The sequence below is a fragment of the Weissella muntiaci genome (assembly GCF_008107635.1).
GTDB classification, from domain to species: domain Bacteria; phylum Bacillota; class Bacilli; order Lactobacillales; family Lactobacillaceae; genus Weissella; species Weissella muntiaci.
This window is the reverse complement of record NZ_SDGZ01000015.1, coordinates 54013-169355: the sequence shown is the minus strand read 5'-3', so window position 1 is coordinate 169355 and position 115343 is coordinate 54013. Positions and strand designations below refer to the sequence as shown.

Sequence of the window (115343 nt, the reverse complement as noted above, 5' to 3'; positions counted from 1 at the left end):
GAGAGTATTGATACGCAAGCAAATGTCACGTTTGCAATCACGGCTAATGGGCCCGAAATCACCCAGATTCAGCTTAAAAACCATTGCAAGATTGACGGTATCACCCCAGAAGATTTTCAAAAGTTGGCAAACGTAGTTAAGGATACTTGTCCTGTCTCAAAGGCTTTAAGTGGGGTAAAGATAACCTTAGAAGCAAGCTTGAATTAATAAACAAAACCCCTTGGTGGCTTCAGACCGAGGGGTTTTTAAGTACATAAAGGATACAGAGCAGTGGCGAAGCAGGGGTAGATTGTGATAGACTAGTAAGGTTGTTTTTAAATTGTTTTTGGCAGAGGGCCAAAAAACTGGTGTAATTGAAAATCTTTACATCAGCTGAACTGATATTGTTGGATGCTTGACATGGTTGAGTAAATTCACAACAGAGGATGTAGTCGCTTTAAAAAATGGCCGAACTTGATCAAAGTTTAGCCATTTTTTGTTGGAAGAAAGAGGAATTGTATGTCGGGTAAAGAACGACTATGGACAGGAACGTTTGTTTTAAATATGGGGCTCAACTTTGCCTTTTATTTAGTATTTTATTTATTGACAGTGATTATGGAGTTAGTTGCAACCAGTCAATTCCATGCTAGCGCTGGAATTGCCGGATTGTTGTCAGGTATTTTCATCGTGGGTGGCTTTGCTGGTCGACTATGGACAGGTAAGATGTTGGCAAAATTGGATCAAAAGCGCTTGCTAATTTGGGGAACTGCTTTCTATCTAGTAACAACGCTTCTTTATTTTGTCACGAGTAATGTGGCTTTATTGGCAGTATTGCGTTTGGTTCATGGTTTTGGCTTTGGAATTGCTTCAACGATTGCCGGAACATTGGCCGGACAATTGGTGCCTTTATCACGACAAGGTGAAGGAATTGGTTACTATGCATTATCAGTGACGATGGCATCCGCAATTGGACCATTTTTGAGTATATTTATCTATCAATTGGCTGGCTATGAGGCGTTGCTTTCTTTGGCAACCACAATCCTTATTTTAGGAACGGTTGGGGCATTTTTCATTAAGATTCCCAAGTTTCAGCACGCGACAACCAAAAAGCCAGCGCAATCGAAGAAATCGGGCGCGTTGTTTGAGAAGACTGCTTTGCCAATCTCGATCATTGCTTTGTTGATTGGTGTAGCTTATGCAAGTATTGTGACTTTCTTAGCGTCATATACAACACAGACCCATTTGGTTACGGCCGGATCACTTTACTATGTAGTGTACGCACTGATGGCATTAGTCTCACGTCCGTTTACTGGCCGGATTTTTGATGAAAAGGGCGATAACTATGTGTTATACCCTGCAATGGTGCTCTTTATGATTGGATTGATTTTGACTGGTTGGGCAAGTTCGAGTTGGGAACTGCTTCTTGGAGCAGCTTTTGTCGGTCTTGGATTTGGGACATTCTCACCTTTTGGTCAAGCAATTGCAATTCGTCATTCTGCGCCTGAGCGAATTGGGGCAGCAACCTCAACTTTCTATGGACTTTTCGATATGGGTGTTGGAGTTGGACCGTTTGCATTAGGATTTATTTTGCCTTTGGTTGGCTATGCAAATATTTATTATCTTGCGGCCGGTTTGGTAGTTCTTGTATTAGCTGCCTACTATTTGATGCACGGACGCCATGTTCGTAAATAATATAAGATAGTCTTACAGTCTAGGTGTGCTAAAATAGAGTTATAGCAAAACTAGGAGGGTAGAACGTTATGGAAGAATATAAACGCTGGCGTGAACACTTAAAGAAGATTACTTTCCCCAGTTGGGAAGATCTACCGGTGATCGATCTATACATGGATCAATTGGTGGAGTATGTAAATAGTGTCTTGAAGCCTTTGGAACTACCTGAAGTAACCTCAACGATGATTAACAACTATGTTAAGAAGAAGGTTTTGCTGGCACCAATTAAAAAGAAGTATCAAACGATTCATATTGCTGATCTGTTGATAATTTCATTGATGAAGCCGGTTTTTAGCCTTGAAGAGATTCGGGCGGCGATTGATGTGATTACTGCTAATGATTATCCTAAATCGGCGTATGATCAATTTGTAAACAGTTTGCTGACTCGTCTGCAAGGACCAATCGATCCTGAAGAGCTACTTGCTAGTGAATTATCAGCACAACTGATGCGTGATGCAGCCAGCATTGTTTATCAAAAAATGGAATCAGAGAAACTCTTAGCTTTAATGCGTAATGCGTGATATAAAAAGAACCTTGAAGTGTGATTACTTCAAGGTTCTTTTTTAGTTTATTTAATTCCTAGCATCAATCGTTGAATGTAACGTGATAGGAAGAGTAGAATTACACCAACCGCAACGGAAGCTGATCCGAACCAGAAGAAGTATTGAACTTCATTGGCGGGGTTGTAAAGTGTAACTAACTCGGCGTTCAAAGCTGAACCAGCGGCGGCAGCTAGGAACCACATTGACATCATCTGTGACATAAACGCCTTAGGGGCTAGTTTAGTTGTTACAGATAGGCCAACTGGTGAGATTAACATTTCACCAATAATAACAAGGGCCCAAGATCCAACCAACCAAAGTGGTGAAACCTTAACATCGGTACCAAAAAGCGTCCCAGGTAAGGTCATCAACAAGAATGATGCACCAGCAAACATCAGACCAAGTGCGAACTTAGTTGGTGATGAAGGTTGATTCTTGCGCCATTTCGTCCAAAGCCAGGCAAAGAATGGCGTGTAAAGCATAATGAACAATGGGTTAAGAGATTGGAACCATGCAGCAGGGAACCAAGATGTATCAATTCGTTCAGCAGCGAAAGTTGCTAGCACGATTGACCCTTGTTCCTCAATGGCCCAGAAGAGCACGGCCGCTAAGAAGAGTGGCAAGTAGGCCCAAACGTGTGAACGTTCCTCTTTGGTAATCTTCTTTGAAGTTGTCATCGTGACAAAGTATGATACGGGAATAATCACCGCAATGATTGTCATTAGCCGGATAAAGGCTTCGACATCATTCCAACCCATCATAAACATCCAAGCAACTACAAGTACAAGTAGAACAACCCCAATTGTGATACGAACAATTAATGGCTTGATTTCTTCAGACTGAATTGGATCAGTTGGATAGTTTGTGTCTTTATTTAGGCGCTTGCCACCGAAGTGATATTGGAGAAGACCAAAGAACATTCCAACAGCTGCCAAACCGAAGGCCACGTGGTAACCAGCGGCTTCTTGCGTAGCTCCAACTAGTAGTGGAGCGATGAAAGCACCTAGGTTAATTCCGAAGACGAAGATTGAGAATCCAGCATCACGACTAGCATCGTTGGGCTTGTACAATGATCCGACTAGCGAAGAAACGTTGGGCTTTAGTAGCCCCGTACCAATAATGATTAAGGCGATTGAGGAGAACAAAGCGCTTGCTCCAAATGGCATTGCTAATGCAATGTGCCCAAGCATAATCAGAACACCACCCCAGAATACGGTTCGACGGGCTCCTAGAATTCGGTCGGCAATATAACCACCAACTGCTCCTGATAAGTAAACCATTGAAGCATAGATGGCCATAATTGATGCGGCGGTCGTCCGTGAGATGTTTAGGTCCCCGGTCGAAATCAAGTGCCACATGTAGTAAAGTAAGATCGCACGCATACCGTAGTATGAGAAGCGTTCCCACATCTCAGTCATGAACAATGTCGAGAGCGCTCGTGGCTGCCCCAAGAATTTTTTTTCTTCCATACAACTATTAAACCCCTTAACTGTATAATTAATTTATAAGATATCTCTAATACTTTAACCCATTTAATGGCTCTTTGTAAACGATAATCTGATAAGTTGCTCATTTTTAGAATATTTTATAAAGTTTTTGTTCCAATAATTAACATATATTACATGCGAGGTGAATCTATGCGAGTTGCAATCAGTTCTGATAACCATTTAGACGTTAATAAATTGGATAGTGCTGAAATACTTAAAATGCAAGCTGACTACCTATTAAATGAGAAAATCGATATCTACCTAATTGCTGGTGATCTTTTCAATGATTTCGAGAAGAGTTTAGCGTATGTTCGTAAATTACAAGAGTTGGTCGGATTGGGAATGCTAGTACGCTTTATTGCTGGTAATCATGATATGGCTCGTGGGATTAGTTTTGATGAGTTAGAGTCTCCAGTCGATGAACTCTATTTGCATAATCAGAGCCTTGATATTCCGGGCACGAACTGGCAGATTATTGGTAATAACGGTTGGTATGATTATCGTTTTGCAGAAGGTGTGGAGCCTGAAAGAGTCGCCTCATTTCGCCGGAATCTATATTTCGATCGACAAATTAAACAGCCGATGACTGATATTGAGAGGACAGATCTAGTATTAAAACAAATCGGCAATTTATTAGATAAATCTCATCAAGAACAGAAACAAGTGCTTTTCTTTACTCATTTTGCACCAATTGGTGATGATATAATGTACCCTAAAAATGATGCGCGCTGGGCCCTTGTAAATGGAATCATGGGTTCACCAAGGACGGGGAATTTAATTGAGCAGTATCCAAATGTTCAGAATGTTTATTATGGACACATGCATATATCGGCACCAGTTCGGCAACATCAGCAGGTGGCATACTATAATCCGAGTGTCGGATATAATCGCCGTCGATTGAAAGAATGGACCCAAGAAACCTTCATGGCAACTTGGATCGACAAACTTGCGATAAAAGTGTTGACGAACTAGGGTGCTTCCTGTATTATAAATACCTGTTGAGCAGAGTGTTCAACTAACTGATCACAGTTATTTATGGGGGTTTAGCGAAGTCTGGTTAAACGCGATGGACTGTAAATCCATTCCTTCGGGTTCATAGGTTCGAATCCTATAGCCCCCATTGATTGGGGTATCGCCAAGTGGTAAGGCATTGGTTTTTGGTACCAATATGCGCTGGTTCGATCCCAGCTACCCCAACTATTAAAAAGCAACGACCGATTGAGGTCGTTGCTTTTTTTGTTTTCTAAATGTGTGACTGGGGGTTAGTTCCCTAGGTATTCGCGACTGCGCTTTGTTGATTCATATGGTGCAGCCATGTTTTGGTAAACGTTGGCATCAATTTTAGGATCGGTTGAGACACGTAGCGCCTTACGGAATCCCCGTAAAAGAAAGGTTAGGAATGGTGGCTCAATACCTAATTCTTCAGCGTCGGCAAGTGAAAATTCATAGCGGATGCTGTCCTCATCATTATTGATAACTTTCTTAACCCAGTGTGGTTCACGGATTGACTCAAGTCCCATTACAGCAAAAGTTGCACCGTCATTCAGGGCGCGGTCGGCGTCAGCTGGTGTGATAATTTGACCGGCGACAAAAATAGGAAAGGCGTCACCAACTTGATTAACAAATTTGTTCAAGATCAACTCTTTATCATTTTCGTCACGCAGCGATGTTCGCCAAGCGTAACCCAATGAAATACTGAGGTAGTCCAAAGGCTCATCTTTTAGTTTTTCAACAAGCGCGTGTGCGTCTGCAAGGGTAATCCCGGGTTCTTCAACCTCTTCTGGTGAAATTCGATAGCCCATAATGAATGGTCGAGTTGCATATTTAGCGATGACTGACTTTACTTCATTAATAACGGCTAATGGAAAGTGCATTCGCCTCTCTAAATCGCCACCCCATTCATCGGTACGTTGATTGGAGTTGGGAGAGAAAAATTGCTGAATTAGGTAGGTATTGGCACCGTGAATTTCAACGCCGTCCCAGCCAGCCTCAATTGCGCGCCTGGTTGCTTCGCCAAAATTCTTAATGGTCTGTAGAACCTCTTCACCGGATAGCGCACGTGGGGTTTCATATCCTTCACGTGGAGCGGCAATTTCAGATGCGCTGACGATGTCGTGACCACGAAGGATTTTAGTAGAAGAAATGCGTCCGGCGTCGAAAATTTGTAAGATAGCTTTTGAACCACGGCTCTTGATGGCAGAGGCGGCGTCGCGAAGTCCTGGAATAAAACGATCGTCCCAGACCCCAAACTCGCCTTCAAAACCTTTACCGAGTTCAGAAACATTCGATGAACCAGTGATGATCATACCTGCATCACCCGAATGGAGACGATACCAGCGGAGCTCCGATGGGCTAACAGTGCCATCGGCATTGCCCATTTCCTGTGTTAGAGGGGCCATTACGATTCTATTTGCCACGGTAACACCGCTTTGAAAAGTATATGGTTGCAAAAAATTATGTTCTGTCATAGTTATGTCTCCAATTTCCAGTAGTCACAAGTTTTATACAATTGTATTATGCAGTTGATATTGGCTCTTGTGAAATAACGAATTAGATATATAATTATGCTAAATTCGGCTAGGAGGTTTGATCATGGACGGTAAGCAAATGCGCCAGGTATTGGCAACGATTCAAGATTTGGGAAATCTATCTTTAACGGCTGAGGTGCTATATTTAAGTCAGCCATACCTTACGCGGTCGATTCATGAGGCCGAACAGCGAATTGGCAATCAGATATTGAATCGTGATCATCAGCCTATGACTTTAACCTACGCTGGGAAACAATACTTGGATTATTTAACAACGACCGAACAAGCCGCACACAACTTTGAATTGAAAATGGAAACACTTAATGGATATAGCCAAGGTGTTTTGAAATTGGGTACAAACCGCTCGTTAGGACAGCTTATATATCCAACCTTGATTAAACGGTTGAAGGAAAGTTTCCCTGAGTTGACGATCGAATTAGACGAGTTAACAACTAAGCATGCTCAATATAAGATGATGGCAGGGGAACTTGATTATTTTGTGGGTATGCCTATGGATCATCAGGGGCATTGGCAAATCGAATCGATCTTTATCGATCGGCTAGGATTGTTTGGTACGAATGGATCCTTTATCAGGCAAGCTCACCAGCAAGCTAATGACGTCTTACACAACGTTAACCAACTACCGCTGATTGTTTTGCCGGCTGATACAAATTATCAACAGGTGGTTGATCAATACCTCAAAGAGCGTAAAATTCTACGCCCGGTAATTATGGAGGTTCCGGATATTGTGACGGCCGCGGAATTAGCAATCAGTGGTGTTGGTCAGACAATCTTGCCGGCGCTTTACGTTGCTAGAAATCAGCGCTGGTTAAAGCAAATGGACGTCCGCTTTGCTCCCTTGAGTGGTATCAGCTCACCAGTTGAATTAGCTTATCTTAAAAAGGGGCCAACTTTTTCGGTTTTTAGAAAAGCATTGTTACAAATTGGCGCTGACTTTCAGTTGGGGCAGGATCTTTAGACTATAGTTGGAGTGAGTTATTTGATTAGAATATGGAAAGTCTGGTTGGGGTTCTGGATAGCGCCCTGAGCATGTTTTTGTGATGTAAATGATATATTTCGACCGAAATGTGAATTTTTTTAACAAAACTGTTGCATTTACTGTGATTAATTGATACTATATATTTTGTTGTTGCGGGGGTTTAGCGAAGTCTGGTTAAACGCGATGGACTGTAAATCCATTCCTTCGGGTTCATAGGTTCGAATCCTATAGCCCCCATTGATTGGGGTATCGCCAAGTGGTAAGGCATTGGTTTTTGGTACCAACATGCGCTGGTTCGATCCCAGCTACCCCAATAAAAGGGTCGGTGAGTGCGTGCGCTTGCCGGCTTTTTATGTGTATAAATTTGACACAAGATTTTTGCTTTGTTACCATATCTGATAATAAGATTAATGGGGTATCGCCAAGTGGTAAGGCATTGGTTTTTGGTACCAATATGCGCTGGTTCGATCCCAGCTACCCCAATTTTTTGCAACTAAGCAACTTGAAGTTAATCAAGGGACCACCAGTGCATTGTGTAGATTGATTCATTATACTGGGACAGCTCTGTTCCAGTTTTTTTATGGGTGTTGGTGTGAGGTTGGCAAAGGAATATGTTGAATTGGGTTACATATTGATCAGCTTTGGGATTTTTAGGAGAAATAAATATGAATAATAGTTATATCATCAGGCAAAAGGCCCGTAATTTGATTAAGAAGCCTAATTTTGGCGTGTCTTTAAAGTTATCAGCCTTCATTGTTATTTGGTATTTACTAGACATCGGCGTTAGTTATTATCGTCAGCCAAATAGAATAATCAGCGAACATGCAATCGCTGAAACAATTAGATATGCTGCTGGGTCTGTCACATCTGGACTATTCAGCAGTGTTGTTATCGGTATTTTTGCTTTAGGGACGATGTGGGGCTTTGTTGAATGGTATCGTGATAAGCAGGTGCCTGAAGAACCATATGCAAAGAGCGTACGTTTTTGGTACGGCGATACAATTCGGGATGTTGTTGTCATTCTGGGTGTTCGGTTCATTTTCATTTTTCTCTGGAGTCTGTTACTTTTTGTTCCTGGGATAATTAAGACTTATTCCTATGCTCAGGCTGATCTACTGTTTGCCGAAGACGTAAAGAACAATCGGCCAATTGCAAATGCAACCGAATATTTGACTGAATCACGTGAATTGATGTTAGGTCATAAGATGGAGCTATTTGTGTTAGATCTTACCTTTATTGGTTGGTGGATCTTGATGGCGCTAACTTTTGGCTTGGCTGCGATTTATGTTGTGCCATACCACACTGCAGCACGTGCTGAGTTCTTCGTAGAACTACGTGGTGGCGTAGACGAGCCAGCAGTAAAGGTAGAGGTTTTGCAACCAAAGCAGCCATCAGTTGATGATGAATTATAAAATCTGAAACAAGCCCTTTCAAAATTGAAGGGCTTGTTTTTTACTAATTTAAAATTAGGGCTTGTCTTGAAAATAGTTAACCGGTATACTTTACTGGTTAACTATTTTAATTTAGAAATAAGAAAGGGTACTTATTATGAACGAGGCAGTTGCAGAGCAACTAGATCACTATCTTAATCAGATCCATTTGCTGGCAGAAAACCAGCGAGAAGTCTTAGTTGATAATAACGAAGCGATCTTGACTAATACGCAGGGGCATATTTTAATGTTACTTGCTCAGCATGGTCCGCAGACGAATGCCGAATTAGCTCGGAAATTGAGCATATCACCAGCAGCGATGACAAAGGCAATGAAGAGCTTAAACCGGCGTGAAGAACCAGTTGTGAGCTCAATTTCAGATCCGGACGATGCACGGACAAATCGTTGGGCGTTAACACATGCCGGCGCTGAATTAGCGCAACAACATGTTAAAGCACATGCGAATACACAAAGTGCATATCTAAATGTTTTGGACAAATTCTCGGCGGATGAAGTCGGTGTAATTAGCCGCTTTTTGACAGAATTGGAAGAACGTTGCATAGGGGGCTAGGATGACGAAGATTAAACGCTGGCTATTGGCAATACCGATCATTTTTGTACTTGCTTTAATTATATTGGTGATCGTAACGGGCGTGCGCCAAAACAAAACAGTTCAGGATCAAGCAAGCAAGATTAATGTCGTGAGTTCCTTGAATTTCTATGGTGAGATGGCGCAGGCCGTGGGTGGTGATCGGGTGACCGTTACTAATGTTATTGATAAGGCAAGTGTGGATCCGCATGAATTTGAACCGACAGCAGTAGTTGCTAAAACATATCAAAAAGCACAAGTGATTATTAGTAATGGGGGAGGTTATGACCCATGGAGTACTAATTTTGCAAAGGCAAATTCTCAAGCGGATTCTGTAACGGTGGCTAAATTAGTTGGCTATCATACGGGGGATAATGAACATTTCTGGTATAGTGCAGACACTGCAAAACTTTTAACTGAGCAATTGGTTAAAAGTTTTACCAAGCTTGACCCACAGAATAAAGAACAATTTGAGAAAAACCAACAGGCATATTTGAAATCGCTAGCACCGTTAAATGATTTACGTGAATCGATCCGCGGTCAGCTGGCCGGTAAAAGTGTTCTAACCACTGAGCCGGTAATGGATAATACGTTGGAGCCATTGGGTGCCAAAATTATTGTGCCGGAATTTGCAACGGCGGTGGAGGAAGGAACCGATCCATCATCTGCAGATATTCGGGCATGGCATGATGCCATTGACCAAGGGAAAGTGGCGTTAGTGATTAAGAATAAGCAGACGACTAGTAAATTAGTAGACCAGGCGGTTGCATATGCAGAGGAAAAGCAGGTGCCCGTTATTGGAGTGACAGAAACTAAGCCTGATAATATGAGCTTTCTCAAATGGCAGGAACAACAACTAGAAGCGATTAAGGGGGCTTTAGCGCAATGAATTTGTTAACAGGCCGAGATATTGGCATTAAAGTTGATGAACGTTGGTTATATCGAGAGGTCGACTTCCATTTGGCACAAAAGCGAATGTTGGCGATTGTTGGCGATAATGGAGTTGGAAAGACAACGCTTTTGCAAGCCATTTTAGGTCAGCGAAAATTGACTGAAGGGGAATTACAATGGCACACGGAAAATGGTAAGCAGCCGACAATCCGTTATGTGCCTCAGTATCGACCTGACATGCAGGCTTTCCCGCTCTATATCAAGGACTTTGTTGCACTTAGCTTTGATCGTGGTTTGCGTCCTTGGCTTTCGGCTCAGGAAAAGCATCAATTACAACATATTTTAGAAGATACAAATTTGCTAGCGCTGGCAGATCGAAGAATCGACACGGCTTCTGGCGGGGAACGGCAACGCGCTTATCTGGCGCAAGCATTAGCTCAAAACCCACAAATTTTAATTCTTGATGAGGCAACGGCAAATCTTGATAATAGTGCCAAATATGAATTGATGGATGTGGTTAAACATTATCGAGATCATCATGATCTAACTATTATTATGGTAAGTCATGATTTGGATATTGTCAGCGACTATGGAGATGATTACTTACTATTAACACCACACGGAAATGAATTTGGTGATTGTAAGGATGCGGATTTAGCAAGATTAAAGGTGAGGTATGATGCAGATGTTTAGTTATCCTTTTATGCAAAATGCCTACTTAGTTGGTACGTTAATTGCGATTGTTGCCGGAATTGTGGGAGTTTTTATTGTTGCTCGCTCAATGTCATTTTTGGCGCACACATTAAGTGAGATTGGCTTCGCTGGTGCTTCATTTGGTCTCTTTATGGGATGGAATCCACTTCTAGGAATGTTAATCTTTACTATTCTAGCTTCGACAACAATTGGACAATTGGGGATGAATGAGAATCGGTCAGAATCGCTGATTTCGTCTGTTTCAGCCGTCGCAATTGGGCTAGGAATCGCCTTTCTGGCACTCTCGCAAAAGAATGCTTCAGCGGCGACCGGAATTTTATTTGGTTCAATTTTTAGTATTTCACTCGTGAATATCTATGAGGTGGTGGGGTTGGCCTTATTAGTCTTGATCGTGGTGATGGTATTGTTTCGTCAGTTACGTCATTTTGCATTTGATTATTCAACAGCAGTTTTTTCACTCAAAAATGTTACTTTAATTGAAGTTGCGTTTCTGGTTATTATGGCGACAACTGTGGCAGTTTCGGCACAAGTTGTTGGATCGTTATTGATCTTTATTTTAATGACTTTACCGGCTTCAGCTGCAATGCGATGGGGAAGAACGGTTTGGCAGATGATGGGGTTAGCCGTGTTGTTTGCCTTGATTGGAATATGGTCAGCGTTGGCCCTGTCTTATTGGACAAATGTGCCAGTCAGTTTCTACATTGCAATTATTGAAGCAGGTATTTATTTCTTGAGTTTGGTAAAAACACAAAAATAATTTAACAAAGAACTTGAAATTTACCTATCGGGTATGGTTATAATTGAACTACTAATTTAAGTGGAGGGAGGAGACACTTTGGTGTCTGTCTCCCTCTTTTATATGGCTTCTTAGTAAACGAGGAAACCAATCGGCTATTATGAGCTGAGAACATGGGTAGAATCTTTACGGATTGATTTCTGTAGACGATTTATTTCAGTTAATTGATTGGGTGGGATTAGCTGATTCAATTTTTTTGTGTCGTAAAATTAACATACAGTCTTTTAGAATCTTAACCTGTTGGTTAAGGAATCTTAGATTTATTGAAATTTACGATTGAATATCTTTGGGGGTAATTATATGGAGGAAGCAAAGATTTCCAAACGTGTTTTGGGAGCAATTATAGCGACTGGAATTATGTCGTTTAGCGGGGTTTTAGTTGAAACCGCGATGAATGTTACATTTCCAACATTGATGCGTGAATTCGGCGTTTCAATTGATTTAGTACAGTGGATGACAACAATTTATCTATTGATGGTAGCCATTGTTGTACCATTGTCTTCATGGTTTAAGAAAAATATTAAGATGCGGACGCTCTTTTTATTGGCAATTTCATTCTTCATTCTTGGGGTTGTTACTGATGCAATCGCAATGAATTTTCCGGTGTTACTATTAGGAAGATTGATTCAAGGAATAGGTGTGGGAATTGCCCTACCATTAATGTTCAATATTATTTTGGAGCAAGTTCCTAAGGCTAAGCTTGGGGTCATGATGGGAATTGGAACGTTAATCACATCAATTGCGCCAGCAATCGGACCAACTTTTGGTGGAGTTATGGTTACCAGTCTAGGTTGGCGATTTATCTTTATTATATTGTTACCGTTTTTGTTGGTTGCAATGGCGTTGGGTCTGAAGACCATTGATCAGAAGAGTGCATTAATTCCAAGCCGCTTTAATGGGTTGAACTTAATCTTTATCATGTTAATGTTTATCGGGCTAATCCTTGCATCAAGTAATATTATTCAAATTGGTCAGAAGCCACTGCTATTTTGGTTACCATTGGTAATTGGAATTATTGGTGTGATTGGTTTCTTCTACCTTAATCAACGCGCAAATCCACTGGTTGACGTGCGTGTTTTAAAGAATTTGAATTTCGCAGGTCATGCGATTAGTTTTGCAATCTTGCAGTCAATGGTATTGGGCTTATCTTTTGTGTTGCCAAATTATATCCAGCTTGTTGACGGTGGGAGTGCTACTAAAGCAGGACTGATTGTATTACCAGGATCAATTTTAGGAGCGATTTTTTCACCACTTGGTGGTCGAATCCTAGATCGTTTTGGTGCCCGACGACCACTATTATTTGGTGCCACCCTGTTGGTGCTATCGCTGACATTATTCTCAGTCTTTGGTCAGCGATTGAATCCATTGACAATTCTGATGATCAATTTGATTTTCATGGTTGGATTTGGTTTGAGCCTTGGAAATGTGATGACAAGTGGCTTAAATCAAATTAATGCTAGTCAGAAAGCTGATGGGAATGCTTTATTAACAACGATTCAACAATTTGCAGGAGCGCTTGGAACCGCAATTCCGGCGGCAATCGTTGCAATTGCACAAGCAAGCCAAGGATTAACTGAGTCGCGGTCGACTGCTATCGGATCTCAGCATGTTTTGATAATGTTTGCCATTTTGGCGGTAGTTCATTTTATAATTTTGTTTAAGGTTGTAAAGACACAAGATTAATATTAATTTTGAGGATGATTAGCTGGCTCTTGCAGTCCTAATCATCCTTTTATAGATAGGGGCATTAATTAGCAACCAATGCGCCTTTCTGGTATGATGGTTATTGACGAATTCTAGGGAAAAGGAAAAAGATATGCTAACAGTATCAAATGTGTCCGTAGCTTTTTCAGGGAAAAAGCTGTACGACGATGTTAATTTAAAATTCACACCAGGAAATACTTATGGTGTTATTGGAGCCAATGGAGCTGGAAAGTCGACCTTTTTGAAGGTGCTTGAAGGTAAGTTAGCTCCGACAACTGGAAATGTAATGATGGAAACCAATGAACGAATGTCTTCATTGGTGCAAGATCACTTTGCCTTTGATGGCTACAATGTATTAGACACGGTTTTGCAAGGGCATCAAGAACTATATGATGTTAAGAACGCCATGGATGAGATCTATGCTCACGATCCATTTACTGACGAAGATGGAATTAAAGTGGGTGAGTTATCAGCACGTTTTGAGGAATTGAATGGTTGGAACGCTGAACCAGAAGCTGCTCAATTACTACAAAACATGGGAATTGATGAAGGTCAACATTACACAATGATGAGTGATCTGCCCGAAGTAGTTAAGGTTAAGGTATTATTGGCACAGGCCTTGTTTGGTAGCCCCGATATCCTAATCTTGGACGAGCCAACAAATGGTTTGGACACGAAGACGATTGCTTGGTTAGAAGACTTCTTGGCCGATTACCAAAATATCGTGATCGTGGTTTCCCATGATCGACACTTCCTGAATGCTGTTTCAACAATGATTTTGGATGTTGATTTTGGAAAGATTAAACTCTTCGTTGGAAATTATGATTTCTGGAAGGAATCATCAGAGCTAGCACTTCGTTTGCAACAAAACGCTAACTCAAAGAAGGAAGAGCAAATTAAGCAGCTACAAGACTTTATTGCTCGTTTCTCAGCAAATGCATCTAAGTCGAAGCAAGCAACTTCACGTAAGAAGCAGTTAGATAAGATTACTTTGGACGATATCCAACCATCAACGCGTAAGTATCCATATATTAAGTTTGAAATTATGCGAGAAATTGGTAATGACTTACTACGTGTTGAGAATCTCTCAAAGACCGTTGACGGTGTTAAAATCTTGGATGATGTGACATTTACGCTCCGGCCAGGGGAAAAGACATTGATCATGGCTGAAAACGACGTTGCGGCCACAACTTTGCTTGATATCTTGGCTGGTCGAGTTGAGCCTGATAGTGGTGAAGTTATCTGGGGTGTAACGACTTCGCGTGATTATCTTGCCAAAGATATGAATGAGAATTTTGTTAAACCAGAAATGCCAATTCTTGATTTCTTGCGTGATTTTGCGTCTAAGGAAGAGAATGATAATACCTTCTTACGTGGTTTGCTCGGTCGGATGCTCTTCAAGGGTGAGGATGCAGAGAAGACTTTGGATGTGTTGTCTGGTGGCGAAAAAGTTCGTGTAATGTTGTCAAAGTTGATGTTGACAAAGACCAATGTGTTGGTTCTCGACGATCCAACAAATCATTTGGATCTTGAATCAATCACGGCGTTGAATGATGGCCTGGTCGATTACAAGGGATCATTGATTTTTACCTCTCATGATCGGACTTTTGCTCAAACAATCGCGGATCATATTGTAGTCGTTAGTGATCAAGGAGTCGTTGATCGTTCTGAGACAACTTACGATGATTTCATGGCACATGATGAAGTACAAAAGCAACTTGCTGAGAAGCATATTGTGCTATAAGTGCAGTTAATGGGTGTACCTAATCTAGGTACGCCTTTTTATTTTCAAACTAAGTGTGGGTTGTGAATAAATGCTTTCGGTTGGCTCTATTGTAAAAGGAAGCAAATCTTGCGAAAAAAGCTTAATCTTTAAGTTATATAAGAATAATCGACTTATTTAGTGGTATGATAAGTGATGTAAAGCGCTTTCTTTACGACGAAAACGGAGTGTTCTGAAAGGAATAAATGAAGATGATTACGGTAAAGCAGTTCGGTCTTACACCGAGTGGAGAACCTGTTTCACAGGTGACAATTAAGAATAATCATGGGCATGAATTAGGGCTGATTTCATATGGAGCTAGTTGGCAATTCTTCCGTGAGCAGGATGGCACCCAACATCGTGATTTGGTGGTAGGTTTTGACTCACTTGATGATTACCTAACACATCCGTATTATCTAGGAAATGCGATTGGTCGTGTTGCAGGTCGGATTGGATCGGCAAGTTTTGACTTAAATGGTAATAATTATGATATTGAAGCCAACGAAGGCGGTAATACGCTCCACGGTGGTGATCATGGTTTTGCAGATCGGAATTGGCAAACACAGATTCTTGAAGAAGAAAATGCGGTGGTTTTCTCCACGACATTAAAGCCAGAAGAAGATGGCTTTCCAGGTCAAATGGATACCACGGTTAAATATACTTTGACCGAGGCAAATGTTGTTGAGATTGAATTCTCAGCTATTACGGATGAGGATACCTTATATAACCCAACATCGCACGTCTATATGAATCCGGCTGGTAAAGGAACTGATGCGCGCGAGCTAACTTTACACCTAGTTGCTCAAAACCGGCTTGAAATGGATCATGAAAAGATTCCAACTGGTAATAAGTTGGACGTACGTGGTACAGCTTATGACTTTACTGAAGCAACGATAATTGACGATAACCTTGCGAAGGGTGTTGATCAGTTTGATGATGTCTATGCACTTGATGAGTTGACTGATGCTCAACCGAATGCAACGCTAGCCGATCCAAAATCAGATCGCGCAATCGAAGTTCGGACAGATCGTAATGCGTTGGTATTCTTTATCGCGAACCCAGCTGATGACGGATCAAATAGTGCAGATTGGATTGAACGGCATCCTTTTAACGCCATTGCTTTAGAGGCGCAAATTCTCTCGGATGCAATCCATCATCAAGAATTTGGTGATATTGTTTTGGTAGCTGGCAAGCAACAAACATATCGGACTTCTTACACGTTTAAAGGTATCAGAGGAAGTAACGACTAGTTTTGCAAAAACGAAATAAGTGGTATCATCTTTCAAACGGGTTGATTTGAAATTTTGTTGTAGAAAAGTACTACAAGGTTGAAGCGGTAGTCATCCTTGAATAAAGATTTTACCAAGGTGAATAGAATATTATGAACTTAGCAAAAAGTATCATTGAATTGGCCTTACTTTTCATTGCGGTTACACTAATTGTGGTTGGTCGTGACTTACGACGCTCATATTTAGTTTGGCTTGGTGGCATTGTTGCAGTATTAGGCGTAATAGTATGGTTCTCAGTTCACTAAAGGTTGATATGAACTAACTACTATGAATAAAAGATTATTGAGTTATTTTAAAGTTTAAAAACCGAATGTCTGCCTTGTATGAGGTAATCATTCGGTTTTTAAAATTTGTTGGAGGGGTTTATGGCAAAAAAAGAACGAATTAAAAAGATCCTGGTCGAGCAAATCTTGGATAAAGCAGGTGTTCCACATGAAACAATATATTTTCCAAAAGGGATGGAACCAGATCCTGAGCGAATGGAGTATTATGATCTAAGTCAGCATGTGATCTATAAGACTCTTGCTTTGAGTGGCAATGTAACTGGACCGGTAATCGGTATTGTACCAGTTGATGAACATTTGGATGAAAAGAAATTGGCTGTTGTATCGGGTAATAAAAAAGTCAATATGATTCCAACTCGTGAGCTGCAGAAGACCACAGGGTATATTCATGGCGCAAATAATCCCGTGGGAATCTGGCAGAATAAAAAGTTTCCAATTTATATTGATAAGGGTGCTTTAGAGCAAGGAATGATTACGGTATCTGCCGGTGAGGTGGGCCGATCGATTAGAATTGATGCCCAAGCTCTAGCAACGTTTGTCCAGGCGGAATTCGCAGATTTAGTAGCTCAAAATCAAGGAACTGAACGGAATGAATGGAATTGACATATTAAAAATTGTTGGGATGGTTTTATTAGCCTTGCTGATAATACCGATGTTAGCTGCAGGCTTGATTTCTGCATTGACGACACGGGCAAATACAAAACTACTCAGTCGTTTTGGCGAAAGAACTCCCCTTATATTAGGGTGGTTTGGGGTGATCGTTCATGAATTATCACATGCTTTAATGGCAATTATTTTTCGACATCAGATTGACCAGATTAAGTTGCTACAAAATCCTTTTAGTAAGGATCATAATGGGCGACTTGGTTATGTATCACATGCATGGGACCCCACGTCGCGCTACCAAACAATCGGTAATTTTTTTATTGGTATGGCACCAATTTTTGGTGTTTCACTAGTTATGTGGTTGATAACTAAATTACTTTGGCCAGCGATTTTTGAGTTGAATCAATTAGGATGGCGCGTGCTACTGACTGGAAGTTGGTGGCAAATTCTGATTTGGCTGTATTTGGTGGTCAATCTAACCCTAGCACTAAACATGAGTGATGCTGACTGGCAAAATACTCGATCGGGGATGCTATTGTATTGTTTAGTTCTACTGGTTGTAGGTGTAATTCTAGGGATTGTTAACCTTTCAATTGCCGGATTATACACGCAGTTAGTAATGCCGATCCTTATTTTCTATGGCACTTTACTAGTGGTTAGCTCAATTATGTATTTAATTGCAACGCTTTTGACGCGAAATTAGGAGGGAATATGACACCTTTACAGGAACAACAATTACGGCAAATTACACAATATATGCAGGAGCGTCTGGGACAAGATCGTTCTGGGCATGGTGATGATCATATTGGACGAGTTGTGACACTTGCTGGTCATATTTTAACGACCGAACCTGAGGCAGATGAATTTATTACGCTTGCGGCAGCAACACTGCATGATACTTACGATGACAAATTATTTGCCGATCCGTTAGAGGCAAAGCAACAAGTTCAGCGCTTTTTAACTGAAATCAAGCTGTCAGATGATCAGCAATTAAAGATTTTTCAAATCATTGATAATATGTCATGGAGCAAGCAGCGATTTGGTAACCCCGAGCCATTGGATATTACGGGACAGATTGTGCAAGACGCTGATCGTTTGGAAGCAATTGGTGCAATCAGCGTAGCGCGAGTTATTCAATATGGTGTTAAGAAGGGACATCCACTTTATGATCCTGAAGTCACGCCGCGTGATTTAAAAACCAAAGCCGACTATCGCTCTGATAAGGGAGAAACGGTGGTTAATCATTTCTATGAGAAGCTATTTCTCCTAAAGGATTATATGAATACGGTTGAAGGTAAAAGGATTGCTAATAAGCGAGATCAGATAATGCGAGATTTTGTGGTAGCTTTTGAAGCTGAATGGCAAGGTCGTGATTTTCTAAGCTAGACTTTAAAATGGTCCAACCAATTATTGGTTGGACCACTTTTATGTTATAGTAAGAATAATGCTTTGATCGGAGATAAGAGTGTGACGGAAATTTTATATATGAAAGTGTTTTCGGACTTGAAAACACGAATTTTAAATGCTGAATTTACAAGCCAAAAACTACCGGACGAGCGCTCGCTAGCGCTTGAATATAATGTATCCAGAAGCTCTATTAAACGTGCCTTGGCCTTATTGGCGACGCAAGGAATCATTTTTAAAAAGCGGGGATCGGGAACCTTCGTTAATCCAATTTATTTAAAGAATCAGTCAATGTTTCATTCAATTGGTAATAATTTGGGAGTTTCTGATTCGTACCGCTTTGACGGCGAAGCACCGGCAATTGAATTGCTTGAATTTTCAAAGGAGCTGGCGGATCAGGAAACGTGTCAGGCACTCTTTTTACAGGATGGTGAACAGGTTTATCGAATTAAACGATTGCGTAAGATTCAAAATGTCCCGTTCATGATTGAGAACGCTCTGATTCCTGAGAAGTTATTACCTGGACTAACAGAGGCTGATATGGAGCATTCAATGTTTCATTATGCAGAAGAGCAGACCAAGAAGGCCGTTACGAAATCATTTATGACAGTGACAGTTGAGCCATCAACGAAACAGGATCAGACCTTGTTAGAATTGAGTCGCAATGAGCCAGTTGGGATTATGGGTGGAATTTTCTTTCTGGATGATGGGACACCGTTTGAAGTTGGAAGTATGCGGATTCACTATAAGTACATGCGTTACAATAGCTTTATTTCTTTGGATGGCGAATGAAGCGCTTACATGAAATTGGACCGCACCAATTAGAAAATAATCCTTGTAGCACACTATAAAATTTGTTATCATGAAAGACGTAATCCAGAAGATAACTTCTGCGATTGAACCTTTCTCAAAATAATAAGGAGATTAATCAAAATGGCAGTAGATTTTGATTCCAAGGAATACCTTGGTAAGGTTGACGCCTGGTGGCGCGCAACCAACTACCTTTCAGCAGGTATGATTTTCTTGAAGAGCAATCCGTTGTTCTCAGTTACTAACACACCAATTCAAGCGGATGACGTTAAGGTTAAGCCTATCGGTCACTGGGGAACTATCTCAGGACAAACTTTCCTTTACGCTCACGCAAACCGTTTGATCAACAAGTACAACTTGAACATGTTCTACATCGGTGGACCTGGTCACGGTGGACAAGTTATGGTTACGAACTCATACTTGGACGGTTCATACACGGACTCATATCCTGAGATCACTCAAGATGTTGAGGGTATGTCACGTTTGTTCAAGCGCTTCTCATTCCCTGGTGGAATTGGTTCGCACATGACTGCACAAACTCCTGGTTCATTGCATGAAGGTGGAGAACTTGGATACTCATTGTCACACGCAACAGGTGCTATTTTGGACAATCCTGACCAAATCGCATTTACTGTTATCGGTGATGGTGAAGTTGAAACTGGTCCAGCAATGACTGCTTGGCACTCAATCAAGTTCATCAGCCCTAAGAACGATGGTGCGGTTTTGCCTATCTTGGATGTTAACGGATTCAAGATTTCAAACCCAACAATCTTCTCACGTATGAGCGATGAAGAGATTACTAAGTTCTTCGAAGGTTTGGGATACTCACCTCGTTTCATCGAGGGATCAGAGATCCACGACTACATGGCATATCACGAATTAGCTGCTAAGGTTTTGGACCAAGCTATTGAAGATATCCAAGCAATCCAAAAAGACGCTCGTGAAAACGGACGTTACGCTGACGGTGAAGTTGCAGCATGGCCTGTAATTATTGCTCGTTTGCCAAAGGGTTGGGGTGGACCAACACATGACGAGTCAGGTGCACCTATCGAAGGTTCATTCCGTGCTCACCAAGTGCCACTTTCTTTGTCACAAAAGAAGATGGGAACTTTGCCAGAGTTTGAAGAGTGGTTGAACTCATACAAGCCAACTGAATTGTTCAACGCTGATGGTTCATTGAAGCCAGAAGTTGCTGAAATGGCACCAAAGGGTGACAAGCGTATGGCTGTTAACCCATTGGCAAATGGTGGACGTGCCGCTGGTGAAGCTGCTACTGATTTGGCTTTGCCAGACTGGAAGCAATACACTAACGACGTTAACGAATCAAACCGTGGAACTGAATTGGCTGATGCCAACCGTAACATGGACATGAACGTATTGTCAGGATTCTTCGCTGAAGTTTCAAAGATGAACCCAACATCATTCCGTATCTTCGGACCTGATGAGACAATGTCAAACCGTTTGTGGAAGATGTTTGAAATCACAAACCGTCAATGGATGGAAGAAGTTAAAGAGCCAGCTGACCAATACGAAGCTCCAGAAGGACGTATTTTGGATGCACAACTTTCAGAGCACCAAGCTGAAGGTTGGTTGGAAGCTTACACTTTGACTGGTCGTGTTGGTGTATTCGCATCATACGAGTCATTCTTGCGTGTTGTAGATTCAATGTTGACTCAACACTTCAAGTGGTTGCGTCACGCCTCAGAGCAATCATGGCGTAACGATTACCCATCATTGAACGTTATCTCAACATCAACTGTATTCCAACAAGATCACAATGGTTACACTCACCAAGATCCTGGTATGTTGACACACTTGGCTGAAAAGAAGTCTGACTTCATCCGCCAATACTTGCCAGCTGATGGAAACACTTTGTTGGCTGTGTTCTCACGTGCGTTCTCAGAGCGTCACAAGATCAACCACGTTGTTGCATCAAAGCAACCACGTCAACAATGGTTCTCAGTTGATGAAGCTGCTGAATTGGCTACTGAAGGAATCAAGGCTATCGACTGGGCATCAACTGTTGCCGCTGGCGAAGCTGCTGATATCGTCTTCGCATCTGCTGGTGTTGAGCCAACAATCGAGACTTTGGCTGCCTTGAACTTGGTTAACGCTGCCTTCCCATCTGTAAAGATGCGTTATGTAAACGTTGTTGAATTGCACCGTTTGCAAAACAAGAATGGTAAGATGAACCACGAGCGTGCCTTGTCTGACGCACAATTCTCAGAATTGTTCGGTGAGTCAGGAACACCTGTTGTCTTCGGATTCCACGGATACGAAGACTTGATCGAGTCATTCTTCTACGAGCGCGCCCACTTGGGATTGCATGCTCATGGTTATCGTGAAGATGGTGATATCACCACTACTTACGACATGCGTGTGTACTCAGAATTGGATCGCTTCAACCAAGCCAAGGACGCTGTTTCAACGTTGATGGCAAATGGTGTAATTGCAGAAGCTGACGGTCAAGCATTCTTGAACGACATGGACGCAATTTTGGCAAAGCACTTCGACGTTACTCGTAACGAGGGACATGATATCGAAGAGTTCACTGACTGGAAGTGGACTGCTTTGAAGAAGTAATCTACTGCCGTTAGATTATTTAAAAATTTGAATAGTTGCAGATTTGAAAATTTTAAATCATGTAAGTATTCTAAGATAAAAGGGCTTCAAACATAATTATGTTTGAAGCCCTTTTTGTTGTATTGGAAATCCCAATCATGGGGACTGGTGTGTTGTATGTCGTAGGGGTTATTTGTTACAATAAAACAATCGGAAACATTTTACGGAGGGTCGCAGTTTTGATTGTACTATTAGTGTTGGGATTGGTTTTGTTAATTATATCGGGAGTTCGCTACTGGCAACGTGGCAAATTCCACTGGATTACGGCAGTTATTGGTGTTATTTTAGTTGTCGTCATGGGTGTGGGAGTTCATCTAGCTAAAACGCAACATTTTGGTATGAGTAAGGTGCCTGTTTCTACCACACAGAAGATTGAGCCAGCAACAACATTGTTGGGTTATAAGATTATTGCAACTAATAATTCACACACGTCGGCCGAAGTTTATACTTATCAACGCAATGGAAAAACCTATCAAACAATTGACTCAAACAAAAAGCCAACAATTAATCAGATTGACGGTGAAAAGGGGACTTTACGGACAACTTTAAATACCTACCAAGTTACAAATCCATGGCAACAGATTTTGTTGGTTGGAATGTCTACAATGGTTAAGGGTGAAGGTTACACAAAGTTAGACCTACCGAAGGACTGGTATGTAATCAATCAAAAAGATCTAGCAGCTGATCAAAAGTATGTACAAGATCAAAAGAAGCAAATTCCAGATAAGGTTGCAACTGAAACAGCCAAACAATTACAAGACGCGGCAAATAGTGACAGTAGCATTTTGACAGACAAAGATAAGCAGAAAGCTTTGCAGGACAAAGTTGTAGCAGAGGTGCAAAGTCAAGTAGACGAAGCAACTAAGCAAGCTTTGCAGACGAAACTAGATCAGCAGAATGAGCTGAAATAAAGTTAATAAAACCCGCTAACATTCTTGTTAGCGGGTTTTAAAGTTTATAATTCAAATTTTTTATCCATGGTCAACTTGATTGGTGCGTGATCGTGCCGGGCACCAGTATCAATGACTTCGAAATCACTAATGTTAGCCTCTAATCGGTTTGATACTAGGTAATAGTCAATGCGCCAGCCAGAATTATTAAGCTTAGCGGTTTTTGAACGCTGCGCCCACCACGTATAAACGCCTTCTGTATCTGGATTTAAGAAGCGAAAGGCATCTGTGAAGCCAGCGGCCAATAGACTGGTAAAATGAGTACGCTCTTCATCGGTAAACCCGGCATTTTTATGATTAGTGTTTGGATGTTTCAAGTCAATTTCGGTATGTGCAACATTTAAGTCCCCGGAGAAAATGACAGGCTTGCTTTGGTCTAGTTTTTGAATATAAGTACGATATGCGTCATCCCAGGCTTGCCGATCATCAAGTCTTGCCAATTCGTCGCCAGAGTTTGGCGTGTAAACAGTTGAAACAAAAGTATGCTCGAATTCCAGGGTGATAATCCGTCCCTCAAGGTCCATCTCCCCAGGAGCAGAAATTTGAGGGTATTCAACACTTAATGGCTCTTGGCGGCTTAACATCATTGTTCCCGAATATCCAGCTCGTCCAGTGCTGTAATTTAGGTAACGATAATAGTTGGGAAATAATTCGTCTAGGGCATCGGCTTGCTTTTTTGTTAGGCCATTTGGCTTTAGCTTGGTTTCCTGAATTGCAAGCACATCTGGTTGTTGATTTGCGATGTCCTCAAGTACAGACCAAGTCAGCTCTCCTCGGGGAGATTTATGTTCAACTGCGGCATTCAAACTATCAATGTTCCAAGAAATAAATTTCATATTCCCAACCTCGCTCTTTTTCTTTGAACCTATTGTAGCATACCTAAATGAACAGGAAAGAAGGCGAGAAAAAAAGCACGTAACATTTATCATGTTACGTGCTTTTTCAGATAGCCCATCAGAGAATCGAACTCTGGATTCCGCGCTGAGAACGCGACGTCTTAACCACTTGACCAATGGGCCAGTATGATATTATTTGGTGCTTAGAGCAATAGCCCATCAGAGAATCGAACTCTGGATTCCGCGCTGAGAACGCGACGTCTTAACCACTTGACCAATGGGCCAAAAAATATCATCTGTTACTTAACAACAATATAGAATAATACAGGATTCTAAAAGGCATGTCAACCATATTTGCTCTTTTACAGTGAGTAATCAGGAAATTCTGACGGAGGGGAAATGTTCAGTCCTTCGAACAGCTGTTTATCAATTGCGGCAGAGGAAGGGGCTTAGATAAGGTATAATGGTATTAAACAGAAAAAAGGGGTCTCAAGTAATGTCATTTAATCTTTATATGGTTCGCCACGGACAAACATTTTTTAACAAATATGAACGTATGCAAGGATGGGCTGATGCACCGCTAACGAACCAAGGAGTAGCGGATGGCTATTCTGCTGGGGCTCGATTGAATAATATTCGCTTTAGTGGGGCTTACTCATCTGATTTAACGCGGGCGGTTCGAACAGCTGAGGAAATTTTGGAGCGTAATCGACAATCTAAGGGATTGACTGAACCTACGCAACTCTTCCAATTCCGTGAAGTTTTCTTTGGTTTTTTTGAGGGTCTGCCTTCAGATCAAAGTGGAAAGATGGTTTCTGAGGCAATCAACCAACCAGAGATGTCATATGCTCAGCTAATGCAAAACATTCCTTATAATGAGGTTTTGGATGGCTTCCGAGCAGCTGACCCAACAGATGATGCGGAGGATGCTGAAACTTTCCTTGCGCGATTAGATAATGGTTTGGACATTTTGCGTCGTGAACACCGTGATGGTGATAATGTTCTTTTGGTGGCGCATGGATCGTTAATTCGTAATATGGCAGCTCGTTATGCTGATCCAGCACTAGCTGGGCAGAAGATCACCAACGGAGCGGTAACGCTTTGGGAAGTTGATGATGAAAATATTGAACTTAAAGTTTATAACGATAACGAGAGAAATTGGTAATAAAAATATATGTACGATAATGAGCAGTCCCCGGTTCAGCCGGTGGTATTAGTCGGTCTAGACCGCGGTAATGAACAGTTTGAATATCAAATGATTGAATTGGCAAATCTAGCATCTGCTAATCACATGGAAGTTAGTGAGGTTGTGACACAGAAGCTAGATCGGCCAAACTCTGCCACATATTTTGGTAAAGGTAAGATCGAAGAGTTAGCAGAAGTCTTAAAGGTAGCTGATGTTAAGATGATTGTTGCCAATGATGAACTATCACCCTCGCAAATTAGGAATATTGAGCAAGGTACTGGCGCAACTGTAATGGATCGAACGGCATTGATTTTGGACATCTTTGCTTCACGTGCCAAGACTCGTCTAGCGAAGTTACAAGTTCAAATCGCGCAACTGCAATATCAACTGCCACGTTTACGGACGAGCATGAATATTCGCCTTGATCAACAAACTGGTGGCGGTGGTGGTTCGTTTACTAGTCGTGGTGCTGGTGAAACTAAACTAGAAACGAACCGACGCCTGATCGAACATCAGATTTCAGTTTTGCGGAAAGAATTGGCAGAAATTGAGGCGGATGATGAGACACGGCGTGCGCAAAGGACAAAGCAAAACATCAAGAATGTGGCACTGATTGGTTATACAAATGCCGGTAAATCAACGATTATGAATGGTTTGGTAAAGCGTTTTGGCGAGAATCAAGATAAACTCGTCTTTCAGGCAGACATGCTCTTTGCCACGCTTGAGACGTCCGTCCGTAAATTGAATTTGCCTGACAAGCAAAGTTTTTTACTGTCAGATACAGTTGGGTTCGTTTCTCAGCTACCACACAATTTGGTGGCTGCATTTAGAGCGACTCTGGCAGAGGCGGCCCAGGCAGATTTGCTAGTACAAGTTGTCGACTATGCAGATCCACATTATCAAGAGATGATGGAAACGACTCAGACGACCTTGAGTGAGATTGGAGTTGGTGGTATTCCAATGATTACCATTTATAACAAGGCCGATTTACGTGAGTCAACTGTTTACCCAGAACGAACAGGGGATATTTTGACGTTGTCGGCGCAAGATGATGCATCGTTGGACCTATTGATTGCTACGATTAGAGAGCACATCTTTGCGGACCATGTCCAGACAACGTTGCTAATTCCTTTCGATCAGGGGCAACTAGTTTCTGATTTGAATGAGAATGCGACTGTGCATGAACTGACATATACGGAGAATGGGACTGAAATGTCGGTCACTTTGACTCCCGCGCAGGCTGGTCGTTATGAACAATATCGTTTAGATTAAAAAGTTAAAGTGACGGTCATTAGAGATGCTCTAATGACCGTTATTTTTTTATAATTAGATTGTTTTAAACAATACCTTGACACACACAGTAATAAAGTGATAAATTACTGTGTGTGATAAAGTAAAATGAAAAAGGAGCGAATATGGCAGAGATTTCAAAAGATTTGATTCGTGGACATACAGATGCGATTGTACTTAATATTTTGGCGCAGGGCGATTCGTATGGTTACAGAATTGTACAAGATATTCGCTCGATGTCGGATAATCAATATGAATTAAACGAAGCAACCCTATATACTGTTTTTCGCCGTTTGCAGAAGGACGAGCTTGTTACACCATATTATGGAGATGAGACGCAGGGTGGCCGACGTAAGTACTATGCAATTACGGATCGCGGGCATGAGGTATTGCGGACAGCGCAGGCAGATTGGCAAATCGCCAAGCCGATTATCGATCACTTAGTAAGTGGAAAGGTAGTGGAAGCATGAATGAACTAATTCAACAAGCGTTGGTACCAATCTTTGACGGTATCGATCAAACCGGAGATGTGGCTGATTTTTATCGTGAATTGACAAGTGATGTAATCGAGTCGGCGCAGAACATTCGAGCAGCCGAACCAAATTTGACCAAAACAGAAGCTGTAAATCGGGCTTTAGAAGGTATGGGCGATTTGCGGGCAGTTGTGTTGATGATTGCAGATACTGAGGGGGTTGATGTTTCACCAGTTGTGACTGATGAGAATACGGTTGATTGGTCAAAAAAGGGACAACGTCAGGTTTTCAAAGCAATTCCGGTTGATCGTGTCCAAAATGTAACGATTAATACTCAAGATGCAAATGTTCGTTTTGTGGCAAGTACGACTGATGATCTAGAGCTGGACTATTATCAACGGGGGATTAATGGTCAAACTATTCAAATTGAGGAACGCGACGGCAATATTAAAGTAGTGTTGCCTCGGCCAAATTTCATTGATTACATCGTACCTTTCCGCCACCCACATCAATTACTTGAAGTTCGTCTACCAAGTGATTTACTGGGAACCGTTCGATTAGATGCTCGGGCAGGAAACATCTCCTTGGATAATTTTGCAACGCCAGATTTGGACTTGGCGGTTATTTTGACGGCGGGGAATTTACGAATTAATCGGGTTCAGGCAAATCGTTTTGATCTCGGGGCCAAGGCCGGTAACATTCAGGCAAGTCAGGTTAAGGCAGAGGAATGGCGAATTGTTGCTCGTGCAGGAAACGTTCGCTTATCTGATGTAACAGGTGAATTTGATGTTGCAGTTCGCTCAGGTAATGTTGTACTGGATGACGCAATTGGTCACGGTATTTTCAAAGCGACTAGCGGAAATGTGCGGACGATTTGGCGACAAGTTGATGGGGATTTGAATTTTGCAGCCGAATCGGGTACGGTCAAAGTACGGGTTCCTTTAAGCGATCAGTTCAAATTTAATTTGCAATCACAGTCAGGCATCGTTAGGTTAAAGCGTGAAGCAACTTATGAAGTCCAAGTCCAAGGTTATGCAAAGGGAACAACGAGCAAGGACGCTCAGTATAACGTTATTGCTCGTGTGAAGTCAGGTGTGGTTAAGCTGGACTAAGCTAATAAATTAAATGAAAGTTAACCACTCGGTTAAAAAGTCTGTTAAAATAGAAAATGCTTTTTTAGAATTAGATTGGAAGAGGAGAATTGATATGAAGCTTCTAAAACCCTATTGGAAGGGCTATAAGCTTGACGTTACAATGTCATTGATTGCAGTGATCATCATGGCTGTTTCAGCTTTGTGGCAGCCAACATTGCTATCAAAAATTGTCCAAGCAATCTCTGATGATAAAATGTCAGAGGTTAATCGGATTGGAATGGAATTATTATGGTTGGCGCTGGCCGGTTTGTTAGCTGGGGTAGTTAACACCATTTTCTCAGCACGCGCATCACAGGGAATTGCCGCGGATATTCGTGAAAGCACTTATCGTAAGATTCAAGAGTTTTCATTCGCCAATGTTGAGAAGTTCTCAGCTGGAAATCTAGTTGTGCGAATGACCAACGACGTTACGCAGATTCAAAATGTTTTGATGATGATGTTATCAGTCCTACTGAGAACGCCAATTCTGTTTGTTGGTGGATTTATTCTAGCAGTTCACTCGATTCCTGAATTGTGGTGGGTCATCGTGGTGATGGTTGTGCTGGTGTTCATCATTTCAGCTGGTGTATTTAGCCAGATGGGTAAAAAATTCGGTCGGATCCAAGGTTTGATCGATTCAGTTAATTTGAAGGCCAAGGAAAACCTACAGGGTGTCCGGGTCGTTAAATCATTTAATCAAGAAGCTAATGAGCAAAAGCGCTTTAACGTTGTTTCTGATGAAACAAAGGACGTTAACATTCAAATTGGTTACCTATTTTCATTATTGATTCCGGCCTTTATGTTTGTAGGTCAAGGTTTAATGGTAGTGGCAATTTATTTTGTGGGTGACATGGTTGGTGCGCATCCAACAATGTTGGCCGAGATCACAGGTTTCATTAATTATTTGATGATCATCATGCAGGCAATTATTATTGGTGGAATGATGATGACCTTTGCTTCACGTGCTTTTGTTTCAATGGCGCGAATTAAGGAAGTTTTGGATACTAAGATTGATTTGACTTATAAGGATGTACCAGAGCAAAATCTTGATGGTTCTGTTGAGTTTGATGACGTTTCATTCACTTACCCAGGTGACGATGAGGCAACGCTACAAGATATTAGCTTTAAAGTTAGCTCGGGTGAGATGATTGGTATTGTTGGGGCTACCGGTTCTGGTAAGTCAACAATGGCGCAACTAATTCCACGGCTCTTTGATCCTACGGTTGGATCAATCAAGGTTGGTGGTGTTGATTTGAAGGATGTAAATAATCATTCTTTGCGAAAAGCTGTATCCTTTGTCTTGCAACGTGCGACGTTGTTCTCAGGTAAAATCTCTGAGAACTTGCGACATGGTAAGGCAGATGCTGACTTGAATGATATGAAGCATGCCTCAAATATTGCACAAGCGGCTGAGTTCGTTGAGCGATATGCCGATCAATATGAGCATCCAGTTGAGGAACGTTCAGCGAACTTCTCTGGTGGGCAAAAACAACGTTTGTCGATTGCCCGTGGTGTTATTGGAAAGCCAAAGATTTTAATCTTGGATGATTCAACATCTGCCTTGGATGCAAAATCAGAAAAGCTTGTTAAGGAAGCACTTGATCATGAACTGAATGATACAACAACCTTTATTATTGCAGAGAAGATTTCATCAGTTGTAAATGCTGATCGGATCTTCGTTATGGATGAAGGTAAGTTAGTAGCACAGGGAACGCATGCCGAGTTAGTTAAGTCTTCTGATGTGTACCGCGAAATCTATGAAACACAAAAGGCACAGGAGGCATAAGACGATGAAAGATCTAGGTAAGTCTGTGCGCTTCTTCGCGCATTATTTTAAGCGTTATAAATTATCGCTTATCTTTATTGTAATTTTTACAATTTTATCAACTTGGCTACAAGTGAAGGCGCCCGTTTATATGGGTAAATCAATCACTGAGTTATCGAAGTATTTGATGACTAAGCTAAATCCAATGACTGCAAGTCAGGCAAGTTTGAGCGACTTCCATTCAGCGCTATGGTTGTTCTTTATTTTCGTATTGATGACAACAGTCGCAATGTTTGTGATGTCACTTTTGCAGTCGATTGTAGCACCTAAGGCCGTTAATGATATGCGGACGGGCTTGTTTGCTAAAATGCAACGAATGACAATTCGATATTTTGATAATCATCAAGATGGTGAAATCTTAGCTCGTTTTACATCAGATTTGGATAATATCTTCAATGCCATGAACCAAGCGATCTTCCAATTGTTTACACAATTGGTTTTGATGATTGGGATTGTTTGGCAGATGTTTAACCAAGATTCTAAGATGGCATGGGTAACAGTAGCTTCAACACCGGTTGCTGTGATTTTAGCGGCAATCTTTATTGTTCAAGCCAGAAAGTATGTTGAGTTACAACAGGCCGAAGTTGGACATTTGAACGGTTATATTAACGAGCAAATTAACGGTCAAAAAGTTATCATTACGAATGGTTTGCAGGAGCAATCAATTGATAAGTTCCTTACACATAATGATAAGGTTCGTCAAGCAACCACGCGTGGACAAATTTGGTCAGGAATCTTATTCCCAGTAATGCAAGGGATGTCACTTTTGAACGTTGCGATTGTGATTTATTATGGGGCCTCACAGGCTTTGGATGGATCACTTGCACAACGCGCAACGGCACTTGGTTTGATTGTAATGTTCGTATCTTTCTCACAACAATATTATCAACCAATCACGCAAATCACATCAACATATAACATGTTGCAACAGGCAATTACTGGTGCTAAGCGTCTAAATGAGGTTCATGATCAAGAAGATGAGCTTAATCCGGCTAATGGTGTTAAGTTTACTGGAATTCAAGATAAGATTCTTTTGGACGATGTTCATTTTGGCTACAACGAGGAACGTGAGATCTTACATGGTGTTACAATCGAAGTTGATAAGGGTCAGATGGTTGCGTTGGTTGGACCAACTGGTTCAGGTAAGACAACGGTTATGAATCTGTTGAATCGTTTCTACGATGTTAATTCAGGGTCAGTAACGTTTGACGATGTTGATGTTCGTGATATGGACTTGAAGTCACTTCGTGATCACGTCGGAATCGTTTTGCAAGATTCGACTTTGTTCTCTGGAACGATTCGGGATAATATTGTTTACGGTAAGCCGGATGCTACTGATGAAGAAGTTACAGCAGCAACTAAGCAAGCTAATATTCATGACTTCATCATGGCATTGGAAGACGGTTATGAAACAAAGGTCTCTGATGAGAATTCAGTCTTCTCAACTGGACAAAAGCAATTGGTATCAATTGCTCGGACAATTTTGACAAATCCAGATTTGTTAATCTTGGATGAAGCAACCTCAAATGTTGATACTGTTACAGAAGCGAAGATTCAAAAGGCGATGGATAACGTGATCGCCGGTCGGACCAGCTTTGTAATTGCACACCGATTGAAGACAATTTTGAATGCTGATAAGATTGTGGTCTTGCGCGATGGAAAAGTTATCGAACAAGGTAGCCATCAAGAATTGTTAGCTGAGAATGGCTTCTATGCGGAGTTGTATAACAACCAAATGGTCTTTGAATAAAATCGATTTTGATAATCATGATTTAGTTTGACTATAAAAAACACTGCCCTTAGTATAAATTCGGGTAGTGTTTTTTCTTAGCATGTTAATCCAGGATATTAGTTAATGAATTGAGGAAATAACAAAATATTAAAGACTAGTCTTATTACAGGTTTATTTACCTTGATATGGTAAAATCATAAATAAGATGATTGAGATAAGGGTGGTGAAAGTATGGCTGAATATGACATTATGGGAACGCCAATTTGGGTCTATTTTAAGGATTCCGATACGAAAGCAACTATTCAACCTCCAAAAATAATTGAAGGTGGCTTAGGTTCGATCTTTTCAATTAAAGCTGATGAGATCGAAAGTTATAAGCTTGATCGAACTGAAGGCGAGTTACATGGAATCTTTGATGAGAGCATGCATACAATCACCTTTTATTATCGTAAAGATAATTGGGCTGAGACTGAAGTATTAACAGATAAATATATTGTTGTTCAAAAAGATACGCCAATTTATGACGATATCAATGGCGAACAAGCGTCTGGAATGATGCACGAGAATTCAACATGGAAAGTTACGACTCGAGTTGCAACTAAGAATGGTAAATTCTGGTATCAGATTGCTGATTCGCGCTGGATTATGTATGCACGCAATAATATCAAGTTAGTTGATACACCAAATGATATTGTTTTAACCGATAATGGCGAGACTGCTTTAACGAAGTGGCCGACAATGCCATTCAAAGCGATGGCTAATGTAGATTATGTCGCTAATAGTGCTGTTTCTGTATATTATCAACCATATGGTCGAGAGATGGCATTGTTGCCTAATGGTCGGCTAGTTGAAGTATTGGAAATTATGCATGACCCGTCGGGTGTGGATTGGTATCATTTAGCACCTGCTGGTTGGATTAATGGAATTTATTTGAAATTCCAGGAATAAAGCGGTGAAAGCTGGCAGATGCCAGTAATTTCAAATACAAAGGGACTTGCTTTTTAGGCAAGTCCTTTTGTATTTAGATGCTTTTTGATAAAATTAACGTAAACGCTTACTTGGAGGATGATATGAGTGCACCATTGTTACTAGAGCCAGTTTTTCATGACAAGATATGGGGTGGAACGACCTTGGCGGAGCGTTATCATTTTTCAATTCCCAGTCAAACAACAGGAGAGGCATGGGTTATTTCTGGACATGCTAATGGCGTGGAATTAATTAAGAATGGAACCTATGCTGGAATGAGCCTAGCGCAAGTTTGGCATAATCACCCGGAATTGTTTGATAATAAGAATCCAGAACGGCCCTTTCCTTTGTTGGTTAAGTTCTTAGACGCACATCAAGATTTGTCAGTTCAAGTCCATCCCGATGATGCATATGCAGGCGAACATCACGGTGAGTTGGGTAAAACGGAGTCGTGGTATATCGTTGCAGCGGAGCCAGGAGCAGAAATTTATTATGGTCACAGTGCGCAGACTGAAGCAGAATTTAGAGCGTTAGTTGATGCTGGCGATTGGGAACAACTATTGACGAAGGTACCTGTTAAGGCGGGGGACTTCTTTTATGTGCCAGCTGGAACTTTACATGCTTTGGGGGCTGGGACATTTGTGCTTGAAACACAACAATCGTCGGATGTAACTTATCGGGTCTATGATTTCGACCGGCGTGATGCTCAAACGGGGGCATTGCGAGAGTTGCATTTGGAGGATGCTAAAAACGTGACAACGGTACCCTTTAAACCTGAACAACCGAGCCAAGTAACTGTTACACGTCCGGGTGTTGTAATTACAACTCTCGTCGAAGCAGCCTATTTTAATGTTTTCAAGTGGGAGCTTGATGGTGAAGCGGTATTTGAACAAACGGCACCATACACGTTGGCTACGATCATTGAAGGTAGCGCAAGCTTGATGGTGGACGGCGTAGATTACTCGTTGGAGGCGGGACAGCCATTCATTTTGCCGAATGATGTAAAAACTTGGCAGTTGAAGGGGCAGGCCCAATTGATTGTATCAACACCTGGACCGGCGTCACGATAAATATCAAAAATAAGATCATTTTAGCATCGAAAGCTGAGATGGTCTTTTTTTGTTTAAAAATCTTTACTTGACCAAATGGCATTGCCGGAATAGACTTTAAATAACGATTACATTTGTAAACGATAAGGAGTAGGATGATGGAGAAACATGTCGACAATGAACAAAATCCCTCTAAAGGAATGGATGGGATGGCAGGGATGAGCCATGAAGCGATGCATGGCCATGCTGGCAATCAAATGAACGGAGATAGTCACGAGCCACACACACATCAAGTCAACCATGATATGGTAGAGATGGATCATGGGGAAATGATAAATCACGCTGACCATCAAATGAGTGGAAATGATCATGAGCAACACGCACACCATGCCAATCACAGTATGGATGATATGGCAGATATGAGTCACGGAGCGATGTCAGGTCATCAAATGGGTGCAATGGACCATGGTCATATGATGAATCATGGTGGTCACATGATGGACATGGGCGACATGAATCGGAAACTCAAAGTAAGCATCGCGTTAATGATTCCACTACTGTTGATTTCACCAATTGCAGGTTTTACATTGTTACGTTTTGCGGGTAGCGAGTGGCTTGCACTTGTCTTAGGTTCAATCATTTTTTTCTATGGTGGAACACCATTCTTTAGTGGTGCTAAAGGTGAATGGCAGAGCCGGAAGCCAGCAATGATGATGCTGATAACGATGGGAATTACAGTAGCTTATGTTTACTCAGTTTATGCGACCTTTGTAAATTATTTTGGTGGCATGGCCATGAGTTTTTGGTTTGAACTGGCCACGTTAATTGTAATTATGTTAATTGGCCATCTCATCGAAATGCAAGCAGTTATGCGTGCTGGAGATGCCTTAAACGATCTGGCGAGTTTAGTACCCAAGTTGGCCCATTTAAAGTCTGGTAAGGATGTACCAATATCAGCACTACAGGTTGGCGATATTGTATTGGTGAAAGAGAATGAGCGGATACCAGCTGATGGTAAGATCTTGGGGTCAGCGCTAATTGATGAATCAATGATCACAGGCGAATCGCGGGCAGTACAGAAGAACGCCTCAGAAAAGGTTTTTGGTGGTTCTTTGAATCAGAATCTGCCATTTGAAATGCAGGTTGAAAATTTGGGGAGCGATTCATTTTTGAATCAAGTTGCAGAGTTGGTTCAGAAAGCACAAGGTCAGAAATCAGCAGCTGAGAATTTGGCTGATCGGGTCGCCGGATATTTGTTTTATGCTGCTTTAATTGTGGGGATAATTGCTTTTGTGGCGTGGTCATTGACGACTAACTTAAGTTTTGCATTGTTGTTGGCAGTCTCAGTCTTTGTGATCGCTTGTCCGCATGCACTTGGCCTAGCTGTGCCGTTGATCGTTGCGAGATTGACGAATATCTCGGCTAAGAATGGGCTTTTGATTCAGAATCGGACCAGTTTGGAAGCCGTTGGAAAAATCAAATATGCGCTTATGGACAAAACTGGAACTTTGACGGACGGGAAATTTGAAGTTCGTGAAGTTACTAAGTTGACGCCAACTTCAATTGATATCTTAGAGTATATGGCAGCCTTGGAATCCCAATCGACGCATCCAATTGCTCAATCTATTATTCAAAAAAATGGAGGGCAACACCCCGAGGTAAGCGCGATTGAAAATTTGCCCGGCGTAGGATTAAGTGGCGTGATTGCTGGTGAACGCTACTATTTAGTTAATGCGAACTATCTCAAAGAACAAGCACTAACGTTTGATCGGTCACGGATTGAGCAGGCTTTGTCGCAGGGTATGACGGTCAGTTTCCTTGTGGTAGATCAAGTAGTGCTCGGATATATTGTGCTGGGAGATTCTCCTAAGGCTGATGCAACTAAATTTATTGCGGGGCTTAAAGCGCAAGGGATTATTCCAGTCATGTTAACTGGCGATAATCAAAATACGGCAGCTAAAGTAGCACAAAGCTTGGGGATTGAGGAGTTTAGAGCGGAGTTGAAACCAGAAGATAAGGCTCGGATTGTTCAAGAGTATCAGCAAAAAGGAGCAGTCTTATTTATTGGTGATGGTGTGAATGATTCGCCAGCTTTAGCGACGGCTGATCTTGGTGTCGCAATCGGTGCAGGAACTTCAGTAGCGATTAATTCAGCTGATGTTGTGTTAGTTAATTCAAACCCCAGTGACGTATTAGACTTATTGGCAATTGCTAACCGGAGTAATCGTAAAATGAAGGAAAACCTTTGGTTTGGTGCGGGTTATAATATTATTGCGATTCCTTTAGCAGCCGGAATCTTATATCCAAGTTTCCATATATATATTGATCCATTGGTAGCTGCATTGTTAATGAGTGTCTCAACGGTGATTGTGGCAATTAACGCGATGACATTAAAATATGATAAATAGTAAATATTGATGATCGTACCTGTACAGGTACGATCTTTTTGATATTGAGCGATTTGATTTCTTGTATTTGGCGAGTTGCGTCATGCACTTGTCAGTTGCGCTTTGCACTGAGTTGGATTGCTTGTTGTTGGGGGATGGACACGGGTAAAATAAGGACAAAGAACGAGTGGCTATGAAAGGAGTAGGATAATGGAGATTATCTTTGCGCAACAATTAGTAGAATTAAGACAGGTCGCAGGTCTATCACAAGAAGATTTAGCAGGAAAACTATTTGTTACACGGCAGGCAATTTCAAAGTGGGAACGTGGTGAGGTAGCACCTGATTTGAATAAGATTGAACGAATTGCCGAAGTGCTGGGAGTATCCGCCGAAATATTATTGTTTGGTAAGGAGCAATTGGCTGAAGCACAAGTTGGTTCACATGTCGAAGAACGAAAGACTGAGTCGAATCATAGGCGAGCACCCAGAAATGTTTGGGAGTTTCTGGCATGGTATTGGTGGATATTATTTGCGATTGGTGGATATTTAACTTGGTTCATTCCAACAATTATGAAGGCGTTTCAGTAAAAAAAGCTGTGGTATCTACACAGCTTTTTTATCGTAGTAGTGTGGTTGTTGGCGTACTAATTAATATTAAAAAGTGCTTCTGGAAAAGTCGCAAAGGCTCTGGTTCTGGATCTGTTAACCAGGTGGCGATGACTGCCGTAATTTGTTTTTCAATTAAGGTGGCCAAAAAATTGGGTGTAAACCCAGAAAGCTCAGCTGGATGATTGAGATGTTGCTCAATTAACGGTACATATTTTTGATTTAAATAGTTGAACCAGTCTTGATTAAAGGGACTGCTGTAAAGGATGCTGAGATAGAATCGTTGCTCCCAAATTAAGGGCAGAACTTCATCTGCGAAGAATTGAGCTAAGCTTTGTTGATGGGCTTGCGAATAGCTAGTAAATTTGTCATGGATTTTTTGATCGGCCATCATGTAACTAGTTTTAACAATCGTTTCAAGATTTGGAAAATGTTTCTTGTAAATGTTCTGTCGCCGAATACCAACTCGATCAGCAATTGATTGCATGGTGATATTCTTTGATGATTTGGCGTCTTGTATGCAAGCAAAATAGGCATCGATGATCAAGTGCTGGCGTTCACTCAAATAAAGCATTCGTTAGTTACCTCGTATTCTGTTTCTCCCCCCAGTTTTATTTAAGCATTAATTATTGAAAATAAACTGCTAAAAACGTGACATTATGTCACGTTTTTTTACGATGATTTGTATCTCAAAGCAGCCATGAAGGCTTTTACTGCCTTTATTGGCATGCAACATGAATATAAAACCACTTTATCATTTTCAGTCTTGGCGAATATGATGTGATAGGTAAGTTTTATTAGTATACATAAGTTGCAAAGGTTTCAGGGGTGCGGGAGATGAAAAACAAGTTTAGTATTGGAAATTACAAGCCAGTCAGTCGCTGGCTACTGACTGGTATTGGTGGATTGGTGATAGTCGCTTTTATAGCGAATGATGGATATGTTGTTGCCACAACTATGTCAGAGCCGACAAGAATTCAGTCAGCTGGGACTCAGGGAACGTGGGGGAGTGTGGCATGGTATTTTGAAAATCGACGATTGGTTTTATTAACCGGAGTTGCGCCGGAGGTAGCTGAGGAACCGGCAACTACCGCATTTTTGAATGATCCAGATTTACGAGAAATTCTTCCGTTGCTTGAAGAGATTGAAATAGCTGGCGAAATTACAGTTGGAGCGCAAGGGGCGGCTCTTTTTAAAGGGTTGCCCAATTTAACCAAGATAACGGGATTGGCAAATTTAAAGTTAGCTAGTACAGAAGATATCCACGAAATGTTTGCAGATAATCCCAAGTTGGTTAGCTTGGATTCTGAAAATTTAACGGTTGCTTCCGCTAAGAATGTTAACCGGATGTTTGCTAACAATCCGATGCTTGAGGAGCTTAACTTGATAAAGGTTGATTTTAAGGGTTTGTCAATGAATCGAGCGAGTAATATATTTCAGGGTACCCATAATCTTAAAAAAATCACCTTCATGAATAAGGCTTTTGGCCAACAGTATCATGATAACTTAGGACGCGCCTATAATCATGTTGCCAACGAGGATGAATCGTTGGAGCATGTGCCAAATGATGCACAATATGGCGGTAAGTGGATTCAATTAAAAAGTGGGACAGAACGTTATCCGATATATACGGCAACATCGGCCGTCTTGACAGGTAAACAGTTATTGCAACACTTGGGAACAACTTCAGCACCGGGTGGAACTTGGGTGTGGGCACCTGCAATTATGGGTGTACAATAGAAGATTGGGAAATTATATGTTGCGCCGACAATGAATGAACAAGCCTTGAATGATCTGACACTGGCGCATCGGAGTGCTTGGGTTCGATTAGTAAAGACGGATCAGAGGGCCATGCAGACATGGTCGGTTACAGTAAGCTATGATCAGAAAGATTTTCTTAGTCAATTGGGACGGCAAAATGTGACTTGGAAAGTCTATTCGAATAAATTAATGGACGAACCTGTATATGTCTTTAATGGCATGATTGATTTAATGGTTGATCAATCGGATCTCCAAGTTAGGGATGAAATTACCTTTACGATGCCTAATCAAAGTTTTAAGCCGCTAGATCTGATTGTCTCGATAAAAGATCAGACTGGTAGAGAACTTTCAGCGAAACAGGCGCAGGTCGTACCAAACAAACCGATTAACTTGGGGCAGATTCAACATCAGTCGTTCTCATTGCAACATCATTATTGGAATGTGATTAAACCGCGCAATCAGCGTCGATCGGAGATGATTTGGCAAGGTGAAGGTTTAGTACGGAATGCTCAAATCACGGTGCTCGGTATGCGGGATCAAATTCTAACACAAGGCCAGGAATATGATTGGCGGAGCTCGTTCATTTGGCCCGATTTAAAAGGGGAATCGCTACAAGGAAATGTACAAATTCAGTCTAGTACGGGAATTAACCGATTGGACACAAGCAAACCAGGTCAATATCAAATTGAGGGCCAAATCTTGTCGCCTGATGGGCGCATTAGGGCAACTCGGTTAGCTTATGTTGAAATTATGCCGAGAATTATTAGTAGTGAAGCGGATAGTCAGGCTGTTTTGACTCGAGAGCAGTTCTCTAAGAGCAATGAAATGGTCATTTCTGAGCAGGCGGTCCGATTTGACCAGGTGGGCCAGCAATTAGTAACTCAGGAAATAGAGCGACCTCAAATAACACAAGTTACTGAGACTCAGGAAATAGAGCGACCTCAAATAACACAAGTTACTGAGACTCAGGAAATAGAGCGACCTCAAATAACACAAGTTACTGAGACTCAGGAAATAGCACAGTCTCAAATAAGACAAATTACTGAGACTCAGGAAATAGCACAGTCTCAAATAATACAAGTTACTGAGACTCAGGAAATAGAGCGACCTCAAATAGGACAAATTACTGGGACTCAGGAAATAGAGCGACCTCAAACAAGACAAATTACTGGGACTCAGGAAATAGCACAATCTCAAATAATACAAGCTACTGGGACTCAGGAAATAGCACAGTCTCAAATACCACGAATTACTGAGGCTCGAGAAATAGTGCAACCTCAAACACCACAAGCTACTGGAACTCAAGGAATAGCACAGCCTCAAATAGCTCAAGTTATTGAAAATCAAGAAATGATGGTAACGCAATCGATGAAGGCAGTGGAGGGGACACAAGAATCAGTCGTTGTTTTGTTGGAGCGTAAACGGGAAATCGTCTTTGATGAGCAGAAGGCGCGCTCCCTTTCAGGAAAAGATCTTCATAAGGCCGATAATCGTGGAGTTGTCTATAAATATAAAGAAGAAAGAATCAAGGACAATCTTTCGTCTACGGAAGCTGTAAATGAGAAATTGATTTCTGATAAGAATATCCGGCAGTTACCTGCTACCGACTTTGTAACGGTTGCACAACTCTCTTATCTGGGAATGTGTTTGGTATTAGGTGCTTTGATATGTGGATATAAGGAAAAGTAAACTAAAAGGCGACCATTATCATTTGATAATGGTCGCCTTTTAATGACAAGTATGATTGTTATCAACACAATTACATGGGACTTCGTCTGGTGCAGTTAGTGCTTTTTGAGCCAAGATTGCTTGTAAAGATTCAATATCCTTTTTGCTCAAAGCAAGTTTGGGTAAGTTGTTCTCCAGACTTTGCCCAATCCGCATAGCGCACAAATGTTCGAAGAGCTGAGTTAATGATTGATCCATCATAGTCTGTTCAGCAACAGTGCTGGAATAGATAAAGGCATGTTGGTCTGCTTTGGTATCGAGAGCGCCTTTTTTGACCAGGCGTCCTAAAAGAGTTTTAACAGTAGCGGTCTTCCAGCCTTTTTTTTCAATTAGGACATCAGCAATTTCCTTGCTTGTCGATGGGCCAAGCGTCCAGATAATTCGCATCACATCCCACTCTGCATCGGAGATTTCAATTGTATTCATGCTTTATTCCTTATATATGACGATACCCCGAAATGAAGCTAGTAAGGGGGCATGTGACTGTTCAAACTGTCTTTGATTATAATTCTTCTAAATGGATGGTTGACTTTCGGTCGTTCAAAGTGTAGTTTACAACTGTAATTCAAAAAAATCAAGTAATCTGATGGAGTAGCTTATTTCTATAAATGAATGCTAAAATGTAAGTTAGCATTTTTGAAAAAGGAGTTTGACATGAGTCTGAAGAGTTCATTAGCAATGATGGTTGGTAAGACAAGTTATTTTGTGTTGCGCAATATCTTGCATAGAGGAGGAACTTCCTTACCTGGTAAATTGGCCGTCAGGATTGATCCAGACGTAATGACCAATTTAGCAGAAAAGTACGATGTGATTGTCATTACTGGAACTAATGGTAAGACTTTGACAACGACTTTAGCTGCCAGGGTTTTGCGTGAAAAGTTCGGCACAATTATTACAAATCCATCTGGTTCGAATATGATCCAAGGGATTACGGGAACGATGCTTACGGCTAAGGCGCCTAAAAAGGGTGCCCGACCAGTGGCGGTTTTAGAGGTTGATGAAGCCAACGTTGAAGAAATCGCTCGTCAACTTAAGCCAAAAGCATTCGTATTAACGAATATCTTCCGCGATCAAATGGATCGGTTTGGTGAAATCTACACAACTTACGACAAGATCTTAAAGGGAATTCGATTGGTTCCAGATGCAACGGTAATTGCTAACGCAGATTCGCCAATCTTTATGCGTGGTGATCTGCCTAATCCGAAAATTTACTATGGTTTTAATCATTTACCTGCTGATGGTGACATGCGGGCACCGATTAACACGGATGGAATATTATCACCAACTGATCATTCAATATTGCATTATCACTTCATTACGTATGCCAATCAAGGTTATTACTTCTCGAAGACTGATCAGTTTGCTCGACCTGAACTGGATTATGCAGTTACAAAGCTCAACCAGCTAACACCGACATTCTCGAATTTTGATATTGATGGACAGACTTTCCAAATTGAAATTGGTGGGATGTATAATATTTATAATGCATTAGCTGCTTATACAGTTGGTCGATTTATGGGAGTTGACGCAGTTCAGATCAAGAAAGCTTTGGAATCAAACGCACAAATTTTTGGACGCCAAGAAGCAATTACGGTTGATGATAAAGAGGTTACAATCGTTTTGATCAAGAACCCGGTTGGTACGAACCAGGTGATCGATATGATGAAGACGGATTCGGAGCCGTTTTCACTGCTGACATTGCTAAATGCCAATTATGCGGATGGAATCGATACATCATGGATTTGGGACGCCGATTTTGAATCGCTTCATCAAACTGATGTGCGAAAGGTTGCTGTTGGTGGACAAAGATACCGTGATATTAATGTCCGGTTGAAGATGGCTGAGTTTGAAGATATTGCGATTTACGAAGATATAAAGCAAATAACTAAAGCTATTAAGGCGATGCCAACTAAGCGTGTATACATTGCGGCAACTTATACTGCAATGCTGCAACTGCGGGCACAGTTGGCACAAGCTGGCTATATTAAAAATCGACTGGGAGAATAGACCATGGCTGATTATGAAATTAAAATTGCCCATCTTTACGGCGATTTGATGAATACTTATGGCGATTATGGTAATATCGTGGCGCTTCGTTATTATGCTAAGCAAGTTGGCGTTGATGTTGCGGTAGATTTGGTTTCATTAGGCGATGAGTTTGATGAAAATAAATATGATTTTGCTCTATTTGGTGGAGGACAAGATTATGAGGAACAGATTGTTTCCTATGATTTGCCACAAAAATCGGCGGCGATTAAGCGTTATATTGAAGCCGATGGTCCCATGCTAGGAGTCTGTGGCGGCTTCCAACTACTTGGACATTATTTCTTATTAGCTGATGGTAGTCGAGTTGAAGGAATTGGGGCATTGGATCACTATACATTGAACCAGCCTGACAATCGCTTCACTGGTAATATTCGTATTAAGAATGCAGAGACCGGCGAAGTCTATCGTGGTTTTGAAAATCATCAAGGCCGTACTTTCCTTGGTGCTGGAGAGCGTCCATTGGGAAATACGATCGAAGGTAAAGGTAATAATGGTGAAGACGGTGGCGAAGGTCTGATCTATAAGAACGTTTATGGAACTTATTTCCATGGACCAATCTTTACTCGTAATGGTAATTTAGCTTTGCAAGTATTGCAGATTATCTTGCAACGTAAGTACCCTGAAGTTGACTGGTCTGAGAGATTAGCACAAGTCACAGCAGAAGCCTTTTAAGTTAAAAACAAATGTGTAAACTAGCTGACTAAACCTTACCGATCAATTGGATTTTATGGTAAGGCTTGTAAAGCTAGTTTTTTTCTCTGTTACGGTGTTCTTTTTTATTGTAGAATGTACTTTGACAGTCAGTTGACAGTACATGGTAGGGAGGCAGAATCGATGGCACAATTATTTTTCCGTTATGGTGCAATGGCAAGTGGTAAAAGCATCGAGATAATCAAGGTTGCACATAATTATGAAACACAAGGGCGGAAGGTGTTGTTACTTACTAATGCGCTTGATGATCGTTCCGGAGTGGGAACTGTGACTTCTCGGATTGGGATGCAACGGCCTGCTCGGGCGGTCTCTTCAACTGATAATATTTTTGACTTAGTTAAGAACTCAGAATCAATTGCAGCTGTTTTAATTGATGAGGCTCAATTCTTAACCAAAGAACAAGTATTACAATTAACACAGGTTGTTGATGAGTTACATATTCCAACCTTGGCTTTTGGCTTAAAGAATGATGCTTTTAATAATCTTTTTCCGGGGTCGGAGGCTTTGTTGATTTATGCTGATAAAATCGAGGAAATGAAAACGTTATGCTCATTTTGCGATCGCAAGGCAGTGATGAATTTGCGCTTTGTTGATGGAAAGCCGGTTTATGAAGGTGAGCAGATTCAAATCGGTGGCGATGAGGCTTATATGCCCGTTTGCCGGATGCATTATAATCACCCTGACTTAGAAGCTTTAGCTCGTCGCTCAGGTAAGTAGAAATAATCAAGAAAATATGAGGAACAAATTCAATGGATGAAATTTTTGAAAAAGTCCAGGCAGTTGTTGATCGATATGATGAAATTTCAGAGTTAATCTCTGACCCAGAAGTAATTGCTGATACACAACGTTTCATGGCCTTGTCAAAAGAAGAGGGCTCATTACGTGAGACCGTTGATGTTTTCAAGCACTATCGTGATGTAGTTAATGGAATCGCCGACAATGAAGAGATGCTCAATGAGGGCTTGGGCGATGATGAACTTGAAGAATTAGCCAAGGAAGAATTAAAAGAGCTCAAGAGCGAAAAGGAAGCCATTGAGGCAGACCTAAAGATCCTCTTGCTACCAAAGGATCCAAATGATGATAAGAATATTATCATGGAAATTCACGGTGCTGCCGGTGGTGATGAAGGGGCTTTATTTGCAGCTGATTTATATGACATGTATCAACGTTATGCTGAAAAGCAAGGCTGGAATGTTGAGATTATTGACGAGAATAAAACTGAAATTGGTGGTTATAAAGAAATTGTCTTGATGATTACTGGAAATTCAGTCTATTCAAAGCTGAAGTTTGAAAATGGTGCACATCGTGTTCAGCGGGTTCCCGAGACGGAGTCGGCTGGACGTGTACACACCTCAACCGCTACAGTTGGTGTTATGCCAGAGTATGAGGATGTTGACATTGATATCGAGGATAAGGATTTGCGAGTCGACGTTTATCGCGCATCTGGTGCAGGTGGACAGCACGTTAATAAGACTTCTTCAGCCGTACGAATGACTCATTTGCCAACGGGAATTGTGGTTGCGATGCAAGATCAACGTTCACAACAACAAAACCGTGTTAAAGCAATGGAGATTATGAAGGCCCGTGTCTACGACTATTATGCTTCTCAAAATGAAGCTGAGTATGCGCAACAACGTAAGACGGCGGTTGGTACTGGTGATCGTTCTGAGCGAATTCGGACATATAATTATCCACAAAATCGAGTAACAGATCACCGAATTGGGTTGTCACTGAACAAGCTAGATCGGATTATGAATGGCGAATTGGGTGATGTGATTGATGCCTTAGTGATTGCTGATCAAACAGCCAAACTTGAAGAATTGAAGCAGGTTTAGGCAGATGATGGATGAGCAATGGACAATTCAAGCGGTTCGTGATTGGGGAGATTGGCAACTTGAACCTTATATTCATGAAAAAGAGGAGCGAAGCGCCCAAATTGATTATTTGCTTACGGGAATGATGGATTGGGACTATAGCCAGCTTGATAATAATCGATATACGATTTTAGAGGACGAGAAGCGCTTACGTTTTATGGTAGCCGTACGAGCAATTAAGGGTGGCTTACCGGTTCAGTATGCCTTGGGACACGCCGCTTTCTACGGGCGTGAGTTTCAGGTTGATCGGCGTGTTTTAATACCGCGTCAAGAAACCGAGGAACTAGTAGATTGGATTCTAAAAGATCATTCCATGACAGAAGCCTTGACGGTTTTGGATATTGGGACCGGCTCGGGCGCAATTGCGGTGTCCTTGGCGGCAGAACGAACAAACTGGCAGATTGTGGCGAGTGATATTTCAGCGGATGCCCTCGATCTAGCGACAGAAAATATTGCTAAATATGCACCACAAGTAAAAGTAATTCAGTCCGACCTGTTTGAAAAAATTGAAGGACAATTTGATTTGATCGTATCGAATCCACCTTACATCAGTGAGGATGAGCGTGATGAGATGGATGAATCAGTTCTATTGTATGAACCAGATTTGGCGCTTTTTGCCGATGATGATGGTTTAGTATTGTATAAGAAGATGGCGCAAAGCCTGTTAGAGCATCTGTCCCCAAAAGGCAATGCTTATTTTGAAATTGGTTACCGACAGGGACAACAACTCCAGAAACTTTTTGCTGACTTGCCTGATGTAACGGTCGAATTACGACAGGACATGAGTGGTCATGATCGAATGATAAAGGTTTCACGGAGGTAATCATGGTTCAAACTAAGATATGGAAAAAAGATGAGCTTGATCAGGCAGTTAAAGCGATCAAGCGTGGAGCGTTGGTTGCTTTTCCAACCGAAACGGTCTACGGTTTGGGAGCGGATGCTTTTAATGAAGGTGCAGTTAGCAAGGTCTATGCAGCTAAGGGGCGTCCTTCTGATAATCCTTTAATTGTCCACGTGGCAGATGTGGACCAGGTGGCTCGTTTTGCAGAGCGTAATGATTGGGCAGACAAGTTAATGACGGCCTTTTGGCCAGGACCACTAACGATGATCTTGCCGGTGAAGGCGGACACGGTATCGACAACCGTTACAGGTGGACTAGACACAGTTGCAGTTCGGATGCCAGACAGTGATTTGACGCGTGAGCTAATTCGTTTAACTGATAGTCCTTTGGTTGGTCCATCAGCGAATACTTCTGGAAAGCCGAGCCCAACGACAGCTCAGCATGTGTATCATGATTTACATGGTAAGATCGCAGGAGTTCTTGATGATGGTTCGACAAAGATCGGAGTAGAGTCAACGGTAATTGATTTATCAACTGATCAGCCTGCGATCCTACGACCAGGTAAGATTACACCGGCACAGATTGAAATGGTACTGGGTGTGCCGGTTGATTCGGCTTTGAAACATGTTGATGCAAATGAAGCACCGAAGGCACCCGGTATGAAATATCGGCATTATGCACCTGATAAAGATGTCTATATGGTCAACGATGCTGACTGGACAAAAGCAATTGTTTGGGCCCAGGGACAACTAGAACCAGTTGGTCTAATGTTGACTAATGATCAGATCATTGCGCATCAATTGAGTGGGATGGATTTTGTTTGGTCATTAGGAGCTGATGATGAGTCAGCCGCCGCCAAACTCTTTGCGGGTTTACGACGCTTTGATGATTGGCCTGAGGTAAATACAATTCTGGTAACAACCTTGCCCGATATTGCTGAAAATGCTGCATATAACAACCGGCTGGGGAAAGCCGCCGGTGACCATTTAGTAAATGAACTTTTTGAGTGATTAACGCGGAGGACAGTGGAATGGTAAATTATCGTGAATATGATCCAGAGCTTTGGGCAGCGGTTGACCGTGAAGCAGAGCGACAAGGGCAAAATATTGAATTGATTGCCTCTGAGAACATCGTGTCTAAAGGTGTTCAAATGGCGCAAGGTAGTGTTTTAACAAATAAGTATGCTGAGGGTTATCCTGGTAAACGTTACTATGGTGGAACTCAATTTGTCGATCAAGTTGAGTTGCTAGCTATTAATCGCGCCAAGGAACTGTTTGGTGCCGATTATGTCAACGTTCAACCACATTCTGGATCACAAGCGAATGCTGCCGTTTATGCTGCACTATTGGAGCATGGTGATCATGTGCTGGGGATGGACTTGAATGCGGGCGGCCATTTAACACACGGCTCACCGGTCAATTTCTCAGGGAAGATGTATAATTTTCATGCCTATGGTCTTGATGATCAGGAACTAATTGATTACGACGAGATTGAACGTTTGGCAGAAATGTATCAACCTAAATTGATTGTTGCTGGTGCATCTGCGTATTCAAGGTTTATTGATTTTCCACGTCTAAGAGCAATTGCGGATCGTGTTGGCGCCTATTTGATGATTGATATGGCGCATATTGCTGGATTAGTTGCTGCGGGTGTTCACCCTTCGCCAATTCCTTATGCTGACGTTGTGACGACGACAACTCACAAAACATTGCGTGGTCCACGTGGTGGGATGATTTTGGCCCGCGAAGAGTTGGCTAAAAAGTTGAATTCAGCAATCTTCCCTGGTACACAAGGTGGACCGTTAGAACATGTAATCGCCGCGAAAGCAGTTGCGTTTTACGAAGCCTTACAGCCTTCTTTCAAAATTTATGGTCAACAAATTGTTGCGAATGCGAAAGCGATGGTTGAAGTGTTCCAAGCTTCAGAATTAGTTCGGGTTATTTCACATGGGACTGATAATCATTTATTTAATCTTGATGTAACTCCGACCGGTTTGACTGGCAAGGAGGCACAGATTCTACTTGACTCAGTGATGATTACAACGAACAAAGAGGCGATTCCAAATGAGCCTAGAAGTCCATTTATTACTTCTGGAATTCGGATCGGCACACCGGCTATTACAACACGCGGCTTTAAAGAGCAGGACGCACGTAAGGTTGCGGATTTAATCCTAAAGGCCTTTGCTAATCATGAAGATGAGGCAGTGCTCGCTGATATTCGTGTGCAGGTCTTGGAATTAACGAGTCAATTTCCGTTAGATCAAATTGAGCATGCTTTATAAAGAACGTGCATAGCTTGATCATCTTCAAAAATTCTAATAAATATGCGACTTTTAAAGTAAATCAATTTTGAAAGTGCTTCTAGACTGGGACAAAGTAAATTTGTTTCAGTCTTTTTTTCTGGAATAGAAACTGCAAAAAGGATTTACTTGTCATAGAAATTCTATTATAATTTACTGGTAAGCGTTTTCACGAAAGTTTCATGGGTACTGGCGGTGCGTGGGAGGCCAGTAAAAATTTAACGGCTAGGGCGCCGTGTCTACTACGAGAGGTGTAGAAATATGTCTATGACTAAGCAAGCGTTGGCGAAGATGATGGACCATACTTTATTGAAGCCAGAAGCAACCAAGGAACAAATTCTAGCAATTGTTTCAGAGGCTAAGCAGTATGACACTGCTTCAGTGTGTATCAATCCTTATTGGGTTTCCTTGGTTAGCAAGGAATTAGCAGGCACGGATGTTAAGACTTGTACAGTGATTGGATTCCCCTTGGGTGCTAATACCACTGCAATCAAGGTTGCCGAAACAATTGACGCAATTGCAAACGGTGCCGATGAAGTTGATATGGTCCTTAACATCGGCGAATTGAAAGCTGGTAACACGGCGATGGTTACTGACGAGATCCATCAATTAGCTGAGGCAGCGCACGCCCGTAAGGCTATTTTGAAAGTCATTATTGAGACTGCTTTATTGACCGACGATGAGATTGTTGCTGCAAGTAAAGCAACTTTAGATGGTGGTGCCGATTTTGTTAAAACATCAACTGGTTTTTCAACACATGGTGCAAAGGCAAAAGACGTTGCCTTAATGCGTAAAACTGTTGGACCTGACTTGGGTGTTAAGGCATCTGGTGGAATTCATGATTTTGCGGAGGCAGAAGAGATGATTGCCGCTGGTGCGACACGTTTAGGTGTTTCTGCAACAGTTGCAATCCTTGAGGGTGCAACTGTTACAGGCGACTACTAAAAAGGCAGGCAAATTATGTATAAGCGTGTATTTGGAATTGTTATAGATTCAGTTGGAATTGGAGCGGCCCCGGATGCAGCCAAATATGGTGATGAAGGTTCAGATACCTTAGGCCATATTGGTAAGTTTTATCAACATGATTGGGCTTTACCAAATTTACAGAAATTAGGTTTGGGTAACATTCGTAAGGAACAACCGATTGTAGGTGTTGAGCCGGTTGAACAACCAATTGGCTATTATGGTAAGATGCGCGAGCAATCGGTGGGTAAGGATTCAATGGATGGACATTGGGAGATGATGGGCTTACCAGTAAAGGTGGCCCTTTCGACTTACCCCAATGGCTTCCCCAAGGAAATTATTGATGCAATTAGTGATTTTGCTCATCGACCAGTTTTAGTAAATAAACCAATGTCGGGTACTGAAGTGTTAAAAGAGTATGGTGAGGAAGCCAATGCTGTTGGTGGCATCATGGTGTACACCTCTGGTGATTCAGTTTTACAGATTGCCGCTCATGAAGAGATTGTGCCACTTGAAGAATTGTATAAGATTTGTGAGTTTGCACGATCATTAGTCAACGATGCGCCAAACATGGTCGGACGGATCATTGCACGGCCATTTATCGGCACGAAGGCGGAGAATTTCACTCGAACAGCAAATCGACATGATTTTGCTTTGAAGCCAATGGGAACGACAGATATGGAACGTCTGCAAGCTAGTGGCAGGAAAGTGATTGGTATTGGTAAGATCAACGACATCTTTTCTGGAACTGGAATTGATGAGGGTTACCATAATGAATCCAACATGGACGGGATGGACCACATTGATCACGTGATGGCGGAGGATTTTGAAGGATTTGCATTCACCAATTTGGTTGATTTTGATACCATGTATGGTCATCGTCGTGACCCTAAAGGAATGGGGCAGGCATTGATGGACTTCGATGCTCGCTTAGGCAAGGTTCTTGAGGCAATGCAGGATGATGATTTGTTAATCATTACAGCTGATCATGGAAATGATCCAGGATTTACGGGCTCTGATCATACCCGAGAAGAAGTGCCACTGTTAGTATACTCACCTAGTATGCAAGCGGGGGGGGCATTGCCGACTCGAACAACATTTGCAGATTTTGGGGCGACTTTGTTGGAGAACTTCAATGTTGCCGGTGCTGGAGTTGGAACTAGTTTTTTAAGTGAAATTAAGGAGCAACGATATGTCAACACACATTAACGCTGAGATGGGCGATTACGCCGAAGTAGTTTTGATGCCAGGTGATCCATTACGAGCAAAGTTTATTGCTGATAATTTCTTAGATGATGTTAAACAGATTAATAGCGTCCGCGGAATGTTGGGCTTCACTGGAACATATAAAGGACATCGTGTTTCAGTACAAGGTTCCGGAATGGGAATCCCATCAATGTCGATCTATATCAATGAATTAGTACAGTTTTTCGGTGTGAAAACGATTATGCGGGTTGGATCATTTGGTGCGATGGCTGATGATATTCAATTAGGTGATGTTGTTCTTGCATCAGGTGGATCAACCGATTCGGCTGTAATCCAGCAGACGTTTGGCTCTGGTATTTATTGGTCGGCCCTTCCTGATTTTGAATTATTACATGCCGCATATGAAACGGCTAAGAGTTTAGACATTCCAGTCAAAGTTGGAAACATCTTTGCGGCAGATCGATTCTATAACGATGAAATTGATATGAAAAAGTTAACTGAATACGGTGTCTTGGGGACGGAAATGGAAGTAGCTGGGTTATATTTGTTGGCGGCAAAGTTACATTTCAAGGCCTTAGATATTCTTTCAGCTTCTGACCACATTTTCCGTGGTGAGGCACTGTCTGCAGAGAAGCGTCAAACCAGTTTCACGGATATGATGGTGGTTGCTTTAGAGACGGCAATTAAAGAATAATTTTAGATTGTAAGATTTTGCAGAACTTGATATACTTTAAAAACACTAATTGGTCGGGGCTTGTTCCCGGCCAATTTTCATTTTACTGGAAGTCTTTAAGGGGGTTACCATAATGCAGAATGATCGCTATGAGGCAAATTCAACACTTTCAACTACATGCAATATGCTTTTTGCCTGGGAAAAGCGAATGGATGAACGCTGCAGAGTTCTGGACCAAGGGAATAAAGTGCTCAGTCGACAATTTGAACTTGATCGTCAGCAGTTAGTTGCATTGCAAAAGCAAGTAGATTTGTCCGAGAAACGTGTTGATCGAATTGATAGTCGTCTTGAAATACGTGTTGATCGTTTGAAGGATCACCTTGATCAAAATGAAGCTCAAATCTCACAAATCGATTTAAACTTCAAAGTACTTCAAGGTCAGATTAAGTTTGCCTATCGTTCGCTTTGCTTTTTAATGGTGGTAACAACCGTTGTATGGCCGATCTTGCAACATTTTATGTTGAGATGACCGTTAACTGGTAGCCTGCTTCAATCTAAAACTGGGAAAATTTCCAAGAACGGACATTTTGTTCTATAATGGAAGAAAGTGTTATTAAATGTCCGCCTGCGAGCGGCTAATAAGGAGATAAGTATGAGCGATTTAACAGTTTTCGATCACCCCTTGATTCAACATAAATTGACGATTATCCGTCAAAAAGATACCGGAACAAAGGTTTTCCGTGAGATCGTTGATGAGATTGCCTCATTAATGGCTTACGAGGTAACACGAACATTACCAGTTGAGGATGTTGAAATTGAGACACCTGTTGCTAAGTCAGTTCAAAAGCAATTAGCAGGTAAGAAATTGGCAATTGTTCCAATTCTTCGTGCTGGTTTGGGAATGGTTGATGGCATGATGAAATTGATCCCTGCCGCTCGAATCGGTCACATTGGTATGTATCGCGATGAGGAGAGTCTGGAGCCAGTCGAGTATTTTGTTAAATTGCCAGATGACATTGATCAACGTGATGTTTTTGTGGTCGATCCAATGTTGGCAACCGGTGGTTCTGCAATTATGGCGATTGACGCGCTTAAAAAGCGTGGTGCTACCAAGATTAAGTTAATTACCCTAGTGGCAGCTCCTGAGGGTGTTGCTGCAGTTCAGGCCGCTCATGATGATGTTGATATATTTACAGCTGGTTTGGATGAAGGGCTAAATGAGCATGGCTACATTATTCCAGGTTTGGGAGATGCCGGCGATCGTTTGTTTGGAACGCATTAAGAATATCTGTAAGGTTGGAGCGGAGGCAAAGGTATTTTGTCTCCGTTTAATTATATCCTTGTATACTGGAAGAGTTAATCAAAAGTGAATGATGGAGGGGTTAAGATGAATGTATTAGTTATGGGAGCAAGTGGTCGTGTTGGTCGGAAGGTAGTAGCTTTGTTGCAGGCAGGCGGACATAATGTTTTTGCTGGAACGCAACATTCACATGCTGATTTAGAAATTCCAGCACTACCAGTTAGTATGATTGATGATTTGGATACAATCAAGGAAGCTTTAAAAGGACATGATTTAGATGCAATTTTTCAAGTTGCTGGTTCGAGAGGTGAGAACCTTTTGCAAGTAGATGCTTATGGCGCAATTAAGCTTGAACAAGCTGCTGAAGAGCTTGGGATTGACCGGTTTATTATGCTATCGAGCTTTAATGCAACCGAGCCGAGTTTGTGGCCCGAGCAGCTTCGCGACTATTACATTGCCAAGTTCTTCGCCGATAACTGGCTGATTAAAGAGACCAACTTAAATTATACAATTCTTCAACCAGGCTTTTTGACTGAGGAAATCGGTACAGGTAAGATCACAATTAACCCCACTGTGATGGGAGCTAATTCAATTGATAATGTTGCCGCAACATTAGTGGCTAGTTTGGATGAACCAGCTACTTATCGTAAGGTGATTACAATGGCTGATGGAGATCAAGAAATTGCGGTAGCTTTAAAAAACAAGCTTGCGTAATTGATTTAGATCGGTCATAATACAATAAAATGTTTTAACGTGGCCCTGTGAGACCCCAAAGCAATCATAAATCTAAGCACCCTTTTAAGGGGTGGACTGGATTAATACTGACTTTGAGTGAATGGGCTGATACGACTGTATCGGTCCATTTTTCGTTCTTACATGGTTTATCACACTGAAGGAGTGTATATATCATGGAACAATTACAACGCGATGTTGTTTTAGATGTTGACGATCGTCCTAGTTTGGGGCAGTGGATTGGACTGTCATTACAACATATGTTTTCGATGTTCGGTTCAACGGTCTTAGTACCATTACTAGTTGGCTTGAATCCAGGAATTGCCTTGTTTTCATCAGGTGTGGGAACCCTACTTCACATTATGATTACCAAACGGAAGATCCCAGCATATATGGGCTCATCCTTTGCTTTTATTGTTCCAATGATCGCTTTGATGAAAACGACTGGTTACCCTGGTGTAGCGGTCGGTGTGTTGTCCGTTGGAGTGATTTACATGATTGTTGCGGCAATTGTCGGAGCTATTGGTACAGATTGGATTGAAAAGATGTTGCCACCAGTTGTTGTTGGGCCAATTATTATGGTTATCGGATTGTCATTAGCCGGTTCTGCCGCACAAAGTGCGACGTTATTAAATGGTAAGTATGACCTCCGTGTGTTTGCAGTCGCAATGATTACACTTGGGTTCACTATTTTATTCAATATGACTTTGCGCGGCTTCATTGGATTGATTCCAATTTTGCTGGGAATCGTAGCAGGCTACATTACGGCCGTCGGTTTTGGTTTGGTAGATTTCACTCCGGTTATGCAAGCACCATGGTTTGCGCTGCCAGCATTTGATGTGCCGTTTGTTAATTACCGTCCTCGGATGGATTGGGGAGCCGTCATCGTGATGGCACCTTTAGCTATGGTAACAATCTCGGAGCACTTGGGTCATTTGATGGTGTTAAACGAGCTGACCGGTCGCGACTTCATGAAAAATCCTGGTTTGCATCGGACGCTGGCGGGGGATGGAGCGGCATCAATATTTGCCGGCTTGGTCGGTGGTCCTTCAGTAACGTCTTATGGAGAGAACATCGGTGTAATGGCAATCACACGTGTTCACTCAGTGTATGTGTTGATCGGTGCGGCTAGTTTTGCGGTGGTTTTCTCCTTTGTCGGTAAATTATCCGCATTGATTCAATCAATTCCGGGTGCAGTGATTGGTGGGGTTTCATTCCTACTATTCGGAGTAATTGCGACCTCCGGCTTGCGAATTTTGGTTGAACGACGTGTTAATTTTGACCGGAAGCGCAATATGATGATTGCCTCGTCCGTAATGGTGATTGGAATTGGTGATGCATTTTTGCAAATTGGTTCAGGAGATCATATTGTCCAATTCTCCGGAGTGGCAATTGCTACGGTACTAGCAATCGTCTTAAATTTAATCTTGCCGGAGAAGGCAGCTTCAGAAAGATAAAACAAACTTGATCAAAACAGCGGTAAAAGTTCAGAAACAAACTGATTGAAAACAAAGTTATCTCAAATAAGAACCTTAAAACTACGAACCATAGGAAATACCTAGCGAACATAGAATAAATCTGCAATTTAATAAGTTATAAATGAACAAAATTCCAAGTATTAATCGTTGAAATTATATGTAAAAGGAGTAGTATATGAGAGTAAATAATTAAAAGCCGGTCTTGTGTGCTTCGACGCACTGCCGCAATTCTATAAGAAAGGAATGAGGTGAGCCTTGTGGATGAAAAGACTGCAATGTTTAGTTTTGCAGGTCTAACGTTTGATTGGTCAGTGATTATTTCGACCACCGTTGCAATGGTAATTGTCTTTGTACTGGCGGTTTGGATGTCACGGCGACTAGAACTTAAACCAAAAGGTAAGCAAAACGTGTTAGAGTGGATTATCGATTTCACAAATGGAATCGTTGATCAACAAGCCCCTAATTCAACGGGACGTGGCATGAAGTTTTATATCTTTTCACTGTTTATGTTTATTTTCGTTGCCAATCAACTCGGAGTAGCTTTCAATGTGAATGTGGGTGGCGTAACATATCTACGATCAGCAACTGCTAATCCGTTAGTTACGATGACCCTGGCAATGTTTTCCATTGGAATAGCACATTATTTGGGAGTTCAAAAGCTTGGTTTTAAGAACTACTTTAAAACGGTATATCTGAAGCCAATGCCGTTCTTACTGCCCATCAACATCATTGAGCAGTTTACGAGCTTCTTGACACTCGGATTGCGTCTATTTGGTAATATTTTTGCCGGAGAAATGGTGCTTTCACTGATCTGGCAATTAGCTGTTTCGCATGGAATTGCAACAATGGTGCCAGCGTTTGCTTTAATGCTTGCATGGCAGGCGTTTTCACTGTTTATCGGAGCTATTCAGGCCTTCGTTTTCACTACATTAACGATGGTTTATGTATCTGAAAAGACTGAAGTTGAAGAATAAATTTTGTTTATAAATTTTTGGAGGAATTTTCTATGTCTATTGATGTAGCAACTATTGGTGTAGGACTTACTGCTGCTGGTGCCGCTCTTGGTGCTGGTATTGGTAACGGTTTGGTTATTTCAAGCATGATCTCAGGTATGGCTCGCCAACCTGAACTAGAAGGTAAGCTACGTTCTAACATGTTTATCGGTGTTGGACTAGTTGAGGCCGTTCCTATTATTGCTATTGCGATCGCCTTCATGTTGTTGGGCCGTTAATTTAGCCCACTGCTAAATTACGCACAACAGCTCATTTGGAGGGTTTACAATGCAGATTGATGTAGCAACTATTGGTGTAGGACTTACCGCTGCCGGTGCTGCTCTAGGAGCTGGAATCGGTAATGGACTTGTTATCAACGCCATGATTGAAGGTACAGCGCAAAACCCTGAGATAGAAGGAAAGTTGCGTAGTAATATGTTTATTGGTGTCGGGCTAGTTGAGGCCGTGCCAATCATCGCAATTGCAATTGCCTTCATGTTGTTGAATAAGTAATAAGAGGAGCCAACATATGTTTAGTAATTTATTTCTAGCTGGTGCTAGCGAACAGTTGGCTTTGGGTAACATGTTGTTCTTGTTGGTCTCAATGATCGTTTTGCTTCTATTATTGAAGAAATTCGCATGGGGACCTGTTTCTAAGATGATGCAAGATCGTGCCGACAAAATCGCTCACGATTTGGATTCAGCAGAAGATGCCCGTCAAAAGGCTCAAGACTTAGAATCAAAGCGTCAAGAACAATTGCAGTCAGCCCGGACTGATGCAAATGCAATTATTGCAGATGCACAAACGGCTGCTGGATTGCAACGTGATCAAATTGTGTCAGATGCTAACGATTCTGCACAAGCAATGAAGGCAACTGCAACGGCTCAAATTGAGCAAGAGCGTGTTGAGGCCATGGCTGGTGTTAAGAATGATGTCGCTGAGTTATCAATTACGATTGCGCAAAAGATTATCCAAAAAGAACTAAAGTTAGAAGATCAAAAGGCATTGATTGATGCCTATGTCGCAGGATTAGGAGACAAGTAATGGCAGTAAACCAAGCAACGATTGCTGGTCGCTATGCTAAAGCTTTGTTCGAATTAACCCATGATTCAGATCTTGACCAAACAACTTTGGCTGAATTATCAGCCTTGCGGGTTGTTTTTCAAGATAATCCAGAATTGATTAAGGCAATTGAATCAGAACGAATTTCTGAACAGTCAAAACTTGATATGGTCGCTACATTAAAGAATGGCACCAGCCAAGTTGTTCAAAATTTGGTACAGATGACGTTTGATTACCGTCGTTTTAGTTTATTGCCTGACATTATTACAGCTTATGAGAAGCGCGTGAACAAGGCTGCAGGTAAGCTTTTGGTTGATGTAACAACGGCAATTACGCTTAGTGATGAGCAAGTTGACCGGATGAAAGCACAATTAAAGCAACGCTTTGCAGTTAATGAGATCGAGTTGAATCAAACTGTTGATGAATCAATTATTGGTGGTGTAATTACTTATGCCGATAACCAAATCTTGGATGGATCATTAGCAACCAAATTGGCTGCTATTCGTCAGAGTATCATCCACTAGTAATCAAACCAGAAAAATGTGTGAAATACACAGTCTAATGAAAGAGGAACTGCTGAAATGAGCATCAAAGCTGAAGAAATCAGTTCTCTCATCAAAAACCAATTAGCCAATTATCAAGACGAATTGACTGTACAAGAGACCGGTTCTGTTACCTACATTGGTGATGGAGTTGCTCGTGTAACTGGCTTGGACAATGCCCTTGCTGGTGAGTTGATTGAGTTTTCTAATGGCGTATATGGTATGGCACAAAACCTTGAATCTAATGATGTCGGTATCGTCATCATGGGTGAGTACGATGATATTCACGAAGGTGATATCGTTAAGCGTACCGGCCGGATCATGGAAGTGCCTGTTGGTGAGGGATTGATTGGACGTGTTGTTAATGCCTTGGGTCAACCAATTGATGGCCTTGGACCAATCGAAACCACAAATACTCGCCCAGTGGAAGTTAAAGCCCCTGGTGTTATGGAGCGTAAGTCGGTCTTCGAACCTTTGCAAACTGGTTTGAAGTCTGTTGACGCCCTTGTGCCAATTGGCCGTGGTCAACGTGAGTTGATCATTGGTGATCGTAAGACGGGTAAAACTTCTGTTGCGATTGATACAATCTTGAACCAAAAGGATCAAGATATGATCGTAATCTATGTTGCCATTGGACAAAAGGCTTCAACTGTTCGTACACAAGTTGAAACATTGCGTCAAATGGGTGCTTTGGATTATACGATTGTCGTGTCTGCTAGTGCGGCTGAACCAGCTCCATTGTTGTACTTGGCACCTTATGCCGGTGCAGCCATGGGTGAAGAGTTTATGTTCAACGGCAAGCATGTGTTGATCATCTATGATGATTTGTCAAAGCAAGCAACGGCTTACCGTGAGCTGTCTTTGATTCTTCGTCGTCCGCCTGGACGTGAAGCGTACCCTGGTGATGTCTTCTACTTGCACTCTCGTTTGCTCGAGCGTGCTGCCAAGTTGTCTGACGACCTTGGTGGTGGATCAATGACGGCTTTGCCAATCATTGAGACTCAAGCGGGTGACGTTTCAGCGTATATTCCAACGAATGTTATTTCAATCACAGATGGACAAATCTTCTTGGATGCCGATTCATTCTATGCTGGTGTTCGTCCAGCCATTGATGCCGGAACTTCTGTTTCGCGTGTTGGTGGTGACGCACAAATTAAGGCAATGAAGAAGGTTGCCGGAACTTTGCGTTTGGATTTGGCCTCATACCGTGAGTTGGAATCATTTGCACAGTTCGGTTCTGACTTGGATGCGGCGACGCAAGCTAAGTTGGCCCGTGGACGTCGGACAGTTGAATTGTTGAAGCAACCTTTGCACAAGCCTTTGCCTGTTGAAGAGCAAGTTTTGTCATTGTATGCTTTGACGCGTGGATTCATGGATGATATCAATGTTGATGACATCCAACGCTTTGAAAGCGAAATGATCCAAGCTGTTCGTGCATCACATAGCGATTTGTTTGAGACAATTGTAAGCACGAAGGACTTGCCTGATGCCGATGCGATGAACGCAGCGGTTTCAGAGTTCAAGGCTACGTTTGCTGCAAGTGCTAAATAATAAGAGGAGGGGCTGATGGCTGCTTCATTGCAAGACATTCAACGCCGTATTACCTCGACTAGAAAGACGCGCCAAATCACGTCGGCTATGCAAATGGTTTCAACTGCGAAGTTGAGCCAAATTAACCGTGCGGGAGGTTCCTTTGATCATTATGCAAAGAATTTGCATAATGTGGTCGCGCATTTATCAAATGCAGGAATTTCCGGTGCCGGTTCAATGCTTGAGCAACGCCCAGTCAAGAAGATTGGTTACCTAGTAATCACTTCTGATCGTGGTTTGGTTGGTGGTTATAACTCACAAGTCATGAAGGCCGTCATGCAAGAAATCACCGACAAAGAATTAACAGCAGATAATGTTGTGATTCTAGCCGTTGGTAGTAACGGAGCCGACTTCTTTAAGAAGCGTGGCTTTAACGTCGCCTACGAATACCGTGGTGTGACTGATATCCCAACTTTTGACGAAGTGAAGGATATCGTCAAGACTGTTACGACAATGTATGATAATGAAGTCTTCGACGAATTGACTGTGATGTACAATCACTATGTGTCACGGATTACGAATGAGTTCCGTGCTGAAAAGATGTTGCCAGTTCAAACTGAAGGATTGACTGTTGAAGAAGGTACAGTTTTCCCTGAATATGAATTTGAGCCATCACCAGAGTCAATCTTAGCAGTGGTTTTGCCACAGTATGCTGAATCATTGATCTTTGGAGCAATCTTAGATGCTAAGACTGCTGAGCACGCCGCATCGGCTAATGCTATGTCATCAGCCACTGATAATGCGAAGGAATTGATTGATTCCTTGAACTTGCAATTCAACCGTGCGCGTCAAAGTGCGATTACGACGGAAATTACAGAAATTACTGGTGGTATGGCGGCGCTTGATTAAGCGTCCAACCACTTAACTGGAAACGAAGGAAGGAAACGACAATGAGTACCGGACAAGTTGTTCAAGTCATTGGGCCAGTTGTCGACGTTGCCTTCCCATTAGATGGTCAAGTTCCTGCCATCAATAGCGCTTTGATCATTGATAAAGGTGATCAAGGTAAATTGACGGTAGAAGTTTCATTGACTTTGGGTGACGGGGTTGTTCGTACAATCGCCATGGACTCAACTGATGGATTGCAACGCGGCATGGCCGTTGAGGACACTGGTGCCCCAATCTCTGTCCCTGTTGGAGAGGCGACGTTGGGTCGTGTGTTCAATGTTTTGGGAAACCCTGTTGATGGTGGCGAAGAATTAGTAGATGTAGAACGTGATCCAATTCACCGTGATGCACCTGCTTATGATCAATTGACGACCAAGACAGAAATTCTTGAAACAGGAATTAAGGTTATCGACTTGTTGGCGCCTTACGTCCGTGGTGGAAAGATCGGATTGTTTGGTGGTGCCGGAGTTGGTAAGACGGTGTTGATTCAAGAATTGATTCACAACATCGCACAAGGTCATAATGGTATCTCTGTCTTTACTGGAGTTGGTGAACGCACCCGTGAAGGTAATGACATGTATCACGAAATGAAGGATTCAGGAGTGCTTAAGCAAACGGCCATGGTTTATGGTCAAATGAATGAGCCTCCTGGAGCACGTATGCGAGTTGCCCTAACTGGGTTGACAATCGCCGAGCATTTCCGTGATATTAACGGTCAAGATGTGTTGTTGTTTATCGATAACATTTTCCGTTTCACGCAAGCTGGATCAGAAGTTTCAGCCTTGCTTGGCCGGATTCCATCAGCCGTTGGTTACCAACCTACCTTGGCAACTGAAATGGGTCAATTGCAAGAGCGAATTACATCAACACAAAAGGGTTCAGTTACTTCAATCCAAGCGGTCTATGTGCCAGCCGATGATTATACTGATCCTGCTCCTGCAACGACTTTCGCCCATTTGGATGCAACGACAAACCTTGAGCGTGCTTTGACACAACAAGGTATCTATCCTGCCGTTGATCCGTTGGCTTCAACTTCAACGGCTTTGACTCCAGAAGTTGTTGGTCAAGATCATTATGATGTTGCTACTGAAGTACAACGTACTTTGCAACGTTACCGTGAGCTACAAGACATTATCTCAATTTTGGGTATGGATGAATTGTCAGATGAAGAGCAAACGATTGTTAAGCGCGCTCGTCGTATTCAATTCTTCTTGTCACAACCATTCTCAGTTGCTGAGACTTTCACTGGCTTGAAGGGTGAATACGTACCCGTTGCTGAAACGATACGTTCATTCAAGGAAATTTTGGACGGCAAGCATGATACTTTGCCTGAAGATGCATTCCGTAATGTTGGTGCAATCGAACAAGCAGTTGAGAAAGCCAAGACATTGGCTCAATAGTGAGGTCACGTCATGGATGAACACAGCCTAAAAGTAACCGTCGTTACACCAAAAGGTGAAGTGTTTGCTTATGATAAAGCTACTTTAGCTATGTTGCATACAACAGGCGGAGTAGTCGGAGTCATGGCAAATCATTCGCCATTGGTAGCGGCCTTGCAAGTGAGTGAGGTTCATATCGTTGACGACAACAATAACTTCAATGAAGTTATTGCAGTTAGTGGTGGCTTTGCAGAGTTTTCAGATAATACTTTGACGATTTTAGTAGATACTGCTGAATTATCAGAGAATATTGACCTGAAGCGTGCCGAGTCTGCTCGTGAGCGAGCTGAACTTCATTTGAAGAATGCACAAGAGAGTCGCGATAAGGTACGTGCTGAAGCAGCGTTGATGCGGGCTGTAAACCGAATCAATGTTGTTCATAGTGAAGATCAAAATTAAATTTTGATGCGTATTTAGCGTCAGTAAAAGCCGTAACCCGATTTAGGGTTGCGGCTTTTTGTGTGCAATTCTTTGGACATAGTCGTGTTTTTTGTGCAATGCTTGATGAATTATATACTTCATAAATAATTATTCGCAATTCCATTCAAAAAGACTTTAGCGGAAGCATTTATGTTGTTTATTGATTTTTAATATATTTATTACTGCTAATTCATGAATAAAAAAAGATTAATTAGTGGACATAGTCTTTAATTTGAGACATAATATATAAAAGATATTGAAATATCAAGAGATTATCTTTGGAGATATTTCAAGAATAGATATATAAAATGGAATGTTTTTGTTCGAAATTATCCAGAAAGAGAGATGATGAGCTATGATCAAAATTAATAAAGCCTTGAAAATGCTGCTAATCATGCTCTTTTTCGTGCCGATTGGTTTTAGACTACCGGTTAATGGGATGGACTCGGATGATCATGCGAGTGCGGCAGTGGTTGGCTTTGGCGCTTTGACACCACCTAGTAGTGCCGATAGTTCGCTAAATTATGGAACAGCCAGCAACAATCTCACGACTAGTGTAGGTAGCCCTGTTACGAGTGCGAAACGAACTAGTCGTCCGGCGATTAATCCGGCGACTGGGAGTAATGATGGCTCAACGGGAACCGTTACGCCAACCGATGCATCGCTATCAGCGTTTGGTACTCCAGTATCAATCAATTCGGCATTGGCGAATGTAACCAGTGGTTCGATAAATTTAGTATTGTTCTACGTTGATAGTAATGGGCAGGCACAACCGTATGCCGGTGCAAATGCGGTGAATGGGAAAAACTCACAGAATGGTTATTATACTCCGCAAGATGCTACTGGAACGGCTGGAACAACTTTAGTTGGTGCAACCGGACTCGAGGCAGCTCTTTATGATATGTCAACTGCGGCTACTTCGACTTACGGGAAAAGTTTGGGTATTACGACAAGTACAAATTGGATGCTATATTTACCGTTGATCGGTGGTACAAGTGATATTTACGTTGCTAAAAACACCTTTTCTAAGGGATTGATCAGCTCACCAACGGCCAGCAACATGAATTTTGCGAGCTTATCAGGAACGATTGGTTCTTTGACGTTAACCGGTTCTGCAGCAGACCCGCTAACAGGTATCGCTCAGCCCGCATCAGGCACATATAAGTTCTTACGTTGGGCATCAGGAAATACCGCTAACGGAATTTATTTTGGTAGTGCAACTGCCTTTCGGAATATTCCGTTTACCGAGCAAAATTCATATATTAGCTCAGCGACGAATTATTACGCGCAAGGGAATCCCTTAGCATTTATGCCGGGTAGTTGGGATGATAATTATTATTCAACTATGATCTATGGGGGCATCGATAGTACCGGGACAGACAGCCGTGGAAATAGTTCGATTGCTAGTACGAATGTTTACGTGGCAAATACCAGCACGAATGCGAATGGATTTTCTAATGGTGGACTTGGTGGTGGTTGGAATATTTATGGTGGTAATCAAGCGGGGGGCACGATCACTGGTAGCACCCACGTCACGATTACTGGAACTGGAACGAATGCAATTGTTAATTTATCTGGTGGAAACCAGGCGGGTGGTACGATTCAAGGAAATACCAACCTTGATCTGAAGTCTGCGAGCGCATCGATTACAAATGTCTATGGTGCTGGTGTTGGTACAAGCGCTAGCCCAGTAGCCGTCAATGGAAATGCTAAGACTAACCTAAGTTCGACATCGGTAAGTGTTAACTATGGAACCTTCTATGGTGGTGTTAGCTATGGAAATATTGGTGGTACAATCTATAACAATTTGACCGGAACAGGTACCTTCGCGAGTGGTTCTCATTATTATTTTGGTGGATCGTATAAGGGAGATGTTGGGAATTCGGCGACCTTAGGCAATGCAATTTTCAATAATGTTGATACATCAAACTTTGCATATACAACGAATGGATTTATTTTTGGTGGTGGTAACGGTTATGCGACGAACGGAACGGGCTCTAGCACAGGGACGATCTACGGCAATATTGTAAATTATGTCCGTGCAGGTTTTGCCGACTATGGTGCTGGATTTAGATCTGTAATTGGTGGTAATGGTTTGGGGTCGACTTCATTGAGCGGGTTGAGCGCTCCCAGTACGGTTGTTGACGGTACGAGTTCTAGCAGTGCAGTGACAGCTGCTGCCAGTAGTGGCGACCAAGCGGCGGCCAATGCTGGTAAGTCAGCCTCAGCGGTTTATGGTGATATCTATACCTGGGAAAAGGGTGGAAATATGGATTCTGCCCATATTGGATATCAATCCTATAATCGTGGTAGTTCTTATACTGGCTACGTTCGCGGTAGTTCGACGCTCGAAGTCGGTACGGCCGCTGGAACAAACGGTGAGACGGGAACGAAGGGGCTTATGGGTGGTACTGGATATGTCTACGGATCGATGGGTGGCAGTGATTATCTTGGTAATTCGATTTCGGGAACTAAGTCAACATATTCAATTAACCCACTACAGAATACAAACTCGGCCACGATTTCGGATCACTCGATGGAAGTAATCGGCGGTGGCGGAGTAGTTGGTGGGTGGACAGCAACTGATTATTGGCAAACGGGCGATACAAACTTAATTCAAAATAATGATAATGCTGGCTATACCTATGGTGGGATTTATGAAGGGTATCAGTGGGGCAATTCCAGTCATGAATAATGCGATTGTTAATACCCTCGAAGGTTCATCTTATCAAGCCAACACGCAGTATGGAAATTCATTGTCGATCGCAAATAATGGATCGGTTGAATGGTTTTTAGCTGGTGGATCTTGGAATACCGACAATCTAGTTGGAAATGCGCAGGTGGATATTTATAACGGGCGTTACAACGGTTATGTAGGTGGAAATTATGGTGCTAGTGGCGGGGCAACGATTACTGGTAATTCAAATGTAAACGTCTATGGTGGTAATTTCACCTCAGCGAAGTCTTTGAACGGTGGTAGCTACAATGGTGGCACCGTTCAGGGATCTAGTGCATTGAATGTTAATCTAAGTGGGGCGAATGGCTCGACCTTCGTTCCGCCAGCATCGGCAATCCTATCGGGAACCGTTCCACCAGGATCAAGTCTGAAGACTGGTCTGGGGCGGTCGACCGATACCGGTAGCCTTGAAATTATTCTACCGGCTAATATGACAAGCGCACAGAAAACAGCCTTTGCTAGTGATACATTTTACGGTGACGGTGCAGCAAGTGGCGGTAGTGGGGGTGCAAGTAATCTTAGTACGGTAAATGTGTACGTTGCACCTTATGGAAATGGTACAGGAACAATTGGATCGGTCTATGGAACATATTACAATAATGCGACTGGCACGGGAAATGGTAGTTCTTTGAAAGTTACGACCAATATGATGCTTGGCGATGGTTTAACGATTGCTGGGACGGTTAGTGGTAGTAGCTCAAGTAGTAATTATACCAATGGTCTAACAACTGCTAGTTCAGGGGCGTTGAATACCTATAATAGTGTGAATGGCGGTAATAGCTCGAATATTTATATTGGCGATACTGCATCAAGTAATCCAGTGACTGTTACTGGCTCGATTATTAACTTTACTTCAATTACGACGCAAGATAATACGGTCCTAAATGTTTCTGGACAGATATTGAATGGTCTTAGTGCGACGGCTGCTAATCATGGGGCAACCTATTCAAACTTTGGAACTTTCAATACAGGTAAAAATTCGACCATTGCGGTCAATAATTCGACTTTATCAATGGCATTGGGAAAATTGGTGATTAACCTGAACACTACTTTACAGACGCCTTATCTGAATAGTACAGGCGTGATTAACATTTCATACCTTGATATGTACACAGATGCTAGTACGACGGGTCAGCAGCCGACCTTGCATTGGGTGCCACCGGTAAATTCTGTTGCAAGTGTTGCGCCAACCAGTAATTATGCGGGAGCCTTTTGGGGTCAACAAAGTGGCTTCCCAGTTTTGACATTTACGGGTGGAAGCTGGGCAAGTAAAGCCTCTACGGCTTGGGGCCAAGGTGACAATGCGCCTAATCAAATCACACCAGATAATATCGGAGTTGATTCATCGCAAAACTATGCCTTTCTTGCCGATTACACACCAAATGTTACGAATGGACAGACTGGAGCGAATGCTCAGTATGTGGGTTATTTCTTGCCGGGGACTGTTCGCGAGTATGTAAATAATGCTGCGAGTGACAGCAGTACTACTAGTACGTGGCAATATGATGCTAGCAAGTTTAATATCACTAGCACATCAACAACGAGTGGCTTAACAGCTGGTATTACAGCTAAAAATCCACTCCAACCCTTTGTACCTGGCGGACAGCCAACCTTGATGACTGCATATGCGAATGTTGCAAGTAAGACGCCCACGGCTGACTTAGTTTTAGAGTATCCAAGCACGACAAATTTTACACAGCCAAATGGTGGTGTGACTTATAACGCTAGTTCGGGACGGTACGTGTCAAAAATTAGCGTGCAAACCTATGATAGTTACGCAGGTCTTGCTACACCGAGTGGGGCAGTCGCGGTGAATAGTTCTGGTGATACGGCTTTGCCATATACCAAAACTGGTCTGCCAAGTGCGATGGACTTCAGCGCTGGGACGGATTCGATAAATTCAAAAACGGATGATGATTTCTTGCCAGGAGCGAACTTAAATGGATCTAGTAGTGGTGGAGTCGGGAATTACTTGGTTACAACGGGAGCAGACGCAGTCAAAACTAGTGTGCTGAGCGCAAACGCAATTATTGTTCGAAGTGCAGACGCAATTAGTCAATTTATGACTGACGGAACCAATGCAGATAGTACGTTGAATGTATCGGCCTTGGCTAAAGCGATGAAAGTTGCCGGGGTTGGTTTGATGAATAATGTCACCGTGCAGAATCTGACGGCCGTGCAAAATGCAATTGAAAGTCCTGTGCCAGCAACTAATGCGTATACGCCTGTATCAGTACAATGGCAAGGGACTGATGGGGCAACTCAAACAGCGCAATTGTTAATTGCTTCAAATAATTCAACTAGCGTTGGACCTAGCTCGGTTTTGACGGCTTCGATGGGTGTGATTACATCAGCACAGGCCGCCGCAACAACGACCGTTGCACCAACAGATGCAACTCTGACAAGTCCGCAACCAAACGCGATTTCGACCTATTTATCGGTGGAAGGCATGACGGCAAAGAGTGATGGAACCGTCACGAACCACTATAACGTTAATTTTGTTTCAGCGACCTTCGGTACAGGCAAGTTCAGTGATGGCAGTACGACAACAACTGACGCGACGACTTTTTTGAATGCGGTTAAGACAGCCAAAAATGGCGATAAGTTTGTAAACATCGTGTTCTCCTATACTGATCCAACGAATAATAACCAGGTGGTAACAACGGGGCCGTTGGAGTTAGACGTTGCGGATCAAGTATTACAGTTTGGAAGTACGCCGAATTATATTGATTTTGGTCAGCAACACATGTTTACCCTTCAAGCACAAAGTATCAGTGGAAGGATTGCCAATACGATTGGTGGATCTGATAGCAATATTTCAGTTGTTGATACACGATCTACCAAATCAGGTTGGTCATTGACGGCAGCAATGACCGCACCATTGACCAATGAGAATAACTCAGACAAAAATCTTGCTGATGATGTGAGTGTTCAAAGTTCACCAGCAAGTTCGTCTGTGCAACATCTAAGTGCTAGCTCGGGTACAACAGCATTGATCTATAACGAGTCTAACAGTCAAGCTGTGACTGATAATGCCGACGGAATTAATGCTTGGAATATTGGGACTGACAATGGCAAGCCAGGCACAAGACAGACGCCTTGGGCTAACAATGCCCAGTTCCAATTAGATGCTGGTGCTGGGCAATTATGGCCGGGCAATTATGATGGCTCCTTAACTTGGACCTTGAATGATGTGCCAGCAAATTAAACTAACCTTAGGAAAGGGGGTGACGCTAACTTATGTTGGGACATAAGGAAAATAAAAATTGTTTTAAGAGCACAATAACCAGTAATTCAGGAGAGAAGGAAAGAGTTATGAAAAAGACACTAATTTATACGTTATCAGCAAGTGCGCTAACAGCTTTAACGATGGGCGGTTTGCTGGTTGTAAACGCCAACGCGGCGTCCGTTGGCGTTGCGAAGTCCGATGCCAAGGTCGCGTTTACAACGCCAACGACCCCGTTGACCCCACTTGATCCAGGAACTGGGACCAATCCAGTTACTCCAAGTACACCCGGTGATACAAACACACCGGGCACAGTTGCAGATGGACAAGGTTTGAGTTTGGACTATGTACCAAATCTTAATTTTGGGACTCACGTTGTACCAACGGCAACAACGACTTATTCAGCTTGGAATTTGACGGATGGTACAAATCCATTGCCACTATACATGCAGGTTTCAGACTATCGGGCTGCTAACACAGGTTGGTCTGTGTCAGTTAAGGAGGAAGGTAATTTTACTTCTGCTTCAGGTAGCGCTTTAGCAGGTAATACTTTGACTTTAGGAAACAGTGCTAATGCGGTAGTCAACGCGCATAACATTGCAGCCGATTTACCTTCAACAGGAATTGTTGTTAATACAGCCGAGCAAGTTGTTTTTGCGGCAAGTGCTAACAAAGGGCTTGGCTCAAATCTTTTAGACTTCGGCGGTACAACGGCCAATACAGCTAAAGATCCAGATAATTCGGCCCAAACAGTTGATCCAGCAGTAACTTTAAATGTGCTTGGCGGATCAGCAACAGGAACAGGTTACTCAACGACTTTGGACTGGACCTTGTATAACGCTCCAGCGATGGGGTAATCATTTTTCACAAAAAGGGGTTTACTAATCGTTGATCAGGAATACTTTTGTAAAATAATTTTAAGGGAGAAATCATGAAGTGGCGATATAAACTAAAATGGCTGAGTCTCGGTTTGATTTTACTATTCAGCTTAGCTAATAACGTTCAGAAAGCATCTGCCAATGCAGGTGCCGGAATGAGTGCGAATGGTGTGATTAGTTACTCGGTTAGCCCAGTTCTGCCAAGTAATCAGGCTCGTGGTGATGTTAGTTATTTTGATCTTCTGATGGATCCTGGGCAAACTCAAACCGTACAGGTTAATATGAATAATGCTGGTAGTAAGACTGCTAAGATCGAAGTTTCGGTAGTCAGCGCCAAGACAAATGTCAACGGCATTGTGCAATATACGCCTAATAAAATCAAAGCAGATCAGTCTTTGAAATATAATCTCGAGAATTTGGTTAGTGCGCCGAAGATTGTGACGCTTGCGCCTGGAGCTAGTACAACGATTGATGTAAATGTTGCTATGCCAAATGTTGCTTTGAGTGGTCAAATTGCGGGTGCGCTTAATTTTAAGCAATTGGATCAAGCGAAAACGACGGATGGTAAAGGGTTTGCTGTTAATAATGCCTATCAATACGCGGTAGCATTGCTAATGCAACAAAACACAACGACCTTGGCGCCGTCGTTGCATTTGCATAAGGTCTCGGCAACGCAACTGAATAATCGAAATGTGATTACAGCTAACTTGCAAAATTCACGGGCGGGCTATTTGAATAATATGTCAGTCCATGCAAATGTTACTGGTAAAACGGTTAAAGGTGTACATTATCATTTGGATAAGGCGATGATGCAGATGGCCCCAAATACGAATTTTGATTTACCGATTCCGGTTAGTAATCAAGGTTCCTTGAACCAAGGACAGTATTCAAAACCATTGCAAGCAGGTAAGTACCACCTTACTATGACTGTGTATGGACAAAAAGATTCAAATGGTAAATATATGGACACGGTTGCAGGTAAGCAAGTGCATTACGATTATAGATGGACCTTTGCACGTGATTTTACAGTTTCTGCTAAACATGCTGGTGACTTAAATAAGCGGGATGTGACAATTAATCATCAGAATAATTGGTGGTGGATTATATTGGTACTTGTCTTGATTTTATTGTGGTGGTTCTTTATTATTTGGAAGCGTCGCAAAAAGGATCAAGATGAGGAGGTTCCTACGCAAGATTAGGTGCCAAATTTCAATAAACGATGTATGATAAGTTGGATGATTTTCGAATGAGAATCATTCAATTTTTGTGTTTTGAGAAATTAATCAGTAGAGAGTCGAGAGAGAAGATTGATTAGAAAAATAAGCGCAGTGATATTATTGGTGCTGGGGTTAGGATTAATCCTGTATTCGCAGTTAGGTAATTTAGTAACAGCTCATGAGCAGAATGCTTATAGTGTAAATCGACAGACTGCCAGCAACTATGCCAAAAATAACCGAAAAAAAGGCAATTTTGATTATGCCAGTGTAAAACCAGCAACAGCTGAAGATATTGCTAAGAAGGCTTTTGATAATAAAGCCTATCCAGCGGTTGGTGGTATCTCAATTCCGGCCTTGAAATTGAATTTGCCGATTTTTAAAGGGGTTGGCTATGAGGAGATGATGTTTGGCGCCGGTACGATGAAAGCTGATCAAGTGATGGGGCAGGGTAATTATGCGTTAGCTAGCCATAATGTCTTTGATGATAATAATCAATCGGATGGCAAGAAATTGTTTAGTCCGTTGATCAAAGCCAAGGTGGGTCAGACGATTTATTTAACCGATAAGCAATCTGTCTATGTATATAAGGTAACTTCGATTGATACCGTTAGTCAGTATAGTGTGGATGTGGTTGACGATGTTCCGGGTGAGAATCGAGTGACTTTGATTACTTGTTTGGACTTGGCGGCAACTAAGCGGATTATTGTTGTAGGCGAATTGAACCAGGTTGAAAAGTATGATAATCATTCGGCACAATATTTTGTGAATAAATAACTAGAAAAGTGGTGTTGATATTTTGAAGGGAACTTCTAAAATATCGGCATCGCTTTTTTAATCTTGGAATTACTTGTATTGTGGAATCTTTTTTTGAGAATCATTAAGGAGCATTGTTTATTAATGCCATGTTGTATTGAATGAATATCTACTAAGGTTGTGGATTGGGGATGAATTTGTGGTGTTTACTAACCTAGAATTAGATCTAACTTCAATGATATTAGGTGCCTTATGATTTTTAAAAATCTATATAGTGGATTTATTGAAAATGTAGGTGTGAACTTTAGCATTTTTTAAATTTTGAACTTTATTTTAATGAATTATTCAGCGCAAAGCCTTGTTTTAAAGGGGTTTGCGCTTTTTATGTTGATAGGGACTGATTATAAAACTGATAAGTGAATTTTCAGTATCAAAACAATACTTAAATCTTGGTTTTTTAATGACAAAATTAGTCAACGTGCTATAATTTAATTAATTCTATACATATCATATTGAATGTATCAATAGGTCTATAGGAATGAGTGAGAGGAAGAAAAACAATGAGTGATGAGAGAATTTTAGAGATCATGGAGCAAATGCATCCACAGAGATCTAGTAAAAATACTCACTTTCGAGCATGGAAATCTGGGAAAAGATGGCTATATGCTTCATCGCTAGTATTACTAGCTGGTGGGGCTTATGAAACTCTACAAGTTCCGCAAGCCTATGCTGATAGTGCAGTAGTGACCGCCGTAGGCACAACAACGCCTACGTCGGGAGCAAGTAGTGGTGGAAGTTCACAGAGTGCTGTATCGAGCACCTCTGCTAGTAGCTCCACAGTGGCTACTTCAACGTCAACAACGAGCACGAGTGCTCAGTCAACATCAACGACAAGTAGCGTAACGAGTTCAAGCGCAACATCAACGACCAGCAGCGTGACAAGTCCAAGTGCTACATCAAGCACCTCATCTGCGAGTGTTGTTGCATCAAGCAACATTGCTCAAAGTAGTGCCTTACCAGGAAATGGAACAGTTTCAGCATCATACGAGGCTGATACCACCACAACTGGTCGTGAGACCTTCACGGTTACAGGTGACACTAATGAGGCCAATACGACGCAACCTGTTACAGGAACTTTAGTTGATACTACAACTGGAACGACTGTCGCATCAGCCTCGTCGACAGCACAAGTTAACGCTCAAGGGCTTGCTCAAGGTAGCTTGCTTTTTAGTTATGCTTCGTCGGCCGTAAAGTCAGGTGACATGTTGCAAGCAAATATGCTGTTTGGTGATCCAACGCCAGCAGCGACTTCAACAACTGCTAATCAGACATCCTTGAGCGTTGCATCAGCACCTGATACAACTTCATCGATTATCTCGGCAGGGTCGACAGTCGGCAATTCAACCGCTGTAACTATTGCAGCACCAACGGTTATTACTAATGAGGCTTCAGCGGCAGCCGCCGCGGCACAATCGAATGCTTATGCCTATGTTACGACTTGGTCAGGCTTGGCATCGGCTTATACAAATCAACAAATCCAATTTATTCAGATTGGATCAAATATTTCGGCGGCCTCAAATGCAACTGCATCTGACTTTGGTGTTCGTGGAACTAGCGTCATCATTGATGGTGGTGGCTATACCGTTAATATGGGTAATACCCAATTCCTATTGGGTGGTTCAACTAACAATGCTGGCGCTGTAACTCTGCCAGGTGCATCGTATGGGCCAATGACGAACGGTGCTTACAACTCACAAGTTGGAATCACAGCTTCGGCAATGGCTTCATCATATAGTTCAGCCTATAGTCTTGCTTCATCAATGATTCGAGCAAGTTATGGTACAACTGGTGCGGCTTCGATGGCGAGCTATAACTCGCAGATTGCCCTAGTTAATAGCTTGGCGTCTTACGAATTTATCGCGCCAACTTCTGTTGGCGCAACATTCGTGTTGAATAATGGAACTTTCTTAGCAGCTAACAACTATGCATACAATACGGGAAATGCAGCCAATGGTGATGCGTTGATTGCAGCCGTTGGTAACGGTACTGCAAATGCGATGTATGGAACTGGGCGTTATGGATTCTGGGATGTTCAGGTTGGAAACTTAACACTCGATGGAACCAACGATGCTAATAACAACACCCAAGCAACACGGCTTGTTGATAACGAGGATGGCGGTTTAACGCTGTTCGGTAACGTCAATGTAACGGCCCGTGCTGGAATTGGTGTTGTTGGTGCTGTTAACATCGTTAACAATGCTCAAATCAACTATACTCAAGCTTCTCAAAATCAAAATCGACCAGTCTTTGATTTCCAAGGGAATGGCTGGCAACAGTATGCTTGGCAAAATACAAGTAACAAGCCAGTTGATGCAACCGCAAAGTACAACCAAAGCTTCAATGTTGGTGATGGTGCGATTGTTAACTTGAATGGTTACTATAACAATGCCAATTACACTTATAACGACGCAATTGGTGGCGCTTATAAGAACATTGCGATGGGTAATAACGTTACATGGAATCAATCAGGGTATCAACACTTCTTTGATACAACTGACGTAACATCAACACCTGGCTTCTCTTCAACTTGGCAAAACCGAAATGATTACAATGGTCTTGCTAGTGGGAATTGGGCGGGCATCACGGCTGATCCAAACAATAACAATAATGGTCCAACAAAGGTTGCCGCACGTAGCTTCAACTTTGGCCAGAACTTCACGCTTAATTTGACGAATAGTCAAACTAACGGTGGATCAATTCGTTTGCAAGGTGATGCGATTGCCAACTTTGCACCTGGTGCCACATTGAATATTCAAACGGCTCAATATAACAGCCAGGCAATTACCCTTCAATCTTCTTGGGGTAATGGAGCCATCATGAACATTAATTCACCAAAGTTGGTGACTTTGGTGGACGGTCAGGCCAATAACTCTAATACTGGTGGACCAGTTATTAATGTGGATGGAAATTCACGTTTCAATGTAACGAATGGTGCAATCCAATCTTGGACAAATGGTAATTCGACTAGTAATCAGGCTAATGGAACCTACTCAGGTACCTTCACGACCTTGACTTACTATAATAACGGTACAACCCAAGTGGCTGGTGGCACAGCTACAAGCAATGTCCTTGGTTATGGATACCGTGCTTTGACAATTGCTGCTGTTCCAGTTGGTTCAATTACCTATACTTACACAGACAACAATGGATCAAACTTGGCAAGCTATACCGTTGATTACAATGCTAATTCAAGTATGGCAAGTTCTTACCAAGCCTTGGCTAATTCAGCCGCTTCAGGTGCAGATCCGAACTCGATTGCTTCATATAACAGCTACTCATTGGCTGCTTCAAGTTACGCAGCTCAGGCTAGTTCATTAGCAGCTGGAGCGTTACCAAATTCTTTGGCAACTTATAGCGACACAGCAGTAAGTGATTTGGCAACTGCCTCCTCACTTGCAATGCAATACACAACCTTGGCCAGCAGTGCCGCATCGTTGGCAAGTAGTCTTGGCTCAACGAATGCTTCTTATGCTAGTGCCTCAAGTGTAGCCGCTAGTTATGCATCATTGGCTAACCAAGTTGCCACTTATACTCAAGCTGCTTCATTGGCATACGGTTATCAGAATTTAGCAATCTCAGAAGGATCAACCGCCGCAAGTTATGCTAGTGATAGTGCCTCGGCAAGTAGTTATGCTGCTAAGGCGGCTTCACAGTCGGCAGTTTATATGTCACTTTACTCAAGTGCTTCAACAGCTGGTAACGCAACTGCGATGGCTTCTTATGGTAGCTTAGTGGCACTTGTTTCGGCTTATCAAGGTAACTTGACCTCAGCCGCAACCTTTACCAGCCTTGCAGCTAACTTCCCACAGAATGCTTATCAAAGTTATGTCTCGATGGCATCAAGCGCCTCAGTAGTGGCATCAACACTGGCACAAGGTTCGCAGTTGGCATCTTGCTTAGCTTATTCAGCTTCAGCGGCTAGTTATACGGCTAATGTTAATCAAGAGAATTCGGCCTATTACACGGGAATTGCTAAGTCGAACACTGATACGATGAGTTCAGTTGCGACAGTCTTGACAACCGCAACTGATCCGGTTACTGGCTCGGCTAATTCACTTTATGTTGGCTCATTCGCTAATCTGTCATCAGCGTATGAAGATGCTTATAACTCAGCAGTTACGAACTCATCAGCGGCTTCATCAAGCTTTAGTTACTACATGAGTTTGGCTTCTAGCGCATCATCTGTCGCTGTGGCAGAAGGTAGCTATGCTGCAAATTATGCTAGTGATTCGGCTTCGGCGGTTAGTTATTATAACCAAGCCACGAACGATCCACAGTATTTGGCATATAGTACAGCTGCTTCAAGTTACTTTGCGATTATCAATACCGCTTCGGGTACGGATCAATCGAGTTTGGCGGCTTCATATTATGCGCAAGCAGCGTCAGAGGGATCAGCAGCGCCTTCGTATTATGCCGATTTGCAGACGGCTTCAAATTACGTTCTAGCAGTAGCATCGATTGCATCAATGGTAACAACCTTTGTACAAGCTAGTTCAAATGCGGTTTTGAATACGGCAATTGCTCAATCAGCAAACACAATTAATCCATATTTGTCTGACAGTGCATCAGCCTCGTACTACACAAGTCTGGCAGCAACACTCGGTTCAGCTGGCTTAACGTCTTATGCGCAATCCGAAACGGCTAATCAGACATCTGCATCAACGCAAGCCTCGCAAGAATCAACGTCAGCTAGTCAATACTCAAATGCAGTCATTGCAGATAATGCGCAGGTTTCAGCTGATTCGACAACTGTTAGCCAGGCGAGTTCAGCCGTTAACTTCCAAACTCAACTGTTGAATGCAATTGCGGCAGCTGGTAACACGCCAACGGCTGCTGATACGGCAACGTTGACAGTTTATCAAAATAGTTTGGCAGCTGCTCAAGCTGCTTTGACGGCCGCACAAGCACAACAAGCATCAGATACAGCCTCATACACGTACTGGTCAACTTCAGCTGCCAGTGATTCAACGGCTGCGTTGAGCTATAGCACTGCAGCATCAAGTTACAGTGTTGCAGCCGTTTCAGCTGGACAAGCCTTTACAACTTATTCAGCAGCCGTTTCACAAGAAGTTCGTTACAGCGCCCGCGCTGCAGCCCTTGGTTCTGCAAGTTCAGCCGTTACAAGTTATTCAACAGCCGCTTCATTAGCATCAACTAATGCACAAAATATGGCTAATAATGGTTTGTCATCGTATGCCTCATATGTTGTGTTGGCTAGCTCGGCTGCCGCTAACGAATACTTGGCTGGTCAAACAATCAACTTGATGACTTCACAATTTGCCGTGTCTTATATGCCAAGTAATTATATGTGGGCTGTCGGTAGTGAAGTTGCTTCAGGTGGTACGCAAGCATCCTTTGCAGTTGTACCAATTGCTGGAAAGAACAGTAGTTATACGGTTTATGTATATGGTGCTCCTGAAAGTGTTACGTATCGGTATATTGATGCCTTAACTGGAACAGTTGTGCCAACTGATTCAGTCACGACTGCTGGATCAGAGGCGGCTGGAACTTCATTGGCACCCGCTAATTACAATAACCAGATTTATTTCAATAATTCGTACTACATGGCAAATAATATGCCAAGTGGTTATGTTTATAACTCATTGGTTAATGTGAATAATGCTTTGAACAAGGCAACGACTGTCGGCACGAATGCGGCAAGCAATAGTGTTGATATCTATGTTCAGGGTTACACTTTGAACACGATGCAAGTTGAGACTTCAATGTTTGAAAGTGAAGTTGCAAATCTGAACAGTCTTGCCGGTGTGAACTTTAGCTCACAAGCTGCTTCAGCCGCCGCGGCAACGAATAGTTATGCTGCAACAGTTGCAAGTCAGGTTTCGGCGTTGAACTCAATTGCTTCAGCTTACCCAACCTTGGCCGCCCAAGCCAACAGTGCACTAGCGGTAGCTAATAGTGCTGTAACGCAGATTACAACTGATTCTGGCTTGATCGGGGTTTACCAACAGCAAGCAATATCTGCTCAGATGAACTTGACGACTGATTACGCGTTGGTACAGTTGGCCTCATCAGCTGCCGCAGCAGCAACCGCGCCCGCAGTTGCGTCAAGCTATGTAACCTTGGCAAATTCATATGCCAATGATGCGATGGTTGCTTACTCAACTGCTTCATTAGCAGCGGATCAAGCGAAGGCCTATCTAAATAACATTGCCCTTGCAACATCTGATGCAACCATGCAGGACGTTCACACAGCTGCAATGTCAGCAGGTTCAGCTTTGGCTGATTTGCAGTCGAATATGACCTTTGCAATTCCAAATGCTTTGCAAACAGCGAGCTCCGCTGTTAGTGCAACGAATGATGCAGTTTATACTGCTTCAGTTGCATCAAGTGTGGCCGCCAGTCTACTGGCATCTGATCCAAGTAATGTGGCCTTGCAGAGTACAGCAAGTGCTGCCAGCACAGCCGCAAGTACAGCGTCGAGCTTACAAGTTGCCGTGGTTGCGGCTAGTTCAACAACCGCTTCCGACGCGGCTAACGTTACAAAGTTGCAGACGGTTGTTACCAGCGCAACTTCAGCCGCTAGTTCGGCTTATAAGTTGGCAACTTCAGAATCAGTTGCTGCTAGCACAGCTGCTTCATTAGCAGCATCTTATACTGTGGCGGGTAACGCCTCGAGTGCCGCTGCTGAGCGGACGATTGCTGCTTCACAAAGTACTGCTTTCAAGTCTGATAGTGCTGTGGCTGTTTCGGCTAACTCGACTGCCGCATCGGCAGGTACTGCGATGACTTCGGCTGTAACCGATACAATTAATGCTGCAAACTCAGCTTCGGCCTTGGCAACTTCAGCCGCAGTCGCTGCTGCATCAGGAACTGATGCAATGAGTGCTGCCCTTATCTTGACGGGTCAGTCGCTATCAAATCTACCAAATAATTCAGTTGCTGCTAGTGTTGTTGCCTCAGCACTTTCAAGCGCCGCAAGTTCAGCATCAACCGCTGCTTCAATTGCTTCATCAAATGCTAGTGTTGCTTCGTCAACGACCGCATCTGTATTAGCGCTTGGTAGTGAATATGCTACAAACAAGCCACTGATTGCTGCGAATTCAACGGCAAGCAGTGCTGAAATTGTGGTTAGTTCGGCCGCAAGTGATGCTTCTAGTGCCGCCAAGGCAATGGAGACTGACTTATCAGCTGGCGACATTACTGACGCACAATTGCAAAACTCAATCTTGGCATCAGCAACTTCAGTTGCAAATTCGGTAGCTTTGATTGCTAGTTCAGCTGCGTCAGTTGCTGCAAGTATGGCGACTGCCCAACAAAATGCTACGACAACCGTAACAGTCTTTGCCCCTGCAAGAGTAATCGCGACTGGTAATCAATTCGTCTATGTACCAGTGATGGTCAGCAAGGATGTTATTGACGCGGGCTCAAATACTCCAGCAACGGCAACCTTGTACGCTGTGGCAGCTAATGGAACAACCAAGGCAATTGGCACTGTTAAGGGCATGATCTCCGTTGACAACAATGGTTACGGTCTTACAACTTTGAGCTTTAATGTTAACGGAACTGGTCTGAACGGATATAGCCTCTATGCAGATGTTTCTGTCGCTGACCCAATCACTGGTGGAGGTCCTGGTTCTGGGATGATTAAGGTTGGTGGAATCGGTTTGGATGCCTTTGGCACAACTGATCCGCAGGTTTATGCTACAACCACTAGGGTTGGTCAAGCCGTAACGTTGCCAAACTTTAATGCAACCGATCCAGTGACGGAGACAACGCCACCGGCAACCGGACCAAATGCGGTGACGATTAAAGTTACTGCTGCACCAAGTGCTGATGCTGCATTAGTTGGAACATCGGTTACACCTGGTACGAGCTTCACGCCAACTCAGGCTGGAACTTATGTCATTACCTACCAATTCATTGCGCAAAATGATGTGACGGCGAACTACGCTACAACAGCGACTTTGACGATTACGGTTGCTCCTGATGCAGTAACTGAGGCAACTGTGTTAACATCTCAGGCCGTATCGGACGCTAGTGCTGCAAGTTCATACGCTTCAATTGCAACATCAGACAACACAAAGACTTCAGGATTTGCTTCGAGCTTCCCAGCTGATTCGACAATTGCTTCTGATGCAGTTGTTACTAGCAATGCTCAAATCCTTGCAAGTAAAGCCGCTAGCCTAGCATCATCTGATGCCAGTGTAGCAGTGAGTGCTTCAAATGCACTTGCAAAAGATATTGCTGCTGGTAATAGCGCCGCCGCTGCGCAAGATATTGTGAATGCTTCAAATGCGGTCAGTGATGCAGCAATTCAATTGAATAGTGCTAGTTCGGCTGCGGCTGACGCCAGCTCTGCTGCTAGTGAGGCACAACTTGAGGCGATTAGCTTGATGGGTGCCGGTCCAGTTGCAGCTAGTTCGAAGGATCGTGCTAGTTCAGCTGCCGTGATTACTGATAGCTTGGCTTCTAAGTATCCATCAAATAGTGAGATTGCGAGCGATAATACGATCGCTCAATCAGCTGCGATTGCTGCTTCAAGCTATGCTGCTGATGCAAACTCATATCTTGCCTCAGGCAACACTGACTCTGCTGTTAGTGCCGCTAATGCAGCAAGTAATGAAGCTGATATTGCAGTCAGTGCCGCAACTGATGCTCAGAGTGTTGCAAGTAGTCTTACTAATAGCGGTAAGCCATCAAATGATGCAGCAAGTAATGCTGCTGACGAAGCCGACGCTGCTGCTAAGATTGCTAGTCAAGCTGCGGTTGTGACATCAAACTTGGCTTCACAATATCCAACTAATTCAAGTATTGCTGCCGACAACGTGATCGCTAAGTCTGCCTCAGTCGCCGCCTCAAATGACGCGATTGCCGCTAACTCAGACGCGGTTGCTGCAAGTAACTTCTTAGCTGCTGGTAACTTGGCAAGTGCGAATAGTGCGACTGTTCAAGCACAAAGTGAAGCTGCCGATGCGGCGGCTCAAGCTGCTAAGGCCACGAGTGCTCAGAATGACGCGCAGGGAGTTGCGGACAGTCTAGCTGGAACGCCAGGTGCAACACCAAGTGATAATTCAGCCGCAGATTTGGCTGCTTCAACTGCTGCTGACGCTTCAACGACTGCAAGTAACGCCGCCGGAGTGACTGAGAGCTTGGTAACACAATATCCAACTAACTCAGCAATTGCTTCGGACAACGTAGTTGCCCAGTCGGCAAGTACCGCTGCTGCTAAGGATGCAACTGATGCTGCCTCTGATGCGACTGCCGCTGCTTCTTACTACAAGGACGGAAACGTTGCTTCAGGAAACAGTGCGACTGCTCAGGCACAAACGGAAGCGAATTCCGCTGCTAGTGAAGCTGTGATTGCTCAAAGTGCTGCCAATGATGCCTTGAGTGTGGCAGATAGTATCTCAACGAGTGTCGCTGCTAAGAATGCGGCCGCAAGTAATGCCGCTGACGAAGCCAACGCTGCCGCTAAGATCGCTAGTCAAGCTGCAGTTGTGACATCGAACTTGGCTTCACAATACCCAACTAACTCAAGTATCGCTGCTGACAACGTGATCGCTAAGTCTGCCTCAGTCGCCGCCTCAAATGACGCGATTGCCGCTAACTCAGACGCTGTTGCCGCAAGTAACTTCTTAGCTGCTGGTAACTTAGCAAGTGCGAATAGCGCGACTGTTCAAGCGCAAAGTGAAGCTGCTGATGCGGCGGCTCAAGCTGCTAAGGCCACTAGTGCTCAGAATGACGCGCAAGGAGTTGCGGACAGCCTAGCTGGAACGCCAGGTGCAACGCCAAGTGATAATTCAGCCGCAGATTTGGCTGCTTCAACTGCTGCTGACGCTTCAACGACTGCAAGTAACGCCGCCGGAGTGACTGAGAGCTTGGTAACGCAATATCCAACTAACTCAGCAATTGCTTCGGACAACGTAGTTGCCCAGTCGGCAAGTACCGCTGCTGCTAAGGATGCAAATGATGCCGCCTCTGATGCGACCGCCGCTGCTTCTTATTACAAGGACGGAAACGTTGCTTCAGGAAACAGTGCGACTGCTCAGGCACAAACGGAAGCGAACTCCGCTGCTAGTGAAGCTGTGCTTGCCCAAAGTGCTGCCAATGATGCCTTGAGTGTGGCAGATAGTATCTCAACGAGTGTCGCTGCTAAGAACGCGGCCGCAAGTAATGCCGCTGACGAAGCCAACGCTGCCGCTAAGATTGCTAGTCAAGCCGCGGTTGTGACATCGAACTTGGCTTCACAATACCCAACTAACTCAAGTATCGCTGCTGACAACGTGATTGCTAAGTCTGCCTCAGTCGCTGCCTCAAATGACGCGATTGCGGCCAACTCAGACGCGGTTGCCGCAAGTAACTTCTTAGCTGCTGGTAACTTAGCAAGTGCGAATAGCGCGACTGCCCAAGCACAAAGTGAAGCTGCCGATGCAGCTGCTCAAGCTGCTAAGGCCACTAGTGCTCAGAATGACGCGCAAGGAGTTGCGGATAGCCTAGCTGGAAAGCCTGGTGCAACGCCAAGTAATAATTCAGCCGCCGATTTGGCTGCTTCAACTGCCGCCGATGCTTCAACGACTGCAAGCAACGCCGCCGGAGTAACTGAGAGCTTGGTAACGCAATACCCAACTAACTCAGAAATTGCTTCGGACAACGTAGTTGCCCAGTCAGCAAGTACCGCTGCTGCTAAGGATGCGACCGATGCTGCCTCTGATGCGACGGCCGCTGCTTCTTACTACAAGGACGGAAACGTCGCTTCAGGAAACAGTGCGACTGCTCAGGCACAAAAGGAAGCTGATTCTGCTGCTAGTGAAGCTGTGATTGCTCAAAGTGCCGCCAATGATGCCTTGAGCGTGGCGGATAGTATCTCAACGAGTGTCGCTGCTAAGAATGCGGCCGCAAGTAATGCTGCTGACGAAGCCGATGCTGCCGCTAAGATTGCTAGTCAAGCCGCGGTTGTGACGTCGAACTTGGCTTCACAATATCCAACTAACTCAAGCATTGCTTCCGACAACGTGATCGCTAAGTCTGCCTCAGTCGCCGCCTCAAATGACGCGATTGCGGCTAACTCAGATGCGGTTGCTGCAAGTAACTTCTTAGCTGCTGGTAACTTGGCAAGTGCGAATAGCGCAACTGCCCAAGCGCAAAGTGAAGCTGCTGATGCGGCGGCTCAAGCTGCTAAGGCCACTAGTGCTCAGAATGATGCGCAAGGAGTTGCGGATAGCCTAGCTGGAACGCCTGGTGCAACACCAAGTGATAATTCAGCCGCCGATTTGGCTGCTTCAACTGCTGCCGATGCTTCAACGACTGCAAGTAACGCCGCCGGAGTGACTGAGAGCTTGGTAACGCAATACCCAACTAACTCAGCAATTGCTTCGGACAACGTAGTTGCCCAGTCAGCAAGTACCGCTGCTGCTAAGGATGCAACTGATGCCGCCTCTGATGCGACCGCCGCTGCTTCTTATTACAAGGACGGAAACGTTGCTTCAGGAAACAGTGCAACTGCTCAGGCACAAACGGAAGCTAATTCAGCCGCTAGTGAAGCAATTAAGGCGCAAAGTGCTGCTAATGATGCGTTGAGCGTTGCGGATAGTCTCGTTAAGGATGGAGCCACTTCATCAAACAATGGTGGAACAACGGATCCAAATAACGGAGGAACCACGACAACAGATCCGAATGACAGTTACACGCCATCAAGCAACGCTGCTGCAAGCACTGCTGCGAATGAGGCCAGCCAAGCTGCTAAGATTGCGAGTGGCGCTGCCATTGTTACTTCAAGCCTAGCTAAGCAATATCCAAGCAACTCACAAATTGCTTCAGATAATGTGATTGCTCAGTCAGCGAGTGTTGCTGCTAACTCTGATGCGGTCGCCGCCGCTTCTGATGCAAAGGCTGCCAGCGATTTCCTTGCTGCTGGTAATTTGGCAAGTGCTAATAGTGCAACTGCTAAAGCACAGAGTGAAGCTGCTGACGCTGCTACACAAGCTGCTAAAGCGGCTAGCGCTGAAAATGATGCTCAGAGTGTTGCGGATAGTCTGGCTGGAAAGTCGGGAGCAACAGCAAGTAATAGTTCTGTAGCTGACTTGCTCGCTACGACAGCTTCAGAGGATGCACGAAATGCTTCAACCGCTGCTGATGTAACGGCTAGCCTAGTATCACAATATCCAGATAATTCACAAATTGCTTCGGATAATGTGATCGCTCAATCAGCAAATGCCGCTGCTAATCAAGCTGCTGCAGAAGCCGCAGCTGATGCAAAGGCTGCCGCTGATTATTACAAGAACGGGAACACTACCTTAGGTGATAGTGCGACTGCCAAGGCTCAAGTAGAGGCAAACCTGGCCGCTACAGAAGCCGCTAAAGCACAGAGTGCTGCAAATGATGCACTAAGTGTTGCAAGTAGCATTGCAAACAGTAATATCTCAATGGGTGCATCGGGTAATGGTGGTGCAATGGATAATAGTAATGTTTCAAATAACGTCGTAACTAGTGAAGGTGCTAGTCAAAATGTAGCTAACTCGACAACGAGTGCAACGGTTGCAAATTTGAGCACGGGAGCTGGTAAAGCGACTCTTCAAAGTGGCTTTGCCGCTGTGCTTCCTGCTACAGGAACAACTGATGATGCCGAAAGTGCTGAGATTGCGGCTGCTGGGGCAGCTTTGCTCTCACTAGCTTTGGCTCTTGGTTATGAAAAGCGTCGTGAAAATTAGTTTTATTCAAAGTAGCTAGTACTTTGAATATAGAGATACTTTATTGAAAAATAGAGTACCTCTAGCTATCGGTTTTTAAAGTAAGAGCCGATAGCTAGGGGTACTGTATCTAGCGATTAGCTTTTGACATCTTTCGAAATGACAATATAGATACAGAGTCCTGAATGTTTGCCATAAGTTCAATGTGATGGAGATTATTTGGCTGGGAAGCTGGAGCATCCTCTATATGGAAATGTGAACTTACGCTTAGCCTAATTTGTCTTGATTGAGAAAGGGTGGATTTGAATAGCGAGGGTCACCTCGATGAAGGCAATCGGATTGAGTTGCATGCTTGATGTAATTAAGGGTTGATGGTTCATAAGATTTTCCTCGGTAATGAAAAATTTTAAATATATGAGTAGGAGTAGAATATTTATTTTACGGTAACGATAAGATGAATATCAGAACAAAATGTCAAAATTCAGAGAAATTTTTTCAAATTTTAGAGATCCCGTGTCCTTGCCGACAGCTGAAGGAAAAGAAGCATCACTTTCAGTTAAAACAGAAAAAACTGATTCGGAGCAATCGGTGCAGATGGAACAAACGACCAGTGATGATTTGATAGTTGAACAAGCTGATTCTAAGTCTGAGGGAACGAATATGCCAGAAACCTTGGAAGCCACTTTGGTCGAAAAAGACCAAATGACGGTGGCCTATGATACTGATTGGGCGAATGCAGCGCAGTCGGAAAACGTAGCCGATCAGGAAAAGATGATGGCACCCGTTGAAGAACCAGTCACGGAAGTTGAGCAGTCGTCTGAAGATATCACAATGACAGCTGAGCTGGAGGAAGCTAAAGTCGCAGAAAGCAAGGAAGCTTATCAAAGGGATTTGGACGCTTATTTTGCAGAAAAGCAACAATATCTTACTCAGGTGGATGAATATAATGCTGATTTCAAGAGTTATCAGGCTTTATTGGAGCAGTTTGATGCGATACTAGCGACCCTAAATAAGAAACGAACTGACTATCGCGATGAGCTGGCTGCTTTTGAGACGAGTGAAGCTGTCTATCAAGATCAGTATCGTGATTATCAAAAACTTGCGAAGATTTTTGCTGAGGGTAAGGTGGATCAATATGATGCACAAACTGAGCTCGAGATTAAAAAGGAATTGTTGGTTCAACAAGAGTCTCAAGTTCAAGGGCTTATGCAGAGTTATGTACAAAAGGATGCCGAGTATCATCAATTAAAAAATGGGAATGAAGAGCTCGCACAATCGCTTGAGCAAACACATGCGGCCTATCTACAACTTTCGGCTGTCTATGAAGCTCTCCATCAACGTTACTTGGCTGAAGAGCAAGCCTTTAATAGTGCCAAAATTGAATATTTAGATGCAGATCAACGGATCACCCGTTGGCATCGTTTAAACCAATCCTTGACGAAGACAAGGTCGTCAAAACAAAGCAAAGAGGCGGAACTTGAAAATATTGAGGAACTCGTGACTGCGCAACAACAGCAGGTCGATATTAATCAGGCCAGTTACGACTTTGTGGCACCGAATTTTAAAATGGTGGTTGCACAATATGAGGAGTTTTTAAAAAAATTCCAAGAGACCAAGGGCGAATATATCGGTTTAAGACATGCGTATGACGAAGCGGATATTCAATATAATGAAATCAAGAAAAGCTATGATGAGGCGAGCGAACTAAAGGATACCAAGCAACAACACTTACTTGAACTGCTTAGAACGGGCGTCGAGGATGTAGCGGTTCAAAAAGAAGCCGCACGCAAGAATTTATTACCAGTTGAGCAAGAATATCAACTTGATGATCAAATTTTCCAAGAAGTTACGCAAAGTTTCATTGCAATGAAAGCACTTTTTGACAATAAATATGCGACTTTTACTAGCAGTGATGAGCAACTCAAGAAGGTGCAGCTTGCTAAGGAAAAAGTAACAGCGGCAATTCAACATTTGAATGAGCGTTATGACCAATTACTTGCAACGCAATCCTTGGATGAGCAACAGGCCGAACAAGCTAAGGTTAATTTTGTACAACTAAAAGATGATTATCTAGCAATTAAGGCAGACTTTGATCCACTTAAAGGAGAACATTTCCAAGTTAAAAACCGCTACTTAGAGGCGGAGACGGTGTGGAAAGCTGCACAAGGCAATTTTGATGAAAAGACAAAGTTGGCTGATGCCACTAAGGTTGAGTTGGATCAGCTCAAAGGTTGGCTTGATGCGGCTGAACAGGAGAAAGGAAAGGTAGAGGAATCAATTGACGGCGTTGCACAAAAGATTACGACGACGACGGATTTGCTACAAAGCACTCAAATTAAGTCACAGAACCTATTCAACGAGATTCACGCTACTTATCAAGAAAATCAAAGTAAGTATCAGTCCTTGCAGGGTAAGTATGAAGGGATTGAGGCTTATTTTGATGAACATCGACCATTACATGAACAAACGGTAGAACTCCAACAACAACTGATTGAAAAATATGAGAAAGTTGCTGCAGCCTTTAGTCCATTAATGGAGCAATATAGTGCGTTGACTGGTTTTGACGCAGAATATGGCAATAAATTTAAGCTTGATCTGGAGCATTACCAAGCAGAGAAGACATACTACGATCGGGTAAATGTTTTTTATTTGGATGCTCAAGTTGCTTATAAAGAATTGACGGATTATCGTTTGAGTTTCAATCAAACGTTGGATGAGATGAAGAAATTTATCTATCCAAGTGGTCAGTTGAGTTTTCCAATTAACGAGGCCACAGGGGATAACTACGTCGATGAATTTAATATCCCCGAATTACTTGCAGTTGGCGATGAAGGTTTCAAATTGAAGAGTACCCCTAAAGTTTCGGATTGGTTGGCTGATTTTCAAACAATTAATGAGAATCTGAAAGGAAACGTGCAGGAGTTAGAGCAACGTCTGGCGAAATACGAAGAAAAGGCCAATGCATTCCTTAAAGCCGGTGGCGACCGAATTGCACAGCTGAATGAAGGTGTTGTACCACATCTCGGTACGGAGATTAAATTGTTCCATCTGGGATTAGAGGGCCAGGTTGAACAGTGGCAAACAGAGTACCGTAAACGCGAAACCCTGTTTGCCAACGTGGTTCAAAGTTATCAGACGACCATGCAAAATAATAACGCCCTCAAACGTAAGATTGCTTTGGAATTATCAGGAAAAGAAGGTTTGGGTACAATTATTGACTCAATTAATTCGTTAGCAAATTATAGTGACATCTACAATAGCAATTTCCGCAATATTTCACCTATCTCACAATACACCGGACTTTCAGTAACTGAGCTTAAAAAGCCTCAAACGCTTGGATGGCTTCAGGAAAAGATTCAAACAGCATATTTCGACCGGATCAATGCCTTAATTGATAGTCAAGTTGATCAAATCAGCCAAGACTTCGCTGGTGCTATTCATGATTACAACACTAGCATTGCGAAATTGAAGGATGAGCTTAAAGCGATGGGCGAGGTTACAAAGATTGGAGTTTCCGCCGTTAAAATGGAGGACTTCTCTTTTGATGGTGAAAAGGTAAAGGCACATTACCAAAAGGCGCTGGAAAAGAATGTTGAGTTACTGCGATCGGTTCTATCAGAGGATAGTTCGTTGATTGATGTTATCCGACGGGTGCAAAACTTTGAACGGATTGCGAATCCGCTCATTCTGGATGATTGGGATAATGTCTTGGCATTCTCGGATGTTGACCTTACTTTTGATGACAGTCAGTTGGATGTATCAATTTTTATTGGCGAATTTATGATGATTGAGGCTCCAGAAGCTCCCGAAAAAATTGATGTTTTAGGTGAATTACCTGAACAAATCGATCAACCCAGCTTGGTGCAAGCATACACTCCACAACTTCATCAACCAAAGGCTGTTGAAGAGAAACAGATTCAACCGATTGTCTAAGAAAAGGAAATTTTTATGTCAGCAATGAATTATTTTATCAATGAGAATGTTTTTACGTTTAATTCAGGAACAGAGTTTTCAGCTCTCAAACGGTTACGACTTTTTCGTGCACATCAACGTCCAGCTAAGATTGTAACTCGTAATTATAATGCGAATCTTTCAGCCGACTTGGAACGTTTAGATTTATCACATGCCGATGTTGTTAATATGTACGATTATTTCCAAGAGCTTACAGCAACTGATGAAAAAGATGTGAGTGCTCGGTTTGTGAACGCAATCGATAAGACGACTTATCATATCGAGGGGATTGATGCGAATGTCTCGGAGATTCGCCATGCCGGCAAAATGGTTGGTAAGGTTTTGATAGCACCTTCGACGGTTGGGTTAGTGGGATCAATCGAATATTATAACGACGCATTTTCTACTGTTGCTAAGGATGTTTGGGATCGACGTGGCTTTAAATCTAGTACGCAATACTTCCATTTAGGAGCAGAAGTCGGTACGCAGGTATTCTTCGATCGGGCCGGGAAACCTAAGATTGAAATAACGCATATGAATATCAAAGAGAAGCTTGCACCGACAATGTACAAGCTGCTTGATTACCAAGGTAAGGCATATCGTTTTAACTCGGAAGACGAGATGTTTACTTTCTTCTTAGATGAGTTGGCTAAACAAGATGAGGTTGTTCTAATCAATGATCGTCCTTCGTTGGTTACGGCAGTTGCAAACGTAACTGGTGCTAAAGGGAAATGGAATTATCTGCATAATATTCATTACAGATTGCAAAAGAGTCAAACATCTGCACATGCTTTGCCAGACTACCTAAAGCCAATGTTTGAAATTCATAAAGATGCTTTTGACGGGATTATCGTACCAACTGAGGCTCAGAAGCAGGATATTGAGCGGATTTATTCATTTAAACGTGTTTTGAGTTTGCCAGATACCTATGCAGATGAGGTCGTGTTGAACAAGGAAGAACGGGCACATAAGGTTATTGTTCTAGGCCGGATTTCTGGCGAAAAGAAGCCGATGGATGCTTTGGAGATTATTGCAAAGGTTAAGACGGTTTTGCCAGATGTGACGCTCGACTTTTATGGTTATTTCTCACCAACAGAGATTAAAGAAAAACTGGATCAGCGAATTAAAGATTTGCAATTAGAGGAGACAGTTACATTTAAAGAGTATCAGCCTGCAGAGGTCATCGCTGAGGCATTGGATGAGGCGAGTGCGCTTTTAGTTACTTCGGAGAGCGAAGCCTTTGGGATGCAAATGTTGGAGGCCCTCAATCATGGTGTGCCTGTGGTTGCCTATGACGTTAATTATGGTCCGCGTGAATTGATTGATCCCGAACGAACTGGGATGTTAGTTCCTTATGGTCAACTTGGTCCAGCAGCGCAAGTGCTTGCGAATGTCTTAGTTTCGAAGATGACTGAGGCGGCTTATCAAAAGGCGCAGTCATTTAACATGGTACATGCGTGGGAGCGATTTACTGCGGCTCAAGAGCAAGTGAAAAACCTGATCGTGGGAGAGGAAGTCTAATGTTATTTTTTATCAATTCAAGCTTTAATGAAAAGAACTCTGGAATTGAGCATGCTCAATTGAAACGTGCTCAACTTTTTAGAAAACATCAAGAACCATTTAAACTAGTCTTCCGTGAGTGGAATCCACATATTCATACTTTCTTGAAGGCCAATGGTGTCTCTGCTGATGAGACTTTGGTAATGTTTGATTATTTCCAAAAAACTGAGAAGGTCAGAACAAAGATTATTCACGTCCAAGACATCGACTTTGGTGTGACTGGCCTACGGTATGAGAAAGAGGCTGAGCAATCACGTTATTTGGTTTTTCGCGATAATGCCCTGATTGGTCGTGTGAGGTATTATCCTGACGATAAGGCCGAACGAGTTAGTTCGGTTGAGTTATTCGATGGATTTGGAAACCTGTACAGCGTTGAATTTTACGATTTTAGAGGTTTTTTGAGTCTCGTGCAATGGTATACGCCAGATAATAAAGTCGGGACTGAAGTTTGGCACGACATTAATGGCCGACCGGTGTTAGAGACTTTTAATCGCTATGATGCTCAAGGTGTGTACCGTAAAATGGGATGGCGTTTGACAGAAGATAGTGGTGCTGTTTATGTTTTTGCGACAATTGATGAGTTGACACTACATTTCTTTAATCGAATTAATGCCCAATATTGGGACGATCACAAGGCGAACATCTTCATTATGGATCGGACTCATGTTGGTGACTGGGCTTTGCAAAATCTGGAGCGACCTGCGTATACGGTATTACATCTGCATAATTCACATGCAGGTGATGCCCAAGATACGATGCACTCGATAATGAATAACTTTTATGAGTACGGTTTAACGAATGCGAATACCTATGATGCGATTATTTCGGCAACTAAAAAGCAGACGAAGGACGTTAAAGCGCGTTTTGAGCCAAAGGCAAAGCTCTTTACGATTCCGGTTGGAGTTGTGCCTGAGGCTTATCTGACAGAAGAACATGTCGCAATCAAGGATCGTAAACGTCACTCGGTATTGGTCACCGCACGTGTGGCCCATGATAAGCGAATTCATAATATTATTCGCTCGATTGGGATTGCTAGAGAAACGATTCCTGACATTACGTTAGATTACTATGGTTACGTTGATCATAGCCAAGATAACGCCGCACAAAAGGCAATTGATGAAGCGATTGCGGAATATGATTTAAAAGATGCGGTTACCCATCACGAGTATGCTGACGCTGAATTGGTAGCGAAGGTTCAGCGAGAGCATCAAGTTTATGGTTTGGCTTCTATGATGGAAGGTTTCAATTTGGCAATGATGGAGGCTTATAGTCATGGAATGGTTGGGCTAACTTATGATGTGAATTATGGACCGAATGAGCTGACGGTTGATGGTAAGAATGGCTATGTAGTGCCATTTGGTGACATTGAGGCGATGGCTGCGAAATTGGTCGAACTTTTTAGCAATGATAAGAAACTTCAGACAATGTCGAATGCGTCTTATACGCTTTCGGAACGCTTTTCCGAAGAGAGCGTCTGGAAGGCTTGGGAACATTTGCTGAATGATGCAAAGAAAAAGAAGCTAGTTTATCCGACACGAATTACCAAAGGTTTAGATTAGTAGTCGACGAAGCTGTTGGAGGACATTCAGCGCCTTGGTTTGCTGGTTGGAATTCACCCGTAGCTCATCATAAATGATGAAATATGGGTGTTTTTTTGTAGAGATAATCGAAGCGTCATATCTGTAAATCCAGTAAATAAGATTACCGCTGGTGCTTGAACCACAATTTTATTGGCATTTTTTTGCTAGTCGTTAGGCTGGTTAGGCTGGTAATCCGAAAGGTGCGGGATTGTTGTTAAGATTAGTAGGTTAAACTTTAGTCTTGATTGAACCTTGATATGAGTGAAAATGACTTGAAAAGATTTTCATAATAATTAGCAGTGTAACTTAGCGTTATTTTTGCTAAAATAAAATTATGAAATTAAAAAAAGGGCGGAAAATAAAATGATTGTTTTGTCGGGGACAATTGGCGCTGGAAAAACCAGCCTTACAGATTTACTAGCAGACCACTTTGGAAGTAACGCCTACTATGAATCTGTAGATGATAATCCCATTTTGCCGCTCTTCTATGAAGATCAAAAAAAGTATGGCTTTTTGTTGCAAAATTATTTTTTGAATAAGCGTATGGATAACATTCGTGACGCGCAGGGGAGTCAATTAAATGTGATTGATCGCTCGATTTATGAAGATCTCCTACTTTTCCAAACGGTGGCAGCACAAGGTAGAGCAACCGATGTTGAGGTTGATATCTATCGTGATTTGCTGGACAACATGATGGAGCAAGTTGATTTCTCAGATCAAGCGGTAGTTAAGACACCAGATTTATTGGTTTTCATCCATGTTAGCTTTGACACAATGTTGGCACGGATTCAAAAGCGCGGTCGTGATTTCGAGCAAATCGAGCACGACGCCGGCTTGTATGACTACTATAAGATGTTAAATGAACACTATAGCCAATGGTTTGAGGCTTATGATCGTTCACCAAAGTTGATGATTGATGGTGATGAATTTGACTTTGTGGAAGATGTTAATGCTGCGGACAGCGTATTAGCGTTGATCGACCAAAAGGTTGCAGACCTGGGCTTGAAATAGAGCGTAGATTTTGGAGAGTGCAATATGATTGATATGAAATTAATCCGAACTGAGACTGAATCAGTGAAGGAACGTCTAGCAGGACGTGGTGTGGCAGCAGAGAAGATTGATGCGATTGTTGACCTTGATGTTAAGCGACGCGAACAGTTGGTTACAGTTGAAGAATTGAAGGCTAAAAGAAACCAAGTTTCTGATGAAATTGGACTTAAAAAGCGTGCAAAAGAAGATGCAACGGACGTGATTGCACAAATGCAGGCTGTTTCAGCAGAGATTAAAAAGTTGGATGAGGCGGTTGCCAAGATTGATACTGATCTGTTGGACTTACAATTGCATTTGCCCAATCTTCCAAATCCCTCAATTCCAGTTGGACCGGATGAGGCTTCAAACCATGAGGAACGTACATGGGGTGACGTACCTGCCTTTGCCTTTCAACCTAAAGCTCATTATGAAATTGGTGAAGCATTAGGGATTTTGGATTGGGAACGCGGTGCAAAGGTTGCTGGTGCTCGTTTTGTTTATTATGTTGGTCAAGGTGCTCGCCTAGAACGGGCCGTTTATAACTTTATGCTCGATGAGCATCAAAAAGAAGGTTATAAGGAAATGATCACACCATATATGGTTAAGGACGCGGCAATGTTTGGGACTGGCCAATATCCAAAGTTCATGGACGATGCTTATCGTGTTGGAACTGATGAAGCGATGACTTTAATTCCAACAGCAGAGGTACCATTGACTAATTACTTCCGTGAAGAAGTGATTGATGCTGATAAGTTGCCTTATTCGGTTACGGCGATTTCACCTTCGTTCCGTCAAGAAGCCGGATCAGCAGGACGTGACACACGTGGATTGATTCGGATGCACCAATTTAATAAGGTTGAAATGGTTAAGTTTACTAAGCCAGAGCAATCTTATGCAGCGTTGGAAGAGATGACGGCGAATGCTGAGAATATTTTGCAAAAATTGAATTTGCCATATCATGTGATTACATTGTCGACAGGAGATATGGGCTTCTCCGCAGCAAAGACGTATGATCTTGAAGTTTGGATGCCAGAGCAAAATATCTATCGCGAGATTTCATCAGTTTCAAATACTGAAAGTTTCCAAGCGCGCCGCGCACGGATTCAATATCGTGATGATGCAGGTAAGCTTCAATTTATCCATACATTGAATGGCTCAGGTCTGGCTGTTGGTCGGACGGTTGCTGCAATTTTGGAAAATTATCAAAATGAAGATGGAACCGTTACGATTCCAGAAGTGCTACGATCATATTTTGGAGCAGACAAGATTGTTCCGGAAGATACAATATAGTTTTATGAGAAAGTCATCAGTTTAAGCTGATGACTTTTTATTTTGGACCATGTGACGAGGAAATGATTTTTCAAATTGATTAATTAATAACCAATACGATATTCATTTTTTTATAAGGTTAAGGTATGCGCAAAAATAGCTATTCACTAGATAGTGTTATTGCCAGAACGGCGGGTTGCCTGCTAGAATTGATTTTATGAAGTTGCTCGCGGGTGACAAACATGGGGGAATTTGAATATGTCGTTACATCTATTTTGGGGATTCTTGATTGTATTAGTGGTTGTTAATACAATTGGGGCAGTTGTTACGGTTTTTCGTGACAAGACGCGTGAGATTGCAACGGTTTGGGCGTGGTTATTAGTATTAATTCTATTTCCGGTAATCGGTTTCGCGGTCTATTTCTTTTTTGGACGAAAGCTGACAAACCGACGCATCTTTGATTTGAAGACTCAAGAGGCCTTTGGAATTGAACAGATTGTTAGTAATCAGGCACGCCAAGCTGAAGAATATGAAAATGGCAATGAGCTGACCGATGACATTGCACCATTCGTAAAACTCTTCTTGAATAATGATGAGGCAATTGTGACTTTGCATAATGAAGTCGAGATATTTACCGATGGGCATGAAAAATTTGCGCGTTTATTTGATGATATTCGAGCTGCCAAACATCATATTAATATTGAATATTACACAATTTATGATGACAAATTGGGGAATGAATTAGTTGATTTATTGACAATTAAGGCACGAGAAGGTGTCCAAGTACGAGTGGTTTACGATTTGAGTGGATCAGGTGGTCGAAATAATAAGCTCTATCGTCGTTTGCGACACGCTGGTGGGCAGGTAGAGGCCTTTTTGATTCCAAGATGGCAATTAATTTCGTTGAATGTGAACAATCATGATCATCGTAAGTTAGTTATTATCGACGGAAACATTGGCTATATTGGCGGCTTTAACATTGGCGATCAATATTTGGGTAACAGCAAGAAATTTGGTTACTGGCGTGATACGCACCTACGAGTTGAAGGGGATGCCGTTTTGGCAATGCAAAGTCGTTTCTTTATGGATTGGAATGCGACAATTCGCCACGAGAAGCTTAATTTCAGTAGTGAGTTCTTTCCAAGTGCAACTAAAAACGGTGCTAGTGCAATGCAGATTGTTTCATCAGGTCCTGATACGGAAGATAATCAGATCTTTGAGGGTTATCTTCGTATGATTAGTATGGCGCGTGAGCGAATTGTTATTCAATCGCCTTACTTTATTCCAAATCAATCAATTATTGATGCGCTGAGAGTGGCAGTGCGCTCTGGTATCAAGGTTCAGATAATGATTCCGGATATGCCAGATCACGCCTTTGTCTATCGAGCAACCCAGCATTTTGCCCGCGAGATGGTCGAAGTGGGAGCCGAAGTCTACACATATGATAATGGCTTCATTCATGCGAAGACGATGGTAATAGATGGTAAGATTGCGGCCGTTGGAACGGCTAATATGGATTTCCGATCATTCACATTGAATTTTGAGGTTAGTTCCTTTATGTATGACCTAAAGATTGCGGAACAACTCGAAGCGATTTTTGCGCAGGATCTGGAAGTGTCGACCTTGTTAACAAAAGAGTACTTTGATAACCAATCAAGCTGGATGAAAATTAAACAGAATTTCTCGCGGTTGTTGGCTCCAATTATGTAGGTTGGGCGAATTATTTAGGAAATTTAGCTTTAATCATGTAGTCACGAAAGATTTTCTATTAAAAGTGTTGACAGTGTGGGCTGTACTTGATATTATAAAAAAGTTGTTTCAGACGGAAACGTTTAGAAATAGATGCAGATGTGGCGGAACTGGCAGACGCGCTGGATTTAGGTTCCAGTGCCTTCGGGCGTGCAGGTTCGATTCCTGTCATCTGCATGATGCCGTTTTAGCTCAGTTGGCAGAGCACTTCACTAGTAATGAAGGGGTCGCTGGTTCGAATCCAGTAAACGGCATTGGTTGATAAGGTTTTATAATCTTAACAATCAGAATTAAATATGCACCTATAGCGCAATTGGATAGAGTGTCTGACTACGAATCAGAAGGTTGCAGGTTCGAGTCCTGCTAGGTGCATCTTATAGAAATGCTATTAAGCTTAATGCTTAATGGCATTTTTTGTCCTATTTTTTAGAAAACTTGAAATAAAAGTTATTCGGGCAAAATGTTGGCAAGTTTGGACAATATCTATATAATTAAGTCAACATTGGTCAAAGGGGGTACTCTGATGGCAGAAAAGAACATGTCCGATGACATTGAGGCGTATTTGAAGCAAATCTTAGCTTCGAACCAGCAAATTGAAATTCGTCGGACGGAGATTGCGGAGCGCTTTAATGTGGTACCTTCGCAGATAAATTATGTAATTAAGACCCGTTTCACGATTCAAAAGGGTTATTTAGTTGAATCAAAGCGTGGCGGTGGCGGGTATATCCGGATTGGACGCTTTAGCGTTCGGCAGGATGTACTTGTGCTGGAGCAAATGTTAAATTGCTTCGATGTCACGCTGACCGAGCGGATGGCCAATGATATTTTAGAAACCCTATATCGAGAAAAGTTGCTATCACAGCGTGAAGCAGTGCTATTGTCAGCGATGGTTGCACGTGAATCACTAATGCTGGGGAATTTGACGATTGAAAACCAATTGCGCAGTCAGATTATGCGGCAACTTTTACATCGACTCCGCCTAGAGCATGAAGGAGAATAATATGGATAACCAATACACCCCAAGTGGAAAAAATGTTTTGATGTTAGCACAGGAGCAAGCGAAGTATTTCCAACATCAAGCGGTTGGCACGGAGCATTTGCTAAGTGCATTGATGATGGAGAATGACGGAATTGCAAGTAAGACATTGGCAGAGTTTAATTTGACTGCCGAAGCAATTCGAGATGAGATTATTCGCTTTACCGGTTTTGGAACCTTATCGCGAAGCGAACGTTCAGCTTATCTGCCATATTCACCAAAGGCCGCCGAAGTGTTGAATAATGCCAGTGAGGAAGCACGCCGGATGCAAGTATCATCTGTAGGAACTGAGCATATCTTGATGGCATTGTTGAATGATGAAAATATTCTTGCGGGTCGAATCTTGAATGCCTTGGATGTAAATCCACGTGATGTCCGTGTGCGCATTATGCGCAAATTGGGAATCAGTGAGCAACAGCGACGTAAAGAAGATCGTCGTAGTAAGAAGCAGGATAATGTTGAAGGAACACCAACCTTGGATAGTTTGGCTCGCGACTTAACGCAACAGGCTCGTGAGCAAAGAATGGATCCAGTGATTGGACGCTCAGCGGAAGTGAAGCGGGTTATTCAGATTTTGTCACGACGGACAAAGAATAATCCAGTTTTGATTGGTGAGCCAGGTGTTGGTAAAACTGCAATTGCTGAAGGCTTGGCGCAAAAGATTGTTGCTGGTGATGTTCCAGCAGACTTAACCCAAAAGCGACTAATGATGTTGGACATGGGTTCATTGGTGGCTGGGACTAAGTATCGTGGTGAATTTGAAGATCGTTTGAAAAAGGTGATCGATGAAATTTATAATGATGGAAATGTAATTTTGTTCATCGATGAATTGCATACCTTGATTGGTGCTGGTGGTGCGGAAGGTGCAATTGATGCATCGAATATTCTAAAGCCAGCCTTGGCACGTGGTGAATTGCAAACAATCGGTGCAACAACCTTGGACGAGTATCAAAAGTATATCGAAACTGATGCAGCTTTAGAGCGTCGTTTTGCCCAAGTGCAAGTTGATGAACCGAACGAGGCCGATGCAATTGAAATTCTAAAGGGTCTAAAAGGGCGCTATGAACAACATCACCATGTTGCGATTACAGACGAGGCAGTTGTTGAAGCAGTTAAATTATCAGTGCGCTATATCACAGATCGTTTCTTGCCAGATAAGGCAATTGATATCATGGATGAGACTGCTGCACGAATCCGTATTGATAAGTCTGGTAAGCCGACGCCAATTGGAAAGTTAGAAGAAAAATTGGCTAGTTTGCGTGCTGAAAAGGATGCTGCGATTGAGCAACTTGATTTTGAGCTGGCGGCGCAATTACGCAAGAAGGAATTGAGTCAAAAGAAGAAGCTTGATAAGTATCTAGCAGATCAAGCGGAACAAGCCGATAGTACGATGACTTACGAACTATCAGTTACGCCACAAGATATTGATGAAGTGGTGGCAGAACAGACAGGAATCCCGCTAACGCAACTTGAAAAGAATGAACAAGAACGTTTGTTGAAGCTAGAAGATACTTTGCACAAGCGAGTTGTTGGTCAAGAAGAAGCAATCTCGGCAATTGCGCGCTCAATTCGACGAGCACGGTCAGGATTGAAAGACCCTAAGCGACCAATTGGAACGTTTATGTTCCTTGGACCAACTGGAGTTGGAAAGACGGAGTTAGCAAAGGCACTGGCGGAATCAGTCTTTGGTTCTGAAGAGAACATGATTCGAGTTGATATGTCAGAGTTTATGGAATCATATTCGACAAGTCGTTTAATTGGATCAGCGCCGGGCTACGTTGGTTACGATGAAGGTGGTCAATTAACAGAAAAGGTCCGCCGTAATCCGTACTCAGTAATTTTGCTGGATGAAGCTGAAAAAGCTCATCCAGATGTATTCAATTTACTGTTACAAGTTTTCGATGATGGTTATCTAACAGATGCTAAAGGACGCAAGATTGATTTTCGGAATACGATTATCATTATGACTTCTAACTTGGGTGCAACGCGCTTACGCGATGAAAAGTCTGTTGGATTCGGTGCAAGTAATAATGCTGATAATTATGATGCAATGAACTCGGTTGTTCGCAAAACATTGAAGGATACTTTCCGCCCTGAGTTCATTAACCGAATTGATGAGATTGTGGTCTTCCGTAGTTTGACAAAGCCGGAATTGCATCAAATTGTAAAGTTGATGGCGAAGGCAGTTTTGAGCCGGATTGGTGATCAAGGCTTTACTGTAAAGATCACGGCAGCAGCAATTGATGTCGTGGCAGAGGCTGGTTTCGATCCAGAATACGGAGCACGACCAATTCGACGTGCTTTGCAGACTAAGATTGAAGATCGCTTGAGTGAGGAATTACTTGAAGGTAAGATTACGACTAACGATGTCGTGACCATTGGAGCCAAGGGTGGCGAGATTACAGTTTCGGTAAAACCAAAAGTTACTAAGGCGGCTAGCGGCGTCGGAGTAGATTAATAGATGATCCGTGATATTAAAGTGAAAAACACTTGCTTATCACGGGTTTTTATAATATACTGGAAATTAGTTTAATTGTGTATAAGACAACGGCAGACAGGAAATATTGTCCCTGAAAGCCTGCATAGAAGGACGACGGGATTTTCTTCAAGGAAGTGCTGTTGTCTTTTTTGCACGTAAAAACCGGTAATTATAGTGCTTTGTAACGTAATTGTTAGAGAATTGTAATATATCGGGATGCACAGTTTGCGCCAAATCAAAGTGAGGTGGAAAACTTGGTAGGTACGCTAGTTAAATACGGTAAGCACCGTACTCGTCGCAGTTATGCACGCATCAAGGAAGTCCTTGATTTGCCTAATTTGATTGAGATCCAAACGGACTCATACAATGGCTTTTTGGATGAAGGATTGCGTGAGGTGTTCATGGACATCTTGCCAATTGAAGATTTCCAGGGGAAGTTATCTTTAGAATTTGTTGACTATAAGTTGCAAGAGCCTAAGTACAGTGTTGAAGAAGCGCGGAATCACGATGCTAACTTCTCAGCACCATTGCACGTTACTTTGCGCTTGACGAACCAGGAAACTGGTGAAATCAAGTCTCAAGATGTCTTTTTTGGCGATTTCCCATTAATGACACCATCAGGAACCTTCATTATTAATGGAGCGGAACGAGTAATTGTTTCACAACTTGTTCGTTCACCAGGGGTTTACTACAGTGAAGAACTAGATAAGAATGGTCGCCCTTCATATGGAACAACTTTTATTCCTAATCGGGGAGCTTGGCTAGAATTCGAAACGGATGCTAAAGGCCTAAGCTACGTACGAATTGATCGTACGCGTAAGCTTCCTGTAACGGAACTTGTTCGTGCCTTGGGTTACGAATCTGATTCAGAAGTATTGCAAATCTTGGGTGAGAACTATGACTCATTGATGCTAACTTTGGAAAAGGATGTTCATAAGGATCCAACTGATTCACGAACAGAAGAAGCCTTGAAGGATATTTATGAGCGTCTGCGTCCAGGAGAACCTAAGACGGCGGATTCATCACGTGCCTTGTTGACGGCACGTTTCTTCGATCCAAAGCGTTACGATTTGGCACCAGTTGGTCGTTATAAGATCAACAAGAAGTTGTCGTTGAAGACGCGTTTGCTTGGTTTGACTTTGGGCGAGACATTGGCTGATCCTGAGACTGGTGAAGTCATTGCTGCTAAGGGAACTGTGATTGATAAGAAGGTCATGGGCGATTTGGCACCATACTTGGATCGCGAAGACTTCAAGACGATGACATATACACCAAACGACCAAGCAGTTGTAACAGAGCCAATGGTGCTTCAAACAATCTTGGTTGAAAGCCCCGAAGATCCTGAGAAGACTTTGCCAGTAATTGGTAATGGTCATATTCCAGCAACAACTCGGACGGTTAAGCCGGCTGATATTATTGCAGGTTTGAATTATTTCTTGAATCTACAATTGGGACTTGGTTCAACAGATGATATCGATCATTTGGGTAACCGTCGTATTCGTCGTGTTGGTGAATTACTACAAAATACTTTCCGAATCGGTTTGAGCCGGATGGAACGTGTTGTTCGCGAACGGATGTCAATTCAGGATGCTGAAACTGTGACACCACAACAATTGATTAACATTCGTCCAATCGTGGCGGCTGTTAAAGAATTCTTTGGTTCATCACAACTTTCACAGTTCATGGATCAAACCAACCCATTGGGTGAGTTGACTAATAAGCGTCGTCTTTCAGCCCTTGGACCTGGTGGTTTGACTCGTGACCGTGCCGGATATGAAGTCCGAGACGTTCACTATACACACTATGGTCGTATGGATCCAATCGAAACACCTGAAGGACCTAATATTGGATTGATTAATTCATTGGCCACATATGGTCGCGTTAACAAGTATGGTTTCATTGAGACACCATACCGACGTGTTGATTGGGATACTCATAAGGTTACTGATAAGATCGATTACTTAACTGCCGATGAAGAAGATAACTACATCGTGGCGCAAGGTAATTCTGTGTTAAATGAAGACGGATCGTTTGCTACTGAGACTGTTTTGGCTCGTAAGGGTGATGACAACATCGAAGTAACAATTGATCAAGTTGATTACATGGATGTTTCACCTAAGCAAATGGTTGCCGTTGCCACGGCTGCAATTCCTTTCTTGGAAAACGATGATTCTAATCGTGCCTTGATGGGAGCCAACATGCAACGTCAAGCGGTTCCTTTGATTGATCCACACGCACCATTGATTGGTACGGGAATTGAATATAAGGCTGCCCATGATGCTGGTGTGGCAATTATCGCTGCCTATCCTGGTACAGTTGAATATGTTGATGGCCGTCAAATTCGCGTTCGTCGTGAGGATGGTTCACTAGATAAGTACAATCTAATGAAGTTCCGTCGTTCAAATGCTGGTAAGAATTATAACCAACGTCCAATCGTCAGTGTTGGGGATCAAGTTGATGCTGATGAAGTTTTGGCTGATGGTCCTTCAATGGAACAAGGTGAATTGGCCTTGGGTCAAAACCCATTGGTTGCCTTCATGACTTGGCAAGGATATAACTTCGAAGATGCCATTATCATTAATGAACGTTTGATCCGCGAAGATGTTTATACTTCAATTCATATTGAGGAATACGAAACTGAGGCGCGTGATACAAAACTTGGCCCTGAAGAGTTTACTCGTGAGATTCCAAATACTGGTGAAGATCAGTTGAAGAACTTGGATGAACGTGGAATTATCCGCATTGGTGCTGAAGTTGATGATGGTGACATCTTAGTTGGTAAAGTTACGCCTAAGGGTGTGACTGAGCTTTCAGCTGAAGAGCGTTTGCTACATGCCATCTTTGGTGAGAAGGCCCGTGAAGTTCGTGATACTTCACTTCGTGTACCACACGGTGGTGGCGGAGTTGTTCAAGACGTACGGATCTTTACTCGTGAGAACGGGGATGAATTGTCACCAGGTGTGAACATGATGGTTCGTGTCTATATCGCTCAACGTCGTAAGATTCAAGTTGGTGATAAGATGGCCGGTCGTCATGGTAACAAGGGTACGGTTTCAGTGATTGTACCTTCAGAAGACATGCCATTTATGCCTGATGGAACGCCAATTGACATTATGTTGTCACCAATGGGTGTGCCTTCTCGTATGAATATCGGTCAAGTGCTTGAATTGCATTTGGGAATGGCTGCTCGTGAGCTTGGTATTCACATCGCTTCACCTGTCTTTGATGGGGCGCGTGATACTGATATCTGGGAAGCAATTAACGAAGCCGGATTGCCAGCTGATGGTAAGTCTGTTTTGTATGATGGTCGAACTGGTGAAGCCTTTGACAAGCGTGTTGCGGTTGGAATCATGCACTATATGAAGCTAGCCCACATGGTTGATGACAAGATTCACGCCCGTTCAATCGGACCTTACTCATTGGTTACACAACAACCTTTGGGTGGTAAAGCTCAGTTCGGTGGACAACGTTTCGGTGAAATGGAAGTTTGGGCCCTTGAAGCTTATGGAGCTGCACATACCTTGCAAGAAATTTTGACTTATAAGTCAGATGATGTTGTCGGACGTGTAAAGACCTACGAGGCTATCGTTAAGGGTGAACAAATTCCAAAGCCAGGAGTGCCAGAATCATTCCGTGTTTTGGTCAAGGAACTACAAGCGCTAGGATTAGATATGAAGGTTCTTGATGTTGAAGAACGCGAAATCGAGTTACGTGATATGGATGAGGATGATTCAGTTGAAAATATTGAAAATGCTCAAGCCGGTGCGGAACGCCTAGCAGAATCATTTAACAATTCAGATGAGACGCCAAAGCCTTCAACTGAACCAGTTATTAAGATTGAAGATTAATAAAAAGTAGTAAATACCACGCTCGCCTAGGCGGGTGTTGATTGGACAGGAATGAATCATGGCTAATCAACACCCGTTTAGGCGTCAGTGGTTGAACATAGAGGAAGAACGAAAGGGGTCAAGCCGTTGATTGATGTCAATAAGTTTGAAAGCATGCAAATCGGTCTAGCAAGTCCAGACAAGATTCGCTCTTGGTCTTATGGTGAAGTTAAAAAGCCTGAGACTATCAATTACCGTACTTTAAAGCCTGAGAAGGACGGACTATTTGATGAACGTATCTTTGGTCCTACCAAGGATTACGAATGTGCTTGTGGAAAGTACAAGCGGATCCGTTATAAGGGGATTGTTTGTGACCGTTGTGGAGTTGAAGTTACTTCAGCTAAAGTTCGCCGTGAGCGGATGGGACACATCGAATTGGCTGCACCAGTTTCACATATCTGGTACTTCAAGGGAATTCCATCACGTATGGGATTGGTCTTGGACATGTCACCACGATCACTTGAAGAGATTATCTATTTTGCTTCTTACGTCGTAACTTACGTTGAGCCTGAAGCTGGTTTGTCATTAGTTGAGAAACAACTCCTTTCAGAGCGCGAATATCGCGAGTTGAAGGCTGAGCACGGTTCAAAGTTCGAGGCCGGTATGGGAGCGGAAGCAGTTAAAGCTTTGTTGGCAAACGTTGACTTGGAAAAGCAAGTTGACGAGCTGAAGGCTGAGCTCCGCGAAGCTACTGGTCAAAAGCGTGTTCGTGCCGTACGTCGTTTGGATATTATTGAGGCTTTCGTTAAGTCTGGGAACAAGCCAGCATGGATGGTGATGGATGTTATTCCAATTATTCCACCTGACTTGCGTCCAATGGTTCAACTGGAAGGTGGTCGTTTCGCCACATCCGATTTGAATGATTTGTATCGTCGTGTTATCAACCGTAACAACCGTTTGAAGCGTTTGTTGGAATTGAATGCACCTGGAATTATCGTGCAAAACGAAAAGCGGATGCTGCAAGAAGCCGTTGATGCTTTGGTTGACAATGGTCGTCGTGGTCGTCCAGTTACCGGTCCTGGTAACCGTCCACTAAAGTCTTTGTCACACATGCTAAAGGGTAAGCAAGGACGTTTCCGTCAGAACTTGCTTGGAAAGCGTGTTGATTATTCTGGTCGTTCAGTTATTGATGTTGGACCATTCTTGAAGATGAATCAAATGGGATTGCCTCGTCAGATGGCAATGGAATTGTTCCGTCCATTTATCATGAAGGAGCTGGTTGCACGTGATTTTGCTGGTAACATTCGTGCCGCAAAGCGTAAGATTGATCGTCGTGACGATGACGTAATGGATGTCTTGGAAGATGTAATTAAGGAACACCCAGTTCTTTTGAATCGCGCACCTACCTTGCACCGTTTGGGAATTCAAGCCTTTGAGCCGGTTTTGGTTTCAGGTAAAGCAATGCGTCTGCACCCATTGGTTACAGAAGCATATAACGCCGATTTCGATGGTGACCAAATGGCCATTCACTTGCCTTTGTCAGATGAAGCGCAAGCTGAAGCTCGTCTTTTGATGTTGGCCGCTGGTCATATCTTGGCACCTAAGGATGGTAAGCCGATCGTTGCGCCTTCACAAGACATGGTTATCGGTAATTACTACCTAACGACTGAAGAAGTTGGTCGTGAAGGTGAAGGAATGGTCTTCAAGGATATCAATGAAGCAAGAACTGCCTTCCAAAACAAGTATGTGCACTTGCACACACGAATTGGAATTCAAACTTCTTCATTCCCTGCAGAGAAGCCATTTACAGCTGAGCAACGTTCAAGAATCATGACAACTACGGTTGGTAAGTTATTCTTTAATGATATTTTGCCAGTTGACTTCCCATACTTGAATGAGCCAACAGAAGCAAACTTGCGTGAGATTGATGACCGCTTCTTTATGGAGCCTGGTACTGATATCAAGGGTTACTTCGCTGATACAGCAATTTTGCCACCATTCAAGAAGGGTTACTTGTCAGATATCATTGCAGCTGTCTACAAGATCTATAAGGTTACTGAGACATCATTGCTACTAGATCGAATGAAAGATCTTGGTTATGATGAGTCAACTAAGTCAGGTTTGACGGTTGGTGTGTCTGATGTTACCGACTTGAAGGAAAAGCCAGAAATCGTTGAAGCAGCTCACAAGCAAGTTGCAACGGTTACAAAGCAATTCCGTCGTGGATTGATTACAGATGCTGAACGTTATGAGCGTGTTATTGATATTTGGAACAAAGCCAAGGATGATATCACTGCTGAATTGATTAGCCACTTCGAGCCCGATAACAATATCTTCATGATGTCGGATTCAGGAGCGCGTGGTAATATCTCTAACTTCACCCAACTTGCCGGTATGCGTGGTTTGATGGCCGCACCTAATGGTAAGATCATGGAATTGCCAATCATCGCGAACTTCCGTGAAGGATTGTCAGTGTTGGAAATGTTCTTCTCAACTCACGGAGCTCGTAAGGGTATGACTGATACGGCCTTGAAGACGGCCGATTCTGGTTACTTGACTCGTCGTTTGGTCGACGTTGCGCAAGATGTTATCATTCGTGAGATCGACTGTGGAACTGATCGTGGTTTGGATGTTTCTGCAATCATGAACGGTAACGAAGTCGTTGAAAAGCTTTATGATCGTATTCTTGGTCGTTATGCACAAAAGTCAGTTCTTGACCCACAAACCGGTGAAGTAATTGTTGCTCATAACGAAATGATCGATGAAGATAAGGCAAAGGCGATTGTTAATGCCGGTGTCGAGACAGTTAACATCCGTTCAGTATTTACTTGTAACACTGAGCACGGTGTTTGTGTGATGGATTACGGTCGTAACTTGGCAACTGGTGATGTTGTCGAAGTTGGTGAAGCAGTTGGTACAGTTGCTGCACAATCAATCGGTGAGCCCGGAACACAATTGACTATGCGTAACTTCCACACGGGTGGAGTTGCCGGTGGTAACGATATCACAATGGGACTTCCTCGTGTTCAAGAAATCTTTGAAGCTCGTAACCCTAAGGGTCGCGCTGATATTACTGAGGTTACTGGTGAGATTACAGCAATCGAAGAAAATCCAGCCGATCGTACTAAGGAAGTTACTATTCAAGGTGAGACGGATACGCGAACTTATACTTTGCCAATCGCTGCTCGTATGACAGTTGGTGAAGGTGAGCAGATTCACCGTGGTGAAGCTTTGAATGATGGTTCAATTGATCCAAAGGAATTGATTCAAGTTCGTGATACTTTGGCAACTGAAAACTATATCGTACGTTCTGTACAACAAGTTTATCGTTTGCAAGGTATCGATATTTCAGATAAGCATATTGAAGTAATGGCTCGTCAAATGCTCCGTAAGGTGCGTGTGATGGATCCAGGTGAAACTGAATTACTTCCAGGTGCTTTGATGGATATTGCTGAATTCCGTGAAGCTAATGCTAAGACTTTGCTTGCTGGTAATTTGCCAGCAACTGCTCGTCCAGTTTTGCTTGGAATTACAAAGGCCTCACTTGAAACATCTTCATTCCTATCAGCCGCATCGTTCCAAGAGACTACTCGTGTCTTGACTGATGCAGCAATTCGTGGAAAGCACGATCCACTGGTTGGATTGAAGGAGAACGTTATCATTGGTAAGTTGATTCCTGCCGGAACTGGTATGAAGGAATATCAACAAATCATGGATAAAGTTGTTGCAGATCCCGTTGTAACGTCAGCTGACGAAGGAACAAAGATTCCATCAATTGCTGATATTGAAAGTTCAATGAATTTGTAAGACTTATCAAGAAACACCTGTAGCATTTGATGCTATGGGTGTTTTTTATTTGAAAAATTTTATGCTGCCAACGTGGTAAATTAGACTTGAACCAAGATCATCAATTAATTTTTTAACTAAAGCGCTTTAATCATGTATAATTTTCAACAAAAGCATCCGATTGTTCGGGACGGAGGTGGGTTTGATGGCTAAAAGTGTATTACTGGGAGTAGCATTAATTGGGTCAACGAGTGTTGATTTACAGATCGTAAATAAAAAGTCTGGTAAGGTTCTCGAAAAGGTGCATCATTCCATATCACTGGATAATGATATTTATGTTGCTGGGTATGCGGCGGACGAGCAAATCAATTATTTGATCAAAATGCTCTTACGTTTTCAGCAATTACTGGCAGATTATAATGTAGAACATTTTCACGTTTGGGGAGCATATTCATTAGCGAGCGCCCAAAATGCAATGTATATTTCGGCGCGGATTCAGCAGGCAACAGGATTGAAGGTTGAGTGGCTTAGTGCAAGTCAGGAAGCGTATTATGGTCAAGCATCAATGCGGTACGGTGATCAAAACTTTCCAAAGGCTGATGAAAAAGTATTTCTGATGTCAATGAGTTCAGGGCGTCTATCGCTGGGATATTATATTGCTGGAAAACTTCAGTTTACCCGCAATATTAATTTGGGGCCAATTCGTTTGGCAAGTCAGTTAGAGGAATTAGAAGACGAAGTCGTAGATTTGGAAGGACTTGTCCGTGAATTTATCAATAGTAAGTTAGCCGATTACAATTATTTGTTACCGATCTTCGATGCAGCAGATCTTTTATTGGTTAGTGGATCATTGACTTTGGAGCGAACACTTACAATGCCGATTGTTGATACGGCAGATTTCTTGAAGAGTAATCAAAGAATTTTGAATGACCCGCGCCAGAAGTGGGTAAACGAGTATCATTTTACTGCTGTACAAACCGATACCATCATGATGGAATTACTTCTAATGGAAAGTTTTGTCAAAGCAACCAAGGCTCGACAGATTGGGATTAGTCAGCAACATATTTTGCCAGGAATTGTATTAGATGAAACGGGACAGTTAACAGGTGATGAGGTATTGGTACATGCCTTTGAATTGAGTCGGCGTTTTCAGGTGGAGCCAAAACATCAGGCGGCCGTTCTACACTTTTCGGAACAGTTATTTGATCGAATGAAGGCGGTCCATGGACTTGATAAACGTTCACGATTATTGTTACAGGTGGCTGCTTTGGTGCATGATGTGGGATCATATTTGAATTCATATCATCACTATGAGAACTCAGAAACAATTATTCTAGCGGATGAGATTGATGGATTGACACCACTGGAGATGCGCATGGTGGCGCTGATTGCGCACTATCATTCCTACGAAACGCCAGGTGCTGCACTGGAGAATGTTACAGGCTTGACTGAATCGGCACAGATTAAGGTAATAAAATTAGCTGCATTATTACGGCTGGCAGATGCATTGGATGATAGTCGCTTGCAAAAAATATCAAAGATTACAGTGTCGATGAAGAATGAAGAGATTGAATTAACTGGTTACAGTCATGAAAAGTTATATTTAGAGCAGTGGACTTTTGAAGAGAAAGCGAATCTGTTTGAGAAGATATTTGGCCGACAAATTATCTTAAAACGGAAGGCGGTCTAAAAAAATGGAAGAAATCAAGGCAGAATACTATACAAATCGTGAAATTAGTTGGCTGGCATTCAACGAACGTGTGTTGGAAGAGGCACGGGATGAAAGTAATCCTTTGTACGAACGTGCTCGCTTTTTGGCAATTACGCAGTCAAATATGGATGAATGGTTTCAAGTGCGAGTGGCGTCATTATATCAAATGCGCCATGTGACGGATAAGGCGGATGTAACTGGTTTAACTCCTGAGGAGCAACTGAAAGCTGTCCTAACTTTGGCTGAGCAACAGGTTAAGGCTCAGTATAAATTACTTAATAAAGAGATTTTGCCAGCTCTAAACAAGGATGGGTTGACCGTCCTCAGTGCTAAGGAATTAACAAATCAGCAAAAAAGTGAATTAGCACCATATTTCCATACGTCGGTCTTCCCAATTCTAACGCCGATGGCTGACGATCAAACACGGCCTTTTCCGTTTTTGGCATCGGAAAGCATTAATTTAGTGGTCCGATTGGAGCGGAGTGGACAAGAGCGTTTGGCAATTGTTCAAGTACCGGCAATCCTACCGCGCGTGGTTGCCATTCCAGAGTCAGCGGGTCAGTTCATTTTGCTGGAAGAGTTAATTAAGGCATTTATTGATGAGTTATTTTTGGGGCATACGGTTAAGGGGGTCTCGAGTTTTCATATTCTACGGGATATGGAGCTGGATGTTGCAGATGATGATGCGCCAAACATGTTGGCAGAGGTTCAACAACGACTCTTTGAACGTGAGCGCGGTATGGTAATTCGACTAGTCCATGAACAAGGGATGACTAAAAGAGTAGTTGAGCGATTGGCAGTTGCATTGGGAATTTCACAAAATCGGTTATATCGAGTTGACGGTCCGGTTGATTTGAGCTTTTTGAGCGAATTGGTTAAGTTTGGTAAGGATAAGGATGCTAGATTTGAACCATTTGAGGAATATTTGGATGAGCGACTTAGTGATCAACGAATTTTTGAGGCGATTGCAGAAGGTGATATTCTGCTGCACCATCCCTTTGACAGTTTTCAACCAGTGGTTAATTTGATTCAACAGGCGGCTCTTGATCAAAATGTGCTGGCAATCAAGATGACCTTGTATCGTGTATCTGGTAACTCACCGATTATTAAAGCGTTGGGAGCTGCTGCACGGGCGGGAAAGCAGGTCACAGCGTTGGTTGAAGTGAAGGCCCGTTTTGATGAGGAGAACAATGTTCACTGGGCGAAGGAGCTTGAAGAACAAGGAGTGCACGTCACTTACGGCCTAAAAGGTCTGAAAGTCCATGCGAAAGCAACCTTGATCGTACGAAGCGAGGGGGATGATATTAAGCGCTATGTGCATCTGGCCACCGGAAACTACAATGACACGACAGCACATTTTTATACTGATCTAGGTCTATTAACGACCAACGCCGAATTAGGACGAGACGTAGCTTCGGTCTTTAACGTTTTAACGGGTTATTCAGACCCAGATTATTTCAACGCTTTATATATGTCTCCAGATGGAATTCGTGATGCGTTAATTGAGCGCCTAGAGTTGGCGCGTAAAGCTGTCAAAAAAGGTCAGCAAGTGAAAGTGCGTTTTAAAGCGAATTCGCTTTCTGATAAGGCAATGATTGACGAGATCTTTAAGGCAAGTGCTGATGGGGTGAATGTGGAGATGATTATTCGTGGGATCACGATGATGAAGCCCAATGTTCCAAAAATAAGTGAACGGGTTGAAATCCATTCAATCGTTGGACGTTTTTTGGAACACAGTCGGATTTATATCTTTGAAATTGACGGTAAACAAGAGGTTTTCCTTTCATCGGCGGATTTGATGTCACGTAATCTATCACGGCGAGTTGAACTAATGTTTCCGATTTTGGATGAAACATTGGCTAAGCGTGTGGTTGAGATCTTTGATCAATTGTGGGCGGATAATGTTAAAACGCGCGTGCTTCAAAACAATGATGGATGGCTTAAAATTAATCGACGCAACACCGAGACAGTTAATGCACAAGAAAGGTTTATTGACGAGAGTCGAACTAAAATTATGCGGCAACGTGAGCAACAAAAACTTACGAATGCAAAGAGTGCTTTTGAGCCAGTAAAGTAGCTTATGATAAAAGGAGACGACCATGACAGTAATTGCCATAATGGATTTAGGATCAAATTCAACTCGCATGACGATTAGTGATATCAAGGCGGATGGATCGTATGATGTGTTAAAGCGCGAACAGTCGATGGTGCGCTTATCAGAGGGGATGGGTGCGGATCGAGTTTTGCAGTCTGATGCAATGGAACGAACCATTGAAGTTATGGTTCAATTTAAAGAAACGGCTAAAGCACTCAAAGCTGATATAATCTTGCCAACAGCAACGGCTGCAGTCAGACAGGCTGCAAATCAGGCTGACTTTATTAAAAAGCTCGCCGATGTAACTGGTATGCAATTACGAGTCCTGTCAGGCGTAGAAGAAGCACATTATGATTATCTGGCGATCGTTAACACACTTCCGGTCAAGGATGTTGTAATTATCGATACAGGCGGTGGCTCGGTGGAATTGGTTTGGGTCAAGGATCGTCAAATGATGCAAGCGGTCTCGTTGCCCGTTGGTGCGGTAAACCTAAGCGAGAGCTATTTGGAGCAAGATCTTGTAACGGCCGCAAGTTTGTTTAAAGCGATTTTGGCTGTTGAACGTCAATTTAATAATATCCCCTGGTTGCAGTCAGTACGGGAGTTGCCGGTAGTGGCACTTGGTGGATCCAATCGAACTTTTGCTAAAATATCGCGACGGGAACGTAAAATGATGGACTTACCAATTCATGGCTACACACTAACCCGTGAAGATGTGAATGATATCTTTTATCGAATTTTGGGACAGGATTTAGCCGGACGACGTGGGATTCCGGGGCTTGGTAAAGATCGTGCGGATATAATTGTTGGTGGGATGTTACCTTTAATTATGATTTTGCAATATATTAGCGGCATTCAGGTTAGTTTTTCTCAAGCCGGCTTGCGTGAGGGCTTGGTGTTTGAATACATCAACCAACATAATGAAAATACACTGATTCCGCCAATGCCAGATAATATGACGATTGACGACGACCGGCAATGATAGCTGGAGCATGGTAGAATTAAAATAGTAATGTACCGGATGGTGGTCTTTATCAATCATCCGGTTTTTATTTTGACTACAAGAAAACAGGATACAAAAATGAAGAAAATTGATAAAGGTTTGGCATTCGCGCATAAAAACTTAAATTTGTTTCGCTGTACCGTTTGTATGCAACCTTATGACCATATTGATGGTCATAGTTTGGTTTGTGAGAACAACCATCGAATCGACATGAATAAAAAAGGAACTTTGACTTTTTTAAATCACGCAGTGAACACCGAATATGATGATGCAATGCTAGCAGCACGGCGACGGGTTCTAACGGCTGGACTCTTCGATGGAATTGTTGATGCAACATTGCAGGAGTTGCCAGCTAAGCGTCTGGCCATTTTGGATGTTGGGACAGGCGAGGGAACGCCATTCAGCAATTTGCTTGGGCAACGGTCAATGGACGATGTGGGAGTTGGATTTGATATCTCAAAAGCCGGAATTAATTTGGCAAGTCAACTAACAACAGAGGCTTTCTTTGCGGTTGCTGATTTGGCCCGCTTACCATTTAATGACCAAAGTTTTGACGTGGTCTTGGAGTTTTTCTCACCAAGTGCTTATGACGAATTTAATCGGGTGCTAAAACCGGCAGGGCAGATTATTAAGATTGTCCCTGCCAGTGGATATCTGAGAGAGATACGTGAAATGTTGTATCCAGTTGATCATCCAAATCATACGTATAGTAATACAAAGGTCGTCGAGCGCTTTTTAGAAAACTATCCAAATGCTCGTCGACAACCGGTAACTTATCAATGGGCAATTCCGACAGAACTTTATAATGATTTGTTGCAGATGACCCCATTGCATTGGGGTGCACGCCCAGAAGCACAAGCCGCGGCACAAGCCAATCCATTGACTAAAGTAACGGTGGATGTTGAAGTCTTGGTTGTTGATTAGGAAGTAATTTAGACTTGGCGGTGATTTGGTATGGTAAAGAGTTTAAATGTTCGTTAAAATAGATGTATATGCAGCTTTGCAGAAAAGATGCAACTATTGACTGAAATGGAGTGAACCCAATGTTTCCAGATCGTTTGCGTGAACTTAGGAAGGGCCGTAATATCACCCTAGAGACACTGGCAATTGCTTTGAATAAGAAGCGTGAGCCGGGTCAAAAACCAAATACCGCTGCGCAAATTGGAAATTGGGAGCGTGGCGATCGCTCACCATCATATATTGAAGTCCGTAAGTTGGCAGATTATTTTGACGTATCATTGGACTTTTTAGCAGGGCGGGCTAATACAGAAAAAACTGATTTATCACTATTGTTCCTATCGCGTAAGGAAATCGACTTTAATGGAGTCCCGCTTAGCGACCAAGAGCGTTTTGATATTTTCCAATATATTAATGCCTACTTTAATGAAAAAAATATGGCAACCATGATGTCTAAGGATGACATTCAGATCGACCATCAGGAAGAATTATTTTAAGATGACAAAAGAATTGATTAAAATTAGTGATGGGAAAGTTGAGCTCAGTGAGAATGAATATCTTACTGAGCTTTTAGCTTATCGGCAAAAATTTCAAGCCATCCCCACGGTTGGTAAAATAATTGATCAAGTTGTCGAGACAATGCACCAGCTTGCGAGTGGTTATCTCCCTGAAAAACTAGGGCAGCTTGAAATTACTGATACAATGATTCATGATGTGCAACAATTTGTGCTGATGAAGTATCCAGTGGAACCACAGAAGGGGAATATGTTGTGGTTGGATTTGGCGGATGCTTTGGGAGAGCTAGATTACTTATTGCGTCATTTCCGGGATGCTTTGATTGAAACCTTCTCAATGTACGGTTATGTTTCAACGCCGTTGATTGAAAGTTTGAGTAAATATTTAAATGGAGCTCCAGTTTTGGAATTGATGGCTGGGCATGGGTATCTTTCAGCTGGCTTAAGAGCGTTGCACCCAGAGCAATTGATTTGGGCAACTGACAATGAGGATTGGCGTTTACAGCCTGATCCAACAAAGGCGCAGCCGGTGACTAATGTTGAGAATCTTGATGCACAATTAGCAGTTAGAAAATATGCGCAAGAAGCTGCATATCTACTGATTAGTTGGGCGCCTGACACGAGTGAAATCGATTTGTTGGTTATCGATGATGCCTTGGCAATCAACCCGTTGCTTAAAATCATTGTGATTGGCGAAGCAGATGGAGCAACGAATTCAAAGGCTTTTTGGAAACAAGCGCATTTACAAGCAATTCCTGAATTAAACCAGCAGCTAACATCATTTGATTTGATTGATGAGCAGGCGTACTTATTACTCGACTTAGATAAATAAAAGCGGAACTTACTACTGTAAGCTCCGCTTTTTTGCTAATCAACATATTCGGCTGATAGTTCTATGAATTCGTCAATGTCTGCCTTGATAAGGTCAGTCGCTTTCTGCCAGAAGTTTGGTTCAGTCAAGTCAACGTTAAGATGCTTTATGGCAAGTTCTTCCGTGGTCATATTGGCACTATCACGTAGTAGGGCAATATAAGCGTCTTCAAAATTTGGTTGGGTTTGAGCCCAGGCGTAGATGCCAGTTGAGAACAAATAGCCAAAAGTATAAGGGAAGTTATAGAAAGGTACGTCATCAATATAGAAATGTAATTTGGATGTCCAGAAATGTGGATGACGTTCATCCAAAAGATTATTAAAGGCGGTTTTCTGAGCCGCGTCCATCAGTTCATTGAGGCGTTGTGCAGGAATAAAGCCAGCCTGACGTTCCTGATAAAAGGCGTCCTCAAATAAGAAGCGCGCTCGAATATTCAAGAACATAGCGACGGCATTAGAGAGTTTTGCGTCAAGCAATGCAATTTTCTCAGCCTTTGATTTGGCAGCCTGAACGTTAGCATCAGCAATTAACATCTCGGCGAAGGTTGAGGCCGTTTCTGCCAAATTCATGGCCGGTTGATCACGCCAAATTGGTAAGTCGTTTAAGACGCTCGAATGAAAGGCATGACCAAGTTCATGTGCGATTGTCGCAGCGTCATTAACAGATCCTGTAAAGGTCGTGATAATCCGCGACTCATGAATATCGGGTACACTTTCCATCCAAGCACCTGGTGTCTTACCAGCTCGATCCTCGGCTTCAATCCAGTTTTGCTCAAAGGCCATTTTTGCAAAAGTGGCCATTTTGGGCGAGTATTGGCCAAAGTTTTTAATAATGAATTCAGCAGCTTCATCATAAGTGATACTACTTGGTTGGTAATCGCCTAAGTTAGTGATTGGTGCATTTTGATCTTGCCATCCAAGCTTCGTTAATCCCAATAAGGCTTGTTTACGAGCAAAGAATTGGTTAAACATTGTCTTGTTTTGATCAACAACTTGCCACATTGTATCGAGGGTTGCACGGCTCATACGGTTCAATTCCAATGGTTGTGTGAGATGATCAGAGTAGTTATGAGCAGCTTGTTCTGTTAAACGGGCACCAGCAAGATGATTCAAGGTGTCTGCTGAGAGGTTTTCTGCTTTGCTCCACATTGCTTCATAAGCTTGCATAATTGCGGCTCTGGTTGTGTGATTGGGATAGCCATCAATTTGATTGAGGGCTTGTCCAGCTGATAAAGTGATTGTTTTGTTAGCTTCGTCAACGAATTCGAGGCTGAGACCAGCCGAGATTGTATCGTAGTGATCTGACCAAGCCTTCAGACCATCCAAGTGGTAACGATTAAGAAGCGTCTCAGTTGCAGGATCTAGGAGTCGTTCAGCTTGCTGACGCAGTTCTTGCAGATGAAAAGCGACGGGATGAGCAATGTCGGTTGCTTGGAAGTTAGCAAATTCAGTGGTCGATAAGGCGGCGAGAATTTTTGAGAAATTGTTGAGCGGCGTTTGATAGTCTGCATCGAGTTTGGCAATTCGATCTTGGTAAGGACGGTAGGCGGGGTTGGTATAGTCAGCGGCCGCAAGTGCATTAACGAATAGTTCAGCTGTACGGAGTCCTGCCTCGATAGTTTGTGCATGGGTTGTTAATTCCTGAAGCGTTATAAAATTACGATCGGTCTGTGCTTTATAGATGTTAGTATCATTGTTGAATTGCTTAATCTGGTCAGTTAAAGTGGTCAATTTATCAGCGAAGGCGGTTGAGTTAAGGCCACCTGGATAGATTCGATCCAAATTCCAATTTAGTGAATAAGTCATGAGCAAAGCCTCGCAATCTTTTTTTCTTAGTATAGCACGGGCAAGTTGGAACACTTTACCGAACAAATTAATGCTATATGTAAAAATAGGTTATAATACTTTGGGGAATACATTTGAAGGAGCAAGATATGGCAAGAAATAAACATAGATGGTCAACAAAGAAAAAGGCGTGGATTTTTGTTGGTTCCATGATTGCCTTAGTCTTTATGATTGGAGTCGGAGCGGGCGGTTATTTCTTTAAAGTTGCCGAAGTTCGTGAAAAGAAGTCCTTTATCACGGGTTCTGAGCTTTCAAAAAAGGACGTTCTATATCAAGAGCAACAAGCCTTTATCAATCAACCGACGATGACCGAATGGCAACAAACGGCCACCGATGGCACTAAACTGGTTGGTTATTATGTACCAGCGGCAAAAGCGACGAAGAAAACAGTCATTGTAATTCATGGTTTTGGTGTCGATCATAAGGCCATGGCTCCTTATGGTACGATGTTTCATAATATGGGTTACAATGTCTTGATGCCAGATGATCGCGCTGCTGGTAAATCAGGTGGAAAGTATATTGGCTATGGCTATCTTGATGCAAAAGATTATTTGAAATGGATCGATCAAGTGGTAGCAAAGAATGGGCAAGATAGCGAAATTGTTGTAATGGGTGCTTCAATGGGGGGAGCGACAACGATGATGTTATCGGGAATGAATCCGCCGACACAAGTTAAAGCGTTTATCGAAGATGCTGGATACAGTTCTGTTAGCGCCGAATTGAAGTACCAAGCTGGTTCGATGTATGGTTTACCTAAGTGGTTAAGTAATATATTGATTCCAGTCGTATCAGCCTATTCGAAAGTATTCGCCGGATATTCTTACGGCGAGGCCGATGCGGTTAAGTTATTAAAAAATAATCAACGACCAATGTTGTTTATTCATGGTGGGGCGGACACGTTCGTGCCAACTCGTTTCGTGAATCAAGTTTATCGGGCAACTAAGGGGCCAAAAGAAAAGATGATTGTACCTAATGCGAAGCATGTACAATCTTACGCAACGGATCCGATTGCATATGAAAATAAAGTACGCGACTTTATGACTAAGTATTTTAAATAAGCATGGAAGCAGGTAGAGTAGATGTCTTTACCTGCTTTTATTGATTGCGTGAAATAGGTGTGTCCGTTATTTGTGGTATAGCTATAACGAAGAGGTGGCGCTTTAGATATTGAAATTAGAATGGCCTATTTATAATGAAAAGACCCAAAGTTGCGCTTAACGCAATTTGAGTCCTAAAAGTTTCCTAAAGGTCGAATTTCTTTGCAAAATGTTCAAAGGCACTGGCGACATCGTTGACCAATGCGTACTGGTTAATGTCGGTAAATGATTCAAAGCCTTCTAAAGCTGAGTGCTCAATCCATTGAGCAAGGCTGGTATAGTAGCCATCAAGATTCAGCAAAACAAGGGGTTTATTATA

General features: G+C 42.7%; 86 protein-coding genes and 10 tRNA genes (2 of these 96 only partly in view). 87 read left to right on the top strand and 9 right to left on the bottom strand.

The window, feature by feature from the left end; all coding sequences use genetic code 11:
• The 3 genes from ESZ50_RS07040 to ESZ50_RS07030 all read left to right on the top strand — a co-directional run.
• Positions 1–207: the final stretch of an OsmC family protein gene (locus tag ESZ50_RS07040; protein WP_148622855.1), read on the top strand. 231 nt of this gene lie to the left of the window's left edge; only the last 207 of its 438 coding nucleotides appear in the window; the start codon falls outside the window, past its left edge; its stop codon occupies positions 205–207.
• A gap of 291 nt (positions 208–498) precedes the next feature.
• Positions 499–1671 carry an MFS transporter gene (locus ESZ50_RS07035; RefSeq protein ID WP_148622854.1) on the top strand — a complete coding sequence of 391 codons (1173 nt, stop codon included), beginning with the start codon at positions 499–501 and terminating at the stop codon, positions 1669–1671.
• 68 nt (positions 1672–1739) lie between these two features.
• Positions 1740–2231 carry a DUF1836 domain-containing protein gene (locus ESZ50_RS07030; RefSeq protein WP_148622853.1) on the top strand — a complete coding sequence of 164 codons (492 nt, stop codon included), beginning with the start codon at positions 1740–1742 and terminating at the stop codon, positions 2229–2231.
• A 47-nt stretch (positions 2232–2278) separates the two neighbouring features.
• Here the strand turns inward: ESZ50_RS07030 and ESZ50_RS07025 are convergent, their stop codons facing one another.
• Complete coding sequence (locus ESZ50_RS07025) at positions 2279–3721, bottom strand: peptide MFS transporter (RefSeq protein WP_148622852.1); 1443 nt, start codon at positions 3719–3721, stop codon at positions 2279–2281.
• A gap of 168 nt (positions 3722–3889) precedes the next feature.
• Here ESZ50_RS07025 and ESZ50_RS07020 point away from each other — a divergent pair, with 168 nt between their 5' ends.
• From ESZ50_RS07020 to ESZ50_RS07010, 3 genes are all read left to right on the top strand, one after another.
• Complete coding sequence (locus ESZ50_RS07020) at positions 3890–4711, top strand: metallophosphoesterase (RefSeq protein WP_246111527.1); 822 nt, start codon at positions 3890–3892, stop codon at positions 4709–4711.
• A 65-nt stretch (positions 4712–4776) separates the two neighbouring features.
• Positions 4777–4859: transfer RNA gene (locus tag ESZ50_RS07015), tRNA-Tyr, on the top strand.
• A gap of 5 nt (positions 4860–4864) precedes the next feature.
• A tRNA-Gln gene (locus ESZ50_RS07010) sits at positions 4865–4936 on the top strand.
• A 65-nt stretch (positions 4937–5001) separates the two neighbouring features.
• On the opposite strand, the gene ESZ50_RS07005 is transcribed toward ESZ50_RS07010, so the two are convergent.
• The gene (locus tag ESZ50_RS07005) at positions 5002–6207 is read right to left on the bottom strand and encodes an NADH-dependent flavin oxidoreductase (protein ID WP_148622850.1); all 1206 of its coding nucleotides are present in this window, start codon (positions 6205–6207) and stop codon (positions 5002–5004) included.
• 124 nt (positions 6208–6331) lie between these two features.
• Between ESZ50_RS07005 and ESZ50_RS07000 the strand changes: the two genes are divergently transcribed.
• The 19 genes from ESZ50_RS07000 (at position 6332) to ESZ50_RS06915 (ending at position 23079) form a co-directional block, all read left to right on the top strand.
• Positions 6332–7246 carry a LysR family transcriptional regulator gene (locus ESZ50_RS07000; RefSeq protein ID WP_148622849.1) on the top strand — a complete coding sequence of 305 codons (915 nt, stop codon included), beginning with the start codon at positions 6332–6334 and terminating at the stop codon, positions 7244–7246.
• A gap of 175 nt (positions 7247–7421) precedes the next feature.
• Positions 7422–7504: transfer RNA gene (locus ESZ50_RS06995), tRNA-Tyr, on the top strand.
• A gap of 5 nt (positions 7505–7509) precedes the next feature.
• Positions 7510–7581 (top strand) — tRNA-Gln (locus tag ESZ50_RS06990).
• A gap of 97 nt (positions 7582–7678) precedes the next feature.
• Positions 7679–7750, top strand: a tRNA-Gln gene (locus ESZ50_RS06985).
• Positions 7751–7932: 182 nt separating this feature from the next.
• Complete coding sequence (locus ESZ50_RS06980; protein WP_148622848.1) at positions 7933–8679, top strand: DUF975 family protein; 747 nt, start codon at positions 7933–7935, stop codon at positions 8677–8679.
• 136 nt (positions 8680–8815) lie between these two features.
• Positions 8816–9268 carry a MarR family transcriptional regulator gene (locus ESZ50_RS06975; protein ID WP_148622847.1) on the top strand — a complete coding sequence of 151 codons (453 nt, stop codon included), beginning with the start codon at positions 8816–8818 and terminating at the stop codon, positions 9266–9268.
• A 1-nt stretch (position 9269) separates the two neighbouring features.
• Positions 9270–10175 (top strand): metal ABC transporter solute-binding protein, Zn/Mn family, encoded by a 906-nt coding sequence (locus ESZ50_RS06970; RefSeq protein ID WP_148622846.1) that lies wholly within the window; start codon positions 9270–9272, stop codon positions 10173–10175.
• Positions 10172–10870, top strand: coding sequence for a metal ABC transporter ATP-binding protein (locus ESZ50_RS06965; protein WP_148622845.1), 699 nt, complete (start codon positions 10172–10174; stop codon positions 10868–10870). Before ESZ50_RS06970 ends, ESZ50_RS06965 begins: the two co-directional genes overlap by 4 nt.
• Positions 10863–11648 (top strand): metal ABC transporter permease, encoded by a 786-nt coding sequence (locus ESZ50_RS06960; RefSeq protein WP_148622844.1) that lies wholly within the window; start codon positions 10863–10865, stop codon positions 11646–11648. The genes ESZ50_RS06965 and ESZ50_RS06960 overlap by 8 nt, the downstream gene beginning before the upstream one ends.
• Before the next feature lie 339 nt (positions 11649–11987).
• Entirely contained in the window at positions 11988–13370 is a 1383-nt protein-coding gene (locus ESZ50_RS06955) for an MFS transporter (RefSeq protein ID WP_148622843.1), read from the top strand.
• 133 nt (positions 13371–13503) lie between these two features.
• On the top strand, positions 13504–15135 hold the full coding sequence (locus tag ESZ50_RS06950; RefSeq protein WP_148622842.1) for an ABC-F family ATP-binding cassette domain-containing protein: 1632 nt from the start codon (positions 13504–13506) through the stop codon (positions 15133–15135).
• A 224-nt stretch (positions 15136–15359) separates the two neighbouring features.
• Entirely contained in the window at positions 15360–16403 is a 1044-nt protein-coding gene (locus ESZ50_RS06945) for an aldose epimerase family protein (RefSeq protein ID WP_246111526.1), read from the top strand.
• Positions 16404–16534: 131 nt separating this feature from the next.
• Positions 16535–16687 carry a hypothetical protein gene (locus tag ESZ50_RS11695; RefSeq protein WP_187387574.1) on the top strand — a complete coding sequence of 51 codons (153 nt, stop codon included), beginning with the start codon at positions 16535–16537 and terminating at the stop codon, positions 16685–16687.
• 120 nt (positions 16688–16807) lie between these two features.
• A complete protein-coding gene (locus ESZ50_RS06940; RefSeq protein ID WP_148622840.1) occupies positions 16808–17329 on the top strand; it encodes an aminoacyl-tRNA deacylase in 522 nt (173 codons plus the stop codon).
• A complete protein-coding gene (locus tag ESZ50_RS06935; protein ID WP_148622839.1) occupies positions 17316–18035 on the top strand; it encodes a hypothetical protein in 720 nt (239 codons plus the stop codon). The genes ESZ50_RS06940 and ESZ50_RS06935 overlap by 14 nt, the downstream gene beginning before the upstream one ends.
• 8 nt (positions 18036–18043) lie before the next feature.
• The gene (locus tag ESZ50_RS06930; RefSeq protein ID WP_148622838.1) at positions 18044–18718 is read left to right on the top strand and encodes an HD domain-containing protein; all 675 of its coding nucleotides are present in this window, start codon (positions 18044–18046) and stop codon (positions 18716–18718) included.
• Positions 18719–18799: 81 nt separating this feature from the next.
• Positions 18800–19528: a GntR family transcriptional regulator gene (locus ESZ50_RS06925; protein ID WP_148622837.1), complete on the top strand. Its 729-nt coding sequence runs from the start codon at positions 18800–18802 to the stop codon at positions 19526–19528.
• A 141-nt stretch (positions 19529–19669) separates the two neighbouring features.
• Entirely contained in the window at positions 19670–22129 is a 2460-nt protein-coding gene (locus ESZ50_RS06920) for a phosphoketolase family protein (RefSeq protein WP_148622836.1), read from the top strand.
• A gap of 98 nt (positions 22130–22227) precedes the next feature.
• Positions 22228–23079, top strand: coding sequence for a DUF4811 domain-containing protein (locus ESZ50_RS06915; RefSeq protein WP_148622835.1), 852 nt, complete (start codon positions 22228–22230; stop codon positions 23077–23079).
• 44 nt (positions 23080–23123) lie between these two features.
• On the opposite strand, the gene ESZ50_RS06910 is transcribed toward ESZ50_RS06915, so the two are convergent.
• The 3 genes from ESZ50_RS06910 to ESZ50_RS06900 all read right to left on the bottom strand — a co-directional run bounded on the left by ESZ50_RS06910 (position 23124) and on the right by ESZ50_RS06900 (position 24238).
• Positions 23124–23954 (bottom strand): exodeoxyribonuclease III, encoded by an 831-nt coding sequence (locus ESZ50_RS06910; RefSeq protein WP_148622834.1) that lies wholly within the window; start codon positions 23952–23954, stop codon positions 23124–23126.
• A gap of 111 nt (positions 23955–24065) precedes the next feature.
• Positions 24066–24137: transfer RNA gene (locus ESZ50_RS06905), tRNA-Glu, on the bottom strand.
• Positions 24138–24166: 29 nt separating this feature from the next.
• A tRNA-Glu gene (locus ESZ50_RS06900) sits at positions 24167–24238 on the bottom strand.
• A 212-nt stretch (positions 24239–24450) separates the two neighbouring features.
• On the opposite strand from ESZ50_RS06900, the gene ESZ50_RS06895 reads away from it, so the two are divergent.
• The 10 genes from ESZ50_RS06895 to ESZ50_RS06850 all read left to right on the top strand — a co-directional run bounded on the left by ESZ50_RS06895 (position 24451) and on the right by ESZ50_RS06850 (position 36583).
• The gene (locus tag ESZ50_RS06895) at positions 24451–25119 is read left to right on the top strand and encodes a histidine phosphatase family protein (protein WP_148622833.1); all 669 of its coding nucleotides are present in this window, start codon (positions 24451–24453) and stop codon (positions 25117–25119) included.
• Positions 25120–25128: 9 nt separating this feature from the next.
• Entirely contained in the window at positions 25129–26412 is a 1284-nt protein-coding gene (hflX, locus tag ESZ50_RS06890; RefSeq protein WP_148622832.1) for a GTPase HflX, read from the top strand.
• A gap of 143 nt (positions 26413–26555) precedes the next feature.
• Positions 26556–26900, top strand: a complete 345-nt coding sequence (locus tag ESZ50_RS06885) for a PadR family transcriptional regulator (protein WP_148622831.1) — start codon at positions 26556–26558, stop codon at positions 26898–26900.
• Positions 26897–28015 (top strand): DUF4097 family beta strand repeat-containing protein, encoded by a 1119-nt coding sequence (locus ESZ50_RS06880; RefSeq protein ID WP_148622830.1) that lies wholly within the window; start codon positions 26897–26899, stop codon positions 28013–28015. Before ESZ50_RS06885 ends, ESZ50_RS06880 begins: the two co-directional genes overlap by 4 nt.
• A 94-nt stretch (positions 28016–28109) precedes the next feature.
• Positions 28110–29822 carry an ABC transporter ATP-binding protein gene (locus ESZ50_RS06875; RefSeq protein WP_148622829.1) on the top strand — a complete coding sequence of 571 codons (1713 nt, stop codon included), beginning with the start codon at positions 28110–28112 and terminating at the stop codon, positions 29820–29822.
• A 4-nt stretch (positions 29823–29826) separates the two neighbouring features.
• The gene (locus ESZ50_RS06870; RefSeq protein WP_148622828.1) at positions 29827–31611 is read left to right on the top strand and encodes an ABC transporter ATP-binding protein; all 1785 of its coding nucleotides are present in this window, start codon (positions 29827–29829) and stop codon (positions 31609–31611) included.
• A 213-nt stretch (positions 31612–31824) separates the two neighbouring features.
• Complete coding sequence (locus ESZ50_RS06865; protein WP_148622827.1) at positions 31825–32541, top strand: MucBP domain-containing protein; 717 nt, start codon at positions 31825–31827, stop codon at positions 32539–32541.
• A gap of 122 nt (positions 32542–32663) precedes the next feature.
• On the top strand, positions 32664–33629 hold the full coding sequence (gene manA, locus ESZ50_RS06860; protein WP_148622994.1) for a mannose-6-phosphate isomerase, class I: 966 nt from the start codon (positions 32664–32666) through the stop codon (positions 33627–33629).
• Between the two features lie 293 nt (positions 33630–33922).
• Entirely contained in the window at positions 33923–36016 is a 2094-nt protein-coding gene (locus ESZ50_RS06855) for a copper-translocating P-type ATPase (protein ID WP_246111530.1), read from the top strand.
• 189 nt (positions 36017–36205) lie between these two features.
• A complete protein-coding gene (locus tag ESZ50_RS06850) occupies positions 36206–36583 on the top strand; it encodes a helix-turn-helix domain-containing protein (protein WP_148622825.1) in 378 nt (125 codons plus the stop codon).
• A gap of 28 nt (positions 36584–36611) precedes the next feature.
• Here the strand turns inward: ESZ50_RS06850 and ESZ50_RS06845 are convergent, their stop codons facing one another.
• A complete protein-coding gene (locus ESZ50_RS06845; RefSeq protein ID WP_148622824.1) occupies positions 36612–37175 on the bottom strand; it encodes a TetR/AcrR family transcriptional regulator in 564 nt (187 codons plus the stop codon).
• A gap of 263 nt (positions 37176–37438) precedes the next feature.
• Here ESZ50_RS06845 and ESZ50_RS06840 point away from each other — a divergent pair, with 263 nt between their 5' ends.
• Together ESZ50_RS06840 and ESZ50_RS06835 are read left to right on the top strand one after the other, a co-directional pair.
• Positions 37439–38341: a hypothetical protein gene (locus tag ESZ50_RS06840; RefSeq protein ID WP_148622823.1), complete on the top strand. Its 903-nt coding sequence runs from the start codon at positions 37439–37441 to the stop codon at positions 38339–38341.
• Between the two features lie 30 nt (positions 38342–38371).
• Complete coding sequence (locus ESZ50_RS06835) at positions 38372–40051, top strand: flotillin family protein (protein WP_148622822.1); 1680 nt, start codon at positions 38372–38374, stop codon at positions 40049–40051.
• 39 nt (positions 40052–40090) lie between these two features.
• On the opposite strand, the gene ESZ50_RS06830 is transcribed toward ESZ50_RS06835, so the two are convergent.
• Positions 40091–40516, bottom strand: coding sequence for a CopY/TcrY family copper transport repressor (locus tag ESZ50_RS06830; RefSeq protein WP_148622821.1), 426 nt, complete (start codon positions 40514–40516; stop codon positions 40091–40093).
• A gap of 228 nt (positions 40517–40744) precedes the next feature.
• Between ESZ50_RS06830 and ESZ50_RS06825 the strand changes: the two genes are divergently transcribed.
• The 49 genes from ESZ50_RS06825 (at position 40745) to ESZ50_RS06585 (ending at position 112044) form a co-directional block, all read left to right on the top strand.
• On the top strand, positions 40745–42097 hold the full coding sequence (locus tag ESZ50_RS06825) for a Mur ligase family protein (RefSeq protein ID WP_148622820.1): 1353 nt from the start codon (positions 40745–40747) through the stop codon (positions 42095–42097).
• A gap of 3 nt (positions 42098–42100) precedes the next feature.
• Complete coding sequence (locus tag ESZ50_RS06820; RefSeq protein ID WP_148622819.1) at positions 42101–42808, top strand: type 1 glutamine amidotransferase; 708 nt, start codon at positions 42101–42103, stop codon at positions 42806–42808.
• Positions 42809–42970: 162 nt separating this feature from the next.
• Positions 42971–43564, top strand: a complete 594-nt coding sequence (locus tag ESZ50_RS06815) for a thymidine kinase (RefSeq protein WP_148622818.1) — start codon at positions 42971–42973, stop codon at positions 43562–43564.
• Between the two features lie 32 nt (positions 43565–43596).
• Positions 43597–44682, top strand: coding sequence for a peptide chain release factor 1 (prfA, locus tag ESZ50_RS06810; RefSeq protein WP_148622817.1), 1086 nt, complete (start codon positions 43597–43599; stop codon positions 44680–44682).
• A gap of 4 nt (positions 44683–44686) precedes the next feature.
• Positions 44687–45544 (top strand): peptide chain release factor N(5)-glutamine methyltransferase, encoded by an 858-nt coding sequence (gene prmC / locus ESZ50_RS06805; RefSeq protein ID WP_148622816.1) that lies wholly within the window; start codon positions 44687–44689, stop codon positions 45542–45544.
• A gap of 2 nt (positions 45545–45546) precedes the next feature.
• Positions 45547–46572 (top strand): L-threonylcarbamoyladenylate synthase, encoded by a 1026-nt coding sequence (locus ESZ50_RS06800; RefSeq protein ID WP_148622815.1) that lies wholly within the window; start codon positions 45547–45549, stop codon positions 46570–46572.
• A gap of 20 nt (positions 46573–46592) precedes the next feature.
• On the top strand, positions 46593–47843 hold the full coding sequence (glyA, locus tag ESZ50_RS06795) for a serine hydroxymethyltransferase (RefSeq protein WP_148622814.1): 1251 nt from the start codon (positions 46593–46595) through the stop codon (positions 47841–47843).
• Positions 47844–48122: 279 nt separating this feature from the next.
• Positions 48123–48806, top strand: coding sequence for a deoxyribose-phosphate aldolase (gene deoC / locus ESZ50_RS06790; RefSeq protein WP_148622813.1), 684 nt, complete (start codon positions 48123–48125; stop codon positions 48804–48806).
• A 15-nt stretch (positions 48807–48821) separates the two neighbouring features.
• Positions 48822–50033 (top strand): phosphopentomutase, encoded by a 1212-nt coding sequence (locus ESZ50_RS06785; protein ID WP_148622812.1) that lies wholly within the window; start codon positions 48822–48824, stop codon positions 50031–50033.
• A complete protein-coding gene (gene deoD, locus ESZ50_RS06780) occupies positions 50017–50724 on the top strand; it encodes a purine-nucleoside phosphorylase (protein ID WP_148622811.1) in 708 nt (235 codons plus the stop codon). The genes ESZ50_RS06785 and deoD overlap by 17 nt, the downstream gene beginning before the upstream one ends.
• 112 nt (positions 50725–50836) lie before the next feature.
• Positions 50837–51232, top strand: coding sequence for a hypothetical protein (locus ESZ50_RS06775; RefSeq protein WP_148622810.1), 396 nt, complete (start codon positions 50837–50839; stop codon positions 51230–51232).
• 123 nt (positions 51233–51355) lie between these two features.
• Positions 51356–51985: a uracil phosphoribosyltransferase gene (upp, locus tag ESZ50_RS06770; RefSeq protein ID WP_148622809.1), complete on the top strand. Its 630-nt coding sequence runs from the start codon at positions 51356–51358 to the stop codon at positions 51983–51985.
• A gap of 105 nt (positions 51986–52090) precedes the next feature.
• Positions 52091–52717 (top strand): SDR family oxidoreductase, encoded by a 627-nt coding sequence (locus tag ESZ50_RS06765; RefSeq protein WP_148622808.1) that lies wholly within the window; start codon positions 52091–52093, stop codon positions 52715–52717.
• Between the two features lie 194 nt (positions 52718–52911).
• Entirely contained in the window at positions 52912–54192 is a 1281-nt protein-coding gene (locus ESZ50_RS06760) for a solute carrier family 23 protein (protein ID WP_148622807.1), read from the top strand.
• Between the two features lie 278 nt (positions 54193–54470).
• Positions 54471–55187, top strand: a complete 717-nt coding sequence (gene atpB, locus ESZ50_RS06755; RefSeq protein ID WP_148622806.1) for a F0F1 ATP synthase subunit A — start codon at positions 54471–54473, stop codon at positions 55185–55187.
• Between the two features lie 32 nt (positions 55188–55219).
• A complete protein-coding gene (atpE, locus tag ESZ50_RS06750; RefSeq protein ID WP_187387573.1) occupies positions 55220–55444 on the top strand; it encodes a F0F1 ATP synthase subunit C in 225 nt (74 codons plus the stop codon).
• Positions 55445–55493: 49 nt separating this feature from the next.
• Positions 55494–55718: a F0F1 ATP synthase subunit C gene (atpE, locus tag ESZ50_RS06745; RefSeq protein WP_187387572.1), complete on the top strand. Its 225-nt coding sequence runs from the start codon at positions 55494–55496 to the stop codon at positions 55716–55718.
• Between the two features lie 16 nt (positions 55719–55734).
• The gene (atpF, locus tag ESZ50_RS06740; RefSeq protein WP_148622805.1) at positions 55735–56250 is read left to right on the top strand and encodes a F0F1 ATP synthase subunit B; all 516 of its coding nucleotides are present in this window, start codon (positions 55735–55737) and stop codon (positions 56248–56250) included.
• Positions 56250–56792, top strand: coding sequence for an ATP synthase F1 subunit delta (atpH, locus tag ESZ50_RS06735; RefSeq protein WP_148622804.1), 543 nt, complete (start codon positions 56250–56252; stop codon positions 56790–56792). Before atpF ends, atpH begins: the two co-directional genes overlap by 1 nt.
• A gap of 57 nt (positions 56793–56849) precedes the next feature.
• Positions 56850–58361, top strand: a complete 1512-nt coding sequence (gene atpA / locus ESZ50_RS06730; protein ID WP_148622803.1) for a F0F1 ATP synthase subunit alpha — start codon at positions 56850–56852, stop codon at positions 58359–58361.
• 15 nt (positions 58362–58376) lie between these two features.
• Positions 58377–59249: a F0F1 ATP synthase subunit gamma gene (locus ESZ50_RS06725; protein ID WP_148622802.1), complete on the top strand. Its 873-nt coding sequence runs from the start codon at positions 58377–58379 to the stop codon at positions 59247–59249.
• A 41-nt stretch (positions 59250–59290) separates the two neighbouring features.
• Entirely contained in the window at positions 59291–60688 is a 1398-nt protein-coding gene (gene atpD / locus ESZ50_RS06720) for a F0F1 ATP synthase subunit beta (protein ID WP_148622801.1), read from the top strand.
• A 12-nt stretch (positions 60689–60700) separates the two neighbouring features.
• On the top strand, positions 60701–61126 hold the full coding sequence (locus ESZ50_RS06715) for a F0F1 ATP synthase subunit epsilon (protein ID WP_148622800.1): 426 nt from the start codon (positions 60701–60703) through the stop codon (positions 61124–61126).
• 376 nt (positions 61127–61502) lie between these two features.
• Positions 61503–63842 carry a beta strand repeat-containing protein gene (locus ESZ50_RS06710; protein ID WP_148622799.1) on the top strand — a complete coding sequence of 780 codons (2340 nt, stop codon included), beginning with the start codon at positions 61503–61505 and terminating at the stop codon, positions 63840–63842.
• Complete coding sequence (locus tag ESZ50_RS06705; RefSeq protein WP_148622798.1) at positions 63805–67092, top strand: beta strand repeat-containing protein; 3288 nt, start codon at positions 63805–63807, stop codon at positions 67090–67092. Before ESZ50_RS06710 ends, ESZ50_RS06705 begins: the two co-directional genes overlap by 38 nt.
• Positions 67093–67199: 107 nt before the next feature.
• Positions 67200–67967, top strand: coding sequence for a WxL domain-containing protein (locus ESZ50_RS06700; RefSeq protein WP_187387571.1), 768 nt, complete (start codon positions 67200–67202; stop codon positions 67965–67967).
• Between the two features lie 74 nt (positions 67968–68041).
• Positions 68042–69187, top strand: a complete 1146-nt coding sequence (locus ESZ50_RS06695) for a WxLIP family cell surface protein (RefSeq protein ID WP_222860796.1) — start codon at positions 68042–68044, stop codon at positions 69185–69187.
• 108 nt (positions 69188–69295) lie between these two features.
• A complete protein-coding gene (locus ESZ50_RS06690; RefSeq protein WP_148622796.1) occupies positions 69296–69979 on the top strand; it encodes a class A sortase in 684 nt (227 codons plus the stop codon).
• Positions 69980–70115: 136 nt separating this feature from the next.
• A complete protein-coding gene (locus ESZ50_RS11975) occupies positions 70116–70214 on the top strand; it encodes a hypothetical protein (protein WP_148622795.1) in 99 nt (32 codons plus the stop codon).
• A 304-nt stretch (positions 70215–70518) separates the two neighbouring features.
• Entirely contained in the window at positions 70519–82686 is a 12168-nt protein-coding gene (locus ESZ50_RS06680) for a KxYKxGKxW signal peptide domain-containing protein (protein WP_148622794.1), read from the top strand.
• A gap of 498 nt (positions 82687–83184) precedes the next feature.
• Positions 83185–86598, top strand: coding sequence for a coiled-coil domain-containing protein (locus ESZ50_RS06675; protein WP_148622793.1), 3414 nt, complete (start codon positions 83185–83187; stop codon positions 86596–86598).
• 24 nt (positions 86599–86622) lie between these two features.
• A complete protein-coding gene (gene asp1, locus ESZ50_RS06670; RefSeq protein ID WP_148622990.1) occupies positions 86623–88137 on the top strand; it encodes an accessory Sec system glycosyltransferase Asp1 in 1515 nt (504 codons plus the stop codon).
• Positions 88137–89735: a glycosyltransferase gene (locus tag ESZ50_RS06665; protein WP_148622792.1), complete on the top strand. Its 1599-nt coding sequence runs from the start codon at positions 88137–88139 to the stop codon at positions 89733–89735. The genes asp1 and ESZ50_RS06665 overlap by 1 nt, the downstream gene beginning before the upstream one ends.
• A gap of 384 nt (positions 89736–90119) precedes the next feature.
• Positions 90120–90767: a deoxynucleoside kinase gene (locus ESZ50_RS06660; protein WP_148622791.1), complete on the top strand. Its 648-nt coding sequence runs from the start codon at positions 90120–90122 to the stop codon at positions 90765–90767.
• Between the two features lie 24 nt (positions 90768–90791).
• Positions 90792–92075 carry a serine--tRNA ligase gene (serS, locus tag ESZ50_RS06655; RefSeq protein ID WP_148622790.1) on the top strand — a complete coding sequence of 428 codons (1284 nt, stop codon included), beginning with the start codon at positions 90792–90794 and terminating at the stop codon, positions 92073–92075.
• 237 nt (positions 92076–92312) lie between these two features.
• Positions 92313–93764 (top strand): cardiolipin synthase, encoded by a 1452-nt coding sequence (cls, locus tag ESZ50_RS06650; protein ID WP_148622789.1) that lies wholly within the window; start codon positions 92313–92315, stop codon positions 93762–93764.
• A gap of 134 nt (positions 93765–93898) precedes the next feature.
• Positions 93899–93980, top strand: a tRNA-Leu gene (locus ESZ50_RS06645).
• A gap of 4 nt (positions 93981–93984) precedes the next feature.
• A tRNA-Thr gene (locus ESZ50_RS06640) sits at positions 93985–94057 on the top strand.
• A 44-nt stretch (positions 94058–94101) separates the two neighbouring features.
• Positions 94102–94175 (top strand) — tRNA-Arg (locus ESZ50_RS06635).
• A 151-nt stretch (positions 94176–94326) separates the two neighbouring features.
• Positions 94327–94803, top strand: coding sequence for a CtsR family transcriptional regulator (locus ESZ50_RS06630; protein WP_148622788.1), 477 nt, complete (start codon positions 94327–94329; stop codon positions 94801–94803).
• A gap of 1 nt (position 94804) precedes the next feature.
• Positions 94805–97297, top strand: a complete 2493-nt coding sequence (locus ESZ50_RS06625; protein ID WP_148622787.1) for an ATP-dependent Clp protease ATP-binding subunit — start codon at positions 94805–94807, stop codon at positions 97295–97297.
• Positions 97298–97572: 275 nt separating this feature from the next.
• Positions 97573–101166 (top strand): DNA-directed RNA polymerase subunit beta, encoded by a 3594-nt coding sequence (rpoB, locus tag ESZ50_RS06620; RefSeq protein WP_148622786.1) that lies wholly within the window; start codon positions 97573–97575, stop codon positions 101164–101166.
• Between the two features lie 153 nt (positions 101167–101319).
• On the top strand, positions 101320–104952 hold the full coding sequence (rpoC, locus tag ESZ50_RS06615) for a DNA-directed RNA polymerase subunit beta' (RefSeq protein WP_148622989.1): 3633 nt from the start codon (positions 101320–101322) through the stop codon (positions 104950–104952).
• 184 nt (positions 104953–105136) lie between these two features.
• A complete protein-coding gene (locus tag ESZ50_RS06610; protein ID WP_148622785.1) occupies positions 105137–106621 on the top strand; it encodes an HD domain-containing protein in 1485 nt (494 codons plus the stop codon).
• 4 nt (positions 106622–106625) lie between these two features.
• Complete coding sequence (locus ESZ50_RS06605; protein ID WP_148622784.1) at positions 106626–108719, top strand: RNA degradosome polyphosphate kinase; 2094 nt, start codon at positions 106626–106628, stop codon at positions 108717–108719.
• Between the two features lie 22 nt (positions 108720–108741).
• Entirely contained in the window at positions 108742–109719 is a 978-nt protein-coding gene (locus ESZ50_RS06600) for a Ppx/GppA family phosphatase (protein WP_148622783.1), read from the top strand.
• 99 nt (positions 109720–109818) lie between these two features.
• Positions 109819–110664, top strand: a complete 846-nt coding sequence (locus ESZ50_RS06595) for a methyltransferase domain-containing protein (RefSeq protein ID WP_148622782.1) — start codon at positions 109819–109821, stop codon at positions 110662–110664.
• 119 nt (positions 110665–110783) lie between these two features.
• Positions 110784–111194 carry a helix-turn-helix domain-containing protein gene (locus tag ESZ50_RS06590; RefSeq protein WP_148622781.1) on the top strand — a complete coding sequence of 137 codons (411 nt, stop codon included), beginning with the start codon at positions 110784–110786 and terminating at the stop codon, positions 111192–111194.
• A gap of 1 nt (position 111195) precedes the next feature.
• Positions 111196–112044: an SAM-dependent methyltransferase gene (locus ESZ50_RS06585; protein WP_148622780.1), complete on the top strand. Its 849-nt coding sequence runs from the start codon at positions 111196–111198 to the stop codon at positions 112042–112044.
• 35 nt (positions 112045–112079) lie between these two features.
• Here ESZ50_RS06585 and ESZ50_RS06580 read toward each other — a convergent pair whose 3' ends face one another.
• Positions 112080–113888 carry a M3 family oligoendopeptidase gene (locus tag ESZ50_RS06580; protein WP_148622779.1) on the bottom strand — a complete coding sequence of 603 codons (1809 nt, stop codon included), beginning with the start codon at positions 113886–113888 and terminating at the stop codon, positions 112080–112082.
• Between the two features lie 128 nt (positions 113889–114016).
• Here ESZ50_RS06580 and ESZ50_RS06575 point away from each other — a divergent pair, with 128 nt between their 5' ends.
• Positions 114017–114985: an alpha/beta hydrolase gene (locus tag ESZ50_RS06575; RefSeq protein WP_148622778.1), complete on the top strand. Its 969-nt coding sequence runs from the start codon at positions 114017–114019 to the stop codon at positions 114983–114985.
• Between the two features lie 184 nt (positions 114986–115169).
• Here the strand turns inward: ESZ50_RS06575 and ESZ50_RS06570 are convergent, their stop codons facing one another.
• Positions 115170–115343, bottom strand: the final stretch of a protein-coding gene (locus ESZ50_RS06570; protein ID WP_148622777.1) for an LOG family protein. 381 nt of this gene lie beyond the right edge of the window; only the last 174 of its 555 coding nucleotides appear in the window; its start codon lies beyond the right edge, outside the window; the stop codon is at positions 115170–115172.

Bases quoted from the DNA above. Each gene is read 5' to 3' on its own strand.
- ESZ50_RS07035 (WP_148622854.1), top strand. From the start codon at position 499: ATGTCGGGTAAAGAACGACTATGGACAGGAACGTTTGTTTTAAATATG.
- ESZ50_RS07030 (WP_148622853.1), top strand. From the start codon at position 1,740: ATGGAAGAATATAAACGCTGGCGTGAACACTTAAAGAAGATTACTTTC.
- ESZ50_RS07025 (WP_148622852.1), bottom strand. From the start codon at position 3,721: ATGGAAGAAAAAAAATTCTTGGGGCAGCCACGAGCGCTCTCGACATTG.
- ESZ50_RS07020 (WP_246111527.1), top strand. From the start codon at position 3,890: ATGCGAGTTGCAATCAGTTCTGATAACCATTTAGACGTTAATAAATTG.
- ESZ50_RS07005 (WP_148622850.1), bottom strand. From the start codon at position 6,207: ATGACAGAACATAATTTTTTGCAACCATATACTTTTCAAAGCGGTGTT.
- ESZ50_RS07000 (WP_148622849.1), top strand. From the start codon at position 6,332: ATGGACGGTAAGCAAATGCGCCAGGTATTGGCAACGATTCAAGATTTG.
- ESZ50_RS06980 (WP_148622848.1), top strand. From the start codon at position 7,933: ATGAATAATAGTTATATCATCAGGCAAAAGGCCCGTAATTTGATTAAG.
- ESZ50_RS06975 (WP_148622847.1), top strand. From the start codon at position 8,816: ATGAACGAGGCAGTTGCAGAGCAACTAGATCACTATCTTAATCAGATC.
- ESZ50_RS06970 (WP_148622846.1), top strand. From the start codon at position 9,270: ATGACGAAGATTAAACGCTGGCTATTGGCAATACCGATCATTTTTGTA.
- ESZ50_RS06965 (WP_148622845.1), top strand. From the start codon at position 10,172: ATGAATTTGTTAACAGGCCGAGATATTGGCATTAAAGTTGATGAACGT.
- ESZ50_RS06960 (WP_148622844.1), top strand. From the start codon at position 10,863: ATGTTTAGTTATCCTTTTATGCAAAATGCCTACTTAGTTGGTACGTTA.
- ESZ50_RS06955 (WP_148622843.1), top strand. From the start codon at position 11,988: ATGGAGGAAGCAAAGATTTCCAAACGTGTTTTGGGAGCAATTATAGCG.
- ESZ50_RS06950 (WP_148622842.1), top strand. From the start codon at position 13,504: ATGCTAACAGTATCAAATGTGTCCGTAGCTTTTTCAGGGAAAAAGCTG.
- ESZ50_RS06945 (WP_246111526.1), top strand. From the start codon at position 15,360: ATGAAGATGATTACGGTAAAGCAGTTCGGTCTTACACCGAGTGGAGAA.
- ESZ50_RS11695 (WP_187387574.1), top strand. From the start codon at position 16,535: ATGAACTTAGCAAAAAGTATCATTGAATTGGCCTTACTTTTCATTGCG.
- ESZ50_RS06940 (WP_148622840.1), top strand. From the start codon at position 16,808: ATGGCAAAAAAAGAACGAATTAAAAAGATCCTGGTCGAGCAAATCTTG.
- ESZ50_RS06935 (WP_148622839.1), top strand. From the start codon at position 17,316: ATGAATGGAATTGACATATTAAAAATTGTTGGGATGGTTTTATTAGCC.
- ESZ50_RS06930 (WP_148622838.1), top strand. From the start codon at position 18,044: ATGACACCTTTACAGGAACAACAATTACGGCAAATTACACAATATATG.
- ESZ50_RS06920 (WP_148622836.1), top strand. From the start codon at position 19,670: ATGGCAGTAGATTTTGATTCCAAGGAATACCTTGGTAAGGTTGACGCC.
- ESZ50_RS06915 (WP_148622835.1), top strand. From the start codon at position 22,228: ATGTTTGAAGCCCTTTTTGTTGTATTGGAAATCCCAATCATGGGGACT.
- ESZ50_RS06910 (WP_148622834.1), bottom strand. From the start codon at position 23,954: ATGAAATTTATTTCTTGGAACATTGATAGTTTGAATGCCGCAGTTGAA.
- ESZ50_RS06895 (WP_148622833.1), top strand. From the start codon at position 24,451: ATGTCATTTAATCTTTATATGGTTCGCCACGGACAAACATTTTTTAAC.
- hflX (WP_148622832.1), top strand. From the start codon at position 25,129: ATGTACGATAATGAGCAGTCCCCGGTTCAGCCGGTGGTATTAGTCGGT.
- ESZ50_RS06885 (WP_148622831.1), top strand. From the start codon at position 26,556: ATGGCAGAGATTTCAAAAGATTTGATTCGTGGACATACAGATGCGATT.
- ESZ50_RS06880 (WP_148622830.1), top strand. From the start codon at position 26,897: ATGAATGAACTAATTCAACAAGCGTTGGTACCAATCTTTGACGGTATC.
- ESZ50_RS06875 (WP_148622829.1), top strand. From the start codon at position 28,110: ATGAAGCTTCTAAAACCCTATTGGAAGGGCTATAAGCTTGACGTTACA.
- ESZ50_RS06870 (WP_148622828.1), top strand. From the start codon at position 29,827: ATGAAAGATCTAGGTAAGTCTGTGCGCTTCTTCGCGCATTATTTTAAG.
- ESZ50_RS06865 (WP_148622827.1), top strand. From the start codon at position 31,825: ATGGCTGAATATGACATTATGGGAACGCCAATTTGGGTCTATTTTAAG.
- manA (WP_148622994.1), top strand. From the start codon at position 32,664: ATGAGTGCACCATTGTTACTAGAGCCAGTTTTTCATGACAAGATATGG.
- ESZ50_RS06855 (WP_246111530.1), top strand. From the start codon at position 33,923: ATGGATCATGGGGAAATGATAAATCACGCTGACCATCAAATGAGTGGA.
- ESZ50_RS06850 (WP_148622825.1), top strand. From the start codon at position 36,206: ATGGAGATTATCTTTGCGCAACAATTAGTAGAATTAAGACAGGTCGCA.
- ESZ50_RS06845 (WP_148622824.1), bottom strand. From the start codon at position 37,175: ATGCTTTATTTGAGTGAACGCCAGCACTTGATCATCGATGCCTATTTT.
- ESZ50_RS06840 (WP_148622823.1), top strand. From the start codon at position 37,439: ATGAAAAACAAGTTTAGTATTGGAAATTACAAGCCAGTCAGTCGCTGG.
- ESZ50_RS06835 (WP_148622822.1), top strand. From the start codon at position 38,372: ATGAATGAACAAGCCTTGAATGATCTGACACTGGCGCATCGGAGTGCT.
- ESZ50_RS06830 (WP_148622821.1), bottom strand. From the start codon at position 40,516: ATGAATACAATTGAAATCTCCGATGCAGAGTGGGATGTGATGCGAATT.
- ESZ50_RS06825 (WP_148622820.1), top strand. From the start codon at position 40,745: ATGAGTCTGAAGAGTTCATTAGCAATGATGGTTGGTAAGACAAGTTAT.
- ESZ50_RS06820 (WP_148622819.1), top strand. From the start codon at position 42,101: ATGGCTGATTATGAAATTAAAATTGCCCATCTTTACGGCGATTTGATG.
- ESZ50_RS06815 (WP_148622818.1), top strand. From the start codon at position 42,971: ATGGCACAATTATTTTTCCGTTATGGTGCAATGGCAAGTGGTAAAAGC.
- prfA (WP_148622817.1), top strand. From the start codon at position 43,597: ATGGATGAAATTTTTGAAAAAGTCCAGGCAGTTGTTGATCGATATGAT.
- prmC (WP_148622816.1), top strand. From the start codon at position 44,687: ATGATGGATGAGCAATGGACAATTCAAGCGGTTCGTGATTGGGGAGAT.
- ESZ50_RS06800 (WP_148622815.1), top strand. From the start codon at position 45,547: ATGGTTCAAACTAAGATATGGAAAAAAGATGAGCTTGATCAGGCAGTT.
- glyA (WP_148622814.1), top strand. From the start codon at position 46,593: ATGGTAAATTATCGTGAATATGATCCAGAGCTTTGGGCAGCGGTTGAC.
- deoC (WP_148622813.1), top strand. From the start codon at position 48,123: ATGTCTATGACTAAGCAAGCGTTGGCGAAGATGATGGACCATACTTTA.
- ESZ50_RS06785 (WP_148622812.1), top strand. From the start codon at position 48,822: ATGTATAAGCGTGTATTTGGAATTGTTATAGATTCAGTTGGAATTGGA.
- deoD (WP_148622811.1), top strand. From the start codon at position 50,017: ATGTCAACACACATTAACGCTGAGATGGGCGATTACGCCGAAGTAGTT.
- ESZ50_RS06775 (WP_148622810.1), top strand. From the start codon at position 50,837: ATGCAGAATGATCGCTATGAGGCAAATTCAACACTTTCAACTACATGC.
- upp (WP_148622809.1), top strand. From the start codon at position 51,356: ATGAGCGATTTAACAGTTTTCGATCACCCCTTGATTCAACATAAATTG.
- ESZ50_RS06765 (WP_148622808.1), top strand. From the start codon at position 52,091: ATGAATGTATTAGTTATGGGAGCAAGTGGTCGTGTTGGTCGGAAGGTA.
- ESZ50_RS06760 (WP_148622807.1), top strand. From the start codon at position 52,912: ATGGAACAATTACAACGCGATGTTGTTTTAGATGTTGACGATCGTCCT.
- atpE (WP_187387573.1), top strand. From the start codon at position 55,220: ATGTCTATTGATGTAGCAACTATTGGTGTAGGACTTACTGCTGCTGGT.
- atpE (WP_187387572.1), top strand. From the start codon at position 55,494: ATGCAGATTGATGTAGCAACTATTGGTGTAGGACTTACCGCTGCCGGT.
- atpF (WP_148622805.1), top strand. From the start codon at position 55,735: ATGTTTAGTAATTTATTTCTAGCTGGTGCTAGCGAACAGTTGGCTTTG.
- atpH (WP_148622804.1), top strand. From the start codon at position 56,250: ATGGCAGTAAACCAAGCAACGATTGCTGGTCGCTATGCTAAAGCTTTG.
- atpA (WP_148622803.1), top strand. From the start codon at position 56,850: ATGAGCATCAAAGCTGAAGAAATCAGTTCTCTCATCAAAAACCAATTA.
- ESZ50_RS06725 (WP_148622802.1), top strand. From the start codon at position 58,377: ATGGCTGCTTCATTGCAAGACATTCAACGCCGTATTACCTCGACTAGA.
- atpD (WP_148622801.1), top strand. From the start codon at position 59,291: ATGAGTACCGGACAAGTTGTTCAAGTCATTGGGCCAGTTGTCGACGTT.
- ESZ50_RS06715 (WP_148622800.1), top strand. From the start codon at position 60,701: ATGGATGAACACAGCCTAAAAGTAACCGTCGTTACACCAAAAGGTGAA.
- ESZ50_RS06710 (WP_148622799.1), top strand. From the start codon at position 61,503: ATGATCAAAATTAATAAAGCCTTGAAAATGCTGCTAATCATGCTCTTT.
- ESZ50_RS06705 (WP_148622798.1), top strand. From the start codon at position 63,805: ATGAAGGGTATCAGTGGGGCAATTCCAGTCATGAATAATGCGATTGTT.
- ESZ50_RS06700 (WP_187387571.1), top strand. From the start codon at position 67,200: ATGAAAAAGACACTAATTTATACGTTATCAGCAAGTGCGCTAACAGCT.
- ESZ50_RS06695 (WP_222860796.1), top strand. From the start codon at position 68,042: ATGAAGTGGCGATATAAACTAAAATGGCTGAGTCTCGGTTTGATTTTA.
- ESZ50_RS06680 (WP_148622794.1), top strand. From the start codon at position 70,519: ATGAGTGATGAGAGAATTTTAGAGATCATGGAGCAAATGCATCCACAG.
- asp1 (WP_148622990.1), top strand. From the start codon at position 86,623: ATGAATTATTTTATCAATGAGAATGTTTTTACGTTTAATTCAGGAACA.
- ESZ50_RS06665 (WP_148622792.1), top strand. From the start codon at position 88,137: ATGTTATTTTTTATCAATTCAAGCTTTAATGAAAAGAACTCTGGAATT.
- ESZ50_RS06660 (WP_148622791.1), top strand. From the start codon at position 90,120: ATGATTGTTTTGTCGGGGACAATTGGCGCTGGAAAAACCAGCCTTACA.
- serS (WP_148622790.1), top strand. From the start codon at position 90,792: ATGATTGATATGAAATTAATCCGAACTGAGACTGAATCAGTGAAGGAA.
- cls (WP_148622789.1), top strand. From the start codon at position 92,313: ATGTCGTTACATCTATTTTGGGGATTCTTGATTGTATTAGTGGTTGTT.
- ESZ50_RS06630 (WP_148622788.1), top strand. From the start codon at position 94,327: ATGGCAGAAAAGAACATGTCCGATGACATTGAGGCGTATTTGAAGCAA.
- ESZ50_RS06625 (WP_148622787.1), top strand. From the start codon at position 94,805: ATGGATAACCAATACACCCCAAGTGGAAAAAATGTTTTGATGTTAGCA.
- rpoC (WP_148622989.1), top strand. From the start codon at position 101,320: ATGCAAATCGGTCTAGCAAGTCCAGACAAGATTCGCTCTTGGTCTTAT.
- ESZ50_RS06610 (WP_148622785.1), top strand. From the start codon at position 105,137: ATGGCTAAAAGTGTATTACTGGGAGTAGCATTAATTGGGTCAACGAGT.
- ESZ50_RS06605 (WP_148622784.1), top strand. From the start codon at position 106,626: ATGGAAGAAATCAAGGCAGAATACTATACAAATCGTGAAATTAGTTGG.
- ESZ50_RS06600 (WP_148622783.1), top strand. From the start codon at position 108,742: ATGACAGTAATTGCCATAATGGATTTAGGATCAAATTCAACTCGCATG.
- ESZ50_RS06595 (WP_148622782.1), top strand. From the start codon at position 109,819: ATGAAGAAAATTGATAAAGGTTTGGCATTCGCGCATAAAAACTTAAAT.
- ESZ50_RS06590 (WP_148622781.1), top strand. From the start codon at position 110,784: ATGTTTCCAGATCGTTTGCGTGAACTTAGGAAGGGCCGTAATATCACC.
- ESZ50_RS06585 (WP_148622780.1), top strand. From the start codon at position 111,196: ATGACAAAAGAATTGATTAAAATTAGTGATGGGAAAGTTGAGCTCAGT.
- ESZ50_RS06580 (WP_148622779.1), bottom strand. From the start codon at position 113,888: ATGACTTATTCACTAAATTGGAATTTGGATCGAATCTATCCAGGTGGC.
- ESZ50_RS06575 (WP_148622778.1), top strand. From the start codon at position 114,017: ATGGCAAGAAATAAACATAGATGGTCAACAAAGAAAAAGGCGTGGATT.